Raw genomic sequence first — 113352 nt, forward strand, 5'->3', positions numbered from 1 at the left:
TAGCTTCGCCGCCGAGGCAGGGATGACCCTGCCCGAAGACGGCCGTATCCTGCTTCTGGGCGCGCCCGGAGAGCTTGACGCATCCGCGTTGCCGTTGACCCGCTGCACCGTGGTGCAGCGCTTTGCCCCCGATCACGCCGCATGGGCGCGGCGCGGCGTGGCGGTCGCGCTGGCCCCCGAGGGGGAATTTGCCGCCGCCGTGGTCTACCCCGCCCGCGCCCGCGAGCTGACCGAACAGCGCATTGCCGAAGCCTGCGCCGCCGTGCCCTCCGGGATGATTGTTGTCGACGGGCCAAAAACCGACGGGATCGAACCGCTGCTCAAGGCAATCAAAGCGCGCAGCCCGATCACCGGGCAGGTGTCGAAGGCGCATGGTAAATGCTTCTGGTTCAACGGCAGCGACGCCTTTGCCGACTGGGCGCATGGCCCGGCACAGAACCGCCACGGCATGTGGACCGCGCCCGGCGTGTTTTCCGCTGACGCGCCCGATCCGGGTTCAGAGCTGCTGCTGTCTGTCCTGCCTGCCAAGCTTGGAGCGCAGGTGGCGGATCTAGGTGCCGGCTGGGGCGGCCTTGCTGCCGGTATCCTGTCGCGCGACAGCGTCACCACGCTGCATCTTGTCGAAGCCGACCACAGCGCGCTGGATTGCGCCCGACGCAATGTCAGCGACCCGCGCGCCCAGTTCCACTGGGCCGATGCGCTGGACTGGAAAGCGCCCGCGCGGCTTGACGCCGTGGTGATGAACCCGCCCTTCCACATTGGCCGCAAACCCGACCCCGCGCTTGGCCGTGCCTTCATCACCGCCGCCCGTCGGATTCTGAAACCCTCGGGCAGCCTGTGGCTGGTGGCCAACCGCCACCTGCCCTACGAGCCTCAGCTCGAGGCAGATTTCAGGCATTCCGAAGAAATCGCGGGCGATGCGCGCTTCAAGATCCTTCATGGCTATCGCCCGAAGGCCTGAGCAGCGTTAACCTTTTCGCTGCACACCCTAGTCAGGACTGCCCCATGAGCTATTCGATCGAAGGCAAGACCGCCATCGTCACCGGTGCCGCAAACGGCATCGGCCTCGCCATCGCCCGGCATTTCGCCAACAAGGGCGCGAACGTGATGTTCGCCGACATGGATGAAAGCCGCCTCGCCAAGGAATGCGGCCAAGAGACCGAGAACATGGTCTATTTTGCCGGCGACCTGCGCGAAAAGCTGACGTTGGCAAACCTGCTCTCTGCCACGCTCGACGCCTTCGACCGCGTCGATATTCTGGTGAACGGCGCGCGCCAGATGCTGCCCAACGACCCGCTCGACCTCGATGATACCTCGGTCGAGACCCTGCTGGGCCAGAATCTGACCCCGGCGCTGCGGCTCAGCCAGATCGTTGCAAAGCGCATGATCAAGCAGGGCGAAGGCAGCGACGACCGCGAGGTCGGGACGATCGTCAACCTGTCCTCGATCGCGGCCTGCCGGACGCAAAAGCAGCTGATGGCCTATTCGATCAGCTGCGCCGCGCTTGACCAGATGACCCGCTCGCTGGCGGTGGAACTGGCACCGCATCGCGTCCGGGTCAACGGGCTGGGCGTCGGCTCGGTGATGTCGGCCAGCCTCAAGGACCGGCTGAAGGCGCACCCCGACTATCGCCGCGAGATCGAGGCTCACACGCCGCTGGGCCGCATCGCCGCGCCCGGCGCGCTGGCCGAAGCGGTGCAGTTTCTGGCCTCCGAAGGCTCTGGCTTCATGACCGGGCAGATCCTGACCGTGGATGGCGGGCGCACCCTGCTCGATCCGGTGTCGGCCCCCGCGCATTGATTGCCTCGCGCCCGGTGCGGCGTTATCACCGGCCGAAAAGGGAGCCGCGCCATGACCGACGATTTCACCGAGCGAAAGGCCCGTGCCTCGGGCTGGTTCCGCAGGCTGCGTGACGACATCGTCACCGCCTTCGAAGGGCTCGAAGACAGCCACGCCGATGGCCCCTTCGCAGATCTGCCGCCCGGCCGCTTTGACGTGACCCCGACGGTGCGCAGCGCCGATGACGGCTCCGACGCGGGCGGCGGGCTGATGAGCGTGATGCGCGGCGGGCGGGTGTTCGAAAAGGTCGGTGTCAACGTGTCCACGGTCTATGGCTCGCTCGGCAGCGCCGCGCAGAAATCCATGGCAGCCCGCGGCGTGCCCGGAATCGAAAGCGATCCGCGGTTCTGGGCCAGCGGCATTTCCCTTGTCGCCCATATGCGTAACCCGCATGTGCCCGCGGTTCACATGAACACGCGCATGTTCTGGACCCCGAACGCATGGTGGTTCGGCGGCGGCTCTGATCTGAATCCCTGCCTTGAGTATGACGCCGACACGGCGCATTTTCACGCGACGCAAAAGGCCCATCTCGATCCGCATGGCGCCGATTTGTATCCGGCGCTGAAGGCTTGGGCCGATGAGTATTTCTACATCCCGCACCGCAAGCGGGCGCGCGGGGTTGGCGGGGTGTTCATGGACGACCGCAACACCGGCGACTGGGAGACCGATTTTGCCCTCACCCAGGACATCGGGCGCGCGTTTCTGCCCGCCTATGTTCCCCTCGTTGAAACCCGCCGCACGCAGGCGTTTACCGAGGCGGACAAGGACGCGCAGCTGGTCCATCGCGGGCTCTATGCCGAATACAACCTCGTCTACGACCGGGGCACCAAATTCGGGCTGGCCACCGGGCACGACCCTGACGCGGTTCTGATGAGCCTGCCGCCGCTGGCGAAATGGGCCTGAGTTAGTACAGCCCCGCCTCATGTACCCGCATCGCCGCCAGCGTGTGGCGCTGCGCGGCTGGCGGCTGGCCTCTCGTCCCGGCATCGTCAAATCGCTTCAAGCTCGCACCGGCACCCCCTCGCGCCTGCCCCGAGGCTGTGTTTAGATCGCGCAAACGACAGGAGACACATCATGGCGGAGCTGGAAAAACGGATTGCCCAAGGGCGCGGCGACGCCCCCGCGGATATCGTCTTGCGCGGCGGCAAGCTGCTTGACCTTGTCACCGGAGAGTTGCTGGACGGCGATGTTGCGATTTGCGGCGATACCATCGTCGGCACGCTCGACCATTACGACGCCGCGCAGGTGATCGACGTCAGCGGCCTGACCCTCGTGCCCGGCTTCATCGACACGCATCTGCACATCGAAAGCAGTCTGGTCACCCCGTTTGAATTCGATCGCTGTGTGACGCCGCGCGGCATCACCACCGCCATTTGCGACCCGCACGAGATCGCCAACGTGATCGGCGCCGCCGGCATCCGCTATTTCCAGCAGGCCAGCCGTCACACGCTGATGGATATCCGCGTGCAGCTGTCCTCCTGCGTGCCCTCGACACACATGGAAACCGCCGGGGCCGAGCTTCTGGCGGCGGATCTGAAGCCACTGATGGGCCACCCCTCGGGCATCGGGCTGGCGGAATTCATGAATTACCCCGGCGTGATCTTTCGCGACGCGCAGGCGATGGAAAAGCTGGCGCTGTTCGAGGGCGGCCATATCGACGGCCATTGCCCTCTGCTGTCGGGGCGCGATCTCAATGCCTATATCGCCGCCGGAATCCGCACCGAACACGAGGCGACCAGCGCCGAAGAGGCGCTTGAAAAGCTGCGCAAGGGGATGCGGGTGCTGATCCGCGAAGGCTCGGTTTCCAAGGACATGCACGCGCTGCAACCGCTGCTGACCGAGCGGACCTCGCCCTATATGTGCCTGTGCACCGATGACCGCAATCCGCTGGACATCGGCGAACACGGGCATCTCGATTACATGATCCGCACGATGATCGCGCTGGGAACGCCGCCGCTGGCCGCCTATCGCGCCGCGACCCTGTCGGCGGCCGAAGCCTTTGGCCTGAAGGATCGCGGCATCCTCGCCCCCGGCAAGCGCGCCGATATCGTGGCGGTGGACAGTCTTGAAACCTGCCATGCGCAGCTTGTGCTGGCGGCGGGGCGCGTGGTGGACGAGGCAGCCTTTGCGGGCCGGGAAACCGTGGCCCCGGTTGGGCGCCAGTCGGTCAAGGCCCCGCCGCTGCGCGCCGAACAGTTCCGCGCCGGCGGCAACCGCGAAGAGACCGATGTGATCGGCATCCGCGAAGGCCAGATCCTCACCGATCACCTGCATGAGACGATTGCCATCGTCGATGGCGACAAGCGCCCCGATCCGGCGCGCGATCTGGTCCGCATCGCGGTCGCAGAGCGCCATGGCAAGAACGGCAATGTCGCGACCGGTTTCGTCAAGGGCTTCGGCCTGAAGGCGGGGGCCATCGCCTCGACCGTCTGTCACGATCACCACAACATCGCCTGCGTCGGCATCGACTATGCCGACATGGCGGTGGCCGCCAACCGGCTGTCACAGATCGAAGGCGGGTTCGTCGTGGTCAAGGATGGCGCGGTGCTGGCGGAACTGGCGCTGCCGGTCGCCGGGCTGATGAGCCTTGAGCCGTTCGAGGCGGTGCGCGACCGGCTGGTCGACCTGCGTGCCGCCGCCCGCAGCCTTGGCGTGACGCTCGAAGAACCGTTCCTTCAGCTCGCGTTCCTTGCCCTGCCGGTGATCCCGTCGCTGAAGATCACCGATCGCGGCATGGTCGATGTGCTGAAATTCGAGATCATTCCCGGCTGATCAGTCGCAACGCCGGTATCGGTTCGAAACCGGCTCCGCATCGGGGTCGGTCTCGATGCGGGTCAGGGTCTGGCCATCGCCTGACAGGCTCAGGGTCATCGCGCGCTCACCCTCGTCGGAGACCGCATAGCTGGCAGAGATCCGCTGCGGCGTGGCTGTGTCGCTGGTCGCCAGCCTTGCGTGGGACTCGGGAAAGCCCAGCATTTCGGACGACACCAGCATTGCCCCGCTGCCATCCCCCTGCGTCACATCACAATCGGCGCGGGTGATGCCCCAGCGGCCGCGCATCTCGGCGGGAATGACGTTGGCCGCAGGCTCGCCCACCTTTTGCGCGCCGTGGCAAAAGGTCAGCTGGGCAAGCGACAAAAGCGCCGCTGGAAGAACGAAATCGCGTATCATGCGGGGACAACCGCGAAGCGCCGCGCATGTTCCCCGCCCTCAGAGCCGGTTCAGCAGCTCCTGCGTCGGCCAGCCGTCAGCGGCCAGACCCAGCCGCGATTGCATGTCGCGCACCGCTGCGCGGGTTCCCGCGCCGAGGATGCCGTCAATCTCCCCGACATCGTAGCCGCGCGCCTGCAAGGCCCGTTGCAGCGCCTGCATCTGCTCGCCAGACAGGCCGGGCGCAGGGGTTCCAGCCTCATACACCGGGGCGCCTTCGAGCCGCGTGGCGAAATAGGCGGCGGTCATAACATAGGTAAAGCTTTGGTTCCATTCGAAATAGACGCGGAAATTCGGGTAGGCGATAAAGCTTGGCCCGCCCTTGCCCTGCGGCAGCAGGATCGACGCCTCGAGCCGCCCGTCATCCAGCGCCCCATCGCGAGCCCGCACCCCGAGCCGCTCCCACTCCGCCACGGTGCGCGTGGTTTCCAGCCCACTCAGCCCCCAATCCATGCCCTCTGGCAGCTCCACCTCTTCGAGCCATGGCTCGCCATGACGCCAGCCCAGCCCCGCCAGCATCTTTGCCCCCGACATCAACGCATCAGGCGCCGAGGCCTTGAGCCGCACCTGCCCGTCGCCATCGCCATCGACGCCATTTTCCAGAATGTCGCGCGGCAGCATCTGAACCTGCCCGATTTCTCCGGCCCAGGCCCCGGTGGTGGTGGCCGGGTCGAAAGCGCCCTGCTCGTACAGCTCGAGCGCGGCAAAGATCTGCGGGCGGAAAATCTCGGGGCGGCGGCAATCATGGGCCAGCGTGACCAGCGCGTTCAACGTGTTGAAATCGCCCTGAAAGGCACCGAAATCGGTCTCGAACGCCCAGAATGCCAGAAGCACGCCGCGCGCGATGCCATAGTTGCGCTCGATCTGGGAAAAGACGCCGTCATATTGCTGGGCCAGCCTGCGGCCCCGGTCAAGCCGGTCCTGGCTGATCAACTTGCGCGAAAATTCGATGAAGGGCGTCTGAAAGATGCCCTGCCCGCGGTCGCGTTGCAGCACCGCGGGGTCTTGGCGCACATCTGACAGGAACCGCTGAATCGTGGCGGGGTCATGGCCGCGCGCCACGCCATCCTGCGCCAACTGGCCGACAAAGGCCGAAAAATCCCCGCCGCACGGGGCCTGCTGCGCCGGCGCCATGGTCGCGCTCAGCAGCGACAGTCCAATTGAGAAGTGCACAGCCCGCATGTCGCCCTCGTCCAAAACCTGCGGCCACACTAGCAAGCATCCCCCGAAGCGCAACAAGCGGGAGACCGCCTATGTTCTTGGTTTGGTCCTGCGGCCTCGACGGGCGTTAAAGATTTGTTTAGATCTAAGGTCGAAAACTGTTCCAATGCAGTTCGACGGGTGGCGGAGGCGGTGACAGTGCGTATACTGATCGTGGAAAGCAGCAAGGAACTGTCAACACTATGGCGGCTGCACCTGGAACGGCTTGGCGGCGAAGTGCACATCGCCCATTCGCAGGATAGCGCGACCGAGCTTCTGCTGGAACTCAACCCACAGGTGATCGTGCTCGACCTCGTTCTGGAAGAGGGCAGCGCCTTGGCGGTTGCGGATTTCGCCAGCTACCGGCGCCCCGAGGCGCGGGTGATCTTTGTCACCAACACCTCGTTCTTTTCCGATGGCTCGATCTTCCGGCATTGCGCCAATGCCTGCGCCTTCCTGCCAATCGCCACAGCGCCGTCGGACCTTGCAGCCATGGTCGAGCATTACGGCAGGGTGCCGGCCTGACCTAGAGCGCTTCGCGCCCATGCGGTGCCGCAAGATCAAGCTTCGGGCCGACCGGCACGATGCGGTTCGGGTTGATCATGTCATGGCTGTAGTAATAGTGGCGGCAGATGTGGTCGTACGCCACGGTCTTTGCCACGCCGGGCCATTGATACAGCTCGCGGGTATAGGCCCACAGGTTGGGATAATCGACGATCCGCGCCTTGTTGCACTTGAAATGGCACTCGTAGATCTTGTCGAACCGGATCAGCGTGGTGAACAATCGCCAGTCCGCCTCGGTGATGCGCCCACCGGCAAGGTAGCGTTGCCGCGACAGGATGTCTTCGAGCCAGTCGAGCGAGTCGAACAGCGGGCCGACCGCCGCGTCATAGGCCTTTTGCGTGGTGGCGAACCCGGCCTTGTAGACACCGTTGTTCACCGTGTCGTAGACACGGGCGTTGATGGTTTCGATATCGCCGCGCAGGTCTTCGGGCCAGTAATCGTCGGTGTTTCCGGTCAGCCCGTCAAAGGCCGAATTGAACATGCGGATGATCTCGGCGCTTTCGTTCGACACGATGGTCCCGCTGGCGCGATCCCACAGCACCGGCACCGTCACGCGGCCCGACATTCTGGGATTCACCTTGAGATAGACGTCGCGCAGATGTGTCAGCCCGTGCAGGCGATCCCCGGTCGCGCCGGGAAAATCGCTGTCAAAGCTCCAGCCGTTCGACAGCATCTCGGGGTGCACGACGCTGACGTCGATCAGGTCTTCGAGCCCCTTCAGCGCGCGGAAGATCAGCGTGCGATGCGCCCATGGGCAAGCATAGCTGACATAAAGGTGATAGCGCCCAGCCTCGGCGGGATAGCCCTTGGCGCCGTCCGGGCCAGCGCTGCCATCCGGCGTGATCCAGTTGCGGAACTCCGTGGTCCAGCGCTCGAAGCTGCCGTCCTTGCTGGTGTAATCCCAGCGGTCCTGCCACTGGCCGTCCTTGAGGTAACCCATATCTTGCTCCATGTCTTTGCACAAAAGCTAGGCAATTTGCGCCATGGGGCAATTCCGGCGAGGCGCGCAGCATCCCCGCGCAGGCGCACAGCGCCGCCTAGCCGGCCGGAGCTTTCAGCTTTGAGACAAGATCGACCAGTTCGACCAGCGAGCGGATTTCAAGTTTTTCCAGAATGCGGGCGCGATGATGGTCGACGGTGCGCGGGCTGATGCCCAGCGCGTTGCCGATTTCCTTGCTCGACACTTCGGCCGGGTTGGCGACCATACGCTCGACGATCTCTTCCTCGCGCGCGGTAAGTCGCCCGAACCGCGTGGCAAGATCGCGCCGGCGGACAAGCGCCGCCTGCTTGTCCGCAGCGATCTGCTGCGCCGCCTTGATCCGCTCGACCAAGGTCGACTGCCGGAACGGTTTTTCTAGGAAATCCACCGCGCCCGCGCGCATCGCCTGCACGGATTCCGGCACGCCGCCGTGGCCGGTGATGAAGATCACCGCAAGCGGGCTGCCATTGGCGTTCAGCCGCGCCTGAAGCTCGAGCCCGTTCATCCCCGGCATGCCGTAATCGAGCACGAGGCAGGCAGCCGTTTCGCCATCGTAAGCGTCGAGAAACGCCTGTGCCGAGGCGTAGGCACTGACCTCGAAACCACGCTGGCCAAGCGCCCGGGTCAGTGACGTGCGAATGTCTTGGTCATCATCCACGATGAAGACCGCTGGCGTCCCGTCTGTCATAAGATCAAATATCGCGTTGTGTCCCCACGGCTTGAGCCTACACAGCAAGCAGGGGCCATGTCACTCAAAAAACTGTGTTTTTGTCAGGCCGCCTGAGTGGCCTCCATCCCACCGACCTGCAATGTAAAACAGAACATCGCGCCATGGGGCTCTCGCGGCTGGTGCCACAGCCGCCCGCCGTTGGCGAGGCAGATCGACCGGCAGATCGACAGGCCAAGCCCCATTCCCGCCGCCTTGGTCGTCTCGAATTCAGAAAACAGGGTAATGCCCTCGGCCACACCCGGCCCGGTGTCGGACACACAGACGTGGACCTCGTCGCCGTCAACCTTCGCCTCGACGATCACCCGCCGGTCAAGGTCGTCGCCTTCGGCCACCGCCTCGATCGCGTTGCGCATCAGGTTCACCAGAACCTGCGCAATCTGAAGACGGTTGGCATGCACCGCCGGCAGCGCCCCGAGATCGGCGATCACCGACACGCCCGCCGCCCGCGATTCAGCGCTGAGCAGCCGCTGGGTCTGGCTCACCAGTTCGGACAGGTCGAAATCGCTGCGACAGCCTTCGTCGCGGCGAATGAAGGCACGCAGCGCCCGGATGATCTCGCCGGCGCGCAGGGCCTGTTCCGCGATCTCGTCCAGCGTCTCGTGCAGCCCGTGCCCGGCCCCGCCCATCTGCTGCGCCGCAAACAGCGCGCTGTCGGCGTTCTGCGCAATGGCGGTCAGCGGCTGGTTCAGCTCATGCGCCAGCCCCGCCGCCACCTGCCCCATGGTGTTGTCCCGCGCGAGGTTCGACAGATCCTTGGACAGCTCGGCAAGTTGCTCTTCGGTCTGCTTGGCCGAGGTGATGTCATCCATCGTTAGAACGATGTGCAGGGGTTTGCCTTCCTGATTGAAGATCAGAATGGCGTTGACCAGCGCCCAGAAAGCCTCGCCGTCGCGGCGCAGGCACCGCATCTCGTGATTGACCTCACGCGGAGCGCCGCGCTGGTCATTGTCGAACAGCAGCACCGGCGGATCCTTGGGGTGGCCCAGAAGCGTGAAGGGCATCTGCGACAGTTCCGTGGCGGAATAGCCGGTGATCTCGGAGAACTTTTCGTTGACCCGCAAGAAGCGCCCGGTCTGCGCGTCGATCTGCGCCATCCCCCGCGACGATAGCGCGAAGGTGCTGCCGTATTCCATTTCGGTCTCGCGGCGGGCGGCGATCTGCTGCATCAGCGTCTCGTTGGCTTTCTCGAGCTCTTCGTAGGTTGCTGGCAGCGGCTCGGACGGGTCAAGCTCGCCCTGCGCCACCAGCGCCGAGCGCACCGCAAAGGCGCGCACTGGCTTGTGGATGTAATTCGCCAGCGCCAGCCCGGCGATGGCGGTTAGCACCGCCACCGCCCCCGCGATCCAGATGTTCGTCAGGCGGTTCTGCTTGATGGCGGCGGTGAAATCGCTTTCCGGCGCGTAGGCGGCGATGGTCCAGGGCAGCTTGTCGCTCATTGGCGGCATCACCACCGAGACATAGGTCTCGCCGTTATAATTGAACTGCGACAGCGTCTCTTGCTCGACCGGGACCTGCCCGTCAGCCTCCAGCTGGGCAAAGGCGGCCCGCGCGATGGGATCGTCGATATGGGCGATGTCGACAAAATGCAACGTGCCGTCAGCGTTCTGCGCCTTGAGCAGCGATTGATTGGGGTGCGCGATGACGTCGCCATTGGCGTGGATGATCAGGGCCCGCCCCGTGCTGCCGATGCGCAGGTTGGCGAGAAAATCGGAAATATCGCTGATCTCGATATCGACGCCGACGATGCCGCGCACCCCCTCCAGCCCGGTTTCCTGCCGGTCGATCACCGGCGAGGCCAGCGTGATCCCCGGTTGCTGTGACGAGAAAAAGATATAGGGATCGGTCCAGATCGTGGTCATCTGGTCCTTGGCGCGAATGTACCATGGGCGCCGGCGCGGCTCGTAGACATCATCGGGGTCCATCCACCGTGCGATCACATTGAATTTGTCGTCGCGCCAGATCAGCTCGGTGGTGCGCACGCCGCCTTGGTGGCGGATGATCTTGGTACGGAACGGCCCCGACCCTTTCGAGCGCATGACATAGACGAAATCGCCCTCTTCGCTGCCGTAATAGACCCCGGCGAATTGCGGGGCGAGTTGCAGCTGCTGAAAGAACAGCTGTTCCATCAACTCGGGCACATCCGAGGCGATGACCCGGTCGCGCGCCAGCCGCGCCGACAGTTCTGCCGCGCTCTGCGCCGGGCCCAGAAAGCCGCGCGAATGGGCGATGGTGTTGGTGCCGACATCGCTCAGCAACTCGCGCGCGTGATCCAGCAGCGCCCGTTCCGAGGTGACGTAGGATGAGAACACCACCGCCAGCACCGCGATGAATTGCAAGCCCGCAAGTCCGATGACCAACAAGGCCCCGAGTGATGTGCGCATGACCGCCCCCGTCTGTCCGAGGGCGGTTATAGCTGCATCCTTCACGGGAAATCAGCCCCGAAGTTCATCTTTGCGCTGTTTCCCAGTTCGGGTTGATCCACGGTGCACGGTTGTCGGGCGCCAGCGGCGCGCGACCAAGGATATGATCCGCCGCCTTTTCCCCCGTCATGATCGACGGCGCGTTGAGATTGCCATTGGTGATGCGTGGAAAGATCGAACTGTCCGCAAGGCGCAGCCCGTCTACCCCGATCACCCGGCATTCGGGATCGACCACCGCCGTCGGATCATCCTTGCGGCCCATGCGGGCGGTGCCGCAGGGGTGATAGGCCGATTCCACGTGGTCCTTGATGAAGGCGTTAAGCTCGTCATCGGATTGCGCATCGATGCCCGGCTGGATCTCCTTGCGGTAATAGGGCGCGAACGCCTGCTGCCCGAAGATCTCGCGCGTGAGGCGGATGCAGCGCCGGAAATCCGCCCAGTCCTGTTCGTGGCTCATGTAGTTGAACTGGATCTTCGGGGCGTCGACCGGATCGCTGCTGCGCAACGTGACCTCGCCGCGCGATGGGCTGCGCATCGGCCCGGTATGGGCCTGAAAGCCATGGCCTTCGGCTGATGCCTGACCGTCATAGCGCACCGCGATGGGCAGGAAATGGTACTGGATGTCGGGGTAATCGACCCCCGCCCGGCTGCGGATGAACGCGGCGCTTTCGAACTGGTTCGACGCGCCGGGGCCAGAGCGATTGAGCAGCCAGCGCGCCCCGACATAGGCTTTGCCCGGCAGGTTCCAGTATTTGTACAGGCTCACCGGCTGGCTCGCCGCCGCCTGAATATACAGCTCCAGATGGTCCTGAAGGTTCTTGCCCACCCCCGCGCGGTCGGCCACCACGTCGATGCCATGCTGCGCAAGTTCGGCCCCCGGCCCGATGCCCGAGAGCAGCAGCAGCTTGGGCGAATTGAGCGACGAGGCGGCAAGGATCACCTCGGCCTGCGCCCGGATCACCTCGATCTTGCCGCCGCGTTCGACCTCGACGCCGACAGCGCGACCATCCTCGATGATGACGCGGCGGGCAAAGGCACGGATCAGATCACAGTTTTCGCGTTTCAGCGCCGGGCGCAGATAGGCCTTGGCCGCCGAAAACCGCTCGCCCTTCCAGACGGTCATGTCGAAGGGGCCAAAGCCCTCTTGCTGCTGGCCATTGTAATCGCCGGTGACGGGATAGCCCGCTTGACGGCCCGCTTCGACAAAGGCTTGCGTCAGCGGGTTGAGACGCGGGCCGCGCGTGACATGCAGCGGGCCATCGGTGCCGCGCCATGCCGCGTCGCCGCCATGGCCGCCGTCATGCCAGTTTTCCATGCGCTGGTAATAGGGCAGCACATCGGCATAGCCCCAGCCATCGGCGCCCTGATCGCGCCAATGGTCGAAATCGCGCGCATGGCCGCGCACATAGATCATGCCGTTGATCGAGGACGAGCCGCCAATCACCTTGCCGCGCGGCGTCACAAGTCGGCGCCCGCCCAGATGCGGTTCTGGCTCGGTCTGGTAGCCCCAGTCGTAGCGCTTCATGTTCATCGGGTAGCTGAGCGCCCCCGGCATTTGAATGAACGGCCCTGCGTCAGAGCCGCCATGTTCGATGACCAGAACCTTCTTGCCTGCCTCGGCAAGGCGGTAGGCCATGGCGCAGCCCGCAGAGCCAGCGCCGACGATGACATACTCAGCTTGCATCAGAACGCTGCCTCGACATCGCCCATACGGACATAGACGGATTTGAGCTGGCTCCAGTGATCCAGCGCGGCCTTGGAGTTTTCGCGCCCGACGCCCGACGCCTTGACGCCGCCGAACGGGGCCTCGACCGGCGCATCGTTGTAGGAGTTGATGAAACAGCTGCCAGCGCGCAGCTGGCCGATCACGCGGTGGGCGCGCGACAGATCGCGCGTGAACACCCCGGCGGACAGGCCGAATTCGGTGGCATTGGCGCGGGCGATGGCCTCGGCCTCGGTGTCGAAATCCAGCACCGCCATGACCGGGCCAAAGATCTCCTCGCGCGCGATGGTCATGTCATCGGTGACATCGGCAAACACCGTCGGTTCAAGGAAGAACCCGTCACGCTCGACGCGCCCGCCGCCGCTGATCAGCCGCGCGCCCTCGGCGCGGCCCTTGGCGATGTAGCCCTGCACGATCTGCATCTGCCGTTCGCTGACCATCGGGCCAAAGCTGGTCGCCTCGTCCAGCGGATCGCCGATCACGGCGTTTTGCAGGCGCTCGGAAAGCCGCGCAAGGAACGCCTCCTTGATGCCCTTTTGCACGAAGACCCGCGTGCCGTTGGAACAGACCTGCCCCGAGGAATAGAAATTGCCGTTGATCGCCCCGCTCACGGCGTTGTCCAGATCGGCATCGTCAAAGATCACCAGTGGCGACTTGCCGCCCAGTTCCATGGTGACATGCTTCATCTGCTCCGCCGCCGCAGCGTAAACCTTGCGCCCGGTCGGCACCGATCCGGTCAGCGACACCTTGGCGACCCGCGGGTCGGTGACCAGCGCAGAGCCAACCTCGCCCATGCCCTGCACCACGTTGAACAGCCCCGCGGGTGCGCCCGCCTCGGTCAGGATCTCGGCGATCTTAAGCGCACAAAGCGGGGTGGTTTCCGAGGGTTTGAACACCATGGCATTGCCGCAGGCCAGCGCGGGGGCGCCCTTCCAGCAGGCGATCTGCGTCGGGTAGTTCCACGCGCCGATGCCGACGCAGACGCCCAGCGCCTCGCGGATGGTATAGACCCAGTCCTCGCCCAGCGGGATGTGTTCGCCGGTCAACCCCGCCGCGATGCCGCCGAAATATTCCAAGGCGTCGGCGCCGCTGGTGGCATCGGCCACCAGCGTTTCCTGCAACGGCTTTCCGGTGTCACGGGTTTCCAGCACCGACAGGTCATGATTGCGCTCGCGCATGATCTGCGCGGCGCGGGTCAGCACGCGGCCACGTTCGCGCGGGCTGACCTTGGCCCAGAGCTTCTGCGCCGCCTCGGCGGCGGCAAGCGCGGCGTCGATCACCGCCGGGGTGGCGGCGTAGACGGTGGCGATCACCTCGCCGGTGGCGGGGTAGATCACCGGAATCGGGGTGCCGGACGTGTCTTCAAGATAGGCACCGTTGACATAATGGCTGGCGGTCGGTTGCGGGTCGTACATCATATTTCCAATCATTCGCCGCGCGGAAAGCGCGCGTTATCCTCGACCACGTTCAGATCCATGTGGTTGCGCATGAAACGCTCCGAGGCTTTCTGCAGGGGCTGGTAATCCCACGGGTAATAGTCGCCGTTGCGCAGGGCCTCGTAGACCACCCAGCGCTTGGCCTGACTCTTGCGGACGTCTTCGTCAAAGCGGCCCAGATCCCAGCGGGCATCGGCGGCGGCGCGCAGCCGCTCCAGCGGCTCGGCATGGGCGGACTGGCCGACAAGGTTCACCAGCTCGTGCGGATCGGCGTCGAGATCGAACAGCTGTTCGGGGTCGAGCGCACAGCGGGTGTATTTGTACTTGCCGTCCCGCAGCGCGACGAGCGGCGCATACGATGCCTCGGCGGCGTATTCCATCGCCACCATGCCGCGCGCAGCGCCCTGCGCCACCGGCACAAGGCTTTCGCCAGCGGTCCAGGGCATGACCTCAGCCATGTCGATGCCAGCCAGATCGCACAGCGTCGGACAGACGTCGATATTGGAGACGGGCGTGGGGTTCAGCCCCGGTTCCAGCCCGGGCGCGCAGATCATCATCGGCACCCGCGCTGAGCCTTCGAAGAAGTTCATCTTGAACCACAATCCGCGCTCGCCCAGCATGTCGCCATGATCCGACACGAACAGGATCGCCGCCTCTTGCCGGGTGCTTTCAAGGATATCCAGCATCTCGCCAACCTTCTCATCAAGGTACGAGATGTTGGCGAAATAAGCCCGGCGCGAGCGCTTGATGTTGTCTTCGGTGATATTGAAGGCGCGCCAGTCGTTGGCATCAAAGATGCGCTGCGAATGCGGGTCGTGATCGTCATAGGCCATCGCCGGGACCTCGGGCAGCAGATGCGCGCAATCCTCGTACATGTCCCAGAACTTGCGCCGCGCCACATAGGGGTCATGCGGATGGGTGAAGCTGACGGTCAGGCACCATGGGCGATCGTCCTTGCCGCGCGCCAGATCGTACAGCTTTGCCTTGGCGCAATTGCCGACCTCGTCGTCATATTCCATCTGGTTGGAAATCTCCGCGACCCCGGCCCCGGTGACCGAGCCCATGTTGTGATACCACCAGTCGATGCGCTCTCCCGGCTTGCGGTAATCCGGGGTCCAGCCGAAATCTGCGGGATAGATATCGGTGGTCAGCCGGTCTTCGAAGCCGTGCATCTGGTCCGGGCCAACGAAATGCATCTTGCCCGACAGGCAGGTGTAATAGCCCGCGCGGCGCAGGTGATGGGCATAGGTCGGCAGGTCCGACGGGAATTCGGCGGCGTTGTCATAGACCCCCGTCACCGACGGCAGCTGCCCCGACATGAACGACGCCCGGCCCGGCGCGCAGAGCGGACTTGCGGTATAACAATTGGGGAATCGCACGGACCGCGCGGCGAGTCGCTTCAGATTCGGCACGTGCAGCCAGTCGGCCGGCCCATCGGGAAACAACGTCCCGTTGAGTTGATCGACCATGATGATGAGGATGTTCGGTTGCGTCATTTGAGGGCCCGCAGTTCGTGATCGAGGGTGGTGAGCACCTGAGCGGCGGCGCTCTTGCCGGTCGTGTCGGACGGGTTCACCGCGAAGCGCAGGTAGATGCCGTCGATCAGCCCGCCAAGCCGGGTCGCGATCTCGGGCGCGGCGTCTCCGGCAAGGGGGCGCAGGCTGTAGACGAGGTTCGATTGCAGCCGCCGATGATAGACCGACAGCAGCCGGCGCGCCTCTGTCGATTGCTGCGCCAGAACGTAGAAATTCAACCATGCCGCAATGACTTCGCCGCGAAAGTTCGTCGGGCTGAAGTTGGCGCGGATGATCGCGGAAAGCCGCTCGCGCGGCCCGTCCGACGCCACCAGCGCGCCGCGCACCTCTGCACCGTAGATCGCCAGAACATGACGCATCGCGGCAAGGAACAGCGTGTCCTTGTCGCCGAAGTAATGAAAGGCCAGCGCGGCGGAAACGCCCGCCCGCTTGGCGATCTTTCCGACCGTGACGTTCAGGGTCCCTGTGGAGCCGATTTCCTCGATCGCCGCTTCGACGAGTTGCTGCTTTCGCATGGGTTGTGCCGACATGAAGAGCCCCCGGAGCTGCAAGAAAAAGGTTGCAATATTGGGGTAGCCGTGGATTGATTGACTGGTCAATCAAAAAATGCAGACCTCGAACAGGGATAGTACATGAAACTCGTATCCACCGTTTCCGCCCTCGCGCTGAGCACCACCGCCGCCTTTGCCGATTGCGACACCGTCACCATGTCCGATGTGGGCTGGACCGACATCACCACCACCACCGCCGCCGCGAAGCATGTGATCGAGGCGCTTGGCTATGACGTCAACGTCAAGGTGCTGTCGGTGCCGGTGACTTTTGCCTCGCTCGAAAGCGATGATGTCGACGTGTTCCTCGGCAACTGGATGCCGGCGCAGAACAGCTCCATCGCCCCCTACCTCGACAGCGGCGAGATCGAATCGATCAACACCAACCTCGAAGGCACCAAATACACCCTCGCCACCACGCAGGCGGCATGGGACGCGGGGCTGCAAAGCTACGCCGACATCGCCAAGTTCGAAGACGAACTGGATGGCAAGATCTACGGCATCGAGCCGGGCAATGAAGGCAACGCCTACCTTGTGTCTCTGATCGAAGAGAACACCTTCGGCCTCGGGGAGTTCGAAGTGGTCGAAAGCTCGGAACAGGGGATGCTCGCGCAGGCGCGCCGCCTTGTGGACGATGGTGATTTCGTTGTGTTCCTTGGCTGGGAACCGCACCCGATGAATGCCAACTTCGACCTCAAGTACCTGCCCGGCGGCGAAGATTTCTTCGGCGGTGAAGGCGTGGTCAACACCGTGACCCGCAAGGGCTATGCGGCGGAATGCCCGAACCTCGGCAAGCTGTTTGGCCAGATGGATTTCTCGTTGCCAATGGAGAACCTCATCATGGGGCAGATCCTCGATGACGGCGCCGACCCTGAGGATGCGACGCTCGACTGGATCAAGGCCAACCCCGAGGCGGTTCTTGCCTGGGTCGATGGTGTGAGCACGCTGGGCGGCGAAGACGGCACCGCCGCGGTGAAAGCCGAATTCGGGTTCTGATACCCGCCCCCGCCGAAACCCTTTCGGCGGGGGCTTTTCTGACGGGCGGCGCACCGCCCTATCAAACAAAAGCCCCGCAAGAGGGCCGCAAGACCAGAGGGACCGCGACAATTGGACTGGCTGACGGATCACAAGATCCCGGTGGGCAAGGCGGCAAGTGCCGTCTTCGACTTCATCCGGGACCATGGAAAGATCGTGCTCGACGCAATGTCGACGATCATGGAAACGCTGATCGACGCGATCCTCTTCGTGTTGCAGGAACCGCCCGAACTGCTGGTCATCGCGATCATCGTCGCGCTGACATGGGCACTGCATCGCAGCTGGAAGGTGGCGTTGTTCGTGGCGCTGGGGTTCCTGTTTATCCTCAATCAGGATTACTGGGAGGAAACCACCGAAAGCCTGACGCTGGTGCTCTCGGCCTGCGTGGTCTGTATGGCCATCGGCGTGCCCATCGGCATCGCCACCGCGCACCGGCCAAAGCTTTACGCCTATCTGCGCCCGGTGCTCGACCTGATGCAGACGCTGCCGACGTTCGTCTATCTCATTCCGGCAATCGTGTTCTTTGGCATCGGCATGGTGCCCGGCCTGATCGCAACGGTGATTTTCGTGCTGCCCGCGCCGATCCGGCTGACGCATCTTGGGGTTTCCTCGACGCCCGCCGGTCTGCTGGAAGCGGCGCGCGCCTTTGGCGCGACGCCGTCACAGACGCTATGGAAGGTCGAACTGCCCTACGCCCTGCCGCAGATCATGGCGGGGCTGAACCAGACCATCATGCTGTCACTGTCCATGGTGGTTGTCGCGGCGCTGGTCGGCGCAGACGGGCTGGGCGTGCCGGTGGTGCGGGCGCTCAATTCGGTCAACACCGCGCTTGGCTTTGAATCCGGCTTCGTCATCGTCGTGGTGGCGATCATGCTCGACCGCATTCTCAACATCGGAGGCCGCAAATGAGCACCGCCGTCAAGATCGACAACGTCTCCATCGTGTTCGGAGACAAGCCGAAATCGGCGCTGCCGCTGATGGATGCGGGCGAGGATCGCGGCCCGATTCAGGAAAAGACCGGTCAGGTTCTGGGCGTGCATGATTGCTCGCTGACCATCAGGCAGGGCGAGATTGCCGTGCTGATGGGGCTGTCGGGGTCCGGGAAATCGACCTTGCTGCGCGCCATCAACGGGCTGAACCCGGTGGCGCGCGGCGCGGTGCATGTCAATGACGGGCAGAGCATGGTCGATGTCACCCATGCCGATCCCGCCACCTTGCGCCGCATCCGGATGCACAACGTCACCATGGTGTTCCAGCAATTCGGCCTGCTGCCATGGCGCAGCGTGCGCGAAAACGTCGGGCTGGGGCTGGAACTGGCGGGCATGAACAAGGCCGAGATGCGCGAGCGCATCGACGCCCAGCTGGATCTGGTCGGCCTTGGCGACTGGGGCGATCGCAAGGTCAGCCAGCTGTCGGGCGGGATGCAACAGCGCGTCGGCCTTGCCCGCGCCTTTGCCACCGAAGCGCCGATCCTGTTGATGGATGAGCCGTTCTCGGCGCTCGATCCGCTGATCCGCACCAAGCTTCAGGACGAGCTGCTCGAGCTTCAGCAGCGCCTGCGCCGCACCATCGTCTTCGTCAGCCATGATCTCGACGAGGCGTTCAAGCTGGGCAACCATATCTCGATCATGGAAGGCGGGCGCATCGTGCAGACCGGCGCGCCGCAGGACATCTTCCGCGATCCCTGCAACGCCTATGTGGCCGAATTCGTCCAGCACATGAACCCGCTGGGCGTGCTGCGCCCGCGCGATCTGATGCAGCCGGTCAACGGCACCCCGTCGGTGACGCTTGAGGCCGACAGCCTGCTTTGCGAGGGCTTCGAGGCGCTGATCGGCCACGACGCCCCGGTGGGCGTGATCGAAAACGGTATCCTGATCGGCCAGATCAGTAAGGACGACGTGTTGCGCGGCCTGAACAAGGTGCCAGTCGACGCCTGAGCCGCCGCCATCGCCTGAAACGGCCCGCCCTGCGCGGGCCGTTTCGTTTCCGGCCTTTTACGGTCGTCTCCGCAAAGGTTTCGATCCCCGTGCCTGATCGTTGCCGCCAAAATCCGCCCTAGACCAAGGTGCAATACCGGCTCGCGCCCTGCCCCTCCCTGGCCCGGCCCGCGGCGCGTTGCGAGACGGCCCGCGTGATCGCACCCTCTCGGCACACCCGGCGCGAGAAACCATGCAAGTTCAGACCGTGCATCTTCGTGTTGAGCGGTCATGCCGTTCAATCCGGCGCGACGGCCGATGCCTCCGTCGGGAGCGACGCCGGACAGGCGCGGATCGGAACGATCCTGTCGCGCTGCCATGGCGTTGATTCCACAGCCCTTCTTATGGCCCACCACCACATGCCGCGCTGTCGCGCGGTGCTGGGCCCTGTTCCGATGGCGACGGCTCCGCCGGGCGGGCGGCCACTGGAATAATCTCGCCGCCGAACGTTCGACGCTCCGGGATGCATGACCACGACGGCGCCCTGCCCGCCGCCACGAGGTGCCACCCCGGCAGCCGGAAGCGCACCTTCCGGCCCCTCATCCTCGCCTGCGTGGCCTTGTTCTGCCCGCAGGACACCGCCGACATCGGGCACCCGGACCGCGACCTTACGACCTTGGTGCAATTCATCTTGGGCGCACAGCCGGGGATGGTTGCCCCGGAGGAGGACGCGGCCCGTTGCGGTCGCCCGACGATTCCGGAACCGTTTTGAAGGGAGGACGATATGAACAGATTCATTCTGGCAGTGAGCGCAAGCCTGCTCGCCGTGGGGATGGCCCCCGGCCCCGCCACGGCAGGCGTCAGCGAAGAGGACATCGCCAACGACCAGACCATGACCGATCAGGTCGTGACCAATGGCATGGGCCGCCACCTGCAACGCTACAGCCCGCTCGACACGCTCAACAAGGACAACGTCCAGAACCTGATCCCGGCCTGGGCGTTTTCCATGGGCGGCGAAAAGCAGCGCGGACAGGAAGCGCAGCCGATCATCTATGACGGCGTGATGTATGTCACCGGTTCGTATTCGCGGCTCTACGCGATCGACGTGATGACGGGGGCCGAGCTCTGGCAATACGATGCCCGCCTGCCCGAAGGCATCCTGCCCTGCTGCGACGTGATCAACCGGGGCGCCGCGATCTATGGCGATCTGGTGATTTTCGGCACGCTTGATGCGCGGCTCGTGGCGCTGGATCGCATGACCGGCGACGTGGTGTGGCGCGACAAGATCGCCGATTACAAGGCGGGCTATTCCTACACCGCCGCGCCGCTGATCGTCGATGGCATGGTGATCACCGGCAATTCCGGCGGTGAATTCGGCATCGTGGGCGAGGTGCAGGCCCGCAACGCCGAAACCGGCGATCTGGTCTGGACCCGCCCGATGATCGAAGGCCACATGGGCACGCTCAATGGCGAGGAATCGACCATGACCGGCACGCTGAACGCGACCTGGCCGGGTGACATGTGGAAGACCGGCGGCGGCGCGACATGGCTGGGCGGCTCGTATGATGTCGATACCGACACGCTGGTGTTCGGCGCGGGCAACCCGGCCCCGTGGAACAGCCATCTGCGCGGCGCGGGCACCCCCACCGAAGGCAATACCGGCGACAATCTCTATGCCGCCAGCCGCGTCGGCCTTGACCCCAAGACCGGCGAGATCAAGTGGCATTTCCAGACCACCCCGCGCGAGGGCTGGGATTACGATGGCGTCAACGAGGTTGTCGCCTACGAGGATGCCGAGGGCAACAAGCGCTACGCCACCGCCGACCGCAACGGCTTTTTCTACGTGCTCAACCGCGAGGACGGCGCCTTCATCGACGCCTATCCCTTCGTCAAGGACATCACTTGGGCCTCGGGCATCGGTGATGACGGTCGCCCGATCTTCAACGAAGACAACCGGCCCGGCGATCCCTCGGCGGCGGCCGATGGCGGCAAGGGGCAGGTCGTGTTCTCGGCTCCCGGATTCCTTGGTGGCAAGAACTGGATGCCGATGGCCTACAGTCAGAACACCGGGCTGTTCTACGTGCCCTCGAACGAGTGGGGCATGGACATCTGGAACGAGCCGGTCACCTACAAGAAGGGCGCCGCCTACCTTGGGTCGGGCTTCACCATCAAGCCGATGTACGAGGATCACATCGGCAGCCTCAAGGCGGTCGACCCGGCCACCGGCGAATGGAAGTGGGAATACAAGAACGAGGCCCCGCTCTGGGGCGGCGTGATGACCACCGCGGGCGGCCTTGTGTTCTTTGGCACCCCCGAGGGCAAGTTCATCGCGCTCGATGACGAGACCGGCGAAGAGCTGTGGTCGTTCCAGACCGGCTCGGGCATCGTCGGCCAGCCCGTGACGTGGGACATGGACGGCGAGCAATATGTCTCGGTGGTGTCCGGCTGGGGCGGCGCGGTTCCGCTCTGGGGCGGCGAGGTGGCCAAGAAGGTCAATTACCTCAATCAGGGCGGCATGGTCTGGACATTCAAGCTGCCGAGGCAACTGGCAGCCAACTGACCCGGTCCCATCACAGATGACAGGCGCCGCCCCCGTCCGGGGGCGGCGTTTGCCTCTTTTCGGCAGGGCGCCCGCCCTCTGCCCGAAGAGCGCCACCCTGTTCATATCATCCTGAACGCGGATGCCGGTTCGCCCTTGCGGCGCCCCGCTATGGGCCGGCAGCATGGCGCTGTCTCTGGGGCTAGGACGGCCTGCAGTGGCAAGCGCGCGGGCCGGTCTGATGATGTTCGGATGTGGACGAATGATGCGGTTGCGGCGGGCCCCGCCCGGTGCCTGATCCTTGCTGGCGCAGCGAAGATTTGCTAGTCTCTGCACAGCCCCTCAGCCATCGGACCGATCACATGAGCGCTTTGTCCGGTCTTGCCAAGATTCGCGCTGCCTTGTGGCAGATCGAAAAGGATCTCGGCCTTGAAAAGCTGAGCCATTCCGAACGCGATGTTCTCTATGCCTTTCACGCGGTCGCGGCCCCGGACAGGATGGCGATCACGCCAGACCGCGTTCAGGATGCTGACCGCGTCGCCGGGATTTGCAATGTCGAGTTCGCCGAGGCCCTGACCCGGCTGACCGAACTGGGCTATCTGGAAAACACCGATGGCGATGCCTACCGGATCACCGACCTGCCGCGCCCGGCCTGAATCAGGCCGCGCCGAGATGTTCTGACAGCACGGCCCGCAGCTGGTCCAGCGGCAGCGGCTTGGCAAGGACGCGGCCCGTGAACCCCGGCGGAAGGGTCAGCGTCTTGCCGTAGCCCGACAGCAACAGCACCTCCAGCTCCGGTCGCGCGTCGTGCAGCTGCTGTGCCAGTGCAAAGCCCGAAATGCCGCCGGGCAGCACCACATCGACCAGCGCCAGACGGATGCTGTCGTATTGTGCAAGCGCGCCGATTGCTTCCACTGGCGTTCCGGCCAGCGCTGCCGGGTATCCAAGCGCGGCGCAGGCGTCTCCCATGATGTCGCGCAGCACGGGATCGTCTTCGACGACAAGCAGCTTTACCGGGTCGCTCATGCAGGCCTCCGTGACACGCCGCAAACCGGCGTCGGCGGATAGCTAGCACGTTTCGCGTCTGAAATCAGGGGGCCACGGCGCGGGCTTCCCAAGATAGACAGCCCCTGTGTCAAACCGCTCATGACGGATCGCGCAGCGCCGAAAGCCGGTCGAGCACCCCCGACATCACCGCCGCAGTGTCACGCCAGCGTGGCAGCGCCGCGCCGCGTGCGCGGGATGCGGCTTCCAGCGCTCCGCGCAGCGCCGCGTCGCTCAGGACATTGCGCAGGTGGCGCGCAAACGCCTCGGGGTCGTCCGGAGGGGCCAGCAAAGCGGCCGCGCCGACGGTGTCGGGCACCGCACCCGCCGCGCAGCTGACGATCGGCAGGCCGTGGCACAGCGCCTCGGCCAGCGCCATGCCGTAGCCTTCGTACCGCGTTGCAAGGGCAAAGACCCGCGCCGTGCCGAACGCCTCGGCCAAGGCCGCATCGTCCAGATCTCCGCTCAGGGTGACGCGTGTGCCCAGCCCGCTGCGCGCGATTTGCGCGTCAAGGGCCTCGGCGATGGCGGGATCATGGGTCTTGCCGACGATCTGCGCGCTCCAGTCAAGATCGGCGATGCGGCGCAGCGCCTCGATCAGCACATCGTGGCCCTTGCGCTGCGCCAGCAGACCCACCGACAGGATGCGTGGCCCGGCGTCGCGCCGCGTTCCGCCGCGCGCGGCCTCAAAGCCCGGCAGCGCCACGGTGATCCGCCTTGGGTCGGCCCCCATCGCCACATAGCTTTGCGCCGTATGGGCGCTGGTCACCACCACATGAGCAGCATGGCGCAGGTTGGCGCTTTCCTGCGCCAGCAGCGCGCGGGCCAGCGGCGCGGGCAACCCGTGTTCCAGCCCCATCGGGTGATGCAACATCGCCACCACCGGCGGCCTGATCCGCGCCAGATCCTCGCCGCGCATCGCGCCGAACACCAGCCCGTCGAGGATCAGCGGCGCATCCGGCTCCAGCGTTTCCAGCGCCGCGCGCCATACGGCGCGGGTGGCATCATCAGGGGAGGCTCCGCCATCAGGCAGGCGCAGATGCCGCACGGCGCGGCCACTGGCGCGTAGCTCTTCAAGCAGGCGGCGTTCATAGATGAAACCGCCGGTGCGGCGTGTGTGATCACCGGGGATGGCAAAGGTGCAAGGGGTCATCGGGCCAGTTGCTCGGGGTTGGTGCGCGACAGCACGGCGCGTTCCAGCGCGGCGATGGCGGCATGGGTGGCCAGCGCCGCCAGTCCGATCACGGCGACGGCGCTCCACAGCATGCCGTAATCCGAGGTCGAGGCCACAGTGGCCATCAGTGCTCCGATGCCGCGCCCGGTGGCGAGCCATTCGGCAGTGGTGACCGCAAGGATCGCCGCCGGTACCGCCATGCGCGCCGAAGCGAACAGCGCAGGCAACATCGCCGGAAGCTGCGCCAGTAGCAGTTTGCGCCACGCGCCCGCATCATAACTGTCGAACAGGTCGAGCACCGCGCGCGGGGTGCGCACTGCGCCGTGCAGGCAGGCGATCAGCGTGGGAAAAAAGATCATCACCGCCACCACCGTCACCGGCCCCGCCACATCGCGCCCCAGCGCCCAGACGATCAGCGGCGCGGTGGCGATGATAGGGATTGCCCGCAGCGCCACCGACAGAGGCATCACCAGCGCCGCCAGCCCCGGCGCAAGCACCAGCCCCGCCGCCAGCGCTGCCCCCAGCGCCAGCCCGGCAAGATAGCCCGGCAGCGCCACCGCCAGTGTCTGGCCAAGCGCGGCCCCGAGCTTTGCCCGGTGCGCCTCGGCTCCCGGCGCGGCGACAAGGTAATCCCACACATCCCCCGGACGCTTGGCGAAAAACCGCGGCAGATCGAACGCCTCCATCGCGATGTGCCACAGCAGCAGCGCCACAAGCAGCGCCGCCCCCGCTTCGGCCAGCCCGCCGCTCCGGGGGGCGGGGCGGGCCAGCAGGATTTCCGGCGGGGCAAGATCCAGCCTGCGCCCCAGCGCGCCGATACCCGCGAACGCCGCCAGCGACAGCGCCGCAGCCAGCGTCGCGATGGTCCATGTGGCGGGCAGATCCAGCGCCCGCAGCGCGCGCACGGTCAACACGCCAAGGCCGCGCTCGGCGCCGGTGAATTCCCCCACCATCGCGCCAAGGAACGCGGCAGGCGCCGCGATCTGCAAGCCCGCGATCAGATAGGGCAGCGCGGCAGGCAGACGCACCAGCGCCAGTAGTGCCAACGGCCCGTGCCCATAGCTGCGGATCAGGTCGGCCCAGCCTTGCGGCAGCGCGCGCAGCCCCACCAGCACCGGCAAAAAGGTGGTGTAGACCACCGCCAGAGCCGCCAGCGTGATCTGCGGCCCCTGCCCCGGACCATACAGCACGCGCAAAATCGGCCCCGTCGCCACCAGTGGCAGGCAGGCCAGCAGCAGCGCCAGCGTCAGCAACCCGCGTTCGCTGCGCGGCACCAGCACCGACAGCAGCGCCAGCAGCACCCCGGCAAGATTGCCCCAGACAAACCCCTGTAGCGCCGCCCAGCCGGTGACGCCGGTGGCGCGCCAGAGCAGCCCGGCGTGTTCCATGGCATAAAGCGCGATCTGCGACGGCGCGGCGATGACAAAGCGCCCGGCGCTGGCCTGCGCGCCCAGCTGCCACGCCAGCAGCAGCGCCGCGACACTCGCCAGCCGTATGATCATGCCATCGCACCGCGCAGCGCCGCGCGCACCGCCTCGCCTGCCTCGGACTTGCCCGCCCCGACGCCGCCTGTCCCCACATGAGCGGGCACCGCGATGTCGGCCACCACCCGCGCCGGGCGCGCGCTGAACACGATGATCCGGCTGCACAGGCGCACCGCCTCGGTGACCGAATGGGTGACCAGCAAGGTCGTGGTGCCGCGCGTCTCCCACAGAGGGGCCAGTTCGGCGCCGAGCCGCTCGCGGGTCAGCTCGTCGACGGCGGCAAAAGGCTCGTCGAGCAGCAACAGCTCTGGCATGCCCGCCAAGGCTCGCGCAATCGCCGCGCGTTGGCGCATACCACCCGACAGCTCTGCCGGGCGGCGGTTTTCGAACCCCGCAAGGCCAACCGTCTGGATCAGCGCGGCATCGGCGGCAGCATCGCGTGGCCGCCGCGCCAGCCGCCGCCCCAGCGCGACATTGCCGCGCAGGCTGCGCCACGGCAGCAGGCCCGCATCCTGAAACGCCATCGCCAGACCGGCGCGGCGGCGCAGCGCGTCTGGCGTCTCGTCGCCGAACAGGATTTGCCCCGCGCTCACCGGCTCCAGCCCCGCGACCATGCGCAGCAAGGTCGACTTGCCGCAGCCCGACGGGCCGACCAGCGCAACCGTACTGCCCGCCGCGATGGTCAGATCGCAGGGGGCGACCGCCTGCACCGCGCCGGGGCCGCTGCCAAAGCTCTTGCTTACGCCGCTCAGGCGCAGGTCTGCCGTCATCCTTGCCCGTGCACCTCTTCGAGGATCGAGCGATCCCACAGATCGGCGCTGACCGGCTTGCCAAGCAGCGCCAGCGTGTCGACATTGGCCGCCACCGTTTCGTCGGTGAACCAGCCAAAGCCCTGCGCGCGGGTCAGATCCGAGAACATCAGCGGCACCTGCCGCAGCGCCTGCATCTTCTGCGTTTCAATATCAAGCCCCGCATCGGGATACATCTGCACCGTCAGGTCCGCCGCCGCCTCGGGACCGGCCTCGTAATCGGTCCAGCCCATGGTTTCGCCTTTCATCAGCGCCACCAGCTCGGGGCGGCGATCCTTCAGGCTGGCTTCGGTGGCGATATAGGTTTGCGAATGCACTGCGTAGCCGTGATCGGCCAACAGCATGGTCACCGGATCAAGGCCCTGCATCGTCATCGCGACGGGCAGATCGGTGGCCCAGCACAGCAGGCAATCGACCTGCCCCTGTACCAGCGGCGCGGCGTCGTATTGCGTTGGCACCACCTCGATGCCCGCCACGTCGATGTCGTTGAGCGCACAGAGCGCCTCGAGCACCGGCATGTTGGCCAGCGCCATGCCCAGACGCTTGCCGACCAGATCGGCGGGCGTGTTGACCGGGTTGCCCGAAAGCGAGGCGATGGCAAAGGGGTTCTTCTGCATCGCCACGCCGATGATGCGAAACGGCGCCCCCTGATTCACCGCGGCGGCGGTGTAATCGGCGGCGGAAATGCCGACCAGCGCGGTGCCCGCAACCACGGGCGGCTCGACTGGGGCGTTGGGGCCACCGGGCAGCAGCGACACGTCAAGACCGGCGTTTGACCAGTAGCCGGCGCTTTGCGCGATGTAACTGCCGCCGAATTGCACCGAATGCAGCCATGACAGCTGCAGGGTTACCGGGGTGGCAGCGCGGGCAAGGCGCGGCGTCAGCAGCGCGGCAGCGCCAAGGGCAAGCGCCTCGCGGCGGGAAGGGCGGATCAGGGTCATGTCGGCTCCTTGGGCTTGTGAAACAGTCTAAGGCGATTTTCGGGGGCGGCAACGCCGGGACGCAAAACGAAGAACGCGCCCGGCAATGCGGCGATCAGCGCAGCGAGGCCAAAGGCAATGCTGGCGGCCAGCCCCGCGCCCGAGGCCAGCCCCGCCAGCGGAAACAGCGCCGAGGCCGCGCCTTCGCGCCAGCCCCAGCCCCCGATCGAGGCGGGCAGCAGCATCGCCGTCAGGATCAGCGGCACGATCAGCAGCGCGTCGGCTGCGGGGAGCGCGCTGCCGGTGGCGCGCGCAGCGGCGGCAAAGGCAAGGATGGTCAGCGCCGCGATGCTCAGCGACAGCGCCGCCTGCGCCGCCAGCCGCCCCAGCAGCGCGGCGCGGATCGCCCGTGCCCAGCTGCCGCGCCCGCGCAGGCCCCAGAGGACCAGCCCCGCAGCCAGTGCCCCGGGCGCCGCTGCCAGCCCCCATGCAAGCCCCGGCAAGACACGCGGCGACAACGCCAACCCCAGCGCCAGCAGCGCCCCCATGCCGACCTGCCCCGAGGCGCGCTCGATCACCACCGCCTGCGCCGCTATCTTCAGCCCCGCACCCCGGCGCGAGCGCTGCGCGCGCGCAACATCGCCCAGCACGCCGCCGGGCAGGGTCAGGTTGACGAATTGCGCCATGAAACAATCGCGCAAGGCGCTGCCGGCGGGCATGTTCAGCCCCAGCGCCGCCGCCGTCATCCGCCAGCGCAGCGCCGACAAGGCGGTGACCCCGGCCAGCAGCGCCGCCGCCAACCCCAGCCAAGCCAGCGACACCCCCGCCAGCCGCGCCGCAACGCCGCGCGCATCGCCGAGCCACAGGCACAGCGCGATCAACGCCAGCGGCAGGGCGATGCGCAGCAGCCTCATTGAACCGCCTCCAGAAACCTGTCGCGAAAGGCGCTCATCGGCCAAGGCGGCAGCGCCGGGTCGGGCACTGGCCCGTCGCTCCAGCCCCAGCCGTCGAACAGCGCCAAGGCCTCGGGCTGGCCGATCAGATGCACCGGCACATCCGCGCCCCCGGCCTGCGCCACGAAACCGGCGGGTTGGTGATCGCCCAGCACCACCAGCAGCGGCGGCATGGCGCGCGGCAGTGCCGCCCAAGACAGCACAGTGCCCACCGAATAGTCCAACGACCGGCCAAAATGATCGCGCACCCGGTCGCGGTCGGCCCAGACCTCGGACGGGCTCGGCCCTGCCGTGGCCATGGCATCGAAGGCCTGCCCGTCGCCGATCCGGTCCCACGGCAGCCGTTCGGCCACCGGCGTCCATGGTGCGTGGCTGGAAATCAGCGCGATCTCGGTCATCAGCGGGCCCTGCCCCGCCAGCCGGTCGGCCACCGCCAGCGTGTACTGGTCAGGCATGGTCACCCAGTTGAACGGTTTGCCCGCATAGCCCAGATCCTTGGCCGCCAGCACCTCGGCAAAGCCGAACTCCGGCCCCTCGGGCCAAGGCATCACGATGGCGGGCGCAATGACGCGGGTGCGATAGCCCGCGCGCGCGGCGATGTCATACAGCGTCAGCCGCCCGCTGGCGAGCACCGCGCCATAGCGCCGCTGATCGCCGATGTGCAGCCCGGTGGCAATCGTCGCATGCGCCAGCCAGCTTTGTCCGCCCTGCACCGGAGAGGTCAGCCAGCCCGAACGGATGCCAAGCCCGGCTGCCGTCAGCGCCTCGGTGCCATCGATCAGGGTGCCAAGGTGGCGCGCGGCATACTGCGGGTTGTCAAAGGCGGCGCGCCCATAGCTTTCCACGAAAATCACCGTCACGTCACGGCCCTTCAGACCCGCGAGGGCATCGGGGCGGTCGGCCCATGGGTCATCGGCGGCCTGCGCCTCGAACGCCGTCAGCGCCACGCGAGAGCGCGCCGTGTTGCGCAGCTTTTCGGCGGTGTAGCGCGCGGTGAAGGCGTCGGCGGGCGGGTTCCAGCCCTGCCAGCCGTTCAACGCGGTGCGGGTTTCGGCGATGCACAGCGCGGCAAAGACCAGCGCCACCGCCCCGGCGGCCAGCCTTGCCGGCGCGGGCAGGCGCAGCCGCGCCCATGTCAGCAACGCAAGGCAGATCGCAGCGCCAAGCAGCGCCAGAAGCACCAGCGCCAGCACAGCCGCAAGCGTCGCGCCCAGCCCGCCGATACTGCCGGCCAACAGGTTCAGCCCCGCCTCGACCAGCGCAAGATCGGTCACCGGGTCAAAGCCGCGCCCAAAGGCGGTGAACGCCGCAAGATCCGCCAGCTTCAGCGCCACGATCGCGCTCAGCGCCGCCGCCGCCACCACCGCGAACCCTCGCGCCCTGCCGCCAAGCACCAGCGCCCCGCCCAGCAGCACCGGCAATTCCAGCGGCATCAGGGTCAGCGCCCCAAGGGTCAACGCCCCCGGATGGTTCGGCTGGATCAGCACAAGATCGAGCAGCAGCGCCGCTGCAAGCAGCCTGATCATCTGCGCCGCGCCAGCCAGAGGATGTCTGCCGCAAAGGATCCCGCCAGCAGGCCAAGCGCGATCAGCGCCGCCGCCGAGGTCCATGCGCTGGCGATCGGCATCAGCAGCAGCGCCAGCGCCGCAATCTGCACCACACAGATGACCTTACGGCGCAATCGTTCGGGCAGAGGCGCGCCGAGCCATGGCCAGACCAGCATCGCCAGCAGGAAAACATACCGCATCGATCCCAGCAACAGCACCCACGGCCCTGCCGCGCCGCTGCGCCACGCCACCGCCGCAAGGATCAGGCCGAAGGCCGAATCGACCTCCATGTCAAACCGTGCGCCCCATGGCCCGGCAAGCCCGCTGCGCCGGGCCAGCGCCCCGTCGAGCCCATCCAGCGCAAGACAGCTCAGCGCCAGCGCGAACAATGCCCAGCCCGATGCGCCCGTCGTCAGACCGGGTGAGACCAGCGGCGCAAGCAGCAGCGACACCAGCGCCAGCCGCGCCATGGTCACCGCGTTGGCCGGACCGAGCCGCGCTGCCGTCCAGCCCTGCGCAAAGGCGGCCCATGCGCCGCAGGCCGCCAGCACGAAGCCAAGCACCGGCAGCGCCGCCGCCCGCCCGTCGGCGATCAATCCCGCCACCAGCGCGACGCCCAGCGCCATCGCCAGTGCAGCCCCGGCAAACGCGCCCGCCGGGCCGCGCCAGAGGGCGGTCACGACGGATCTGCGCGGGGGAGGCTCGGCGGAATGCATGGCGTATCAGATGCGGCGGCGCGTCACCCTGTCAAGCGCCGCGCCATTTACCGATGCGCATTCCTGCCGTAAGGTCACCCAAACAGCGGCAGGAGACGCCATGACCAGCACAACCCGCTACCGCGCGCCCCAGCGCCTGTTGCACTGGCTGACGGTGCTGCTGGTCTTCACCACGATCCCCGTCGGTCTGGTGATGGTGCAAGAGGGCCTGCCCCGCGCCATTCAGAACACGCTGTTCTTTTATCACAAGAATATCGGCCCGGTGATCCTGCTGATGGTCTTGCTGCGCCTTGCGCTGCGGGTGCTGATGCCCGCGCCGCCGCTGCCCGCCAGCCTGCCACGACCGCAGGCGCTGGCCGCCGGAACGGTGCATGCGCTGCTTTACGCGGCGCTGATTGCCATGGCGCTGTCGGGCATCACGCGGGTCATGGCTGGGGGATATCCGATCGAACTGTGGGATCCGCTGCTGGGCGGGCTGATCGCCAAGAACGAGGCGCTGGCCAAGACCGCGCAAGCGTTTCACGGCACCGCGTGGATCGTGCTGGTGCTGCTGATCGGCGCCCATGTCGGCGCAGCGGCGCTGCACGGTCTGATCAAGAAGGACGGCATTTTCAGCCGGATGTGGCCCCCGGTCTGAAGGCAAGCCGCGGCAGTACCGGCAGATCCAGCGCCTGCGCATGGGCGATCCGCACCCCCGGCGACAGCAGCAGCACATTGCCCTGAAAGCCGTGGCTGTGTGCGCCCCATTCATGGCCGTTCAGGCGGCGCATCCAGAACCCCCGCCTGCCGGGGCTTTCATCATCGGCCTCCTGCAAGGCGACGATGTCGGGGCGGTGCGGCAGCAAGCCGGTCTCGAGCGCGGCGTGTATCCGGCCCGGATCGACCTGCCCGTCGCGGCCCCGCCCCCGGTGCAGGTTCCAGCTGGCGATGGTCAGGCGCTCCATGCCCGCACCATGGCGCGGATGCGGCCTTGGCGAAACCCCGTGCCGCCGGTCAGGATGGCAGGCCGAGCCGGTCTTTGGCGAGGTAATAGCGGATGCCAAGCTCCATCGCCGGGCGGCGCAGCGCGTGCCACGCGATCGGGCGCAGCGGGGTTTCGGGCAGTGGCAACGGCGTGCCCTCGGCCAGCCGCGCCGCCAGCGCCGCGCCGATGCCGGTCGCCATGGCCACCCCGCGCCCGTTGTAGGCCAGCGCCGCCCATAGCCCCGGTTCGATCTGGTGGATATGCGGCAGGTGATCCCTGCTGAGCGCCAGATGCCCCGACCACGCCTTGTCGATGCGCACCCCGTCCAGCTGCGGGAACATGCGGTGCATCTGCGCCTCTAGCCCCGCCTGAAGCGGTTGCGAATGCGCGGCCCCGGTTGCGCCGCGCCCGCCAAAGGCAAGGCGCCCGTCCGGGGTCTTGCGATAATAGACGGCGATCTTGCGCACCTCTGACGCGCAGGCATCCTGTGGCAGGATGCTGGCGGCGATCTCGGGCGGCAGCGGCTCGGTGGCGATCACGCAGGACTGCACCGGCAGCACCGAGCGCGCCAGCTGCGGCCTCAGCGTGCTGTCATAAGCGTTGGTCGCCAGCACCACGGTTTCGCCGCGCAGGCATTGCCCGCCAAGATCGACCCGCCAGCCCGCGCCATCGCGCACCACCCCGGTCACCGGCGAACCGGTGACGATGGTTGCCCCCGCCGCCCGCGCCGCACGGGCAAGGCCGCGCGCATAGGAGAGCGGGTTGAGCATCCCCGCGCGCTCATCGCGCCAGCCCCCGGCGTAGCCGACCGCCCCGGTCGCCTCGGCCATCTGCACCGCGTCAAGCAATGCCACCGGCGCGCCCTCGGCCTGCCATTCTCGGGCGCGGGCGTGAACCGCGCGCAGCTGCATCGCCGAATGCGCCCCCTGAATCCAGCCCGCACGGGTTGGCGCACAGGCGATGCCGTGCCGCTCGATCAGCCCGAACACCTGATCCGCAACGCCGCCGGCAAACTCCGCAAGCCGCCCGCCCGCCTTGGCACCCCAGTGGGCGCGCATGTCGGACGGGTCGATCTTGAGCCCCGGAATCACCTGCCCGCCGTTGCGCCCCGAAGCGCCAAAGCCGATCTCGCGCGCTTCGATCACGGTCACCGCAACGCCGCGCTCGGCCAGATGCAGCGCGCAAGACAGCCCGGTAAAGCCGCCGCCCACCACCAGCACCCGCGCATCGGCTGGCGCGTCCGTTTCCGGCGCGGGTTCCTGCGCCGTGGCATACCACAGGGAACGGTCCCAAAGATCGGCGGACAGCGTCATCGCAAGCTCCTGACCGGGTGAATCCGGCCACCCGTGCCGGACCATGCAAAGCCTGCGCGCGGGCTGTCAAGCGCCGCTCTGGCAGGGCGCGGACAAGCCGGAGACTGTGATCGGATCGCGAGCGGAAAATTCGATTTCCTGGACAATTTTCGGGGAATCCTTAACCCGGCCAGAACCCCCCGGCGGCTAAGGTCCTGATATCCAGAAGGAGCTCTTTGCCCAGCGGTCTGCCCGCCCTCGGCCTTTTGTCCGGGGATGGCGGCGGCGTGCCAGTGCGGCCCTTCACGTCCCAGCCAGCCGAAGGGTCAATGCCTGACTACATCGCGCCCGAACTGACCGCTTTCACCCTGCCGCAGCGCGTCGAAAGCGGCGATCAGCTGATCCTGTCGGCCAGCGCCAGCGATGATGCGTCGGGCATCGCGCAGGTTGTGGTGACCTTCGATGCCTTGCTGTCCTACAGCTTTGCCAGCCTTCCCGGCTGGTACGACAGCTACAGCCTGATCGGCCTGTTCGGCAGCAGCGACAGCTGGTCCGACGGCAACGCCACCGAGAGCTTTGGCATCGATCCAACCAACACCCCCGGCGTCTACGAGGTGCAGCGCGTCACCGTGCAGGATCTTGCGGGCAACAGCGCAGTTTACGACACCCAAACGCTGGCCGCGATGGGGATCAACACCTCGCTCGTGGTGTCGGGCACCGTCGCCGACACCACCGCACCAACCCTGACCGGCTTCAGCCTGACCAGCCGCGTCGACGTCTCGTCAGGGGCGGCGCCGCTGACCCTGTCTGCCACCGCCTCCGACAGCGGCTCCGGGGTGCAGCAGGTGATGGTGTCCTTCTCGCGCAGCCTGCTCTATGGCGCAGAGCCCGACAGTTTCAGCATCGCCGTGCTCGCCGGGGAAACCGACAGCTGGGCCGACGGGGCCTCGGGCGAGGTGCTTTCGCTGTCAGAGCTGAACACCCCCGGCCGCTATGACATCACCCGGATCGATGTGCGCGACGCGGCGGGCAACAGCCGGACCTATACCCCGGACGAGCTTGCGACGCTGGGCTTTGCCACCGGCTTCACCGTGGTTGCCGAGCCCCCCGACACCACCGCTCCGGAGCTGCTGGCGCTGAACGTTCCCGCCAGCATCGATTTGACCGACGGTGCGGCCAACCTGTGGATCGGGGCCCGCGCCAGCGACAATGCCTCTGGCGTGGCGGGGGTCAGCGTGGTGCTTGAAACCCCGCTGAGCTATGAAATCAGCGGCGAGGATACCGGGGTGGCGCGCCACGCCTTGCTCGGGCTTTACGGGGTGACCGACAGCTGGGATGACAATGCCAGCGGCCAGACCTTCACGTTATCGACCCAGAACGCCCCCGGCACCTATCGCATCGCGCAGGTGCGGGTGAGCGATCTGGCCGGCAACACCCAGAGCTACGATCGCGACGCGCTCGCCGCATTGGGGATCAATACCGAGATCGCCGTCACCGGCGGCACCCTGCGCCCAAGTGATCCCTATGCCACGCTAAGCGACAGCGGGCTGCGGATGGTCGAAGGGCAGTCCGACAGCATGACCCTGAGCTTTCGACAGATCTCGGAGGCGCCCTTCAGCTGGAACTGGCAACTGGTCACCGGCAGCGCCTCGACCGGCGATTTCATCGCGGCCTCCGGCAGCGGCGCCATTGCCCCGGCCAGCGGGCTGACACAGCAATCGCACAACATCGACATCGCGGCGCTGCCGGACCTTGCGCTTGAACCCGACGAGACCGCATGGGTCGAGATCACCTTGACCGGCATCACCTTTGCCGATGCGACCAGCTTTGCGCGCGTGCCGGTGACCATCGTCGACAATGCGCGCCCGGTTGGCCAACCGGTGATCACCGGCAACCGCGTCGAAGGCGCGCTGCTGAGCGTCGACCTGAGCGGGGTCAGCGACGCCGAGGGCATCGTGGCCGGGTCGGTGCAGTGGTGCATCGACGGCCAGCCCGTCGCCGGGGCGACCGGCATGACCTACCGGCTTGGCACATCAAGCCTGAACCAGCGGATCAGCGTCATCTACAGCTATGTCGACCGCGACGGCATCGAAGAAAGCGTTTCAAGCCGGATGACCGAACCGGTCACCCTGCCTTGGTCGGTCAGCCGGGGCTGGACCTTTGATCTTGCCGACTGGAATGAAACCAGCGTCGCGCTGACCCTGACCGGCATCGAAGATGTGTTTGCGGCGGGCAACAGCCTGAACAACAGGATCTATGGAAATTCCGGCAACAATCTGCTGGAGGGGCGCGCCGGGGACGATACGCTTGACGCCGGGGCCGGGATCGACACGCTTTTCGGCGCCGATGGCAATGACGCGCTGAGCGGCGGGCTGGGGGACGACCGGCTTGAAGGTCAGGCTGGCGACGATCTGTTGCAGGGCGGCGCGGGCGATGACACCCTGCTGGGCGGCAGCGGCGACGACACCCTGCAGGGGGGCATCGACGATGATCGCCTCGATGGCTGGCAGGGCGACGACCGGCTTTATGGCTGGGACGGGAACGACTGGCTTTCCGGCGGGCTTGGGGCCGACACGCTGGTCGGCGACAACGGCGACGACACCTTGCTGGGCGGGGGATGGAACGACCGGCTCGATGGCGGCGGCGGGCTGGATTATCTGGATGGCGGCGACGGGGCCGATACGCTGATCGGCGGCGATGGCAACGACACCCTGCTTGGCGGTCTTGGCGACGATCTGCTGTACGCGGGCGCCGGACATGACCGGCAAATCGGCGGGAGCGGCGATGACAGCCTGCTGGGCGGCGACGGCAATGACAGCGGCTTCGGCAGCGGCGGCGACGATCTCCTCGAAGGCGCGGCGGGCGATGATCGGCTGGATGGTGGCATCGGCAACGATACCCTGCGCGGCGGGCTTGGGGCCGACACCCTGCTTGGGCAGGACGGCAACGATGTGCTTGAGGGGGGCGCGCATTCCGACAGCCTGACCGGAGGCGCTGGCAACGACACCCTGCGCGGCGGCACCTATGGCGACACGCTGACGGGCGAGGCGGGCGACGATCTGCTGCAGGGCGGAGGCGGCGCCGATCTGCTTGACGGCGGCGATGGCGCCGACGTGATCGAGGGCGGCAATCATTGCGACACCATCCGCGCCGGGGCCGGAAACGACACGGTGCGCGGCGGCAACGGGCCGGATATCGTGCTGTTGGGCAACGGCGCCGACCTGTTCGAGGACAACGCGCAGGGGGGCGGCGCCGGGGCCGATCAGGTCTATGGCGGCGCGGGCAACGACACCCTGCTCGGCGGGGGCGGCAACGACCGCCTTCAGGGCAACATCGGCGACGATCTGATCGAGGGCGGCGATGGGGTCGATACCCTTGCCGGCGGCGCGGGCGCGGACACGCTGCTGGGCGGAAGCGGCAACGATGCCTTGCTCGGCGGCGACTGGCACGACCGGCTGATCGGCGGCGCGGGCGGCGATCTTCTGACCGGCGGCGGCGGCGCGGATGTGTTTGTCTTCGATCTGGACTCGGGACGCGACCGGCTGACCGATTTCACGCCGGGAACCGACAAGCTGGAATTCGATTTCGACCCTGACAGCTTCGACGGGCTGACCTTTCAGGCCATCGACGACGGGCTGCGGCTGAACTGGGGCAGCGGGTCGGTGCTGTTGATGGGCCTCACCTTCGATCAGATCCTTGGCAGCGACCTGCTGTTTCTCTAGCCCGGAACCGGGCCGCCGGTCGCAAGCGTCGAATTGGCATAGGCCGGATCGCCCGTCACCTCGGCCCCGAACCAGTCTGGCGGGGCAAAGCGGCGCGCCGCCGCCTCGCTGTCGAATTCCACCTCGACCAGCCGCAAGGGCCGGTCGTCGAACAGATCCAGCTCATAGCGCGCGCCGCAGGGCAGATGCCCCGTCCAGCGGGTCTTGCACAGCCGCCGCCCCTCGGTCGCGGGCCAGAGCGCGGCAAAGGCCTCTTCGGGGATCTCGGTCTCATGCTCGGAGCGCACCATCAGCCCCGGCCCCTTGACCGTGAGGAAATGCCGCGCCCCCCTGGCGCGCAGCCGTACCTGCACGCTGTCCTGCGGCTGGGTGAGATAGCCCTGCCGGATCCGGTCGGACTGGACGCCCGACAGATCCGGCAGCGTGGCGACGAGGAACTTGCGTTCGATCTCGACCGCAGGCTGGCTCACTCGGGCGCGATCGTGGTCGAGATCTCGCCCAGCCCCTCGATGAACACGGTGCAGACATCGCCCTTGCCAAAGCTGCCGACCCCGGCAGGCGTGCCGGTCATCACCAGATCGCCCGGCGCCAGCGTCACGCTTTGCGACAGGAAGGCGATGACGTCTTCCACCGGCCAGATCATCTCGGACAGATCGCCCTTCTGGCGCAGCTCGCCGTTCACCCTTGCGGTGATTTCGCCCCGGCGCATCGGGCCGGTTTCCGACACCGGGCGCACCGGGCCGATCACTGCCGAATTATCGAAGCCTTTCGACAGATCCCACGGCCGCCGCATCGCCTTGGCCTCGCTTTGCATGTCGCGCCGAGTCAGGTCGTTGCCCACGGCAAAGCCCCAGACATGGCTCATGGCCTGATCCGCCGGAATATCCGCGCCGCCCTTGCCGATCACCACCACCAGTTCGGCCTCGTAGTGCAGGTTCTCCGTTTGCGGCGGATAGGGAATGGTCGCGACCCCGGGCACCACGGCATCGGCCGGCTTGGTGAAGAAGAACGGCGGCTCGCGGTCGGGATCATTGCCCATTTCGCGGGCGTGGTCGGCGTAATTACGCCCCACGCAAAAGATCCGACGCACCGGAAGGCGCAGCGCGCCACCAGAAACGGCGACCGAAGCGGGGTCCATCGGGGGGATGACAAAGGCCATGTGGCCTCCTTTCTTGACGAGACTGCCTGAGGCCTTCTGCATATGCTGACAAACCGGGCCATGACCAGCCCCGACACGCAGGCACCGCTTGCATGGAATTGACAGCGCCGGTCAACGAGCGCTTGATCCGGCAAAAGGGCGGATCGCGCCCGAAGACAGGGGTGAGGCGATGACAAAGACAGTGGCAGTGATCGGCGCGGGCATCGTCGGGGTTTCAACCGCGATCTGGCTTCAGCGTGACGGGCACAAGGTGATCCTGATCGACCGGGCCGGCCCCGGCGAGGGCACCAGCCATGGCAATGGCGGCGTGCTGGCATCCTGTTCGGTGGTGCCCGTGCCGGCGCCGGGACTGCTGTCACAGGCCCCGCGGATGCTGCTGGACCCGAACCAGCCCCTGTTCCTGAAATGGCGCTATCTGCCCAGGCTCGCCCCGTGGCTGGTGAAATACCTGCGCCATGCCAATGCCCCGGCGGTGCGCAGGCGGGCGGCGGCGGCGAGCAATATCATCGGCGACAGCTACAATGACCACCTTGCCCTGTCGGCTGGCACCGGGGCCGAGACTTGGCTGCACCCGGCGGATTACATCTATGTCTACAATGACCGCGCCCATTACGACGCCAGCGCCTTCGGCTTTGACGTGCGCCGCGAGAACGGCTTCAGCTGGGAGGTTCTGGAAGGGGCGGCGTGGAAGGACTACGACCCGATCTTCGCGCCCGACCTGGGCTGCGCAGCGGTGTTTGGCGGGCATGGGCGCATTTCCGACCCCGGCCAATACGTCAAGGCTCTGGCGAAACATGTGGTGGCGATGGGCGGGCGACAGATCCTCGGCGAGGTGACGGATGTTGTGCGTGCAAACGGCGCTGTGAGCGGCCTGCGCGTTGGCGGCGAAACCATCGCCTGCGACGCAGCTGTGCTGACCACCGGCGTCTGGTCGACCGATCTGGCGCGCAAACTGGGTGTGAACCCGCCGCTGGAATCCGAACGCGGCTACCACCTGGAACTGTACGAGCCCTCGGTGATGCCGCGCGCGCCGGTGATGATCGCCAGCGGCAAGTTCGTCGCCACCCCGATGGAGGGGCGCCTGCGCCTTGCCGGCATCGTCGAGTTTGGCGGGCTCGACGCCCCGCCCTCGCGCGCGCCCTTCGATCTGCTGCGCAAACAGATCCGCGCCGCGATTCCGGGGCTGAGCTGGAAGAAAGAGGTGGAATGGATGGGGCATCGCCCGTCGATGGCCGATTCCCTGCCGGTGATCGGGGAATCGCCAGTGGTGAAGGGGGCCTATATGGGCTTTGGCCACGACCATGTCGGTTTGACGGGCGGACCGAAGACCGGACGCCTGCTTTCTCAGCTGATCTCGGGCAACACCCCCAACATCAGCCTTGCGCCCTACGCCCCCGATCGGTTTCACTGAACGAATATAAAAAACGTTAGAATACGTACAACAGGGAACGACAGTATGAAATTGATGAACACGCTTTTGACCGCCACCGCCCTTGTCGGCATCGGGGCTGCTGCCCATGCCGAAAAATGGGACATGCCGATGGCCTATGCCGCCAGCAACTTCCATTCCGAAGTCGGCACGGAATTCGCCTCCTGCGTGACCACGGGCACCGATGGTGCGCTGGAAATCGTCACCCATCCCTCGGGCTCGCTGTTTGGCGGCGCCGAGATCAAGCGCGCGGTGATGACCGGTCAGGCGATGATCGGCGAGCGACTGATGTCGGCGCATGAAAACGAGAACCCGCTCTATGGCGTGGATTCGATCCCCTTCCTCGTGTCCTCCTTCGACGAGCACGAAACGCTTTGGTCGATTGCCGAACCCTATGTCGCCGACGCGCTGGCCGAGGACAATCTGCATTATGTCTACTCGGTTCCGTGGCCGCCGCAGGGCCTGTACATGAACAAGGAACTGACCGACATCGAGGGCATGAAGGGCGTCAAGTTCCGCTCTTATTCCGCTGCCACCGCCAAGATGGCCGAGCTGACCGGCGCGCTGCCGGTGCAGGTCGAAGCGGCCGAGCTGAGCCAGGCGCTGGCAACCGGCGTGGCGGAGTCCTTTATCTCGTCCGGCGCGACGGGCTATGACCGCAAGGTCTGGGAACACCTGTCGCATTTCTACGAGGTCGACGCGTGGCTGCCGCGCAACGCGATCTTCGTGAACCTCGATGCGTGGAACGATCTCGACGAGGCGACGCAGGCGGTGATCACCGAGTGCGGGGCAACCGCCGCCGCCGACGGGCTTGCCAAATCCGAAGCCTATACTGCCTTCACTCTCGACGAGCTGAAGAAAAACGGCATGACCGTCGAGCGCGCCTCCGATCACCTGATGGGCCAGCTCAAGGAGATGGGCGCGGTGATGACCGAAGAATGGCTCGCCAAGGCGGGCGATGACGGCAAGGCGATCATCGACGCCTACAAGGGCGAATAAGTCGGCGGGCGGGTCTTTGGCCCGCCCTTTCCCTTTGATCCGCCAGATCCCGGCACACCCACTGCGCTGCCGGAAAGCCTTGTCATACCCGGAAAGACCTCATGAGACCTCTTCGCCGCGTGCTCGACACGCTCTACCTGATCGGCGGGATCATCGCATCGTTCTTTTTGATAGCGATCCTCGCGATCATCGTGCTGCAAATGCTGGCGCGCTGGACCGGCCACGTCTTTCCCGGCGCAACCGACTATGCCGGGTACTGCATGGCGGCGGCATCGTTTTTCGCCTTTGCCTATGCGCTGAACCATGGCGCGCATATCCGCGTCTCGCTGCTGCTGAGCGCGCTTGGGCGGCACCGCTGGTGGGGCGAGGTGTTCTGCTTTGGCATCGGCACCGCAATCGCCACGTGGTTCGCGTGGTACGCCATTCGCGGCAACCATATCTCGTGGCGCTGGAACGAGCTGTCGCAGGGGCTGGACGCCACCCCGACATGGATTCCGCAGCTGTCGATGTCGATTGGCTGCGTGCTGCTGGCCATCGCCTTCTGGGATCACCTGATCCGGCTGATCTTTACCGGATCGCACGGCATCGTCACCGATCTTGTCGACCAGAGTCAGGGAGAATGACGTGGAACAGCTGATCCCGATCGCACTCTTTCTCTTTGTCCTGTTCCTGCTGCTTGGCTCTGGCGTCTGGGTCGGCCTTGCGCTGATGGGCGTGGCCTATGTGGGCATGGAATTGTTCACCGCGCGCCCCGCTGGCGATGCGATGATCACCAAGGTCTGGGCATCGTCGTCCAGCTGGACGCTGACCGCCCTGCCCCTGTTCATCTGGATGGGCGAGATATTGTACCGAACGCGCCTGTCCGAAGACATGTTCAAGGGGCTCTCGCCATGGATGGCGCGCCTGCCGGGCGGCCTTGTCCACACCAACATCGTCGGCTGCACGGTGTTCGCGGCGGTGTCTGGCTCGTCGGCGGCTACGCTGACCACGGTCGGCAAGATGTCGATCCCCGAACTGCGCAAGCGCAACTATCCCGAACACATGGTGATCGGCACCCTTGCCGGGGCGGCGACGCTGGGGCTGATGATCCCGCCCTCGCTGACGCTGATCGTTTACGGCGTGACCATCAACGAAAGCGTTACCAAGCTGTTCATGGCGGGTGTTCTGCCCGGCCTTTTGCTGGCGCTGATGTTCATGGGCTACGTTGCGATCATGTCGTTCGTCGCCAAGGATTTCGACCCAATCCCCGAGCCGCGCATGAGCCTGCTCGACAAGCTGAAGAACTCGCGCTTCCTGATCCCGGTGATCTGCCTGATCATCGTGGTGATCGGCTCGATGTACCTTGGCATCGCCACCGCGACCGAGGCGGCGGCCTTTGGCGTGATCGGCTCGCTGATGCTTGCGGCGGCGCAGGGCTCGCTCAGCTGGGGTACCTTCAGCGAAAGCCTGATGGGCGCGGTGCGCACCAGCGCGATGATCGCGCTGATCCTTGCGGGGGCATCGTTCCTGTCACTGTCGATGGGCTTTACCGGCATTCCGCGCGGGCTGGCCGACCTGATCGCCAGTTGGGATCTGTCGCGGTTCCAGCTGATCATGGCGCTGCTGGTGTTCTACATCGTGCTGGGCTGTTTCCTTGATGGCATCAGCTCGGTCGTGCTGACCATGGCGGTGGTCGAACCGATGATCCGCGCGCAGGGCATCGATCTGATCTGGTTCGGCATCTTCATCGTCGTCGTGGTCGAGATGGCGCAGATCACCCCGCCCATCGGGTTCAACCTTTTTGTGCTTCAGGGCATGACCGGGCACGAGATGAACTTCATCGCGCGCGCCGCGATCCCGATGTTCCTGATCATGGTGGTGATGGTGTTCGTGCTGATCTTCTTCCCCGAGCTTGCCACATGGCTGCCCGACAACATCCGCAAGGGCCCGGGCGGCTGAACGCCGCGCCCCGGGGGCCCGAACGCGGCACCCCGAGGCGCCTGCCCCACCCTCACGAACCATCTGCTGTGCCCCGGCCAGCGGCGCATCCCCCGCAAGCCGCTGGAACCAGTGGCGCAAGGTTGTCCCCCCAGCCCGGCTTGCGCAGCACATCGCATTTCCCGATCACACCGATCCCCGGCGCCCGGACGGATCGCCCGGATCGTGCTGGATGCGCAGAAATATCCCTTTGACGAGGGTGGCAGCCGTGCGAAGAGCGGGTATATCGCCGTGCGCAGCCGCATCCTGCCGATGCGCGCTGGGTTCGCAACGCGCCTGACCGGGCGCGTTTGCGGCAGGCCAACCGGCTGATCGAGACTGCGACCGGGTCACCGGCCGCGCTCGGCACCATCACCGAGGCGGGCATCCGCCCCAGCCGCGTCTTTGCCCGAAAGCTGGACGTGGACCGCGCGACCAAGGAGACCAGCGCATGAGCTTTGACCGTTCGATCAAGATCGCCCCGTCGATCCTGTCCGCCGATTTTGCCAATTTCGGCGCCGAGATCCGCGCCATCGAGGCGCAGGGCGCCGATTGGGTGCATGTCGATGTCATGGACGGGCATTTCGTGCCGAACCTGACCTTTGGCCCGCCCGCCGTCAAAGCCTTCCGCCCGCATGTAAAGACCTTCATGGATGTGCATCTGATGATCTCGCCGGTGGATCAGTATATCGAAGCCTATGCCGAGGCGGGCGCCGACATGATCACCGCCCATATCGAGGCCGGGCCGCATATTCACCGCACGCTTCAGGCGATCAAGGCGCAGGGGGTCAAGGCGGGCGTCGTGCTCAACCCCGGCACCCCGGCCGAGGCTTGCGCGGATATTCTCGATCTGTGCGACATGGTGCTGATCATGACGGTGAACCCCGGTTTCGGCGGGCAGAAGTTCATCCATTCGGGCATCGAGAAGACCCGCAAGGTGCGCCAGATGATCGGTGATCGCGACATCCACATCCAGATTGACGGCGGCGTGACCCCCGAGACAGCACCGCTGGTGGTGGCGGCCGGGGCGGATGTTCTGGTTGCGGGCTCGGCGGTGTTCAAGGGCGGCTCTGTCGATACCGCCGACGTCTACGGCGCCAATATCCGCGCCATTCGTGCCGCCGCCGAGGGCGCGCGGACGCAGGCAGCCTGAGCCATGGTCGGCGCTCCGCCCGTCTGCAAATTTGGCTGGAAAGCCCCCGGCTTTGCCTTGCCGGGGGTCGACGGGCGGAGGTATCGCTATCAGGACATCGCCGGGCCGAAGGGCACGCTGGTGATGTTCATCTGCAACCACTGCCCCTATGTGCTGAAGGCGCTGGACCGGATCATCCGCGATGCGGCAGAGCTGACGGCGCTTGGCATCGGCGTGGTGGCGATCAGCGCCAATGATGCCGAGGCCTATCCGCAAGACGGGTTTGCGCAGATGAAAGCCTTGGCCACCGAGCGCGGCTTTGCCTTCCCCTATCTCTATGATGAAAGCCAAGGCGTGGCGCGCGCCTACGGGGCCGCCTGCACACCGGATTTCTTCGGCTTCGACGCCTCGGGAGGGTTGCAATACCGGGGCCGTCTGGAGGGGCCGCAGCCTCAGGCAGGCCTCGCAGAGCCCCGGCGCGAGCTGTACGAGGCGTTGAAACAGGTGGCCAAGACCGGGCACGGGCCTCGGGAACAGTTTCCAGCGATGGGCTGTTCGATCAAGTGGAAGGCGGGCTGACTCCCGCCCGGAAAGGACCGACATGAAAGCCGTGATCTTCGACCTTGACGGCACGCTGATCGACAGCGCGCCTGATCTGCACATTGCCACCAACCGCGTGCTGACAGAGGAAGGCCTGCCCGAAATCAGCTTCGGGCAGCTGCGCGGGTTCATCGGCAAGGGCGCGGGCGTGCTGATTTCGCGGGTGATGGAGGCGGTGGGTCTTGGCGATGATGCAAGCGATCATGCCCGCCTGCTGGCAAGGTTCATGCAGCACTACGAGGGCGAGCCGAAGAACACCGTGCTCTATCCCGGCGTGATCGATGCGCTGGCACGGCTCGAAGCGATGGGCTGCACCATGGGGCTGTGCACCAACAAGCCCGAGGCGCCGACCCGCATCGCGCTGCGCCATTTCGGGCTGGATCGCTATTTCGTGCAGGTGGCAAGCGGCGACACCCTGCCACAGCGCAAGCCAGACCCGGCACCGCTGACCCATGTGCTGCGGGCGCTTGGGGCAGATTGCGCGCTCTATGTCGGTGACAGCGAAGTGGATGCCGAAACGGCGCAGGCGGCAGCGATGCCCATCGCGCTGTACACCGAGGGCTATCGCAAGACCGCGCTGGCAGAGCTGCCACACGCCTATGCCTTTGATCACTGGGATCGACTGCCCGAGATCGTGCAGCGCCATTTCGCCGAGGTCTCGGCCTGACGCTGCGGGCGCGGATCATCGGTGACAGCGCCGCGCTGGCCGGGGCCCAAGAGGCGCATGGCCGCCAACGCGGCCTTCGACAGGTTGCCGCGCATCACGCCCCGAAACCGGCCAACAGATCAAGACCCTTGCAGTACAAAGATCGCGCTCCCGCCCGGGCGTAGATGCCCGCGTCTTGCCTGATCGGTTTTTTCGGCCCTGGCAGTCACGACCCGGCCACCAGAGCAGAGCGTTGTACCCGCCCCGTCACAGCCCCCTGCCCGCCTGACACAGCGAATTTCGCCGCCCGCCAGCGACCGGGTGGGCGCCAAGACGGCGCAGGCCCTGCGCCGGGGCCGAAACGCGAACACAGGCACCGGGGACGTATCGACCGTCTCACATGAAACATTCTGCTCACTTGGTTCGTATAACCAAAATGTGTCCCCGTGCAGGCCCGCCCTGTCTGTTGACCATTGCGCCACGCCCTTGCCATAACCGCCAGACTGCAAGCACAGGAAGACCCCAAGATGTACAAACGGACCCTTGCCATTGCGCTTGCCGCCCTGACTGCCCTGCCCGCCGCCGCCGACCCGGACCCGACGGACTGGCCCGCAGTAAAGGCCGAGGCGCAGGGCGAGACCGTCTATTGGAACGCATGGGGCGGCTCGGAGGCAGTGAACGGGCTGATCGACTGGATCGCGACACAGGCCGCCGCAAAGGGCGTGATGCTGGAACATGTGAAGCTGTCGGACACCTCCGAGGCGGTCAGCCGCGTGCTTGCCGAAAAGAGCGCCGGGAAAACCACGGGCGGCGGCATCGACCTGATCTGGCTGAACGGTGCGAACTTTGCCGCGATGAAAGAGCAGGGCCTGTTGTTCGGCCCGTGGGCCGAGGCGCTGCCAAACCGGGCGCTCACCGATCCGCAGAACCCAGCGCTGAGCGCAGATTTCACCGTGCCCACCGAGGGCATGGAAAGCCCGTGGGGCCTTGCGCAGCTGGTGTTCTTTCACGACAGCGCCCGCCTGCCCGAGCCGCCACGGTCCATGCAGGCGCTGCTGGACTGGGCCGAGCAGAATCCGGGGCGCTTTACCTTTCCGCAGCCGCCCGATTTCCTTGGGCCGACCTTTCTGAAACAGGCACTGATCGAGCTGGGCAGCGATCCAGAGGCGCTGCAACGCCCTGTTTCCGAAGCCGATTACGATGCCGTCACCGCGCCGCTCTGGGCCTATCTCGACGCGCTGACGCCGCTGCTGTGGCGGCAGGGGCGCGCCTATCCGCAGAACGCGGCGCGCATGGTGCAGCTGATGGCCGACAACGAGATCGACATCGGCTTCGATTTCAACCCCAACGCCGCCGCCAACGCCATTGCGGCGGGGCAGTTGCCGCCAACCGTGCGCAGCCACATCCACGACGGCGGCACGCTTGGCAATGCCAGCTTTGTCGCGATTCCGTTCAATGCCAACGCCAAGGCCGGGGCGATGGTGGTTGCCGACATCCTGCTCTCGCCCGAGGCACAGGCCCGCATGGCCGACCCTGCCGTCTGGGGCCTTGGCACCGTGCTGGACCTCGAGCGGCTGAGCCCCGCCCAGCGCGAACCGTTCAAGGCGGCCAGTGTCGGCCCCGAAACGCTGTCTTCGCAACAGCTTGGCACCCCGCTGCCCGAGCCGCACAGCTCGTGGACGGTTGCTCTCGAACGGGACTGGACAGCGCGTTACGGCACCACCCGGTGAGCCTGCTGCGCGCCGCCCCGTCGCTGACCCTCGTGATGCTGCTCGGCCCTGTCGCTGCAGGGCTTGCGGGCACGCTGCTGCCCGCCATCGGCGTGATGCCGGCGCTTGGCGCGCACCAGCCGGGGTTTGGCCCGGTCTCGGACCTGCTGGCCTGGCCCGGATTGCCCCGCGCCGCCGGGCTGAGCCTGTGGACGGGCCTTGTCTCGACGCTGCTGGCGCTGGCGCTGTGCTTTTCGATCTGCGCCGCATGGCATGGCACGCGGGCCTTCGTCTGGCTGGAACGGGCGCTGGCACCGCTGTTGTCACTGCCCCATGCCGCGGCGGCCTTTGGCCTTGCCTTCCTGATCGCCCCGTCGGGCTGGATTTCCCGGCTGATCGCCCCCCTTGCAGGCTGGGAGCGCCCGCCCGACGTGCTGATCCTGCAAGATCACGCCGGGTTGGCGCTGATCGCCGGGCTGGTGCTCAAGGAGCTGCCCTTCCTGCTGTTGATGAGCCTTGCCGCCCTGCCCGCGCTGCGCCCCGGCGAAGCGCTCGCCACCGCGCGCACGCTGGGCTACGGGCGGATGATGGGCTGGGCCAAGACCGTGCTGCCCCGGCTTTACCCGCAGATCCGCCTGCCGGTCTACGCCGTGCTGGCCTATTCCATGAGCGTCGTCGACGTGGCGATGATCCTTGGGCCGGGCGCGCCGCCGACGCTTGCGGTGCAGGTGCTACGCTGGATGAGCGACCCCGATCTGGCGCTGCGGCTGCGCGCCGCCGCCGGGGCGCTGCTGCTGCTGGCGCTGACCCTTGGCGCGCTGGGGCTGTGGCGGCTGGGCGAAAACATCACGCGGCGGCTGGCGCAAGGCTGGCTGACGGCGGGCTGTCGCGGTCGCCGAGACGCCGCGCCGCGCGCAATTGCGCTTGGCACCGGGATGCTTGGCGCCGGGGCGCTGTTTGCCGGGCTGGGGCTGCTGGCGCTGTGGTCGGTGGCCGGGTTCTGGGGCTTTCCGGCGCTGATGCCGAGCAGTTTCACCGCGCAGGGTTGGCAACATGCTCCGCTGGGCCCCGCCGCTGAAACCGCCGTGATCGCCGGCGCCGCCACCGCCATCGCACTGGCGCTGACACTGGCCAGTCTCGAAGCGGAATCCCGGTTCGGCCTTGTTCCCGGCGCCCGCGCGCTGGCGCTGCTGTACCTGCCCCTGATCATCCCGCAGATCGCCTTTCTGCCCGGCTTGCAGGTGCTCGCCCTGATCAGCGGCATCGACGGCACCCGGGGCGCGGTGATCGCGGCGCATGTGGTGTTTGTGCTGCCCTATGTCTTCTTGTCCCTGTCCGACCCATGGCGCGGCTTCGACCCAAGGCAGGCGGCGGTGGCGCGGGCGCTTGGCGCTTCGACGGCGCGGGTGTTCTGGCGCGTGCGCCTGCCGATGCTGCTGCGCCCGGTGCTGACGGCAACGGCGGTCGGCTGCGCTGTGTCGGTCGGACAATACCTGCCAACGCTGCTGCTGGGCGCAGGCCGCGTGCCGACGCTGACCACCGAGGCGGTCGCGCTCGCCGCCGGAGGCCAGCGCCGCCTGATCGGCGTCACCGCGCTGGCGCAGACCGCCGCCGCCTTCCTGCCCTTTGTTCTGGCGCTGGCAATTCCGGCGCTGGTGTTCCGCAATCGCCGGGAGATGCGACATGGCTGACACTCTGCATCTGGACCATCTTCGCATCGCGCAAAACGGGCGCGAAATGCTGCGGATCGACGCAACCATCGCGCCCGGCGAGGTGCTTTCGGTCATGGGGCCGTCGGGCATCGGCAAGTCGACGCTGCTTGCGGCAATCATCGGGATGCTGCCCAAAGGCTTCAAGCTCGACGGTCGCATCCTGCTGGGCGGGGCCGATATCGCCCCCCTGCCCCCGGAGCGCCGCCACATCGGCATCCTGTTTCAGGATGCGCTGCTGTTTCCGCATCTGTCGGTCGGCGGCAATCTTGCCTTTGGCCTGCCCCGCGGCGGCAACCGCAAGCAGCGCGTAGCCGAGGCGCTGGACAGCATCGGGCTGCCCGGGTTTTCAGATCGCGACCCCGCCACCCTGTCGGGCGGGCAAAAGGCGCGCGTGGCGCTGATGCGGGTGCTACTGTCACAGCCGCGTGCACTGCTGCTGGACGAGCCGTTCTCGCGGCTCGACACCGAATTGCGGGCGCAGGTGCGCGACATGGTTTTCACCCGAGCCCGCGCCGCGCAACTGCCGGTCTTGCTGGTCACCCACGACAGCGAGGATGCCCGCGCCGCTGAAGGCCCGGTGCTGACTCTGGTCAGGCCTGACGCTTGAACCGCTTTTCGATCTCGGTGGCGTAGTTGGCAATCGCAACCTTGAAACGCTTCTCGATGGTGCCGCGCGCCAGCTTCAGCGACTGCACCAGAAGCCGCGCCGAAAGCGTCTGGGGCTGAAGCTCGACGCTGATGCCGATCCGGGTGCGCGTGCGCGACAGCGCGACGAACTCAACCGTTGTCAGGGTTCTCAGCCCGCCCGCTGTGGTGGTGTAGACCATCGTGTTCGGCGGATCATAGCGCGTCAGATCGACCTGCGCCGACCGGGCCTTGCCACGAAAGCGAAAGCTCGCCAGCCACGACTTGCCGCCCTCAGGGGTCGGCGCGATATCATCGGGCGTCAATCGCGTCACCTCGACCCCGTGCCGCATCACCTGCCGTTCGAGCTGTTCGAAATTCGACGCAAGCGCAAACACGCGATCCAGCGGCGCCTCGATATCTTCACGGGTGGAGAAATCCATGTCGGTCCTCGTGCTGTCCAGTCTTCATAGCAGTGCCCGCGCGGGGCGCGGATGTCCACTCAGTCAAGCCGGTCCGCCAGCCAACCGCGCAGCAGGAAATGCGCAATGGATCCCTTGCGAGCGGGAAACAACGTCGGATCCTCGCCGGCAAAGGCACGCGCAAGATCCTCACGGCTGATCCAGCGGGCGGCCTCGATCTCGTCAGGGTCGATGGTGATCTCGCCCGGTTCGGCCACGCCATGGCAGCCGATCATCAGCGAGGCCGGGAATGGCCAGGGCTGGCTGGCCAGATAGCGCACGGCGCCAACGCGAATGCCGGTTTCCTCGAAAGTCTCGCGGCGCACTGCCGCCTCCACCGTCTCGCCCGGCTCGATGAAGCCGGCAAGGCAGGAATACATCGCCTCGGGCCAGCCCGGAGACCGCCCGAGCAGGCAGGAATTGCCCCGCGTGATCAGCATGATCACCACCGGATCGGTGCGCGGAAAATGATGTGTGCCGCAGGCCGGGCAGGTGCGCTGCCAGCCTGCCATCACCGGCTCGGAGGCCGCGCCGCAGCGGGCGCAAAAGCCGTGGCTCTCGTGCCATGCAAACAGTGCGCGGGCGGTGGCGGCAACCTCGGCGTCGCGGGGCGTCAGCTGCATCAGCATGGCGCGCGGCTCGGCAAAACGCTCGCCCTGCGTGCAGGCCGGGTGATGCTGTTCGCTCTGGTCGGTAAAGCCCGAGACCTGCGGCGCATCCGCGCCCGGCTCCCAGCCAGACAGGTCGCGCGCGAACAATGCGCCCCCCTCGAAGCCCAGAAAGATCTGCGGGCCAGAGGTTTGCGCCAGCATCGGGTGATCCATCGGCAGGCGCACCACGCCGCGCGCGTTATCCCCGGCGACAAGGATCTTGCCCCGCCAGACCACGATGCAGCGGCTGGCCGGATCCTGCGCATGTGCCGCCAAAGCTGGCACATCCCGGCGAATCGCCGCCGCGCGGTCCAGCCCCGATCCTCCGAACGTCACCGTTTCTGCGTCTTTCATCCTCTTTCCCCCACCATTTCTGGTCAGGCGGGACCTGACAGCATTCTGCAACGATGCGCAATCCCAAGGCAAATAGGGTTCACGACAGTATTTTACGTTTGGCCATGCGATCGCTCGGGCTGTTCCGATCAGGGGCATCTATTGGGCTGAAGATGCGATGCGGCGAGCCGCACCAGAGCCGCCATTTCGAAAACGAAGCAGTCGATGACACTGCGTCCCCCACAGACCCTGACCCGTCGCTCCGTCCTGTCCGGGTTCGCCGCCGGGGGAGCGCTGATTGCGCTTCAGCCCTTTTCGACTTTCGCGCTTGGTGGTCGGCCCATCTGCGGATCATAAAGACAGCTGGCCATCGCGTGCATGTCTATCCGTGAGGTTTCTGGCACAACACAGTGCGGGCGGTGAAGACCCGCGGCGCGCCGCTGAACGACTGGCCTGAGCCCCCGGCGGGCAGCGTCAATCAAGGGAGGCCCGGCGCGCAGGATGCGGCGCTGCTCACCCCCGACGTCCCGAGCAAAAAATCGGCGCAATCGACAGGCTCCGCTCCGAAAACGGCCGACCGCGTCCGATGACATACGACAGCAACGGCAAATTGCTTGTGGCAGATGCAAACCGGATCACCGAGATGATCTTTGGCAGCGCCCCCAACGCCCCCGGTCGCCGCCACACCATCGTGTTCGAAGGATCAGACATCACCCGCGCTGTCACGCGTCAAGCGGGGCACCAGAGCCCCCGAGGCAGACAACAACCGGCGTCTGATCCCGCTGCCCGGCACCAAGTTGCTGTTGCAACCGGCGCGGCTGTGCGTGGCCATGCCGCAACGATGCATGGATTGACGCTGGCCGAGGCAGGCTGGAAAGGCGAAGGCCTGCTGCTTTATCGTATTTCGCCTTGGGACGCTTTGGACGAAGGGCTTGCGAATCCCGCCCATGGCCCTTAGATGACCCCTTGAGAGGTTGGCGCGGGCAGGCACCTCGCCAACCCGGTCAGGTCCGGAAGGAAGCAGCCGTAACGAGCCCCGCTTGGGTCGTTGTCCAGCCTCTCACCTAGCACACTGATTTTCGATCCCTTATCCGGACGTTCATAGGGTCAGCCGGCCTGACGCCTCGGATGTACCACGCCAGCGCGTGGCCATATGAACCTGAAGGCTGTGCCGCGCCCTGCCCCCGAGCGAATCTCGAGATGCCCGCCGCGCAGCTCGACGTGCCGCTTGACCATGGCCAGCCCCATGCCGCTGCCTTCCACCTGATCGCGCGGTTTCAGCGTTTCGAACATCCTCAACACCCTTTCGTGGAATTCGGCCGGGATGCCCGGCCCGTCATCCGCCACTTCGAACAGCAGCAGATCGCCCAGCTCCTCCGCCGAGATACGGATCTTGCCTTGCGCGCGGTCGTGATGCTTGACGGCATTCGAAACAAGGTTCAGCAGCACGTTCTTAAGCGGCATCACCTGCACCGGAAGCGCCTTCAGACCATCGCTGGTCTCGACCTTGAATCCGGGGGGAATGTCACACAGGCCGACAATCTCGGCGACCAGTTCGGCACCGGGCACAATCTCGGACCCGATGTCATCGCGGCCGATCCGAGAATAGTCGAGAAGATCGTCGAGAAGGCGTTTCATCCGGTTCATCCGTCCGCGCATCATTTCGAAGTTTCTGGCCGTTTCCCCGGCGATATGGCCGTCCAGATCCTCTTCCACCCATCCCAGCATGTTCTCGATCGCCCGCAGCGGCGCCTTCAGATCGTGCGACGCCGCATAGGCGAAGCTATCTAGATCCTTGTTCGAACGTTGCAGTTCGGCGTGGGCGGCGCGCAGGCGGGTCTCGGCCTCCTTGCGTTCTGACACATCGTGGCACACCGCAATGACGCCGCTCTTGGCCTCGGCCTCGATGCGGCGGACGACAATTTCGGTGTGCACCGTCCGGCCATCGGCGTGCCGGATCGCCAGATCACGAACCAGCGGCGCGTCAATGGCCACCGGCAGCAACAAGCGCTGCTCTGGCGGAGTGATGGAGGACAGCAGTTTCTCGGCGTTCTGGCCCAGCAGCTTGTCTCGCGCCACACCGAGCGTGTCTTCCATGACCCTGTTCACCCGCGTGATCAGCCCATCGGAATCCATGGTCACAATGCCGCTCGGCGCGTTTTCCAGGATCGTGTCAAGCGTGGCATGGGTCATTGCAAGTTCGCGCGTCGTGATGCGCAGGGTCTCGACGGCGGTTTCCAGCACCCCGACCTCATCCGCCGCCGATGGGGGCGACGGACGGCTGTAATCCCCCCGCGTCATGGCGCCAAGCCGCGTGATAAGCCGCTCAAGACGCAGGAACAGGTTCCGCTCGATCAAACGCCAGAAGATGGCGATGCCGAACACCCAGATAAAGATCGTCATGAAGAAATCGACCCGGCGCATGGCCTGCGTCATCGACCGGTTCTCGAGCGCGAGGGCCTGAAGCTCGCCGACAACGCCCAGCGTACCGTCTTCGGTCACCGCCACAAGCGCGTCGAGTTGTTCGGTTGCCTTTGCCTCGCTGGCAAGATGGGTGCTGTGGGCCTGCGTCATCTGCTTGATCAAGGGAAAGACGCCGCCTTGCGCGATCATGGTTTCCTTGAAGGCGATGACATCCGCAACCAACGCCGTGCGACGTGCCGAAGGGCGCATCTTTGTCAGCTCGTTCGATATGGTGCTGACCTCGCGCACCAGTTGCAGCTTGGTCGTGTAGGCCTCTTCGAGGCCGAGATGAGGGATATTCACCACAAGCCGCCGCAAACTGCTGATCGAGGTGATCAGTTTCGAAATCGCCAGAAGTTCATCAACGCGCTCGCCCGGGAGCGCGTCGTCGGCACCGTTTTCCCGCAGACGGGTCAGCATGCCCCCGACATCCGCCTCGCGGGTTTCCAGGTGCCATGTCATGGTTTCAAGACGTCTGGATACAGCGTCGGTCATTTGGGCAAGCTGCGCGGATTTTTCCAGATACCCGCGCCGTAAAACTATGTTTTCAATCATAATTTCTTCGAGCCCATCAGCGTTCGGGATCGACAGGATCGTCGCCCTCCTGTGCAGGATCCCGAGCCGCAGCGCCAACGCATCAAGCGTTTCCAAGCTGGGCGCAACGCCGACCTGATCGCGCAATGTCGCGTAGCCCGACACCAGTTCCGGCATCTGGCGCGCCACCCAGATCATGCTGTCGGTCTTCAGCGACAGTTCCAGTGCGCTCACTTCGGTTTTTCTGAGATAATGGCTCTTGGCCCAGAAGGACAGCAGGCTCACCGCAAGCACAACCAGCATCAGGATCCGCAGATTCCAGAGCAGGGAATGTCGCGTGTGACTGGGCATCTCGTCGATCGTTCCGTTTGCAACCGTTGCGACCGGAATATCGGGCAAGCTGTTAAATCGATCTAAAGATTCCCCGCCCATCCTGCGAATTGAAGGCCTTTGGGAGAGCGCGGTGTTCAATCGACGCAAAGTGATGCAACTCACCGCCGGCGCGCTGGCGGGTGGGTTTGCCCCGGCGCAGGCGTCACCGCTCGGGGATCTGGCGGCAGGGCTCGGACGGGCGTTACGGGTGCTGGTGCCCGACGGCTCGCAGGCCAATGTCCGGTCCGTGATCGACAATTTCGAGGCGGCCCATGGCTACAAGGTCGAGATGATCGTGTCGGATCTTGACGATATCAATGCCACCCTCATGCTCGAGGCGATGCTGCCGGATCTTGGGATAGACGTCGCGCTGCCGGCGACCTTCGGCATCCCCGATCTGTCCGAGGCTGGCGCGATCCTGCCCCTGGATCACTTTGCCGCCGAACAGGGGATCTCGTCTCCCGGCGGGATCGGAGACCGCTTCGATGATCGCCTGTGGGGGTTTCAGACCGATGGTGACGTCTATCTGATGTTCTACAATCGCGACATGCTCGAAGATCCCCAGCACGGCGCGCACTATGCGGACACCACCGGAACGCCGCTTGCGATTCCGCAGACTTGGGAAGAGCTTGACCGTCAGATGGCGTTCTTCCATCGCCCGGAACAGGGGCGGTTCGGCGGCTGTCTGTACCGGACCGCGTCTTATGCGGCGTGGGAATGGTGGGCGCGACTTCATGCGCGTGGAGGAATGCCTTTCGATGACGACTGTCGCGCCGATTTTGCAAACGATGCGGGGGTTGGCACGCTGGAAGCGATGATTGCGGCCAGTCAGCATCAGACCGGGGCCGAGCTGGGCATGTTCGACAACTGGAAGAGGTACGACCGCGGCGATATCTACGCCGATATCGGCTGGGGTGGCACGCAGAAGGCGTTGCACCAGACCGGGGCGAAGATGCGCGGGCGCGTCGCAAACGGCCCCTTGCCGGGGGGAGAAGCCGGCGCACTCTCCTATTTCAACTGGGGCTGGAGCTATGTCGTCGCCCGGCATTGCAACGCGCCGGCCCTTGCCTACGAGTTCTGCGACTTCGCTGTCTCGAAAGGGCCGTCGGCAGACGCGGTTGCCGCGGTCGATGGCTATTTCGATCCGTTCCGCCCTGAACATTACGATGATCCTCGCATCATCGAAGTCTATGGCGCGTCCTTCCTGAAAGAGCATCGCAAGGCCATGGCGCGCCCGATCCCGGATCTCTACATCGGGCGGCGTCAGGAATACTGGGACAGCCTGACCATGTGGCTGCTGCGCACCCTCGAAGGGCATGTCGACCCTGCAACCGCATTGCGCAACGTGGCAGATCGGTGGGACAGCATCACGGAACGGGCATCACCAGAGCAACAGCGCGCCCGCTGGCACGCCTTGCGCGCAACCTACCCGCAGGTCTGAACCTGCGACGGTGCCGGCCGGCGCATGGAGGCCGACTGGAAGATCGCCCCCGGCGGCATCTCGCACCCCCTCGACAAGGTCGCGCAGAGACCTGCATGGATCGCTCCTTGATGCCACTGATGAGAGAATGGGCCAACAAGGTATTGAGCAGGCCTTACCCCTCGATGTAACCGCACCCCATCGCTATGGAATGAATAGATAAATTTGGATCACCTCTGCCCTGAAGATCCTCTTCGACCCAGCCCGCAGTGTTGCGGATGGCACGAAACCGCACCGTCAGATCCTGCGATACCGCATCGGCGAACGTGCCGTGATCGTGGGTCGACCGCTCAAGCTCTTCGCGCTAGCGCAGACCCCGAGTGAAGGCCGCATGCAGCCCGGCAAGAAGCTGCCTGTCGATCCGGCGCGGGCCAACCCAGCCGCACACGAGGCCGCATCGCCGCTTCATCCCGGGGCTGGGCGCGCGCCTATCCGCACGGGCTTTCGCAAGAGACATTGTCCTGAAGGTGATCCGTTGTCCGGCAAGGATCGCTTTGCGCGGGCGCTCAATCTTCGTGGCGCAGGAACCGCGCGGCATCGCGGCGGACCGAGACCGCCCAGCGCAACTGCGCAGCGGTCTCGACCGCGCAGGGCCGTACCGCACGCAGCCGCGCCAGCGCGTCATCGGGGGCCTCGCCCGCCTCGATCATCAACCGCAAGGCGAGCATGCCCGAGCGACCGCACCCGCCCCGGCAATGCACCAGCACCCGTCCGCCCCCTGCCAGAGCCTTCAGGATCGCCCGGCTCAGCACCGCCCAGCGCCATTCGAACGCAGCATCCGGCGTGCCGAAATCGACGACCGGAAGATGCTCCCAGCGCGCGCCATGATCGGCGACAAAACTGGCAAGACGCCCGGCGCCAAGCGTCTCGAACTCGGCAACGGTCACCAGCGAGATCACCACCGAAGGCCGCCAATCGGCCAGATGGCTCAGGTCTCCGGCCAGATCGCCATCCGCGCCGGGGATCGCCGAAATTGCGAGGATGCCCCCGGCAACCGGAAGCGCGTGGAGAATCGTCATTCACAGGCTCTTGGCGTTGAAGGGGTCACATGCGCCGATGCTGCCCGATTCGCAGCCCTTTGCGAACCAGCTTTTGCGCAGGCCCAGGCTGCCGTGGGGAAAGCCATGCGATTGCGGCCCCTGCCGCGCGGCATAGGATCGCCCTTCGGAAACGCCTTGCCGTCGGGCGGGAAATGGGACCGGCCCGTCGGCCCCGAATGTTACGCCGGAATGATCCGTCCCGGCCACAAGACACGACCCCCGGAGATGTTCAGCCGGATTCGCGCGGCAGCCGGTTTACCTCTGACCCTGCGGCGCATACCTTGGCCGGGTCCAGATGCCCGAAAGGCCCCCGATGTCCGAGCAATCGCCCAAGTATCAGGTTCTCGCCCGCAAGTACCGCCCCGAGACTTTTGCCGATCTCGTCGGGCAGGACGCAATGGTGCGCACGCTCAAGAACGCCTTCAAGGCCGGGCGCATCGCGCAGGCCTTCATCATGACCGGCATCCGGGGCACCGGCAAGACCACCACGGCCCGCATCATCGCCAAGGGCATGAACTGCATCGGCCCCGACGGCACCGGCGGGCCGACCACCGAACCCTGCGGAAAATGCGAGCATTGCAAGGCAATCATGGAAGGCCGCCATGTCGACGTGATCGAGATGGACGCCGCCTCCAACACCGGCGTCGGCGACATCCGCGAGATCATCGATTCCGTGCATTACCGGGCGGCCAGTGCGCGCTACAAGATCTACATCATCGACGAAGTGCACATGCTGTCGACCAACGCGTTCAACGCGCTGCTCAAGACGCTCGAAGAGCCGCCCGCGCATGTGAAATTCATCTTTGCCACCACCGAGATCCGCAAGGTTCCGGTGACGGTGCTGTCGCGCTGCCAGCGTTTCGATCTGCGCCGCATCGAACCCGAGGTGATGATCGCGCTGCTGCGCAGGATCGCCGATGGCGAAACCGCCGAGATCACCGATGACGCGCTGGCGCTGATCACCCGCGCCGCCGAAGGCTCGGCCCGCGATGCCACCTCGCTGCTGGATCAGGCGATCAGCCATGGCGCCGGCGAGACCGGCGCGGATCAGGTGCGCGCCATGCTCGGCCTTGCCGACCGGGGCCGGGTCATGGACCTGTTCGAAAAGATCATGCGCGGCGATGCCGCTGGCGCACTGACAGAGCTGTCCGAGCAATATGCCGATGGCGCCGATCCGCTGGCGGTGCTGCGCGATCTGGCCGAGCTGACCCATTGGATCTCGGTGGTCAAGATCACGCCGGACGCCGCCGAAGACCCCACCATCGGCCCCGATGAACGCACCCGTGGCCTTGCGCTGGCGGCGAACCTTGGCATGCGGGCGCTGACGCGGATGTGGCAGATGCTGCTCAAGGCGCTGGACGAGGTGGCGCAGGCCCCCAACGCCATGATGGCCGCCGAGATGGCAGTGATCCGCATGACCCATGTCTCGGAACTGCCCTCTCCCGAAGAGCTGATCCGCAAGCTGTCCGATACCCCGCCCCCGCCGCCGCCCTCGGGGGGCGGCTATGCGCAGGCCCCCGCCGGGACCAGTGCAATGGGCGCGCCGATGCCGACCCATGCCGCGCCCACCGGCCCCGTCGCGCAGCATGGCAACGCCGTGCGGGCGCTGGCCGCCGATCAGGCGCTGGCGCGTTATCCCAGTTTCGAGCATGTGATCGAGCTGATCCGCGTCAACCGCGACGGGCTGCTGTTGGCGCAGGTCGAACGGCATGTGCGCCTTGCCGCCTACCAGCCCGGACGGATCGAATTCACCCCGTCCGACGGTGCGCCCGCCGATCTGTCCCAGCGTCTTGGCGCCGCGCTGCAACGCTGGACGGGCAACCGCTGGGCGGTGACGCTGGTCAATGGCTGCGACACCCCGACGGTCTATGAAAAAGACCACGCCGAAGAGCTGGCGCTGAAGGCCAAGGCCGCCGCGCACCCGCTGGTGATGGCGGCGCTGGCAGTGTTCCCCGAAGCCGAGATCCTTGCAGTGCGCACCCCCGAGGCGATCCAGCAAGAGGCGGTCGCCGAGGCCCTGCCCGAGGTCGAAGACGAATGGGACCCCTTCGAGGAAGACTGACCTAAGCGCCCACCATATGGCGTAGCCCGTCTTCGAGCGCCACGCGCGGCGCCCATTGCAGCAGCGCCCGCGCGCGCGTAATGTCGAGCACGCTGGAGCCGACCTCGCCCGCTTGCGGCTCGTGCTGCAAATCGAGGCTGCCGCCCGCCACGCGCGGCAGCAGTTCCGCCAGATCGGCCAGCGATGTGCCAACCCCGGTGCCCACGTTCAGCACCGTGACCGGCCCGGGAACCTGCACCGTGCAGCAGCGCTCGACCAGCGCGCAGAAATCCGACACGTGGATATAGTCGCGCAGCGACGTGCCGCCGCCGAACAGGCGGAACGGTTTGCCGCTGCGCAGCGCGTCGAGCAGAATCGTCACCACGCCAAAGCTCGGCCCCGCAGTTTCGGCACCATAGACATTCGCCACCCGCAGGATGGTCAGCCGGAAGCCATAGCGTTGCGCCAGAAACGACAGACCCTGCTCCACCGCCATCTTCTGCAGGGCGTACCAGCTTTTCGCCGCCAATGGCGCGTCTTCGGGGATCGGCAGCTGGTCGGTGTCGCCGTACACCCCGGCCGAGGACAGGTAGACCATGTGCCCCCGCCAGCCCTTGGCCAGCAGCTTTTCGGCGAACCGCAGCTGCGGTTCGATCTCGCGGCGCGACAGTTCGGCGAAATCGTTGAAATGCACCCGCGGGCTGGGCAGCCCGGCGCAATGCACGATGGTCTCGCCCCTCGGGCGCGGCATCCAGCCGGCGGTCAGCACTTCGGGGGTCGATATCTGCCGCAGCCCCCGCCCGCTGCGCGGCAGCGGTCGCCGCGCGACTCCCATCGCATCAAAGCCCGCGCCATGCAGATGCGACAGGATTTCAAACCCCAGAACGCCGGAACTTCCGGTGACGTAAATGGTCATGCACGCTCTCTTTGTTCGCAGCGCATCAAGGCCCGATGCGCAATCATCCCAGCGGGCCACGCGGTCTGGCGGCCCGGCCTGATATCCGCCGCCCATCCGTCAAGCGCAGAGGCGGGCCGAGGGCCGCAGCCTTGCCGCTCCCCGCGCCCGAACTGCGCCTCGATACGCCGTCCAAGGGCCGCCGCAGACAGCGCCAAAGCAAACTTGCCGCCGCCGATCACGATCGTCTTTCGCATGTCGTCTCCAAACCCGGTCGCCGCTGCCTTGCAAGGCCACAGGCCCCGCAAACGGGATAGGCCCAGCGCCCGCGCCAGACAAGCCCCGCACGATCACGGTGATGCTGTGACGAGGATGCGACGCTGGCACGGCACTTCAACCCCGCTCTGGTGGAATCCCTGCGACACGCTGGTCAGCCCGACAACCCTGCCCTAGGTTACTCCTGCGCCCTGCCCGGCGCATCGTGCCTTCCAGGCCCTATAAAGGACGATTAACAGTGACCTCCTGGCGCCGCCATGCCTGCAAGGGCATCCCCCAGACCGCCGCTCTCGGCCTCACCCTCGCGCTTGTTTCGGGACCGGTCGCGGCGCTCGACGACCTTGATTTCGACACGCCCGGCATGAGCGAAGACCTGCGATCGCAGATCAAGGCCTATTCGGCCCTTGCCGCCGCCGAAGGCGAAGACAGGGTGTCCGGGCAGGATATCCTTGCCGCCGCCCTGTCGGATTACGGCATTCTGACGGAAACGCTGTATGACGCGGGCTATTACGGCGGGGTGATCAGCATCACCCTTGACGGGCGCGAGGCGTCCGGCATTCCTCTGCTGGAAACGCCCGACACGGTTGGCACCGTTCGGGTCGAGGTCAGGCAGGGCCCCCAGTTTACCTTTGGCCGCGCCGACATCGCCCCGCTGGCACCAGAAACCACCCTCCCGGGCGGCTTTGCCAGCGGCGAAACAGCCGCGGCGAGCGTGGTGGGCGACGCCGCCGATGCCAGCATCGAGGCATGGCGTCAGGTCGGCCATGCCAAGGCCGAGATCGCGCAGGAATCCGTCACCGCCGATCACCGCGATTCGACGCTCGACGTGGCGATGGGCGTTGCGCCCGGCCCGCGCCTGACCTTCGGCGCGCTGAAGAACGTCAACGACAGCAGCGTGCGCAGCGCAGCGCGCCGCCGCATCGCGGGCATCCCGACCGGAGAGGTCTTTGACCCCGACGAGGTCGACGATGCGGTGCGCCGCCTGACGGCGACCGGCGCTTTCAGCACCGTCACGCTGCGCGAGGCGGAAACCCCCAACGCCGACGGATCGCTCGACATGCTGCTGAGCGTCAGCGATGCCAAGCCCCGCCGACTTGGCTTTGGCGCCGAGGTATCCTCGCTCGAAGGGCTGTCGCTGGAGACCTACTGGCTGCACCGCAACGCCCTTGGCGGGGCGGAACAGTTCCGCATCGATGCCGAGGTCTCTGACATTTCGGGCGAGACCGACCAGATCGACGCCAGCCTGACGGCGCGGCTTGAAGTCCCCGCTGCCGTGGCCGTCTGGGATCCGGACACCACCGCCTATTTCCAGTTGGCCCTCTCCTCCGAGAACGAGCCGACCTACCTGTCCAACAGCATCGAGCTGTCCACCGGCGTCTCGCGGCGCTTCAGCGACGAGCTGTCCGGCTCGCTTGGCATCGGGCTGCGCTATTCCGAGGTCGACGACGATCTGGGCTACCGCGACTTCCTGCTATTCACTTTGCCAACCACGCTGACCTGGGACAAGCGCGACAATGATCTCGATCCGAAATCAGGCTGGTACATTGACACCGACCTGACGCCTTTCGTGAACCTGACCGGGGCGGGCGACGGCGCGCGGCTGTATTCCGACATGCGCGGCTATTACGGCCTTGGCGCCGACAAGGGCACCGTGCTGGCAGGGCGGTTGCAGCTGGGCTCGGTCCTCGCCTCGCCGCTTGAAGATACACAGCCGGAATACTTGTTTTACTCCGGCGGCGCCGGATCGGTTCGCGGCCAGCCCTACCAGTCGCTGACCGTCGATCTGGGCGATGGCGACGAAACCGGCGGGCGCAGTTTTCTGGGTCTGTCGGGCGAATTGCGTCAGGACATCGGCGAAAGCTTTCAGGTGGTGGCCTTTGCCGACGCGGGCTTCATCGGGGCCGATTCGGCTCCGGGCAGCGATGGCAACTGGCATTCGGGCGCGGGCCTCGGGCTGCGCTACAAAACTGGCATCGGGCCGCTGCGCGTCGACGTGGCCGGGCCGACATCGGGCGACACCGGCAACGGTGTGCAACTTTACATCGGCATAGGTCAGGCATTTTGAAACGGCTCCTTCTCCTTCTTCCGCTGCTCTTCTGTCTGTCACTGCCTGCGGCTGCGCAGGATGACGACGGCGGCACCGCTCTGGAACGTCTGATCGAAAACGCGCTGTCATCGGATGGCATGGCGGTCAGCGTCAGCGGCTTTCGCGGCGCGCTCAGCTCGCAGGCGACGCTTGAGCGGATGACCATCGCCGACGATCAGGGCGTCTGGCTGACGCTGGAAAACGCCACGCTCGACTGGTCGCGCACGGCGCTGCTGCGCGGGCGCGTCGAGGTCAACGAGCTGTCGGCAGAGCGCCTCGCCCTCGTTCGTCTTCCGGCAAGCAGCGCCGCCCCCGCGCCCGAAGCCTCGGGCACCGCGTTTTCCCTGCCCGACCTGCCGGTCTCGGTGAACATCGGCACCTTCGCGATTGCCTCGCTGGAACTTGGCGCGCCGGTGATCGGCGAGCCGCTGAGCGCGCGGATCGATGGCGCGGCGCAGCTTGCCGACGGTGACGGCACCGTCGAGTTGAACCTGCAACGCACCGACGAGAAATCCGATGCCCTTCAGCTGTCCGGCAGCTATGCCAACGCCACCGAAGAGCTGACCATCGACGTCACTCTCGACGAAGCGGCGGGCGGCCTTCTGGCGACAAAGCTTGGTCTGCCAGGCGCACCGGCGTTGAACCTTCAGATCGAGGGCAATGGCCCGCTCGACGATTTCACCGCCGACATCGCGTTGGCCTCGGACGGCATCGACCGGCTGAGCGGACAGGTCACCTTGCAGGGCACCAATGATGGCGGGCGGGCCTTTGCCGCCGACCTGTCGGGCGATCTGCGCCCCTTCCTTCCCGAAGAGCAGCGCGCCTTTCTTGGCGAGCAGCAGGCGCTGGTGGCCAATGGCACGATGGAACCGACGGGCGCGCTGGATCTTGGCACCCTGCGGCTGACCACGGCGCAGGCGGCACTGAACGGGCGCGCCCGCATTGGCGCCGATGGCTGGCCAGAGCTTCTGGACCTGTCCGGGCGCATCGGCTCTGAGAACGGCCAGCCGGTGACGCTGCCCTTCACCTCGGCTGACACGCAGCTCAACGAGGCAACGCTGACGCTGAGCTATGATCGCGCGCAAGGCGACGGGCTGGTGCTGAATGTGCTGGCAAGCGGCGTCGCGCGCCCCGACATGACCATAGCGCAGGCACGTATCGACGTGACCGGAACCCTCTCGCCCGACACCCAGCCGGCGCAGATTGCGGGCACGCTGGATATGACCGTTGCCGGGCTGGACTTCACCGATGCCTCGCTGGCGCAGGCCACTGGCAGCGATCTGACCGGCACGCTGGATGTCGCTTGGCAACAGGGATCGCCCCTGACCCTGTCGAACATCGACCTGTCGGGCGCGGGCGTGAACATCGCCGGTGCCATCGGCTTTGACGGGCTCGTGCAAGGGCAAGACCCCACCATTTCACCCAATCTGCAAGCGCGGGTTGCCGGGCTGGACAGGTTTTCCGGGCTGGCTGGGCGCAGCTTGGGCGGTGCGGCCGATCTGGCGATCAAGGGCGATTACGAGCCGGTCTCGGGCCGGTTCGACCTAAGCGCGCAAGGCACCACAACCGACCTGATCACCGGCAGCGCGCAGCTTGACGGGCTGATGACCGGCGAGGTCAGCGTCAATGTCTCGGCGGCGCGCAACGAATCCGGCCTGTCGATCAGCGAAGCAAAGATCGACGGTCAGGCGCTCACGCTGGACGCTTCGGGGCGGCTTGTCACCGGGCAAAGCACCGCGCAATTCGATATCGCCCTGCCCGATCTGTCGCTGATTCAACCCGGCGCAACCGGCGGGCTGACCGCCAATGGCACGCTTCAGGAAGGCGAAGCGGCCTATGCGCTGGATCTGACGGCACGCGGCCCCGGTGGCCTGACGCTGGACGGCGTGCTGACCGCTGCCAAGGCGACAGACGGCAGCATCGCGGGCGGCGGCTTTACCGGCACACTCAACGCCAGCGACCTGTCGGCCTTTGCGGCGCTGGCGCAGCGCGAGCTGGCCGGGGCGCTGAACTTCGAGGGCACCGGCAACTACACGCTGGACACCGGCTATTTCGATGCCAAGGGCGCGCTGGTCACGCAGGACCTAAAGGTCGGCATCGATCAGGTCGACGGCCTGCTGCAAGGCACCACCCGCGCGCAGGTCGATGTTCTGCGCAACGCCGATGGCATCGTGATCAACGACGGGCGCATCAATGGCCCCGGCCTCACCGCCAACGCCTCGGGCACGCTCCTGACCGGCGACAGCCGCGCCAGTTTCGATATCGCCCTGCCCGATCTGTCGCTGGTCGCCCCCGGCGCGTCGGGCACCTTGACGGCGCAAGGCACGCTGGTCGAAGACGCCGGCACCTATACGCTTGACCTGACCGCCGCCGGACCCGGAGACACCCGCATCGACGGCACAGTGACGGCAGACAAGGCGGCGGATGGCTCCATCGCCCGCGTTGGTTTTGACGGCACTGCCGACGCGCGGCAACTGGCTGCGTTCTCGGACATCGCCGGGCGCACGCTTGGCGGCGGGCTGAGCTTTGACGGCACCGGCAGCTACACGCTGACCAACGGCTTCTTTGACGCCAAAGGCGACTTGGTGACGCAAGACCTTGTGGTCGGCATTTCGCAGATCGACGGGCTGCTGGCGGGCCGCACCACGGCCAACGTGGATGTGCTGCGCGATGACAGCGGCATCGTCATCAACGCGGCCCGCGTCGACGGGCCGGGCATCCAGCTCACCGCCGAGGGCACCATCGCGACCGGATCGTCGCGCGCCAGCTTCGATCTGACCCTGCCCGATCTGTCGCTGGCCGCCGCCGGCACGCCGGGCAGCGCCACTGCCACCGGCACCCTGACCGAAAGCGCCGACGCCTACCTTCTTGATTTCACCGCCGCCGGCCCCGGCCAGACGCGGGCGCAAGGCAGCGTCACGGCGACCAAGACCGCCGATGGCGGCGTCGGCACGATCAGCTTTGACGGCACGGCGGGGGCGGACAGCCTGTCGGATCTCGCGCCTCTGGTGGGGATGAACCTGCGCGGATCGCTGAGTTTTGACGGCACCGGCAGCTTTACCCCGGCGAGCGGCGCATTTGGCGCCGATGGTACTCTGACCACGCAGGGGCTTGGGCTTGGCATCCCCACCGCTGACGCGCTGATCGGCGGCACTGGCCGCGCGGTGATCAAGGCCAGCCGCGACGAGGCTGGCACCATCACCGTCAGCCAGCTTGACGTCAGCACCGGGCAGATCACTGCCAGCGCCTCGGGCAGCCTAGATGCGCAGGGCGGCAGCCAGCTGAGCTATGACGTGGCGCTGGCCAATCTTGGCGTCATCGTGCCGCAGCTTCCGGGCCGTGCCACGGCGCAGGGCACGCTGGGCGCCAACGGCTCGGGGCCTTACAACATCAACACGCAGATCACCGCTCCGGGCGGCACGCAGGCGCGCATCGCGGGCAGTCTCGCGCGCGATTTCGCCACGGCGAACCTGACCATCGACGGCGCGGCGCCGCTGAACCTTGCCAATAGCTTCATCGAGCCGAACCTGCTGAACGGCATCGCCCAGCTAAACCTGTCGCTGAACGGCCCGCTGGCGGTGTCGTCGCTGTCGGGCAACGTGACGGTGCGCGGCGCCGAGATGGTGCTTCCCGGCCCGGCCCTGTCGCTGGCCGGGCTCAACCTCGATGCGCAGCTTGGCGGCAATCGGGTCGATCTGACGCTGGACGCAAGCCTGTCGACACGCGGCACCATTCGCACCACCGGCACCATCGGGCTGACGGCGCCCTATCAGGCGGATCTTGCGGTGCAGTTGCAGAACCTGCTGCTCGAGGACCGCAGGCTGTATCAGGCGACCGCGGGCGGCACCGTCACCGTGCAGGGGCCCTTGCTGACCGGCCCGTCGATCGGCGGAGACATCCTGATCGACGAGGCCGAAATCCGCATTCCGGAAACCGGCCTTGGGCCGGGTAGCCGCGACTTCACCCTCACGCATATCGCCGAACCCGCCGATGTGCGCGCAACCCGCGATCGCGCCGGTCTGCTGAATCAGGACAGTCAGGACAGCGGCGGCGCCGGCTACGTGCTGCCGCTGAACCTGACGATCCGGGCGCCGGGGCAGATCTTTGTCCGCGGTCGCGGGCTGGATGCGGAGCTCGGCGGCAGACTTGTGCTGCGCGGGACCACCGCCGATATCGTGCCCGAAGGCCGCTTCGAGCTGATCCGCGGACGGCTGGACATCCTTGGCCAACGGCTGACGCTCGACACGGCAACGCTGACCATGACCGGCGATTTCATCCCGTCCCTCGACGTCGAGGCGACCACCCAGCGCGCCGACACCGAGATCACCATCGCGGTCAGCGGCGAGGCGACCTCGCCCGAGGTCAGCTTTTCCTCCAGCCCCTCCCGGCCCGAGGAAGAAGTGCTGGCGCTGCTGCTGTTCGGGCGCAACGTCGCCGAGCTGAGCGCCTTTCAGGCCTTGCAGATCGCCTCGGCGGTCAACACGCTTGCGGGCAAGGGGGGCGATGGCATCGTCGGCAACCTGCGCAAGGGCTTCGGGCTGGATGATCTGGACGTGACCACCGATTCCGATGGCAATGCAGCGCTCAGCCTTGGCAAGTACATCACCGATCAGATCTACACCGATGTCGAGGTCAAAAGCTCGGGCGAGACCGCGGTGAACCTGAACATCCAGCTCAAGCGCAATCTCAAGGCCAAGGCCTCTGTCACCTCGGCCGGTGACAGCGGCGTAGGCATCTACTACGAAAAAGACTATTGATTTCAGTCGGGCGGCCCGTTGTGGGCCGCCCGCTCTTGCCAAAGGCGCGGCAAAGGCGGAACTAGACGTCATGCGCTACACCCTGAGACAGATCGAATATTTCATTGCCACCGCCGAAGCGGGGTCGATCACGCTTGCCGCCGAGCGCATCAACATCTCGCAGCCGTCGATTTCCACCGCCATCTCGCAGCTGGAAACCGAACTGGGCGCGCAACTGTTCCTGCGCCGCCACGCGCAGGGCCTGTCGCTGACCCGCACCGGACGCGACTTGCTGATCGAAGCGAAACAGCTGATGGATCAGGCGCAAAAGCTGTATCACACCGCATCCGAGGCCACCGAAATGGTGCGCGGCACGCTATCTCTGGGCTGCCTTGTGACCTTTGCGCCGATGGTGCTGCCCGAGGTGGCGCACAGCTTTGCCACCGATTATCCCGGCGTGCGGGTGCTGCCGCAGGTGGCCGATCATGAAAAGCTGCTGAACGATCTGCATCGCGCCGAGCTGGACGTTGCGCTCAGCTACGATCTGCAACTGCCGGATGATTACGACTTCATTCCACTGGCCGAGCTGCCGCCCTATGCGCTGGTCGGCGAGAGCGATCCGCTGGCGCAGGAAACCGCCGTGACGCTGCAGGAGCTGGCCGAACAGAACCTCATCCTGCTCGATCTGCCGATCTCGCGCGATTACTTCCTTGCGCTGTTCGCCCGCATGGGGCTGACGCCAAAGATCGCCGGGCGGCTTCAGCAACAAGAGGTGATCCGGACCATGGTGGCGAACCGCTTCGGCTATTCCATCGCCAACATCCGCCCCAAATCGACCACGGCGCTGGACGGGCGCGCGGTGCGGCGTCTGCGCATCGCCGGCGATCACAAGCCGATGCGGCTGGGGCTGCTGCGCGCCGCACGCCAAGAGCCAACGCGACTGGTCAGCACCTTCATGGACCATTGCCGGACGCTGATCTCCAACAGCTATATCCCGGGGATGGAGCCGCCGATCCTCGATCCTAAACGGGTGCGGTAAGGCACTGCCGACCCTGCAAGATCTGGCTGCGCCTCATGACCAGCCGCTGTGCGGATATTGTTCACCCGCAGCAAAGATCTTCCCGTCATTACGGCCCCTGAAGAGGTGGGCGGACAGCAGAACGCCCTGGAACGCTCCGGCCGCTGTCGTTGACCGGAAAACATCGCCGTGTCTAATCTAGCTGATCGGACAAGGAATGCATGATGGGCCCGGATACGGACGACAAGAAACGCAAGGATCTTAACGCCGCCGAAATCGGGGCATTGGCACACCTTTACCGCGCCGAGGTCTACCGCTCGACGATCTGGCGAACGCGTCTGGATACCACGACAAATTGGTCGGTGGTGACGTTGGGGATCGCCTTGTCGATTACCTTTGCAGCGCCCACGGCATCTGCACTGCCACTTGTCCTCGTTGGCGTGTTGCTTTTGTTCTTTCTGATGGTCGAAGCACGCAGGTATCGCTTTTTCAATGTCTGGCGCGCACGCTGTCGCTGGATAGAGACCCATTTCTACGCCCCAATGCTGGACGGCGGGGATTTGCATCTGGAAGAAAACTGGCAGAAAACACTGGCAGAAGATTACTGGCGGCCGAAATACCACGTCAGCCTGATAATCTCGGTGGGGCGCAGGGTCAGGAACACCTATCTCTGGATATTATTGATCCAGGCGCTTGCCTATATGGGAAAAATCATTGTGCACCCTGAACCCGCGATTTCCGTTTCGGAAGTCATGGGAAGAGCATCTGTCGGGCCAATATCCGGAGAAATCGTGGTCGCCTTGGGTCTTCTTTACATTTTCAGTTTGGTCGCGATAGCGTTGTGGAGCTACGTTCACGACCGCGGACGAGCATTGCGCGGAGAGCGGAACAGTGGCAGCAGCATGGGCTGACTAAGGTCAGGATGCGTTAATTTTGTGCGGACGGCATGAGTCACGGCTTCGAAGACGCAGCTGTGACATGAGCATTCTCTACTGGCTGACCGACGCGCAGATGGCACGCTTGGCCCCTTTCTGCCCCAAGCCTCATGGCAAGCCTCGCGTTCACTGCCCGGCAGGGCATTGCACAGCAATCTCCCGAGAGGAATGACAGGCGGGTTCTGAGCGGGATTACCTGCATCAATCGCAATGGCTTGCGTTGGCGCAGAGTATGGTCCGCATAAGACGCTCTGCAGCCAGTGGAAACGTTGGAGCGGGAAAGGCGTCTTCGCCCAGATGATGGCCAGGCTGGCCTCGGCCGTCTGATTGGTCGAACCAAAGGCGGCATGAATACCAAGCTGCACGCCATCTGCGACAGTCAGGGACGAGCGATCGACTTGTTCGACACCGCCGGACAGGTCAGCGATGACATCGGCGCGCGCGCATTGCTCAGCGGCCTACCAAAACTTCAAATGGCTGCTCGGGGATCGTGGCTACGACGCTGACCGGTTCAGAGAAGCGTTGCAGGACGAGGGTATACGCGCCTGTATCCCGTGCCACAAACAATGCAAGACAGCCGTGAAATACCCTTCTCGGGACATTGCTTTGCAATGCCCTGCCGGGCAAGAGACAAGCGCCGTAACTGGATCGAGATCATGTTCGGCAGACTCAAGGACTGGAGGCGTGTGGCCACCCGCTACAACCGCTGCCCCAAGGTCTTCCTCTCCACCATCGCGCTCGCGGCTCTCGTCATCTTTTGGGTATGAATCCTGACCGAAAGGAAATTGGCCAAGCTCGCTGGGGGAAGTACCCCTGTTGTGTAGATTGGCCGAAAAGCCCGATCATGTGGGCGCCAGGATTGCAGCCCCCTAAATCCCTAGCATCATCACCCCGAAGAGCAGATCGCCAGCGCGTTTTTCAACAGCACCGGCTCAAAGCAGACATGGCAGGGCCATGCGCCCGCAGCTTCGAATGATCACCATCAATCACCAGCAGACGTCCGCCCCGTCGAGGCGGACGCCTGTCGTGCGGGTCAGTCCGGGATCACCGCCGTGCCGTCGATCTCGACCAGCCAGTCGGGGCGGGCCAATGCGCTGACCACGAGGCCGGTCGACACCGGGTACACGCCCTTGATGTATTCGCCCATGGTCCGGTAGACCGCCTCGCGGTGGCGCACGTCGGTGATGTAGACGACGACCTTGACCAGATGCTCCATATCGCCGCCCGCCTCTTCGATGAGCTGCTTGATGTTCTGCATGACCTTGTGGGTCTGTTCGACCGGATCATGGCTTTCGATGTTCTTGGCATCGTCAAGGTTCTGCGGGCATTGCCCGCGCAGATACACCGTCTTGCCCCCCTGCGTGACCACGGCCTGACACAGGTCGTTGTCGAGGTTCTGCTCGGGGTAGGTTTCCTTGGTGTTGAACGTGCGGATCCGCGTATGTGCCACGGGGTGGTCTCCTGTTTAGCCTTGCGCCGCGGCGGGGGCCGCCTGCGCGTTGGCGTCGTCGTGATAGGTGAAATAGGCGTGCCGGATGGCGATCTGGTCGGCCACGTGTTTGGCGTCGTGCCAGACACCCCAGATAAAGGACGAGCCGCGCCGCGATTGCCACGGCAGGCCAAGGAAGTAGATCCCCGGCTCCTCGGACACACCGCGGCGGTGGATCGGGCGGCCCTGCGCGTCAAAGGTCGGTGCTTCGATCCAGCTATAATCCTGCACGAAGCCGGTGGCCCAGAGGATCGTGCCGATGCCCTCGGCAGCAAGGTCTAGCTCGGTGATCGGGTGGGTCATGCACTCGGGATCGGGGCGGATCACCCGCGCCTCGGGCTCTTCGGGCAGGTCGAGCCCGTTGCGCGCCACATAGGCGTCGGCGGCGTCGAGCAGCGCAAGGTAGTTGTCGTCTCCGCCCTTGACCATCTGCGCGATATTGCCAAGGAAGCTGACCTTGCCCGAGGCATAGCCTTCGGTGCGGCCCAGCAGGGTGATGCCTTCGCCAGCGAGGCGGCGAAAATCGATGGTCTCGCCGCCGCGCGCACCGCTGACGGCGATGGTCACATGCTCGGCGCCTGCAGGCGGGGTCGCCAGATCCCACAGCCCGAGCACCCCGAGCCACCAGACAAAATCCCGCCCCCGGTAGGCCCGCGGCGGCCGATCATGCGGCCCCACCGACAGGAACACCTTGCGCCCGGCGCGGTTCAGCTCGTCGGCGATCTGCACGCCGGACGAGCCGGCGCCAACCACCAGCACCGCGCCCTCGGGCAGCTGAGCGGGGTTCTTGTAGCCCGACGAGTGCATCTGCATCACCGGCGCGGCGTCGTCGATCACCGCCGGGATCACCGGCTTTTGAAACGGGCCGGTGGCGGCCACCACGTTCAGCGCCTCGTAATCGCCATGCGAGGTTTCCACGAGAAAGCCACGCTGCGAGGGCAGTTTCGAGACCCGCTTGACCTCGACCCCGCAGCGCACCGGCGCGTCGATCTTACGGGCGTAATCGACGAAGTAATCGGCGACGGCATCCTTGGGGACAAAATCATCCGGCCCGCCGGGAAATTCCAGCCCCGGAAAGCGGTCGTGCCAGGCCGGGCCGTTCGCCACCAGCGAATCCCAGCGCTCGGAGCGCCAGCGTTCGGCGATGCGGGCGCGTTCCAGCACCAGATGCGAAATCCCCGCGCGGCCCAGATGTTCGGACATGGCAACGCCCGCCTGCCCGGCTCCGACGACGATGGTATCTATGGTCTGCGGCATGTCTCGTGGTCCTTCCTGCGGTGGCGCATGGCCCTGTCATACCCGGATCGTGACTTTCAGAAAATTAATATGTATTGCAGCGCTGCATAGGTTGAGCCAAAGCCGCGCCGCGGGCAAAAAACCACCGACGCCCCCGCCCGGCCCGCTTCGGACCGGTCGCAGGCTCAGCCGTCGAGCTCGTGGAACTTGCGCGCGAAATAGGCCAGCGCAGAGCCGCCCTCGGATTGGGTGACTTCGACCACCTCGCAGAAAATCACCTCATGCGTGCCGACGACGGCGCGCTGCGACACCTTGCAATCAAAGCTGACCACCGCATCCCTCAGCACCGGGGCACCGCTTGCGCCGGTGCCGAACTCGGCCGAAGCAAACCGATCCGCCATCGGCTTCTTGCCGCCGAAGATCATCGCCAGATCCTGATGCTCCGGGCCGAGCGTGTTCACGCAGATCGCGTCATTGGCCAGAAACGACGGCGCTGCCGAGGACGAGCGGTTGACGCAGACCAGCAGCGTCGGCGGCGTATCGGTGACCGAACACACCGCCGAGGCGGTCAGCCCCGCCTTCCCCGCCGGGCCATCGGTTGTCACGATGTTCACCGCGCCGGCAAGGCGGGCCATGCCATCGCGAAACATCGTTTGCGTCAGGGCAACGGGGTCGGAAATCTGGGTCGGGGCGGTCTTTGTCATGGGTCTTTCTTTCGGCGAGAGGAGCTGTCCCCATGCCATATAGCGCGGTTGGCGGCAGGGCACGCGAACATGCCCTGCCATCAGGCATCAATCCTTGTAATCCGGGCATTCCGCATCAAGAATAAGCTTCATCTCCTCGAAATGCGCGATGCAGAAGTCGCCGATCGTCTCCCAGTCCTGCGCGGTCTGTTCGGCGTCGGCCTCGGACAGCGTCAGCAGCGGGCGGCCAGTGGACATCGCCGCAATGACGGTCTGCGCGGCGCGATCGAAGGTATAGATGTCGTCCCATGCCTCGCCCATGGTGGGGGCGGTGATCATCACGCCGTGATTGCCCATCAGCAGCCGCGACTTGTTGCCCATCAGCCCCGCCAGCCGCGCACCTTCGGCATCGGAATTGGCCATGCCGCCATAGCCCAGATCGATCGCCAGACGATTGTGATAACGCGCCGAGTTCTGGTCGATGGCCGGCATCCCCGGCGGGTCGATCGAGGCCAGCGCCGTGGTCATGATCGGGTGCAGATGCATGACGACACGGGCGGCGGGGCACAGCTTGTGCACCTGTCCGTGGATCTTCATCGCCGTCGTGTCGACGTTGTCATGCACCGTGCCGTCGTTGAGATCGACCAGCACCATGTCGGACGCCTTGACCCGGCCCCAGTGCATCCACTTGGGGTTGATCAGGAAACGCATCCCGTCAGCGCTGAGCGCGATGGAATAATGGTTGGCGACGGCTTCATTCATCCCAGCCCGCGCGGTCATGCGCAGGGCGGCGGCAAGGTCGATCCGGGCCTGTGTCTCGTCGATGATGTCTACGCGTGCGTCCATCTGATGTATCCTTTCTTGCCGCCGCGACGGATCTGCGCCAGCTCCATCGCGCCGAAAAAGATCAGCACGATCAGCAGCACGACAACAGAGGCCGCGGCGAGTATCGGGTTTGTTTGCAGGTTTATGCTGTCCCACATCTGTCCGGGAAGCGTTGTTTTCAGGCCGCTGCCCAGCAAAAGGGCAACGACGCCTTGCAGGACTCCGCTGCGCCCGGACCGGGTCAGCGCCCGGCTACGCAGCACCAGCAGCCTCCCCGGCGCGGCGCGCCACACCGGGTTCAGCGGCTGCCGCGCCCGAGGCACCGCCATGGCCGAGGCCGCAAGTTCAGCCATTCACCGCCGCCTTCTGCGCCATGACATGACGGTTTTCGGGGCGCGGCAGGCCCAGATGCTCGCGCAGGGTGCTGCCGGTGTATTCCTCGCGGAAGATGCCGCGCTGTTGCAGGATCGGCACGACCTTTTCGACGAAATCGGTGAGGGTCGAGGGGATCACCGGGAAGGTGATCATGAAACCGTCGCAGGCCTCGCGGTCGAGCCATTCCTGCATCAGGTTGGCGATTTCCTCGGGCGAGCCGAACAGCGTGACCTTGGCGCGGGTGTATTGCTGGCAGATCTCGCGCAGGGTCAGGCCGCGGCGGATCATCCCCGCCACCTCGTCGAAATACGAGCGGTGATAATTCGACTCCGCCGGGATGCGATCAACCGGCACCGGCTCGTCAAGCGGCAGGTCCGACAGGTCGGTTTCGATATCCTGCTTGATGCGCAGCAGGCCGACATCCGGGTGGATCAGCGCCTGCCATTTGTCGACCCGGGCCTTGGCCTCTTCGGCGCTCTCGCCCACCACGATGGTCGCCCCGGCCATGACCTTGAGGTGATCTGGGTTGCGGCCATATTTCGGCATCCGCGATTTCTGATCGGCGTAAAAGGCGATGGCCTCGTCGATATTGGTGGCCACGCCGAACACCGCCTCGGCGGTCTGCGCGGCGAATTCCTTGCCCGCCTCGGACCCGCCGGCCTCAAGGATCACCGGGTAGCCCTGCGGCGGGCGCGCGATGTTCAGCGCACCGTTGACCCGGAAGAATTCCCCCTCGTGATCGACCAGATGCATTTTGGCCGGATCGAAATTGAGCTGATTTTCCTTGTCATAGATAAAGGCATCGTCTTCCCATGTGTCCCAGAGCGCGGTGACCACCTCGTAGAATTCCTTGGCTTTGGCATAACGCTTGGCGTGCGGCGGCAGGCGGTCTGCGCCAAAGTTGCGGGCAGCGAAATCATTGGCCGAGGTCACGACGTTCCAGCCCGCGCGCCCGCCCGAGATATGATCGAGCGAGGCAAAAAGCCGGGCAAGATTGTAAGGCTCGTAAAAGCTGGTCGAGGCGGTGGCGGCCAACCCGATCTTCGACGTGGCCCCGGCAAGCGCCGTCAGCAGGGTGATCGGCTCGAGCTGGTTCATGTACATCGGCGAGCGCGCCCACGTCTCGATGTCGCCAGTGCGGCAGGCCGGCGTATCGGCGATGAAGTAGAAATCGAATTTCCCACGCTCGCAGATCTGCGCGATGGTCTTGAAATATTCGATGTCGGTGGGCGAACCGGGGTCGGCCTCGTCGGTCAGCCAGGCAGCGGCGTGCTGGCCGTAGGCTTCGATCAGGGTTGCGATGGCGAGCTGCTTCTTGGTCATCTTCTGCTCTTTCAAGGACACAAAGGACACAGGGGACCGGACGCGGCGAAAGCGATCATCGCCGCGCCCGCAGGGCTGCGGGCCTTAGCCCGTCAACAGCCATTGGTTGAAACGCCCGACGAGCGGGTCATGATTGTCGCCCCGGTTGTCGCTGTCCATCGGGTCAGGCCCTTGATGGTCACGGGGACGGGCGGTAGTATCTGTGCACGCTCGGCGGAGATGAAGTCATAGGCGTCATGGGCCGGCGGGCGGTTGGCGGCGGCCACACCGCCCCGATGGATGGCACGACACGAGGCGGCGACAGTCGTCATAAAGGCATCACTCCATGCTGGATCGGATCAGCGCCGGTCTTGAATTCGCCGCACACAAGCGAGCGCGGATCGGTCTGCCCTTGCCGCCCTCCTAGACCCCGACACGCTGTTAAGCAGAGCTGCACAAAACCAGATCCGTCAGCGTGTCAAAGAAGACCCCGCGCCGCCCGGTTGCCGGGCCTTGCGGGAAAGGCGGCAAGACGACCGAGGCGCCCTGCCCGATCAGACAAGCACCGCCGCACTGCGGCGTAAAATATCAAAAACAGCAGCATTGGTTAGGACCAGCCTATGCTTGCCCGGCAGATGACTTAGGGCCGAGCTATGCCTTGCGGCAGGACTTCTGGTTTTACGTCTCTGGACATCTGGCCTGCGAGGACGCGTCTGCACCGCGCAGACGGTTTTCCCTCAGCCGCAGCGATCCTGCCGCACAGGAGCGACCACACAGACGCGACAACGTTTCCAACGCGATGTTGGGGCACCCGCGCTTCCCCGCGTAGAGCTGTCGGCGCTTGATGCCATACCGTGTGAAGAGATGCAGCTGGAGATCAAGCGTCGCCGCAGCGACACTGGCACCACCTTCATCCTTGCCCCCACGACCAGATAGAGGCGCTGGCCCTGCCCGAACGCATCTGCCCAGCTTCCTGCCCCCCCGAAACATACGGCGCGCCGCACTCGGCCTTCGCGGCGGATTTCATGGGGATTTCAATTATCTACAACGGCGCGAAGACTGCAAAGCGCCGGCAGGCACCGTTGCCGACACGATCCACGCCGGATCGGTAACCGGCTTCTGGTGACGACAGCTGGAAAAGACATCATCTTGCGCCAGCAGGCTTGCACGACGCTGCCGATCAGCTGCGCCCGGCGCTTCGGCCGGGATAAACCCCGCGCGCAATTCCTTTTGCGCGAGGTTTAAGCTGCCCTGCCGGATCAGGCACCCTTGCGGCGTAGTGCACCAAGCGCGGCCAGCCCAAGGCCAAGCATCCAGACTCCGGCCGGCAGCGGCACTGGCGAGACCGGCGACACCTCGAAGCTGGTGAGGTTGCCATAGGCCGCCGGACTGTAACCCGACGTGGTCCCACCAAAGCTGTAAAGCCGCATGTACTCGCCGTCGGTGTCGCCCCCTTGGTTGTAGCTCAGATTTGTCGACAGGCGCGGCCCCGACAGGTGCTGGATGTCGACCAGAAGATCGCCCTGAGACGCATCATAGGCAAAGCTGCCGTTGAAGGTGATGGCACTGCCGCCGACGAGACTGCCATTCAACGTGATCACATCGAAGATCGTGGCATCGCTGCCGGCGTTCGAGGCAAAGGTGCTGCTCATGCTGCCTAGCGAGGTAGCCGCCGTGGACAGGCTCAACTGGTAGATGCTGTTGGCGAATGCACTGGTCGGGGAATTATCCGCGACGAAAAAGCTTAGCGACGTGATGTCATTCACCCCGGAAAACAGCGCAGAGCTGTACATCTGCTGATAGCGGGTGACGCAGCCAAAGGTGCAATCAGCGCTATTCGCGGTGCCGTTGCCATCGGCGATCACGGTGGCGGCGTGCGCCGAAGACACCGCGGCGATCGCAAGACCGACGCAAGTGGCGAGTGTTCTGAATTTTTGCAAGTGGCCGCTCCATGAAATGCTGTCAGACGATCGCACGCATGGAATGATTAAATGGTTAACTCATTGCATGAAATTTTGGCAAAACAGCCCGTACACCCCTGAACGGCAGGCCAATACAAAAAAGGCCCCGCGCAGAACGCTGCGCGGGGCCTTTCGGTTGCCAGAGATCTGCACCGCTTAATGCGCGGCGATCAGACCCATGCTTTCCAGCTTCAGGATCACCTGATGCGCGCAGTTGTCGACATCGACATTCTCGGTCTCGACCGACAATTCGGGGTTCTGCGGCACGTCATAGGGATCAGAGATCCCGGTGAATTCCTTGATCTTGCCCTCACGCGCCAGCTTATACAGGCCCTTGCGGTCCCGGCGCTCGCATTCCTCGATGCTGGTGGCAACGTGGATTTCGATGAAGGCGCCGAACTGTTCGACATCCTCGCGCACCGCGCGGCGGGTCGCCGCATAGGGCGCGATCGGCGCACAGATCGCGATGCCGCCGTTCTTGGTGATTTCCGACGCGACATAGCCGATGCGGCGGATGTTCAGGTCGCGGTGCTCTTTGGAAAAGCCCAGCTCCGACGACAGGTTCTTACGCACGATGTCGCCATCGAGCAGCGTCACCGGACGCCCGCCCATTTCCATCAGCTTGGTCATCAGCGCGTTGGCGATGGTCGATTTGCCCGACCCCGAGAACCCGGTGAAGAACACGGTGAAGCCCTGCTTGGAGCGCGGCGGCTTGGTGCGGCGCAGCTCCTTGACCACCTCGGGGAACGAGAACCATTCGGGGATCTCGAGACCCTCTTGCAGGCGGCGACGCAGTTCGGTGCCCGAAATGTTCAGGATCGTGACATTTTCCTTGTCGGCGATCTCATCATTGGGTTCGTACTGGGCGCGTTCCTGCACATAGACCATGTGTTTGAACGGCACCATTTCGATGCCCATCTCGGCCTCGTGCTCCTTGAACAGCTCTTGCGCGTCATAGGGCCCGTAGAAGTCTTCGCCCTGGCTGTTCTTGCCGGGGCCAGCATGATCGCGGCCGACGATGAAATGGGTCACGCCGTGGTTCTTGCGGATCAGCCCGTGCCAGACCGCCTCGCGCGGGCCGGCCATGCGCATGGCAAGCGGCAGCAGCGACATCGCGGTGGTCGAGGCCGGGTATTTGTCGAGCACAGCCTCGTAGCAGCGCACGCGGGTGAAGTGATCGACATCGCCGGGCTTGGTCATGCCGACAACCGGGTGGATCAGCAGGTTGGCTTCGGATTCGCGCGCGGCGCGGAAGGTCAGCTCCTGATGGGCGCGGTGCAGCGGGTTGCGGGTCTGGAACGCAACAACCTTACGCCAGCCGAGCTTGCGGAAATAGGCGCGCAGTTCGTTGGGCGTGTCACGACGGGCGCGGAAATCGTAGTGCACCGGCTGCTGGATGCCGGTGATCGGGCCGCCAAGGTAGACCTTGCCCGCGGTGTTGTGCAGGTAGTTGACCGCCGGATGCGCATCGTCGTCGGCGCCAAAGACCTTTTCGGCCTCGCGCGCCTTGTTCGGCACCCATTTGTCGGTGACGGTCATGGTGCCGAGGATCACGCCTTCCTGATCGCGCAGCGCGATGTCCTGATCGATCTCGATGCTGTCGGCGAATTTCTCCGACACGTCCAGCGTGATTGGCATCGGCCAGAGCGTACCGTCTGCCAAGCGCATGTTCTCGACGACACCGTCGTAATCCGCTTCGGACAGGAACCCCTTGAGCGGGAAGAAGCCGCCGTTCATCAGCAGCTCGAGATCGCAGATCTGGCGCGGGGTCAGATCGAGCGAGACAAGCTCCGCCGCCTCGACCTTCAGTTTCTGCGCGCTGTCATAGGAAACGTATAGCTCGGGGATCGGAGCCAGATTGGCGGACATGGTCATGAACAGATCTCTCGTCAAGGAAGTCGAAATGCGGTGCCGCGGACGGTATAAATTGGCTTTAGCCACGCAAGCAGGTTGATTTCAACCCGCTTGCGCAAGAATGGAACGATGGTCCCGGATATGCGGCAAACTCTCGCCATCCGGACCGGGTCTTGAAGATTATTTAGATGAATAATCTTCGGCGACGCCAAAGTCTCCTAGAATTTTCGCAGGAAAATCCCCGGAGCCCGGTATCAATGCGTTGCCTCAACGGGGGCGCCGTAGCCCAGAGGCTCGGATTCGTCCTTGCCCGAATCCAGCCCCTGCTCGGCCAGCCAGCGTTCCGCATCGAGCGCCGCCATGCAGCCCATGCCCGCCGAGGTGACCGCCTGACGATAGACGTGGTCGGTCAGATCGCCTGCGGCAAACACCCCGGGAACCGAGGTTTCGGTGCTTCCGGGCCGAACCTTCACGTAGCCGCCCATATGGGTTTCCAGCTGATCCTTCACCAGCTCGCTCGCAGGCGCATGGCCGATGGCGATGAACACGCCCTTGCAGGGAATCTCGGCAATCTCGCCGCTGCGCACATCCATGGCACGCACCGCCGTGACGCCCTTGGGGTTGTCCTCGCCCACGACCTCTTCGAGCTGGTGATGCCAGAGCGTCTTGATCTTTGGGTGCTTGAACAGGCGGTCCTGCAGGATTTTCTCGGCGCGCAGCTCGTCGCGGCGGTGGATCAGCGTCACCTTGCTGGCAAAATTGGTCAGGAACAGCGCCTCTTCGACAGCAGTATTGCCGCCGCCAACCACCACGATTTCCTGACCGCGATAAAAGAAGCCATCGCAGGTCGCGCAGGCCGACACGCCAAAGCCCTTGTAGGCCTCTTCCGACGCCAGCCCCAGCCATTTCGCCCGCGCGCCGGTGGCAAGGATCACCGCGTCGGCGGTATAGGTCGCGCCGCTGTCACCCTTGGCCACGAAGGGGCGCACCGAACAGTCAAGCGACGTGATGATGTCCGAGATGATCTCGGTGCCCATCGCCTTGGCGTGAGCTTCCATGGTGACCATCAGTTCGGGGCCCTGAACTTCGGTGTGACCGGGCCAGTTCTCGACCTCGGTCGTGGTGGTCAGCTGGCCACCGGGCTCTAGCCCCTGCACCAGAATCGGCGAGAGCATGGCGCGCGCAGCATAGATGCCAGCGGTATAGCCCGCCGGGCCGGAGCCGATGATCAGGGCCTTGGTGTGGCGTGTGTCGGACATGAGGGAGCCTCGCAGCAGGTTTCGGTCTGGAATCTTTATCAGTCGCACTGCATATAAAGATGCGAACGGCGCGCGCAAACCCCGGGCGGAAAAGCTCGTCTGCGCGCGACATATCGTTAACAATCTTTCGTCAGAGCGAAACTTTATTGCGCCGCCGACCGGCGATGCTATAACAATCGCGAAATACCAAAAGGACTCGCCATGCCCGGCAACCGGCTCGATCCGATCGACCGCAAGATTCTGGCCGAACTTCAGGCGGACGGCCGCATGACCAACGTCGAGCTGGCCAAGCGCGTCGGAATCAGTGCGCCGCCCTGTCTGCGCCGAGTCCGCACCCTTGAGGAACAGGGGTTCATCCGCGGATACCACGCCGATGTCGACCCCCGCGAGCTGGGTTTCGAGGTGCAGGTGTTTGTCAGCGTCGGGCTGCAAAGTCAGGCCGAAGCCGATCTGCGCGTGTTCGAAGACCGCTGCCGCGCCTGGCCGCTGGTGCGCGAATGCCACATGCTGAACGGCGAGGTGGATTTCATCCTCAAATGCGTGGCGCCTGACCTGTCGACCTTCCAGTCCTTCCTGACCGGCCAGCTGCTGACCGCCGACAACGTCGGATCGGTCAAGACGTCGCTGGTGATCCGCGGCGCCAAGGACGAGCCGGGCGTGCCCTTTGATGTGCTCGAGGAACGGCTCAGCCGCTCCGCCTGATCACGACGCGATCAGCGCGTCGATCGCGGCGCGCGTGGTGCGGGTCATGCTCAGCTCGCCGAAATCCTGCATCACGCCGATGTTGGGGAACATTCCCAGAAACAGCCCGCGCAACGCGTCGGGCAGCGGCTTGGCCATGGCCTTGCCGGGGTGATAGCTTTCCATCTCGATGCCGCCGACCCGCAGCGTGCCGTGACGCGGCACCATCAGGTGATACATCTGCACCGCTCCTGCCGGGGTGATCTGCACGATGCGCTCGCCATCGGCGAATTCCGACACCGGCACCAGCACCCTGTCCTGCCCGATCAGGGCGCGCAGCCGGTCACGGCGCATCACCATCCGCGCGGCGGGGCCGACCAACACGTCGCTCATCGGACGGCTGGGGCCGAAGGCGTCAGCGGTGATCCGGACCAGCCGGGCCAGCGTCGACACGTCATCGTCGATTCCCGGCACATAGGTGGTCGAGCCGATCCACAGCACCGGCTGCGTGCCTTCGCTGGTCTGGAGGTAATCGCCGGGCAGCAGGTCTTCGATGGCGACAGGGCCGCGCACGGTCGGCAGCAGCGTGCCACGGGCAAAGGCGGTGGTTGCGTCTTCGAACAGCGCCAGTGCCGGCGCAACATGCGCTTTATGAACGATGGACAGATCGGGCAGCAGCGCGGTGGCCTCATACTTGCGCATGAGAGTGGAGGCGCGCCGAGGCCGCTCATTCCGTAGGGAAACGGTCGCGCGCCGCGAAACCACGTTGCCCCGGGGCCGGTTCAAAGGATGGAGACTGGACATGTGACACCTCATACAGGTCGGTCACATCCGAAGCTGGCCCCCACCAACAACGACAGAAGGACATTCGCGGTTACGTTGTACACGATAAGGCCGCAATGCGCAGGCCCTGTCAAAATCGAACCGGATTTGATCGATCTCAGCCAATCAATCCGGTTCGACAGACTCGATTGTCGGATTTTTTCGGACGATCCCGCCACATTTCGTCGATGCCCGGCGAATCGCGGGCAACGGTCAGCGCGCCCTCAGGCGCTCTTGCGCGACACGGCTGCGGGTTTGCTGCGCAGCGCGGCCTTGGCATGGCGGGCCCGACGTGCCGAGGGCAACCGGATACCATTGGTCGTCGCGGTGACGATGGCAGAGGCCACAAAGCGACTGGGTTTTCTGGCTTTGGCGGGGTCGGTCATGTGAACGCATCCTTGCTTTTCGGGCACCGCCCGGGGCTGTCTGGTTCACATTGTTCGAAAAATGGGGCGAATTCCTGACCAAGCCGCGACAATTCAGCGGAATCCGGCGATTTGTTTCCGCCTACAGCCGGATGACCGACATCAGCCGCCCATAATCGGCTTCCTTGTCGTGGCAGGAGCGGCGATAGGAAAAGAACCGCGCCGGATCGGAATAGGTGCAATGACGTGTCCATTCCGCCGCAATGCCGGCATCGCGCAGCCGGTACAGCCCAAAGCCCGGAAGATCGAACAGCATCCGATCGCCCAGCCCCGCCGCAAAGAACCGCGCATAGGACGAATCTTCGGCAAGAAACTGTTCAAAGAACTCCGGGCCGACCTCGTAGGCGCGTTGGCTGATCGCCGGGCCGATCACCGCGCGGATGCCCTGCCGCGTGGCGCCAAGCGCCAGCATGGCGTCAACGGTGGCCTCGAGCACGCCGCCAAGCGCGCCTTTCCAGCCCGCATGTGCCGCGCCGACCACCCCGGCCACAGCATCGGCGAACAGCACCGGCTGGCAATCGGCGGTCAGCACGCCAAGCGCCACGCCCGGCGTTGCGCTGACCAGCCCGTCGGCCTCGGGCACCTGCCCGTCAAGCGGGCCACTGACGGTGACCACCTCGGCGGAATGGGTCTGGTGCAGGTTGACCAGATGCGTCAGCGGCACCTGCATCGCATCGGCGACGCGGCTTCGGTTGATGGCGACGATCTCGGATTGGTCCGACGAGCCATTGCCGCAGTTGAGCCCCGAGAACACGCCCGACGACGCTCCGCCCTTGCGGGTGAAGAAGCCGTGGCGAAACGGGGCCAGGCTGTCGGACGTGATGATTTCCAGTGTCATGTCATCTCTCGCGAAGATCGGCGGCAAGCAACCCCGGCGGCACCGGAGCCCCTTCGGGAACGAATCCCAGCACCTTGAACAGCGAACCCATTTCACTGGGATGCGTCAACCGGCGATGTGCGGCGATATGGGCCTCAAGCGCAGGCCCGGCAAGCCCCTGCGCCAGCCTTCGCGCCCGCTGCGTAATGCCCAGCGTTTCAAGGAACACCCCTTGCGGCACCAGCGCGGTATGAGCACAGGGCGCGGCCTGCGCCAGCGCGCTGAAATCGACATGGGCGGTCAGGTCGGCCTGCCCCGGCTGCGCCAGCGCCGAGACCTTTTCATGCGCGCGCACCGCCTGAAACGTGTTGCCCGCGCTGCCGTTGTCGCCATAGTCGATGATCAGCGCCGCGCCGCCATGCTGCGCGATGCGGCGGCCCAGTTCTGCCGCGACGCCCTGCGCCGGGCTGCAGGTTTCGATCAACGTGCCCTCTGGGGTGCTCGGCACCAGATGCGCCAGCGCGGCCACCGGCGCAGGCTCGGTCAGGCCAAAGGCCAGATGCCCGTCCGACTGGCCGACAACGCGCTCGGCCCAGCCCTCGCCCGCGCGCAGGAACTGACGGATCGGCAGCGCATCGAAAAATTCATTCGCCACCAGCCAAAGCGGCGCCTCGGGCAGATCGGCAAGGCTGTCGACCCAGATTGGCGACATCCCGCCCAGCACCTCGGCTTGACGGGCGCGCAGCGTGGGTGAGGCTTCGACGAGGTAGATCTGCGCCGCCTCGAGCATCCCCGGCACCGCGCCCATCGCCCGCGTCGCATCGTTCATCAGCGTGCCGCGCCCCGGCCCCAGCTCGGCCAGCACAAAGTCGGGCCGCCCTTGATCGATCCATGATTGCGCCAGCGACAGGCCGATCAGCTCGCCGAACATCTGCGAGATCTCGGGGGCGGTGGTGAAATCGCCGTCCGCGCCAAGCGGATCGCGGGTGGTGTAATAGCCATGCACCGGGTGCAGCAGGCAAAGCGTCATGTACTCGGCGATGCTCATCGGCCCTTCGGCCGCGATGCGCCGGTGCAGGATCTCTGCCAGCGCCGTCATGCGCGCCGCCGTGCCATCAGCAGAAAGCTCAGGCCAACGACCAGCATCGGCAGCGACAGGATTTGCCCCATGGTCAGCCCGTAGCCGCCGACATGCCACGCCAGCCCCAGCGGATTGCCCTCGGACACGAACTGCGCATCGGGCTGGCGAACGAATTCCACCGCGAAGCGCGCCAGACCGTAGCCGATGAAGAACAGCCCGGCGACCAGCCCCGGCTTCTTGAGCGCGCCGCGCGCGAAGGCCAGCCAGATCAGCAGACCGCCAAGGATCAGCCCTTCAAGCCCGGCCTCGTAAAGCTGCGAGGGGTGCCGGGCACAGAATTCGCCAAACGCCTGCCCGCAATCCTGCGCAGCCGCGCCGGGAAAGATCACCCCCCATGGTAGATCGGTCGGGCGGCCCCACAGCTCGGCATTGACGAAATTGGCGAGACGGCCCAGCAGCAGCCCCGGCGGCACCGCCAGCGCCATCATGTCGGCGACCGGCACCAGCGGCGCGCCGATGCTGCGGCAGAACAGCAGCACCGCAAGGATCACCCCCAGCAGCCCGCCGTGGAACGACATGCCGCCCTGCCAGACCATCAGGATCTCGACCGGGTGCGTCAGGTAATAGGCAGGCTGATAGAACAGCACGAAGCCCAGCCGCCCGCCAAGGATGATCCCGAGGATCACCCATGTCACGAATTGCTCGACCTCTTCGGCGCTCATCGGCGGCGCGTCATTCCGCCACAGCGCGGCACGCTTTACCGCCGCGCTTGCTAGTCTCCAGCCCAGCAGGATGCCAGCGATATAGGCAAGCGCATACCAGCGCAGGGCAAATTCAAAGCTTCCGATCGAGATCGAGAAAAGCTCGGGCGAGAGCGGCGGAAAGGGAATGGCGGCGATCATGAACGCATGGTTGATATGCCCGCGTGGGGGAAGTCAACCTTGAGCCGACGCCCCATCCATACCATATAGATCAGAACAGCGTATCAGGAGGCTTCCATGCAGACGCGCAGCAAGGTGTTCGACGACATTTCCCAGCTTATGACCAACGCGATGGGCGTGGCGCAGGGTGCCCGCAGCGAGGCGGAAACCGCGATGAAATCAATGATCGACCGCTGGCTGGCGGATCGCGATTTTGTGACCCGCGAGGAATTCGACGCGGTACGCGCCATGGCGCAGAAGGCCCGCGAAGAAAACGAGACGCTCAAGGCCCGCCTCGACGCGCTGGAAAAAGGCGCGCAATAAGCCCGCCGCGCGGGGCGCCCCATCGCCCCCGTTTTTCTTGCAAGACGGCACATCGGGCGCTATAGGCCCCCGGTGGCTTTGCGCCACCGATTCACGAAACACGTCACGCCGAGTCTGGCCCAATCGCTTCGGGGGCCATGTCCGGCAATGGAGAAGCGATATGAAACTCAACGAACTGCGCGACAATCCCGGCGCAACCAAGACCAAGAAACGCATTGGTCGTGGCCCCGGCTCCGGCAAGGGCAAAATGGGTGGCCGTGGTATCAAGGGTCAAAAATCCCGCTCGGGCGTGGCCATCAACGGCTACGAAGGCGGCCAGATGCCGCTGTACCAGCGTCTGCCCAAGCGCGGCTTCAACAAGCCGAACCGCAAGGCCTATGCCGTTGTGAACCTTGGCCTGATCCAGAAATTCGTCGACGCCGGCAAGCTTGAAGCAGGCGCCATCACCGAAGAGACCCTCGTGTCTTCGGGCCTCGTGCGCCGCAAGCTCGACGGCATCCGCGTTCTTGCCAAGGGCGAGATCACCTCGGCCCTCACCATCGAGGCCACCGGCGCGTCGAAAGCCGCTGTCGAGGCTGTCGAAAAGGCAGGTGGTGCGCTCAAGGTTGCGGTGGCTGCCGAGTAAGCGGTCAATTAAGCGGGTTGTGAGCGGTGCGAGTGCCGCTTACACAGAACCCCACGTTTTCCACGAACGCCGCCGGAGCCGGAAAGCGCTTCCGGCGGCGTTTCTCTTGAATAGAGGACCCGCATGGCATCCGCTGTGGAACAAATGGCCGCCAACACGAGCTGGGCGGCACTCGGCAAGGCGACAGACCTTCGCAATCGCATCTTCTTCACGCTAGGCCTGCTGGTCGTCTACCGGCTGGGGACGTATATCCCCGTTCCCGGCATCGACGGTGCGGCCCTGCGCCAGTTCATGGAACAGGCGGGACAGGGCATCGGCGGCATGGTGTCCATGTTCACCGGCGGCGCGCTGGGGCGGATGGGCATCTTTGCCCTTGGCATCATGCCCTATATTTCGGCCTCGATCATCGTGCAGCTGCTGGGGGCCATGGTTCCCGCGCTTGAGCAGATGAAGAAAGAGGGCGAACAGGGCCGCAAGAAGATGAACCAGTACACCCGCTACGGCACGGTGTTTCTGGCGCTGTTCCAGGCCTATGGCCTTGCGGTGTCGCTCGAGGCGGGCGACCTTGCCCATGATCCGGGCTGGTATTTCCGCGCCGCTGTGGTGATCACGCTGGTTGGCGGCACCATGTTCCTGATGTGGCTGGGCGAACAGATCACCGCCCGCGGCATCGGCAACGGCATTTCGCTGATCATCTTCGTCGGCATCGTGGCCGAGATCCCCGCCGCACTGGCGCAGTTCTTCTCTTCGGGTCGCTCGGGTGCGGTGTCGCCAGCGGTGATCCTTGGCGCGATCGTGATGGTCGTCGTGGTGATCATGTTCGTGGTGTTCATGGAACGGGCGCTGCGCAAGATCACCATCCAGTATCCGCGCCGTCAGGTCGGCATGAAGATGACCGAGGCGCAAAGCTCGCACCTGCCGGTCAAGGTCAACCCGGCCGGCGTCATTCCAGCGATCTTTGCCAGCTCGCTGCTGCTGCTGCCGACCACGATCGCGACCTTCAGCCACTCTGGCACCACTTCGCCGATCATGTCGACGATCCTTGCCTATTTTGGCCCCGGCCAGCCGCTGTACCTGCTGTTCTTCGCGGCGATGATCATCTTCTTCGCCTATTTCTATACGTTCAACGTGTCGTTCAAACCCGACGATGTGGCCGACAACCTCAAGAACCAGAACGGCTTCATTCCGGGCATCCGTCCGGGCAAGCGCACCGCCGAGCATCTTGAATACGTGGTCAACCGCGTGCTGGTGCTGGGTTCGGGCTATCTTGCGCTGGTCTGCCTCTTCCCGGAATTCCTGCGCGCACAGTTCGCTATCCCGTTCTATTTTGGCGGAACCTCGGTGCTGATCGTCGTGTCGGTGACCATGGACACGATCCAACAGGTTCAATCGCACCTGCTGGCGCATCAATACGAAGGTCTTATTCAGAAGTCGCAGCTGCGCGGCAAGAGTAAGACAAAGACGAAGCGGAGAGGGCCTGCACGGCGATGAACATCATTCTTCTTGGACCGCCGGGAGCGGGCAAAGGCACACAGGCCGGGTTTCTGGTCAGCGAACGCGGCATGGTTCAACTCTCGACCGGCGACATGCTGCGCGAGGCGAAGGCCAGCGGCAGCGAAATGGGCAAGAAGGTCGCCGCGATCATGGACAGTGGCCAGCTGGTCACCGACGAGATCGTCATCGGCCTGATCCGCGAGAAGGTCTCGACCAGTAAGGCGTCGGGCTTCATCTTCGACGGCTTTCCGCGCACGCTGAAACAGGCCGATGCGCTTGGCGAGCTGCTCGAAGAAATGGGTCAGGCAGTGGACAAAGTGATCGAGCTGCGCGTCGATGACGAGGCGCTGGTCTCGCGCATCGTCGGGCGTGCCGAGCAGGCAAAGGCCGCTGGCCAGACGCCCCGCGCCGACGATACCGAAGACGCCCTGCGCGTGCGCCTGATGGCCTATTACAAGACCACCTCGCCGCTGATCGGCTATTATTACGCCAAGGGCGTCTATGAGCGGATCGACGGCATGGGCCCGATGGAAGAGGTCAAGGCCGCGCTCGCCAGCTGCATGGACGCATGATTCCAGTCTGTTAAACCCGAAGGGCGGCCCCTGCGGCCGCCCTTTTGCGTTTGCGCCCCTGCCCGCAAAACGCGGCCTGAACCGGAAAAACCTGCCTCGGCGCCCCGGCGCTGAAAAAGGGACTTGACGCTTCGTCCGAATCCTCATACCCACCCCCATCTCTGACAGAGACTCGTTTTCTGGTGGCCGGGTTTTCCCGTCCGCAGATCACCTCAAGCAGCGGAAAGCCCGGGCGTGCGCGCTTCGGGCTCATGTTGTGAAAAAAGGTTCTGGAACTACGGAACCGCAACGAAAAGGAATATGGACTTGGCACGTATTGCCGGCGTCAACATCCCGACTGCAAAGCGGGTGCCCATCGCCCTCACCTACATCACCGGTATCGGTCACACCTCGGCGAAAGCAATCTGCGAAGCCGTGGGCATCGACGCGACCCGTCGCGTGAACCAGCTGTCCGACGCCGAAGTTCTCGCCATCCGCGAGCACATCGACGCGAACTTCACCGTCGAAGGTGACCTGCGTCGCGAAACGCAGATGAACATCAAGCGCCTGATGGACCTTGGCTGCTACCGCGGCCTGCGTCATCGTCGCAACCTTCCGGTCCGCGGTCAGCGGACCCACACCAACGCTCGTACGCGCAAAGGCCCCGCAAAGGCCATCGCCGGCAAGAAGAAGTAAGGGAGGGCTGCATCAATGGCACGTGATACTCGTCGCGGAGGCAAGAAGAAGGTCTCCAAGAACATCGCCGCAGGCGTGGCGCATGTGAACTCTTCGTTCAACAACACCAAGATCCTGATCTCGGATGTGCAGGGCAACGCGATCGCATGGTCGTCTGCCGGCACCATGGGCTTCAAGGGTTCGCGGAAATCGACCCCCTATGCCGCTCAGCTTGCCGCAGAAGACGCTGGCAAGAAGGCGCAGGAACATGGCGTGAAAACGCTTGAAGTCGAAGTCCAGGGCCCAGGCTCGGGCCGTGAATCGGCACTGCGCGCACTGGCTGCCGCAGGTTTCAACATCACCTCGATCCGTGATGTGACGCCGATTGCACACAACGGCTGCCGTCCGCCGAAGCGCCGTCGCGTCTGATCGGACTTATCTACATGGCGGGGCCCTGCTTTTCAGCGGGGCCCTGCTGTCGTCATTTCAACCTCGGGCGTCTTTGCCTTTAGGACATGGGGCACGGACAGGAATGGAGGGACGCATGATCCACAAGAACTGGGCTGAACTTATCAAGCCGACCCAGCTGGAGGTTCGCCCTGGCGCCGACCCTTCGCGGGTGGCAACAGTGGTCGCAGAACCGCTGGAACGCGGCTTCGGCCTGACGCTGGGCAACGCGCTGCGTCGCGTGCTGCTGTCGAGCCTTCAGGGCGCGGCCATCACCAGCGTTCAGATCGACAACGTGCTGCACGAGTTTTCCTCCGTGGCCGGTGTGCGTGAAGACGTCACCGACGTGGTGCTGAACCTCAAGGGCGTGTCGCTGCGCATGGAAGTCGAAGGCCCCAAGCGCGTGACCATCAACGCCAAGGGTCCGGGTGTCGTCACCGCCGGTGACATCGCCGAAAGCAATGGCATCGAGGTCCTCAACAAGGACCACGTGATCTGCCACCTCGACGACGGCGCCGACCTGTTCGTCGAGCTGACCGTCAACACCGGCAAGGGCTATGTCTCTGCCGACAAGAACAAGCCCGAAGATGCGCCCATCGGCCTGATCCCGATCGACGCCATCTATTCGCCGGTCAAGCGCGTCTCTTACGAGGTGCAACCGACCCGCGAAGGTCAGGTTCTGGACTATGACAAACTGACCATGAAGGTCGAGACCGACGGCTCCGTCACGCCTGACGACGCCATCGCCTACGCGGCCCGCATCCTGCAGGACCAGCTGTCGATCTTCGTCAACTTCGACGAACCCGAAGCGGCCAGCCGTCAGGACGACGACGATGGTCTCGAGTTCAACCCCCTTCTGCTCAAGAAGGTGGACGAGCTGGAACTGTCCGTGCGTTCGGCCAACTGCCTCAAGAACGACAACATCGTCTACATCGGCGATCTGATCCAGAAGACCGAAGCCGAGATGCTCCGCACCCCGAACTTCGGCCGCAAGTCGCTCAACGAGATCAAAGAAGTGCTGTCGGCCATGGGCCTGCACCTCGGCATGGATGTCGAGGATTGGCCGCCAGAGAATATCGAAGATCTCGCCAAGAAGCTCGAAGACCAGTTCTAAGAGCCTTGGCGACGGATCGGCGGCGCGTCGGAGAGGGCGCCTCGCCGGTCCATCCCCTCGGGGAACCCCGGGTGTAACAACCCCAAGGAGAGCGACCCGCACCGCATGGGCCGCCTGACAAAGCAAAACCGCCCGTAGAGGGCATCTTTAGGAGACACGACAATGCGTCACGCAAAAGGTTACCGCCGCCTGAACCGCACCCACGAGCACCGCAAGGCGCTGTGGGCGAACATGGCCGGCTCGCTGATCGAGCACGAGCAGATCAAGACCACCCTGCCCAAGGCCAAGGAACTCAAGGCGATCATCGACAAGCTGATCACCCTTGGCAAGCGCGGCGATCTGCACGCCCGTCGTCAGGCTGCCGCCCAGCTGAAGCAGGACATCCACGTCGCAAAGCTGTTCGAAATCCTCGGGCCGCGCTACGCCGAGCGTTCGGGCGGTTACTGCCGCGTTCTGAAGGCCGGCTTCCGTTACGGTGACATGGCGCCGATGGCGATCATCGAACTGGTCGACCGTGACGTCGATGCAAAAGGCTCGGCCGACAAGGCCCGCCTTGCCGCTCTCGAAGCAGCAGACGCCGAGTAAGGCACATCGCGCAAGCGATAGACGAGAGAGGGCGCTGCGAGTTTCCCCGCAGCGCCCTTTTTCATGTCTTGGGCAGGGATCACGCGTTCTCGAGCTCTTTCTTCACCAGCGCCTCGATCTCGCGGACCGGGTGATTGGTCAGGGTCTTGGGCACCTCGGCCACGATCCGGTCTGTCACTTCCTTGTGCAGCGCGGCGCGCAGATCGCCCAGAACCGCGGGCGAGGCCACCAGCACCAACCTTTGGAATGCGCCCTTGTGTGCCTCGGCGTAAAGCCGTTCGGCAAGATCTGCGGCAAAGCGTTCCTTTTGCAGCTCGTGCCAGTCCGTATCGTCCAAGGCCGATTTCTGGCCCGGCCCGCCGTCGCCCATCCGTCCGGGACGATTGGCGCCCTGCTCGCGATCTGATGGGTTTTCCTGCTCGTCCTTCTCCATGACGTCGAGATTGGGATCGGCATGGTCGGTCAGATTGCGCAGGAACAGCACCTTTTCGCTGTCCGTCACCACGACCCATGTGTCTTGTTTCAGCTCGGTCATCGCGGGCTCCTTTCGCTTGTTTCATAGGGATAACGCCTGCGTGCGCGCCCTGTTCCACCGGCTTGATCTGCCGATCCGCCGGGGGCATACCAAGGCACAAGCCAAAGGACCGCCCATGCTGCGCATCGTTATTGCCCTAGCTCTCTGTCTGTCTGTTCCCGCGCTGGCCGACGTTCCGCAGAGTCAGGCGCAGATCTCGCTAAGCTTCGCGCCGCTGGTAAAGCAGGCGGCCCCGGCGGTGGTGAACATTTACGCCAGTCGGCTGGTGCAATCGCGCAGCCCCTTTGCCGGAGATCCGTTGTTCGGTAACATCTTCCGCGACTTCGGCGCGCGCCCACAGGTGCAGAACTCGCTTGGCTCCGGCGTGATCCTGTCGGCAGATGGCATCGTGGTGTCGAATTATCACGTGGTCGGTCAGGCGACCGATATCCGCGTAGTGCTGAACAATGGTGCGGAATACGGCGCAAACCTGTTGCTGGCCGATGAGGATTCAGACCTTGCCATCCTGCAACTGGACGGCGCGCAGGACATGCCCTACCTGCCCCTGCGTGATAGTGACACGGTCGAAGTCGGAGAGCTGGTGCTTGCCATCGGCAACCCTTTCGGCGTCGGACAAACGGTGTCCTCGGGGATCGTGTCTGGGCTGGCGCGCTCGGGCGTCGCAACCGGCAATGCGCGTGGCTATTTCATCCAGACCGATGCCCCCATCAACCCCGGCAATTCAGGCGGGGCGCTGATCGACACGGCGGGGCGGCTGATCGGGGTCAACACCTCGATCATGACGCGCTCGGGCGGCTCCAACGGCGTCGGCTTTGCGATTCCGGCGGCGCTGGTGCAGCAATTCGTCGATCAGGCCCGCGCCGGGGGCGACCGCTTCCTGCGCCCATGGGCCGGGATCAGCAGCCAGCCGGTGACCTCGGACATTTCGGAAAGCCTCGGGATGGGACTGCCGACCGGCGTGCTGATCTCGGCGGTGCACCCGGCCAGCCCCTTCGCCAAGGCCGGGCTCAAGGTCGGAGACGTGATCCTGAAGGTGGATGGGTTGCCGGTGAACACGCCGCCGGAAATGCTGTTCCGCATGTCGGTGCGTGGCATCGGGCATGTGGCGGATGTGGATTACCTGTCTGGCGGCGCGGAACGCAGCGCGCAGGTCGAGATGATCGCCGCCCCCGAAACCCCCGCCCGCGCAGCAGTCACGCTGGGCGCGCGCGAGGTGCTGCCGGGCCTGAGCCTGTCGCGTATCAACCCGGCGGTCGAAACCGAGCTGGGCATGAGTTTCACCGAAGACGGTGTCATCGTCACCGACCCCGGCCCCTATGGCACCCGGATCGGCCTGCGGCCCGGAGATATGCTGCTGGCGATCGGCAACGGCGCGGTGACGGCCCCCTCCGACGTGGGGCCGCTGCTACGCAAGGCGGCGCCGAACGTGACGATCATCCTTAAGCGCGGGACGTCGCGCGTTTCGCTGCGGTTCCGGGCCTGACCCGTGGCAGATCTATTCGGCGACGCCCCCGAGCCCCCCTCCAGCGCCCCGCGCCCGCTGGCCGACAGGCTGCGACCAAAGGCCCTGTCCGAGGTCATCGGCCAAGCACAGGTGCTTGGCGAAGAGTCACCGCTGGGCGTGATGCTGGCCTCGGGCTCTCTGGGCAGCATTGTGCTGTGGGGGCCGCCGGGGGTTGGCAAGACCACCATCGCGCGCCTGCTGGCGGATGCGACAGACCTGCATTTCGTGCAGATCAGCGCGATTTTCACCGGGGTGCCGGACCTGCGCAAAGTGTTCGACGCCGCCCGCCACCGCCGCGCCAACGGTCAGGGCACGCTGCTGTTTGTCGACGAAATCCACCGTTTCAACAAGGCCCAGCAAGACGGCTTCCTGCCCCACATGGAAGATGGCACGATCCTTCTGGTCGGCGCCACCACCGAGAACCCCAGTTTCGAGCTGAACGCAGCGCTCTTGAGCCGCGCACAGGTGCTGGTACTGGAACGGCTGGCGCCGAAGGATCTCGAACAACTGGCGCAGCGGGCAGAAACCGAGCTTGGCCGCGCCCTGCCGCTGGATGGCGCAGCCCGCGAGGCGCTGATCGAAATGGCCGACGGCGACGGGCGGGCCCTGCTGAACCTTGCCGAGCAGGTGATGGCATGGAAGACCGGCGCCCCGCTCACCACCGAGCAGCTGACCCAACGCCTGATGCGCCGCGCGGCGCAATACGACAAGGGCGGCGACGGGCATTACAACCTGATATCGGCGTTGCATAAATCGGTGCGCGGCTCTGACCCGGACGCGGCGCTTTACTGGTTTGCCCGGATGCTTGACGCCGGTGAAGACCCGCGCTTCCTTGCCCGCCGCCTGACACGCATGGCGGTCGAGGACATCGGCCTCGCCGATCCGCAGGCACAGGCCGTCTGCATAGACAGCTGGCAAACCTTCGAGCGCATCGGTTCGCCCGAGGGAGAACTGGCGCTGGCCAACGCAGTCATTTACCTCGCGCTCGCGCCAAAATCCAATGCGGCCTACGTCGCCTACAAAGCCGCCCGCGCGGCGGCGAAAAAGACCGGCTCGCTGATGCCGCCGAAACACATCCTGAACGCACCGACCCGGCTGATGAAGGACGTCGGATATGGCAAGGGCTACGACTACGACCACGACGCAGAGGACGGCTTCTCTGGTCAGGATTATTTCCCCGAAACCATGGGCCGAACGGACTTTTACGCGCCGGTCGAACGCGGATTCGAGCGAGACCTCAAGAAACGCGTCGAGTATTTCGCGCGCCTTCGACGCGACAAGAACACCTGAAGATGCCGGCATCGCGCCCGCCCGCGATGCCGGATGCCTCCGGCGGGGATATTTAGGGCCAGAAGAAGTCAAAGCGCCACGCCCCGGTTTCTTCTGGCTCTAAGTATCCCGGGGGGAGGCTCCGCCAGGAGACGGAGGGCAGCGCCCCCCCCCCTCGGCGCTTGACAACAAGGCGTGCCCGCGACATTCCGCGTGGATGATCCTGACCCTTCTCCAGGTCGCCGTTGGCGGCGCGATTGGCGCATCTGCGCGCTATCTCACCGGCGTGGCGATGTCCGCGCTGCTTGGCAAATCGTTTCCATGGGGCACGTTGACCGTGAACATCCTTGGCTCGTTCCTGATGGGCGTCGTGATCACCCTGCTCGCCAACCTGTCCGCCACCCGTTTCCAGCCGCTTCTGACGGTCGGTTTTCTCGGCGGGTTCACCACTTTCTCGAGCTTCTCGCTCGACTTCGCGACACTATATGAGCGAGGTGACATGGTCACCGCGTTTGGCTATGTCGCGGTGTCCGTCGTGGTCTCGATCCTGGCCCTTTTCGCCGGGCTTCTCGTCGCAAGGAGTTTCTTCGCATGAGCCGCGTACAGACCGTCACCGTAGGACCGGGGGATGGAGAGCAGCGTCTTGACCGCTGGCTCAAACGCCATTTCCCGCATCTGGGCCAGGGCCCGATCGAAAAGATGTGCCGCAAAGGGGAGCTGCGGGTGGACGGGGCGCGCTGCAAGGCGTCGACCCGGCTGTCGGTTGGCCAGCAGGTGCGCATTCCGCCACTTCCCGAACCGTCGGAAAAACCCGCGCCCAAGCCGCGCTCCGGTGTCAGCGACGAAGACGTCAAGCTGATCCAGTCCTGCGTGCTGTGGAAGGATGATCACATTATCGCGCTCAACAAGCCTGCCGGCCTGCCAACTCAGGGCGGGAGCGGTCAGCTACGCCATGTCGACGGCATGACCGAAGCGCTGTGCTTTGGCATGGATGAAAAGCCGCGGCTCGTGCACCGGCTGGACAAGGACACCTCTGGCGTCCTGCTGCTGGCCCGCACGCGTGAGATGGCCGCTGCGCTGACCGCCGCGATGCGCCACCGGCAGACCCGCAAGATCTACTGGGCTGTCGTCGGCGGCGTGCCGACGCCTTATCTCGGTGAGATCCGCTATGGCCTTGTGAAGGCCAAGGGTCATGGCAAGGGCGGCGAGGCGGAAAAGATGGTCTGCGTTCATCCGCGCGACATGGCGCATACCGATGGCGCCAAGCGGGCGCACACGCTGTACGCGACACTTTACCGGGTGGCCGGGCGCGCCAGTTGGGTGGCGCTTGAGCCGCTCACCGGGCGGACCCACCAGCTGCGCGCGCATATGGCCGAGATCGGGCATCCGATCATCGGCGATGGCAAATACGGCGGCTCGGGGCAGGAAAACATGGGCGATGGCTGGGGCGCGCAGCTTGGGGGGGTGATCTCCAAGAAGCTGCACCTGCACGCCCGCTCGATGAGCTTCGAGCACCCGGTGACCAAGAAGAAGATCACCGTCACGGCCCCCCTGCCCGATCACATGAAACACACTTGGGACACTTTCGGCTGGACCGAAGATCTCGCCGACGCGGACCCGTTCGAAAGCCTGCAATGAACGATCTGAAACTGGTGATTTTTGATGTCGACGGCACGCTCGTCGACAGTCAGGCGGATATCCTCGCCTCGATGCGGGTGGCCTTCGAAGAGATAGGCATCGCCGCCCCCAGCCGCGAAGAGATCCTGTCGATCGTCGGGCTGTCGCTGCCGCTCGCCGTCGAGACGTTGGTGCCCGGCGTCCCCGCCGCTGCCCGCGATCAGATGGTCGAGGCCTACAAAGCCAGCTACAGGGGCCTGCGCATTGCCAAGGGGACGGCGCAAAGCTCGCCGCTGTATCCGCATGTGCGCGAGGTGCTCGAGGAGCTGCACGCCATTCCGCATCTGCTTTTGGGCATCGCCACCGGCAAGTCCCGGCGCGGGCTGGACAAATTGCTCGATGGCCACGACATGCGGCATCTGTTCATCACCCAGCAATGCGCCGACGATCACCCCAGTAAGCCGCATCCCGCCATGCTGCATGCCGCCCTGCGCGACGCCGGAATCGGCGCAGCGGATGCGGTGATGCTGGGCGACACATCCTTTGACATGGAAATGGCGCAGGCTGCCGGCATCCGCGGCATCGGCGTCAGCTGGGGCTATCACCCGCCTGCCCGGCTGAGCGCCGCGCAGACCATCCTTGACGACATCCGCGCGCTGCCCGGGCTGCTCGCGGCCGACACGGAGTTTACCGCATGAGCGAATGGGCCCCCCGCCGGTTTTACAAGCAGGCCACCACCAGCCAGACCCCCGAAGGCCACGGCATTGCGCTTGACGATCGCCGGGTGATGACGCCGGGCAAGCGCCCACTGCTGGTGCCGACCCGCGCGCTGGCCGAGGCGATTGCCGCCGAATGGCAGGCGCAGGGCGAAAAGATCGACCCACAGAGCATGCCCTTTACCCGCACCGCCAACAGCGCCATCGAAAAGGTCGCCCCGCAAAAGGCCGCCGTGGCGGACATGCTGGCCGAATATGGCGACAGCGACCTGCTGTGCTATCGTGCCAGCGAACCGGAGGCGCTGGTTCAGCGGCAGGCCGAGCATTGGGATCCGCTGCTGGATTGGGCAGAGGCGTGCTTCGATGCCCGGCTACAGCCGCGATCCGGCATCATGCACGCCCCGCAAGACGCTGAATCGCTCAAAAAACTGGCGGCGCAGGTTCATGCCCTATCCGATTTCGAACTTGCGGCCTTCCACGATCTGGTGGCCATTTCCGGCTCGCTGATCCTTGGCCTCGCAGCCACCGATCCGGCCCATGATCCCCTTCATTTGTGGGCGTTGTCGCGACTCGACGAAAGCTGGCAGGAAGAGATCTGGGGCGTCGACGAAGAAGCGCAGGAGATGGCGTTGCACAAGCAGTCGGCCTTTCTGCATGCCCATCGCTTCTTTGGGTTGTGCAAGGCTGACTAAAGCTCTTGCGGGACACGCAGTGTTGCTCAATTCCTCAGCAGAGTAGCGCGATTTTCGCGGCGCAGCGGGTTGACCTGCCATTGAAAATCCGAACACACTCGGCGCACCTAGGGGGAGCATTTATCCCACGGTCATTCGGGTTCTCTCAGAGCCCACGAAACCGGCCCACGAAGGGCCGGGCAACAGGAAGAGGTTGATATGAAGAACACCGTACTCCTTGGCGCGCTCACCGTCGCCGGTCTGGCGGCCGGCGCCGCCGGTGCCGCGACGCTCGACGACGTCAAGGCGCGTGGCAGTCTGAACTGCGGCGTGTCCACTGGCCTGACCGGCTTCTCGGCCCCCGACGCGAATGGCGTCTGGCAGGGCTTTGACGTCGCCGTCTGCCGTGCCGTGGCCGCTGCGGTCCTTGGTGATCCGATGGCCGTCAATTTCGTGCCGACCACCGGTCAGACCCGCTTCACCGCCCTCGCCTCGGGCGAGATCGACATTCTGGCGCGCAACACCACTTGGACCTTTTCGCGCGATGTCGACCTGAAGTTCGAATTCACCGGCGTGAATTACTACGATGGTCAGGGTTTCATGGTTCCCAAGGCGCTTGGCGTGTCTTCGGCCAAGGAGCTTGATGGCGCAACCGTCTGCATTCAGACCGGCACCACGACCGAGCTGAACCTTGCTGACTTCTTCCGCGTCAACAACATCAGCTACGAGCCGGTGCCGATCGAAACCAACGCCGAAGCGCAGCAGCAGTATCTTGCCAGCGCCTGCGACGTCTACACCACCGACGCATCGGGCCTTGCCGCCACCCGCGCCTCGTTCGAAGCGCCGAGCGATCACATCATCCTGCCCGAGATCATCTCGAAAGAGCCGCTCGGCCCGCTGGTTCGCCATGGCGACAGCGAATGGGGCGACGTTGTGCGCTGGTCCTTCAACGCGCTGGTCGCGGCGGAAGAATATGGCGTGACCTCGGCCAACATCGAAGAGCTGGCGAGCTCGGCTGGCGACAACCCCGAGATCAACCGCCTGCTGGGCACCGAAGGCGAGCTGGGCGCGATGCTGGGCCTCGACGCTGATTTCGCCAAGAAGGCCATCATGGCCAACGGCAACTACGGCGAGATCTTCGAAAAGACCATCGGCGAAAAGACCCCGATCGGCCTGTCGCGCGGCCTGAACGCGCAGTGGACCGAGGGCGGCCTGATGTACAGCCCGCCGTTCCGCTGATCGGAACCTGAGATATGGGGCGCGGGGGTCAACCTCGCGCCCCAACTACTTTGGGGCCCCGCCCCGAAGCTTGACGGGCGCAGCGCCCTGCACATCCGAAAAAACCGGGGCGCAGGCCCCGCAAAAGGAAGAAACGGGCCCACAAGGGCCTTTGACTGAACCAGAGCCAAATGGCTCGCAGGGGTTTCCGCCACAAGAGGCACGACGTCGGATCAACCGGCGCGGGCCAAGGACCAAACGGAAACCCTCCGGGGAGACGATAATGACGACACTGACCGACCCGCCGGGGCAGGGCTTCCGGCTGTCTCAACTGATCTACGATACCCGCTACCGATCTCTGACGATCCAGATGGTGGCGATGATCCTGCTGATGCTGACGTTCTCGTGGCTGGTGGTGAACACCATCACCAACCTGCACGCGCTCGGCAAGGATTTCGATTTCGGGTTCCTGACACAGCCCTCCGGCTACGACATCAACCAGCGCCTGATCGAATACGACAGCCAGAGCACCCACGGCCGCGCCGCGCTGGTCGGCATTCTCAACACGCTGCTGGTGGCCTTTCTGGGCTGCGCGCTGGCCACTGTGCTGGGCGTCACCGCAGGCGTGCTGCGCCTGTCGAACAACTGGCTGGTGTCCCGGCTCATGGCGGTTTACGTCGAAGGCTTCCGCAACGTGCCGCTGCTGCTGTGGATCGTGCTGATCTTTGCGCTGATGACCGAGGGCACCCCTGCCCCGTCGGCCTTCCGCGGCGAGACCCCCTCGTCCTCGATGCTGTTTGGCGCGGTGGCGATCACCAACCGGGGCGTCTATATTCCGGCGATCCACTTTGCCGCGCCGTTGTTTGAAAACAACTTTTACAACTGGCTGCTGGTGCTGATCGTGCTGGCCGTGTCGATCTTTGTCGTCAAGCGCATCGCCCATTGGGCCAGCGTCAGGCAAGAGGCCACCGGCGATCGCCCGACCACATGGTATCTGACGCTGGCCATCCTCGTGCTGCCGATCGCCCTGCTGCTCGTACTGATGGGGGCCTTCCTTGATCTGCCATCGCTGCAGGGCTTCAACTTTGGCGGCGGCGTGCACCTGCGCGGCTCACTGATCGCGCTGTGGCTGGCGCTGTCGCTCTATACCGGCGCCTTCATCGCAGAGATCGTGCGCGGCGGCATCCTTGCCATCTCGACAGGCCAGTCCGAGGCGGCCTATGCGCTTGGCCTGCGCCCCGGCACCACGATGAAGCTGGTGGTGCTGCCGCAGGCGCTGCGGGTGATCATCCCGCCGCTGATCTCGCAGTTCCTGAACCTGACCAAGAACAGCTCGCTTGCCATCGCTGTCGGCTACATGGACGCGCGCTCGACCCTTGGCGGCATCACCATCAACCAGACCGGACGCGAGCTGGAAGGTATGCTGCTGCTGGGCCTGTTCTATCTCGTGCTCAGCCTCGCCATTTCCGGGGTGATGAACGTCTACAACAACTCCGTCAAGCTGAAGGAGCGTTGAGTCATGATCGCTACAAAGGAGCGCAATGATGTCTGACACACATGCACAGACCGTCGCCTATGTTCGCGAGTCGATGACGGAACAGCGCGAACCGCCGCTGTCGCAAACCGGCGTCTTCAAATGGATGCGCGAGAACATGCTCTCGACCCCGCTCAACGTGCTTCTCACGCTGGTGTCGCTTTTGGTCATCTGGACGGTGCTCAGCCATGTGCTGCCCTGGGCTGTTTTCGGCATCTGGGACGCCGCAAGCCTCACCGAGTGCCGCGCCATCCGCAATGAGCTGTACGGTGCCGACGGATCCGTCGCCTGCTGGGCGGTGATCTCCGAGCGCTGGCAACAGCTGCTGTTCGGCTTTTACCCGCCCGAAGGCTATTGGCGCCCGGTACTGGCCTTCGTGCTGTTTCTCGCCGCCATCGCACCGATCCTGTTCTCCTCGCTGCCGTGCAAGCTGCTGTGGCTGACGCTGGCCGCGCCTTTCGTGATGTTCTGGCTGATCTGGGGCGGCACGATCTGGGGGCCGATCTGCATCGCGCTCGGCTTTGTGCTTGGCTGGGCGGCGATTCATTATTCCGGACCAAGGATCGGAACGCTGGCGGCGGTGATTCTCGCCATCGTCCTGCCGCTGATCTACTGGCTGGTGATCGCAGGGCCGCTGGCGCAAGCGCTGTCGACCGTGCTGCCCATCGGGCTCAACCCGGTCGCATCGCGCGAGATGGGTGGCTTTATGCTGGCGCTGATCATCGGCATCTCGGGCATCGTGCTGTCGCTGCCGCTGGGCATCGTGCTGGCGCTGGGGCGGCAATCTGATCTGTTCCTGATCAACAAGGTCTCGGTGATCTTCATCGAGGTGATCCGCGGCGTGCCGCTGATCGTCTGGCTGTTCACCGCCTCCCTGCTGCTGAACTACTTCCTGCCGCCGGGGACAAATTTCGATCTCATGCTGCGGGTGATCATCATGGTGACCCTGTTCAGCTCGGCCTATATCGCCGAGGTGGTCCGGGGCGGTCTGGCTGCGCTGGCCAAGGGGCAATACGAGGCCGCCGACGCGCTGGGGCTAGATTACTGGAAATCCATGCGTCTCGTGGTGCTGCCGCAGGCGCTCAAAATTTCCATTCCGGGCATCGTGAACACCTTTATCGGTCTGTTCAAGGACACCACGCTGGTCGTCTTCATTGGTCTTCTCGACCCGATCGGGCTTTCCAATACGATCCGCGCCAGCACCGATTGGAACGGCATCTACTGGGAACTCTTCGTCTTCATCGGTCTGTGCTTCTTCATCTTCTGCTTCAGCATGGGCCGCTATTCGCTCTTCCTCGAGAAAACGCTCCGCCGTGAGCACCGCTAAGGACACCTGATCATGCAACCAAACGCGACCGAAAACATCGACCGCAGCCAGATGCAGGTTTCGGACGAGATCGCCATCCAGATCACCAAGATGAACAAGTGGTACGGCAGTTTCCACGTGCTGCGCGACATCGACCTGACGGTGCATCGCGGCGAGCGGATCGTCATCGCCGGCCCGTCCGGGTCGGGCAAATCGACGATGATCCGCTGCATCAACCGGCTCGAGGAACATCAGGCGGGCAAGATCATCGTCGATGGCACCGAACTGGGATCGGACCTGAAGAACATCGACAAGATCCGCTCCGAAGTCGGGATGGTGTTCCAGCATTTCAACCTGTTCCCGCATCTCACCATTCTTGAAAACTGCACTCTTGCGCCAATCTGGGTGCGCAAGATCCCCAAGAAGGAAGCCGAGGCCACGGCCATGCACTTCCTTGAAAAGGTGAAGATCCCCGAGCAGGCGCATAAATACCCCGGCCAGCTGTCCGGTGGTCAGCAGCAGCGGGTGGCCATCGCGCGCTCGCTGTGCATGAGGCCGCGCATCATGCTGTTTGACGAGCCGACATCGGCGCTCGATCCCGAGATGATCAAGGAGGTGCTCGACACCATGGTCAGCCTTGCCGAAGAAGGCATGACCATGCTCTGCGTGACCCACGAGATGGGCTTTGCCCAGGCGGTGGCGAACCGGGTGATCTTTATGGACGCCGGCCAGATCGTCGAACAGAACGAGCCTAAGGAGTTCTTCAACAACCCGCAGCACGAACGCACCAAGCTGTTCCTGAGCCAGATCCTAGGGCACTGAGCCCCCTGCCCCGATCCCAAAGGCCCGCTCGCAGGAGCGGGCCTTTTTCTGTGCCCGCCAATCACCCTCGGAACAGGCTTGTGCAGCGCCCAGCGGCAGCGCCCCGCCGCCCAGCCCGAAAGGACCGGCCCATGCGGAAACGCAAAACGCCCCGGAGCAAGCTCCGGGGCGTTTCGTTTCACATAGAGAGCTGGCTTCAGCCGCGCTCTTCGATGATCTCGACCAGGTGCGGGATTGCCGCAACCATGCCGCGCACCGAGGGGGTGTCCTCGAGTTCGCGAGTCTTGTGCATCTTGTTCAGGCCCAGACCGATGAGGGTCTTGCGCTGAACCTGAGGGCGACGGATCGGCGAGCCGATCTGCTTGACGACGATGGTCTTAGCCATGAGTTCAGGCCTCCTCGGTCACGTGCGCATCTTCGCGCTTCGGAAGAATGTCTGCGACCTTCTTGCCACGACGCTGCGCGACGTTGCGGGGCGAGTTGTTCTTCGTGAGCGCGTCGAGCGTGGCGCGGATCATGTTGTAGGGGTTCTGCGAGCCGATCGACTTGGCGACAACATCGTGCACGCCGAGCATTTCGAAAACCGCACGCATCGGACCACCGGCGATGATACCGGTACCTTGCGGGGCGGTCCGCATCACGACGCGGCCAGCGCCATGGCGGCCTTCGATGTCGTGGTGCAGCGTGCGACCTTCGCGCAGCGGCACCCGGATCATCTTGCGCTTCGCCTGCTCGGTGGCCTTGCGGATGGCCTCGGGGACCTCTTTCGCCTTGCCTTTGCCGAAGCCGACGCGGCCCTTCTGGTCGCCGACAACCACGAGTGCTGCGAAGCCAAAGCGCTTGCCGCCCTTTACGGTCTTCGAGACGCGGTTGATCGCGACGAGACGGTCTGCAAATTCCGGGGTGGCGTCTTCGCGGTCGCGGCGACCACGGCCTTCCCGGCGGTTATCACGTTCTGCCATGAGGCATTCCTTTGTTCAGGGTCGGCACGCGCGAGCGCACCGGATCTTGGGTCAATCCAGGTGAGTGCGCCATGTCACAAACGCGGCGTCTCCCGGATCATCGAGGCGTGCCAAGGCCCGCCTACAGGAAACGGGGCGACAGGAGCCGCCCCGCAGTTTGATCGTCCGGCGCGGGGCGCCAGAGCGATCAGATCTTCAGACCACCTTCGCGGGCTGCGTCGGCAAGTGCCTTGACGCGGCCGTGGAAAAGGAAGCCGCCGCGATCGAAGTAAGCTTCGCTCACGCCAGCTGCCTTGGCGCGCTCGGCCAGCGCGGCGCCCACCTTGGTGGCGGCCTCCACGTTGCCCTTGCCGACGACACCGAGGTCCTTCTCCATCGAGGAGGCCGCGGCCAGCGTCACGCCGTTCACGTCGTCGATCAGCTGCACGCTGATGTTCTTGTTCGAGCGGTGGACCGACAGCCGCACGCGGCCGGCGTTCACCTTGCGAAGCTTGTTCCGGACGCGCAGGCGGCGCTTGAGGAACAGTTCCCGTTTGCTGAGTGCCATGTTCTGCGTCCTTACTTCTTCTTGCCTTCTTTGGAGAAGATGTACTCGCCTTTGTAGCGAATGCCCTTCCCCTTATAGGGCTCCGGCCGGCGCCAGTCGCGAATGTTCGCGGCGACCTGACCAACCTGCTGAAGGTCGTGACCTTCGATGACCACTTCCGTCGGCTTCGGCAGAGTCACGGTGATGCCTTCGGGAATGTCGAAGTTCACATCGTGGCTGTAGCCAAGGTTCAGCTTCAGGACCTTGCCCGCAAGCGCCGCGCGGTAACCCACGCCGACGATCTCGAGCTCTTTCTTGAAGGTGTTCTGAACACCGTGCACCATGTTCGCGACCACAGTGCGGGACATGCCCCACTGCTGGCGCGCGCGCTTGGAGTTGCCACGCGGCGTGACCGAGATGGCGTCGTTTTCAACCGTGATGGTGACATCATCGGTTGCAAGGAAGGTCTGGGTGCCTTTCGGCCCCTTCACTTCGATGGTCTGGCCGCTGACGGATGCGGAAACACCCGAGGGCAGCTCGACCGGCTTTTTCCCAATACGAGACATGTGTCCCTCCTTAGAATACCGTGCAGAGCACCTCGCCACCAACATTGGCAGCGCGGGCGTTTGCGTCCGACATCACGCCTTTGGGCGTGCTGACAATCGACACACCGAGGCCCTGACGGACCGACGGGATATCCTTGACGCCCATGTAGACGCGGCGGCCGGGGGTGGAGACCCGTGCCAGTTCGCGAATGACGGGGGTGCCATCAAAGTACTTCAGGCTGATCTCGAGGGTCGGGTGACCGTTCGAGTCGGTGCCAGCTTCGTAGCCACGGATGTAGCCTTCGTCTGCCAGCACGTCGAGAACCCAGCCGCGCAGCTTGGATGCGGGGGTCGACACAGTCGACTTGCCGCGCATCTGGGAGTTGCGGATACGGGTGAGCATATCGCCGATAGGATCGTTCATTTAAGTACCCTCCTTACCAGCTGGACTTCACGACGCCGGGCAGCTGACCGTTCGAGCCCAGCTCGCGCAGCATGATCCGGGAGACCTTGAGCTTGCGATAATAGGCGTGCGGACGGCCAGTCAGCTGGCAACGGTTGTGCAGGCGGGTTGCCGAAGAGTTGCGCGGCAGCTTCGCAAGTGCGAGGCGGGCCTTGAAGCGCTCTTCCATAGGCTTGGTTTCGTCAGTCGCGATCACTTTGAGAGCGGCACGCTTGGCGGCATATTTTTCCACCAGCGCCTGGCGCTTCTTCTCGCGTTCGATCATGGATTTCTTGGCCATGTGTCTCTCGCTCCTCAGGCGTTGAAGGGCATGTTGAAATGCTTCAACAGCGCCTTGGCTTCCGCGTCGGTTGCGGCGGTGGTGGTGATGATGATGTCCATGCCCCAGACTTCGTCGACCTTGTCGAACTCGATCTCGGGGAACACGATGTGTTCCTTGATGCCCATGGCAAAGTTGCCACGACCGTCAAACGACGGCTTCACGCCACGGAAGTCGCGGATGCGGGGCATCGCGATACCGATCAGACGGTCAAGGAAGTCGTACATCCGGTCACCGCGCAGGGTCACCTTGGCACCCAGCGGCATCTCTTCACGGACGCGGAAGCCAGCGATGGACTTCTTTGCCTTGGTGGTCAGAGCCTGCTGGCCAGCGATCCGGGTCAGGTCTTCCTGAGCCGATTTCGCCTTCTTGGAATCACGAACCGCCTCGGCGCCGCAGCCGATGTTCAGGACGATCTTGTCCAGACGCGGCACCTGCATTGCGTTCTTGTAGCCGAACTCTTCCATGAGCGCCGGCTTGATGGTCTCGCGGAACATGTCCTTGAGGCGCGGTGTATAGGTCGCGGTATCAAGCATCGATCACGTCCCCCGTGGTCTTGGCGAAACGGACCTTCTTGTCGCCTTCCATGCGGAAGCCAACGCGAGTCGCTTTGCCGTTTGCATCGACGATTGCCAGGTTCGACAGGTCGATGGGCTTTGCCACCGGAAGACGGCCGCCCTGCGACGTCTGGCTCTGGCGGGTGTGACGAATAGCCATGTTCAGGCCACCCACGACGGCCTTGCCGGCCTTCGGGGAGAGGCTTTCGATGGTACCGGTCTGGCCCTTGTCCTTGCCGGACAGAACGACGACCTTGTCACCTTTGCGGAGTTTCGCAGCCATCAGAGCACCTCCGGAGCAAGCGAGATGATCTTCATGAAGTTCTTCGCACGCAGTTCACGCACGACCGGCCCGAAGATACGGGTGCCGACCGGCTCGCCCGCGTTGTTCAGGATCACGGCCGCGTTGCGGTCGAAGCGGATGGCGGTGCCGTCTTCACGACGGACTTCCTTGGCGGTGCGCACGACGACGGCCTTGCGGACGTCACCTTTCTTCACGCGGCCGCGCGGAATGGCCTCTTTCACCGAGACGACGATGATATCGCCGACCGATGCATAGCGGCGATGCGAGCCGCCGAGGACCTTGATGCACTGAACTTTCCGGGCTCCGGAATTGTCAGCGACATCCAGATTGGTCTGCATCTGGATCATGTCAGTTTCTCCCGACCTTCAGGGACTCGTCCCCTGGGGTTTCGCTAAAGTCGTACGGGCAGAGGTCACCTCTGCCCGTCTGCGCTCTTAGTGAGCGGCTTCCTTTTCCGCGTGACGCTGCGCATCCAGTTCTTGCTGGATCTTGGCGTTCTCGGCGCGGGCCGCGTTGTGCTCTTCGAGCATGTCGGCGGTCATCACTTCCCAGCGCTTGGTCTTCGACTTCGGCGCGCATTCGCGGATCGAGACCTGCTGGCCGACCGTGAACAACCCTGCCTCGTCATGGGCGCGGTATTTCTTGGATTTCTTGATGGTCTTCTGCAGCACGGGGTGCTTGAAGCGGCGAACCACCTGAACCGTCACGGTCTGAGCGTTGGCGGTGGAGGTCACGGTGCCTTGCAGGATACGCTTGGGCATGGGTCTGCTCCTTATTCCGCCGAAGCCGCGGCAGCGGCTTTCTGGTTCAGCACGGTGTTCACGCGTGCCACATCGCGACGCACCTGACGGATGCGTGCGGAGTTTTCGATCTGTCCGGTGGCTTTCTGGAAGCGGAGGTTGAAGGCCTCCTTCTTCAGCGCCAGAAGCTGATCCCGGAGCTGATCCGGGGTCTTCGAGCTGAGCTCTTTCGCGTCCATATGGTCGCTCCTTTGTTACAACATCACCGGAGAGCCCCGTCGTTACGCGGGTCACCCTGATTCCCGGTGGAGGTGGATGAAGGCGCTCTATAGGCGCGTTACGTCAGCTTGGCAAGGATCTTTGCGATGCGGACGCGACGCCTGAAGCTCCAACAAAAAAGACGCCCGAAGGCGTCTTTTTCAAACTGGTCGGGCTGAGAGGATTCGAACCTCCGACCCCCTGCTCCCGAAGCAGGTGCGCTACCAGGCTGCGCTACAGCCCGACCGTGGCGGGCGGAATAGCCCAGCCCGGCAGGCTTGGCAAGGGGTCATCGCGTGGTTTCTTGCATGACTTTTTCGCGGCGCTTCATGGCGCGGATCATCGGCCCCAGACGCAGCGAGGTGCCGGTCTCGAAACGAGAGCGGGTGCGCAGCACCGGGGTGTTCTCGGAGACACTCGTGCGACCTTCGCGCAGCACGATATAAACCCCCGACCCGATGATCAGCGCCGCCCCAAGCAGCGTCATCCCGTCCGGCCATTCGGCAAAGAACAGCGCCCCGTACAGCGTCGCCCACAACATCTGGGAATATTGCATCGGCGCGACGATCACCGCCTCGCCCTTGCGATAGGCCGCGATCAGCACCAGCCCCCCGACCAGCGCAAAGGCCGCCATGACAAACACCCCGCCCAGATGTTCCAGCGGCATCGGCTTGTAGACAAAGGGCAGCGCGCAGGCCATGACGATGAAGTTGGTCGTCATCGGATAGATCATCAGCACGACCGAGCGTTCCTCATGGCCGATCTTGCGCACCACGATGGCCGAGAGCGCACCAGAGAACGCCCCCACCAGCGCCGCCGCATGGCCCAGCGTCAGCTCGGTGCCGCCGGGGCGCAGCACCACCAGAACCCCCGCAAGGCCCACCAGCACCGCCAGCCAGCGCCGCAGCCGCACCGTTTCGCCAAGGATGGGAATCGCCAGCACGGTGATCAGCAGCGGCTGCGCGAACAGAATCGCGTAGGTCTGCGCCAGCGGCAGCACGGAAAAGGCATAGAATACGCAAAAGCCAGTGATCACCGCCGACACCGTGCGCAGCGCCGTCCACCACGGGTGGATCGGGCGCAGGTGGCCCGGCGTCGTGTCCCGGATCAGCATCAGGCTGACCAGCGGAAAACTGAACAGCACCGAAAAGAACACGATCTGGAACGGCGCGTAATGGGCGCCAAGCATCTTCACGATCACATCGTGCGCCGAAAAAATCCCGAAGGACAGCAGTGCGAACAGCGCACCTTTTGCGTTGTGGCTCATGGCGGGAAGGTCCGGTGGATGAGTTGCAGAATTCGGGCCCGACTCGCACAGCCCTGCCCCTAGCTCTGAAAGCTTATCCCGCGATGGTCAACGCAGCGCTTTGCGCGCCTGCGAAGTTTCGCACAAAGCCCCGCCCCCGTGCCTGCCACGGGGGCGGTAGCGGTATCAGAGGCTGGCGTCGAGCGCCGCAAGGATCGCATCGCCCATGCCGCTGGTCGACACCGGGGTGACGCCCTCTTCGCCCAGCAGATCGGCGGTGCGCACGCCATCCGCCAGCACCTTGTTCACCGCGGCTTCAAGCCGCTCGGCCTCCTCGCCCAGATCAAAGCTGTAGCGCAGCGCCATGGCAAAGCTCAGCACGCAGGCGATGGGGTTGGCCTTGCCCTGCCCGGCGATGTCGGGGGCCGAGCCATGCACCGGCTCGTAAAGCGCCTTGGGGCGGCCATTGTCCATCGGCGCGCCAAGCGAGGCCGACGGCAGCATCCCCAGCGAACCGGTCAGCATCGCGGCAGCATCCGACAAAAGGTCGCCAAACAGGTTGTCGGTGACGATCACGTCGAACTGCTTGGGCCAGCGCACCAGCTGCATCGCGCCGGCGTCGGCATACATGTGGCTCAGTTCGACCTCGGGGTAGTCCTTGCCGACCTCGGTGACCACCTCGCGCCAGAGAATGCCCGATTCCATCACGTTGGCCTTCTCCATCGAGCAGACCTTCTTGCCGCGCTTCATCGCCAGCTCGAACGCCGAGCGCGCCACCCGGTCGATTTCCGACTCGGTGTAGCGCTGGGTGTTGATGCCGACGCGCTCGTTGCCCTCTTCGATGATGCCGCGCGGCTCGCCGAAATAGATGCCCGAGGTCAGCTCGCGCACGATCATGATATCAAGGCCCGCAACCACATCGCGCTTGAGCGACGAGAAATCCGCCAGCGCGTCAAAGCACTGCGCAGGGCGCAGGTTGGCGAACAGGTCCATTTCCTTGCGCAGGCGCAGCAGGCCGCGCTCGGGCTTTACCGAGAAATCCAGAACGTCGTATTTCGGCCCGCCCACAGCGCCCAGCAGCACCGCATCGACAGACTGCGCCTTCGCCATGGTGTCATCGTGCAGCGGCGTGCCGTGCGCGTCATAGGCCGCGCCGCCGACCAGATCCTCGGATACGTCGAAGGTGATGCCGCGCTTGTCGCCGTACCAGCCGATGATCCGCTGCACTTCGGCCATGACTTCGGGGCCGATGCCGTCACCCGGCAGGATCAGAAGCGAAGGGTTGCTCATGAGACGTGTCCTCTCCTCGGAATTGTCCCGTTTCGCCTAGCCTTCCGCGCGGTGATGGTCAAGAAATCAGGGCAGATCGAGGGTGACCAGCACCATGCGATGCGGATCATCGGCGATCGGAGGCCGGGTTTGCGCGCCCAGCACGGTGAGCGTGGCCGAGGGCAGGATATAGCTAACCCGCATCGGGCCGGTCTGCTCCCAGATAACCGTGTCGGTGCCGGGCAGCGGGTCTTGCAGGCGCGGATCGTCAAGCGCGGCGCGGATCGCGTCGTGGCGCCCTTCGCCGCGCGCCGGGTCGATATTGGCATCGCCGATCAGCACCGGAATCTGCGGCGGCGCGCCAAGCGCCCCGTCGAGCAGCCGCAGCCACAGCGCCAGCTCATCCGCGCCGCGCCGGCCATTGCGATCGTCGGGGCCGTCGAACACCGGCGGGGTGGCGTGCCATGCCAGCAGCGACAGCGGCGGCTCGCTGCCCAGTCGCAGCTGCCAATGCGCCGACGACGACAGCCGTTGCAAATCCGGCGCGGGGTCTTCGGCGATGCGCAGATTGCCCGGTAGATCGGCCCAGAGCAGCGCCGAGAAATCACGTTCCAGCGTCACAGGCAGCCGCGACAGCACCGCCATGCCGCCCTGCCCGGAAAATTCCCCGTAGCCCTGCGCATCCCCGGCGCCGCCAAGCCGCCCGTCGCCATCCAGATCCAGCCCGGTTGGCATGCCGCTGTTGGGCCGCGCCGTGAGTCGATAGGGATAGACCGCGCCCGCCTCGGCCAGCATCCTCGCAAGCTGCGCCAGTGCCACCCCGTCGTGATCGTGATCGATGTCGGTCAGCAGCAGCACATCAGGATCGGCTTGCGCAATCTCGCCAACCACAAGCCCCAGTTTACCCTTGAGCAGGTCACGCAGCAGCAACCCGGGCCCCCTGCGCGTCAGATCGACATTCCAGGTTGCCAGCGTCACAGGCTCTGCCCGCAGCGGAGGCGCCCAGAGACACAGCCAGAGACAGGCCCAGAGCAGAGGGGTCAGACAGCCTGCAAATCGGCCTGCTCGTAGGCGCGGCGACGCTTTTCCTCGATCAGTTCGGCGATACGTGTCAGCGCGATGCCTCGCATGATCAGGCTTGCCGGAAGAAAGGCCCATGCACTCATCGTCCAGATCAGGGTCTGCGGTTCGGTCAACGAGATCGGATCGATGATCTCGGTCGCCATCTTCATGATGGCAGGGATCAGGAATGGCAGAAGAAACCCTAAGGCGACGTTAACTTTGCCGTCCCGCTTGAGCCGATACAGCACATCCTTGCCCACCGCCGGATCGAACAGCGGCAAGTTGATCCAGAAATTGAATGCCCCGCGCCGGACCGGCCAGTCGAGCACCCGCACCATGAAAATGAAAGAGGTGATCGCCACCAGCGACACCAGATAGGACAGCCCGGCACCGGTGCGCATCATGTCGATCTGGCGCGGCGTCATCTCGTCGGTGGCGACAAGCACCATCAAGCGCACCGGCGAGTAGGGGAAATCCAGCAGATTGCCCACGCCACTGCCCACATGTTCGAACAGCAGGCTGAGCGAGCTCGGATGCGTCTCGCCCCGGCCGATGAGGGTCAGTGTCAGAACGGTGAAGAGCAGCGCCAGAAAACGGATGCGGTTGAACGGCGGCGCATCGCGGAATTCGATGATCGACGGGTAGTCGCCGACGTATTCGACAAAGGTCAGAAGGGCAGCGACAAGCGCCACCAACGCAATGATCTGCGCGCCGTCCTGCGAACGCTCGGCGAGAAAGAGCGCCGGCATTGCCACGAGCAATGCGATAAGTATGGCACGCGCGCCCGCGTGCACCATGCGGCTGATCACTGCTTTCTGCCCCTTCGGCCCGGCCGGGCGTGGCCTGATGCCATGCCCTGATTTGTACCTGACCCCGCCTTTGCGACGGCTTGCCTCATTGTTGCCCAATTTTTGCCGCCTTTCGCCATGTTCAGCAAGGAGTGGTTCAGTAAGACAGCCGAATCCGGGCATTTTCGTGAATGAATCGGTGCGTTTTTGCATCAACTTTTCCGAAATTTCGGCGCGATACGCGATCACACACAACATTCTATGGCTGCAGGGCGCCGCAGCACGTTCCCGGCTTAATCCACTCCGATTTGATGCAGCGCATGGCCGCGCTGCGAAAACAGGCCTTGATAGGATACCGACCGCTGACGTCTGGAAAGGACCACCCTGATGCATCTGGCAATAACCCTGGAAGAGGCCGTGGCAATGATCCCCGATGGCGCCCGCGTGATGCTGTCCGGCTTCATGGGCGTCGGCACTCCGGACGGGCTGGTACATGCGCTGGCGGCCTCCGGGAAAAAGGACCTGACGATGATCGTAAACGATGCCGCCCGGCCAGACACGGGGGTTGGACCATTGGTCAAGGCAGGCTGCGTGCGCAAGTTCATCGGCAGCCATATCGGCGTAAATCCGGATGTGCAGAAAAAGATGCGCTCGGGCGAGATAGAAGTCGAACTGGTGCCGCAGGGAACCCTTGTCGAGCGCATCCGCGCCGCCGGCATGGGGCTGGGCGGGATCCTGACCCCGACCGGCCTGGGCACGCTGATCGCCGAGGGAAAGCAGGTGATCGAGGTGGACGGCAAGCCGTTCCTGCTTGAAAAGCCGCTGCGCGCGGATTTTGCCCTGATCGCGGCGCGCAGCTGCGATTACGTGGGCAACCTGACCTACATGCTGTCCGCGACGAACTTCAACCCGATCATGGCGCTTGCCGCTGACGTGGTGATCGCCGAACCCGAAGAGATCGTGCCCGTCGGAGTCATCCCTCCGGACGCGGTAAAGACGCCGGGGATTCTGGTCGATCACGTGATCAAGAGGACAGCGTAATGATGGATTTCGAAACCATGGCCCCCAAGGAAATCATAGCGCGGCGCGTATCGCTCGAAATTCGCCCGAAAACACTGGTGAACCTTGGCATCGGCATTCCGACGCTGGTGTCAGACCATCTGGATGAAAGCCTCGGGGTGTTCTTCCAGTCCGAGAATGGCGTGGTGGGCCTTGGCCACCGCCCACCCGAAGGCATGACAGACAGACACCTGACCGACGCGGGCGGCAGTTTCACCTCGGCAGTGCCCGGGGCTTCGATCATCGATTCCGCGTTTTCCTTCGGCCTGATCCGGGGCGGGCATCTCGATCTGACCGTGCTCGGAGGATTGCAGGTAGATGCCAAGGGCCACCTTGCCAACTGGATGATTCCCGGCAAGTTCGTGCCCGGCATGGGCGGCGCGATGGATCTTGTGACGGGTGCGAAAAAGGTGATCGTGGCGATGATCCACACCGCCAAAGGGGTGTCAAAGATCGTTCCGGAATGCACGCTGCCACTGACGTCGCAGCGGCGGGTGAACCTGATTGTCACCGAGATGGCGGTGATGGCCCCCCTTGATGACGGCCTTCACCTTCTGGAAACCGGCCCTGGCTACAGCATCGAGGAGGTGATCGCCGCCACCGATGCAGAGCTGGTCATCAAAGGGGATGTGCCTCAAATGAACTTGTCGCTGTCCGTCTGACGACGTTTCGGATCGCCATACCGCGATCCGATTCACCGGGGGTTTCACCCCCGGACCCCCAGGATATTTCAGGCCAGAAGAAGCAGGGGCGCAGCGCTCTGATTTCTTCTGGCTCTAAATATCCCCGCCGGAGGCATCCCGCCCCGCCAACATGCGCATCGGGCGAAACGACGAAAGGCGGGGCAAACAACCCGCCTTTGCAATCCGAGCTGTCCGTGTTCAGACCCAAGGGCGACTTTGGGCAGCCTGAGCTTCGAAACTGTCAATCGCGCCGACTTTTTCCATCGTCAGGCCGATGTCGTCGAGACCTTCGAGCAGGCAGTGTTTCTTGAAGGCGTCGATCTCGAACGAGAATGTCTCGCCGTCCGACGTGGTGACAACCTGGTTCTCGAGGTCCACGGTCATGCGGGCATTGGCGCCTTTTTCCGCGTCCTTCATCAGTACGTCGACCGCTTCTTGCGGCAGCACGATGGGCAGCATGCCGTTCTTGAAGCAGTTGTTGTAGAAGATATCGGCGAACGAGGTCGAGATCACTGCCTTGATCCCGAAGTCGGCCAGTGCCCAAGGCGCGTGTTCGCGCGACGAGCCACAGCCAAAGTTGTCACCGGCGACGATCACCTGTGCCGCGCGGTAGGCGGGCCGGTTCAGCACGAACTCCGGGTTCTCCGAGCCGTCTTGGTTGTAGCGCATCTCGTCGAAGGCGTGTACGCCGAGGCCTGAGCGTTTGATCGTCTTCAGGAACTGCTTGGGGATGATCATGTCGGTGTCGATGTTCACCAGCGGCATCGGTGCTGCGATTCCGGTGAGTTTCTCGAATTTTTCCATGGCGTCTTCTCCTGGCCCCGCCCCGTGCGGATCCAGATTTCCCTATGACAAATCCGCGCGCGCGACAAGCATCGCAGGACCCCCGCGCGGTGAAAACGCCAGTGCGCGGCGGCTGGCCGCATGTCTGCCGAAGGTCATCACGATCAGCGGATCAACCAAAGCCCCCCGAAAATCCGAAGCGCCTTTCAGGTTGAACGTCGACCTTCTGCGCAAAGAACGGCTTGACCGTCAAGACGGTTGCTCCGGAACTCCAGAGGAGTCTCACATGAGTTCCGAAGAAGGCATCTGCGTCGCCTGAGGCTTGGGCAATGGTACCGGAACCGGCACGGTGGCAAAAGTCTACCCCCGCAAGACCACTCTCAAGATCGAGGGCACCGAGATCACCCGCGGTGGGTCGCAGGACGTGCCGGCCTACCGCATTGCCCAGCAGCACCGCGACGAGGCTGTCAAGTCGCACAGCGCATTGCGCAAGGCGTGACGGTCGGCATGCAAAAGCCGCGCCCGAGAATTTCGGGCGCGGCCAAGTCAGGTCTTGTATCGGCTCAGGCGGGAACCGGCGCGTCCGTCAGTTCGCGCACATCGGTCAGCCGACCGGTGATCGCGGCAGCCGCGGCCATCGCCGGCGACATCAGATGCGTGCGTCCGCCCTTGCCTTGACGCCCTTCGAAGTTGCGGTTCGAGGTGGCGGCGCAGCGCTCGCCGGGCGCAAGCTGATCAGGGTTCATCGCAAGGCACATGGAACAGCCCGCAAGACGCCATTCAAACCCGGCGTCGATGAAAATCTGCGCCAGCCCTTCTTCCTCGGCCTGCGCGCGCACGAGGCCCGATCCCGGCACGACCATGGCGCGGATGCCGTCCTTCTTTTTCTTGCCCTTGAGGATCTCGGCCGCAGCGCGCAGGTCCTCGATGCGGCCATTGGTGCAGGAGCCGATGAACACCGTGTCGATTTCGATGTCGGTCAGCTTCTGACCGGCGGTCAGGCCCATGTAGTCCAGCGCCCGCTTGGCCGCTGCGACCTTGCCGCCGGTGAAATCCTCGGGCGCGGGCACCAGCGCCGAGATCGGCAGCACGTCTTCGGGCGAGGTGCCCCAGGTGACCACCGGTTCGATCTCTTCGCCCTTGAGGGTGACGATCTTGTCCCAATGCGCGTCGTCATCGGAGTACAGCGTCTTCCACCATGCCAGCGCGGCTTCGAACTGCGCGCCCTTGGGGGCGTGGGCCCGGCCCTTGACGTAGTTAAAGGTGGTCTCGTCCGGCGCGATCAGGCCAGCGCGGGCGCCGCCTTCGATCGCCATGTTGCAGACGGTCATCCGGCCTTCCATCGACAGATCGCGGATCGCTTCGCCGCAATATTCGATGACATAGCCGGTGCCGCCGGCGGTGCCGGTCTTGCCGATCACCGACAGGGTGATGTCCTTTGCGGTCACACCGGGGCGCAGCTTGCC

Annotated in this window: 108 protein-coding genes, 1 tRNA gene, 1 other RNA gene and 2 pseudogenes (2 of these 112 running past the window's edge); 53 read left to right on the forward strand and 59 right to left on the reverse strand. The window is 64.9% G+C overall.

What is annotated here, in order from left to right:
• From Q4543_RS00550 to ade, 4 genes are all read left to right on the forward strand, one after another.
• Window positions 1-961: the 3' portion of a class I SAM-dependent methyltransferase gene (locus Q4543_RS00550; protein ID WP_303435772.1), read on the forward strand. Its footprint begins 17 nt before the window's first position; only the last 961 of its 978 coding nucleotides appear in the window; the start codon falls outside the window, past its left edge; it ends in the stop codon at window positions 959-961.
• Window positions 962-1005: 44 nt separating this feature from the next.
• On the forward strand, window positions 1006-1800 hold the full coding sequence (locus tag Q4543_RS00555; protein WP_303435773.1) for an SDR family NAD(P)-dependent oxidoreductase: 795 nt from the start codon (window positions 1006-1008) through the stop codon (window positions 1798-1800).
• Between the two features lie 51 nt (window positions 1801-1851).
• Window positions 1852-2742 carry an oxygen-dependent coproporphyrinogen oxidase gene (gene hemF, locus Q4543_RS00560; RefSeq protein WP_303435774.1) on the forward strand — a complete coding sequence of 297 codons (891 nt, stop codon included), beginning with the start codon at window positions 1852-1854 and terminating at the stop codon, window positions 2740-2742.
• A gap of 171 nt (window positions 2743-2913) precedes the next feature.
• Window positions 2914-4611, forward strand: coding sequence for an adenine deaminase (gene ade / locus Q4543_RS00565; protein ID WP_303435775.1), 1698 nt, complete (start codon window positions 2914-2916; stop codon window positions 4609-4611).
• Here ade and Q4543_RS00570 read toward each other — a convergent pair whose 3' ends face one another.
• Together Q4543_RS00570 and Q4543_RS00575 are read right to left on the reverse strand one after the other, a co-directional pair.
• Window positions 4612-5010 (reverse strand): hypothetical protein, encoded by a 399-nt coding sequence (locus Q4543_RS00570; RefSeq protein WP_303435776.1) that lies wholly within the window; start codon window positions 5008-5010, stop codon window positions 4612-4614.
• A 39-nt stretch (window positions 5011-5049) separates the two neighbouring features.
• Window positions 5050-6231 (reverse strand): lytic murein transglycosylase, encoded by a 1182-nt coding sequence (locus Q4543_RS00575; RefSeq protein WP_303435777.1) that lies wholly within the window; start codon window positions 6229-6231, stop codon window positions 5050-5052.
• 177 nt (window positions 6232-6408) lie between these two features.
• Between Q4543_RS00575 and Q4543_RS00580 the strand changes: the two genes are divergently transcribed.
• Window positions 6409-6774 (forward strand): response regulator, encoded by a 366-nt coding sequence (locus Q4543_RS00580; protein ID WP_216004212.1) that lies wholly within the window; start codon window positions 6409-6411, stop codon window positions 6772-6774.
• A gap of 1 nt (window position 6775) precedes the next feature.
• On the opposite strand, the gene Q4543_RS00585 is transcribed toward Q4543_RS00580, so the two are convergent.
• From Q4543_RS00585 to betI, 7 genes are all read right to left on the reverse strand, one after another.
• Window positions 6776-7753, reverse strand: coding sequence for a glutathione S-transferase family protein (locus Q4543_RS00585; RefSeq protein WP_303435778.1), 978 nt, complete (start codon window positions 7751-7753; stop codon window positions 6776-6778).
• A 97-nt stretch (window positions 7754-7850) separates the two neighbouring features.
• Complete coding sequence (locus tag Q4543_RS00590) at window positions 7851-8480, reverse strand: response regulator transcription factor (RefSeq protein WP_216004210.1); 630 nt, start codon at window positions 8478-8480, stop codon at window positions 7851-7853.
• Window positions 8481-8563: 83 nt separating this feature from the next.
• Window positions 8564-10903 (reverse strand): cache domain-containing protein, encoded by a 2340-nt coding sequence (locus Q4543_RS00595; protein ID WP_303435779.1) that lies wholly within the window; start codon window positions 10901-10903, stop codon window positions 8564-8566.
• A gap of 64 nt (window positions 10904-10967) precedes the next feature.
• Window positions 10968-12626: a choline dehydrogenase gene (gene betA, locus Q4543_RS00600; protein WP_303435780.1), complete on the reverse strand. Its 1659-nt coding sequence runs from the start codon at window positions 12624-12626 to the stop codon at window positions 10968-10970.
• Window positions 12626-14083: a betaine-aldehyde dehydrogenase gene (betB, locus tag Q4543_RS00605; RefSeq protein WP_303435781.1), complete on the reverse strand. Its 1458-nt coding sequence runs from the start codon at window positions 14081-14083 to the stop codon at window positions 12626-12628. The genes betA and betB overlap by 1 nt, the downstream gene beginning before the upstream one ends.
• Before the next feature lie 8 nt (window positions 14084-14091).
• On the reverse strand, window positions 14092-15597 hold the full coding sequence (betC, locus tag Q4543_RS00610; RefSeq protein ID WP_303435782.1) for a choline-sulfatase: 1506 nt from the start codon (window positions 15595-15597) through the stop codon (window positions 14092-14094).
• The gene (betI, locus tag Q4543_RS00615; protein WP_303435783.1) at window positions 15594-16166 is read right to left on the reverse strand and encodes a transcriptional regulator BetI; all 573 of its coding nucleotides are present in this window, start codon (window positions 16164-16166) and stop codon (window positions 15594-15596) included. The genes betC and betI overlap by 4 nt, the downstream gene beginning before the upstream one ends.
• A gap of 102 nt (window positions 16167-16268) precedes the next feature.
• On the opposite strand from betI, the gene choX reads away from it, so the two are divergent.
• The 5 genes from choX (at window position 16269) to Q4543_RS00640 (ending at window position 22330) form a co-directional block, all read left to right on the forward strand.
• Complete coding sequence (gene choX / locus Q4543_RS00620) at window positions 16269-17180, forward strand: choline ABC transporter substrate-binding protein (RefSeq protein ID WP_303435784.1); 912 nt, start codon at window positions 16269-16271, stop codon at window positions 17178-17180.
• A gap of 111 nt (window positions 17181-17291) precedes the next feature.
• A complete protein-coding gene (gene choW / locus Q4543_RS00625) occupies window positions 17292-18128 on the forward strand; it encodes a choline ABC transporter permease subunit (RefSeq protein ID WP_303435785.1) in 837 nt (278 codons plus the stop codon).
• Window positions 18125-19156, forward strand: coding sequence for a choline ABC transporter ATP-binding protein (choV, locus tag Q4543_RS00630; protein WP_303435786.1), 1032 nt, complete (start codon window positions 18125-18127; stop codon window positions 19154-19156). Before choW ends, choV begins: the two co-directional genes overlap by 4 nt.
• Before the next feature lie 763 nt (window positions 19157-19919).
• Complete coding sequence (locus Q4543_RS00635) at window positions 19920-21695, forward strand: PQQ-dependent methanol/ethanol family dehydrogenase (RefSeq protein ID WP_303435787.1); 1776 nt, start codon at window positions 19920-19922, stop codon at window positions 21693-21695.
• 341 nt (window positions 21696-22036) lie between these two features.
• On the forward strand, window positions 22037-22330 hold the full coding sequence (locus tag Q4543_RS00640) for a MarR family transcriptional regulator (protein WP_303435788.1): 294 nt from the start codon (window positions 22037-22039) through the stop codon (window positions 22328-22330).
• 1 nt (window position 22331) lies between these two features.
• Here Q4543_RS00640 and Q4543_RS00645 read toward each other — a convergent pair whose 3' ends face one another.
• From Q4543_RS00645 to Q4543_RS00680, 8 genes are all read right to left on the reverse strand, one after another.
• A complete protein-coding gene (locus Q4543_RS00645) occupies window positions 22332-22700 on the reverse strand; it encodes a response regulator (RefSeq protein ID WP_303435789.1) in 369 nt (122 codons plus the stop codon).
• 118 nt (window positions 22701-22818) lie between these two features.
• On the reverse strand, window positions 22819-23871 hold the full coding sequence (locus Q4543_RS00650; protein WP_303435790.1) for a glycosyltransferase family 4 protein: 1053 nt from the start codon (window positions 23869-23871) through the stop codon (window positions 22819-22821).
• A complete protein-coding gene (locus Q4543_RS00655) occupies window positions 23868-25394 on the reverse strand; it encodes an ABC transporter permease (RefSeq protein WP_303435791.1) in 1527 nt (508 codons plus the stop codon). The genes Q4543_RS00650 and Q4543_RS00655 overlap by 4 nt, the downstream gene beginning before the upstream one ends.
• Window positions 25391-26146 carry an ABC transporter ATP-binding protein gene (locus Q4543_RS00660; RefSeq protein ID WP_303435792.1) on the reverse strand — a complete coding sequence of 252 codons (756 nt, stop codon included), beginning with the start codon at window positions 26144-26146 and terminating at the stop codon, window positions 25391-25393. Before Q4543_RS00660 ends, Q4543_RS00655 begins: the two co-directional genes overlap by 4 nt.
• Window positions 26143-27126: an ABC transporter substrate-binding protein gene (locus Q4543_RS00665; RefSeq protein ID WP_303435794.1), complete on the reverse strand. Its 984-nt coding sequence runs from the start codon at window positions 27124-27126 to the stop codon at window positions 26143-26145. Before Q4543_RS00665 ends, Q4543_RS00660 begins: the two co-directional genes overlap by 4 nt.
• Window positions 27123-28019, reverse strand: a complete 897-nt coding sequence (locus Q4543_RS00670; protein WP_303435795.1) for a lysylphosphatidylglycerol synthase transmembrane domain-containing protein — start codon at window positions 28017-28019, stop codon at window positions 27123-27125. The genes Q4543_RS00665 and Q4543_RS00670 overlap by 4 nt, the downstream gene beginning before the upstream one ends.
• Complete coding sequence (locus Q4543_RS00675; RefSeq protein WP_303435796.1) at window positions 28016-29584, reverse strand: sulfatase-like hydrolase/transferase; 1569 nt, start codon at window positions 29582-29584, stop codon at window positions 28016-28018. The genes Q4543_RS00670 and Q4543_RS00675 overlap by 4 nt, the downstream gene beginning before the upstream one ends.
• A complete protein-coding gene (locus Q4543_RS00680; RefSeq protein WP_303435797.1) occupies window positions 29581-30285 on the reverse strand; it encodes a CDP-alcohol phosphatidyltransferase family protein in 705 nt (234 codons plus the stop codon). Before Q4543_RS00680 ends, Q4543_RS00675 begins: the two co-directional genes overlap by 4 nt.
• A gap of 136 nt (window positions 30286-30421) precedes the next feature.
• Between Q4543_RS00680 and Q4543_RS00685 the strand changes: the two genes are divergently transcribed.
• Complete coding sequence (locus tag Q4543_RS00685) at window positions 30422-30958, forward strand: cytochrome b (RefSeq protein WP_303435798.1); 537 nt, start codon at window positions 30422-30424, stop codon at window positions 30956-30958.
• On the opposite strand, the gene Q4543_RS00690 is transcribed toward Q4543_RS00685, so the two are convergent.
• A complete protein-coding gene (locus tag Q4543_RS00690; protein WP_303435890.1) occupies window positions 30933-31364 on the reverse strand; it encodes a hypothetical protein in 432 nt (143 codons plus the stop codon). The two genes, Q4543_RS00685 and Q4543_RS00690, sit on opposite strands and share 26 nt — an antisense overlap.
• Window positions 31315-32598, reverse strand: coding sequence for an FAD-binding oxidoreductase (locus Q4543_RS00695; protein WP_303435799.1), 1284 nt, complete (start codon window positions 32596-32598; stop codon window positions 31315-31317). Before Q4543_RS00695 ends, Q4543_RS00690 begins: the two co-directional genes overlap by 50 nt.
• A 308-nt stretch (window positions 32599-32906) precedes the next feature.
• Here Q4543_RS00695 and Q4543_RS00700 point away from each other — a divergent pair, with 308 nt between their 5' ends.
• Window positions 32907-36299 carry a calcium-binding protein gene (locus Q4543_RS00700; protein ID WP_303435800.1) on the forward strand — a complete coding sequence of 1131 codons (3393 nt, stop codon included), beginning with the start codon at window positions 32907-32909 and terminating at the stop codon, window positions 36297-36299.
• Here the strand turns inward: Q4543_RS00700 and Q4543_RS00705 are convergent.
• Window positions 36296-36769, reverse strand: coding sequence for a CYTH domain-containing protein (locus tag Q4543_RS00705; protein WP_303435801.1), 474 nt, complete (start codon window positions 36767-36769; stop codon window positions 36296-36298). The genes Q4543_RS00700 and Q4543_RS00705 overlap by 4 nt on opposite strands.
• Entirely contained in the window at window positions 36766-37458 is a 693-nt protein-coding gene (locus Q4543_RS00710) for a fumarylacetoacetate hydrolase family protein (protein WP_303435802.1), read from the reverse strand. The genes Q4543_RS00705 and Q4543_RS00710 overlap by 4 nt, the downstream gene beginning before the upstream one ends.
• A gap of 169 nt (window positions 37459-37627) precedes the next feature.
• Here Q4543_RS00710 and Q4543_RS00715 point away from each other — a divergent pair, with 169 nt between their 5' ends.
• The 11 genes and pseudogenes from Q4543_RS00715 to Q4543_RS00765 all read left to right on the forward strand — a co-directional run bounded on the left by Q4543_RS00715 (window position 37628) and on the right by Q4543_RS00765 (window position 48248).
• Window positions 37628-38869, forward strand: a complete 1242-nt coding sequence (locus tag Q4543_RS00715; RefSeq protein WP_303435803.1) for an FAD-binding oxidoreductase — start codon at window positions 37628-37630, stop codon at window positions 38867-38869.
• 45 nt (window positions 38870-38914) lie between these two features.
• Complete coding sequence (locus Q4543_RS00720; RefSeq protein ID WP_303435804.1) at window positions 38915-39886, forward strand: TRAP transporter substrate-binding protein; 972 nt, start codon at window positions 38915-38917, stop codon at window positions 39884-39886.
• A gap of 101 nt (window positions 39887-39987) precedes the next feature.
• Complete coding sequence (locus Q4543_RS00725; RefSeq protein WP_216004183.1) at window positions 39988-40509, forward strand: TRAP transporter small permease; 522 nt, start codon at window positions 39988-39990, stop codon at window positions 40507-40509.
• Window position 40510: 1 nt separating this feature from the next.
• Window positions 40511-41824, forward strand: coding sequence for a TRAP transporter large permease (locus tag Q4543_RS00730; RefSeq protein ID WP_303435805.1), 1314 nt, complete (start codon window positions 40511-40513; stop codon window positions 41822-41824).
• A gap of 266 nt (window positions 41825-42090) precedes the next feature.
• Window positions 42091-42297: pseudogene (locus Q4543_RS00735) on the forward strand (CbbX protein); the annotation flags it as partial.
• Window positions 42294-42995: a ribulose-phosphate 3-epimerase gene (rpe, locus tag Q4543_RS00740; protein WP_303435806.1), complete on the forward strand. Its 702-nt coding sequence runs from the start codon at window positions 42294-42296 to the stop codon at window positions 42993-42995. The pseudogene Q4543_RS00735 and the gene rpe, both read left to right, overlap by 4 nt.
• Before the next feature lie 3 nt (window positions 42996-42998).
• Entirely contained in the window at window positions 42999-43553 is a 555-nt protein-coding gene (locus Q4543_RS00745) for a thioredoxin family protein (protein ID WP_303435807.1), read from the forward strand.
• A gap of 22 nt (window positions 43554-43575) precedes the next feature.
• A complete protein-coding gene (gene gph, locus Q4543_RS00750; protein ID WP_303435808.1) occupies window positions 43576-44241 on the forward strand; it encodes a phosphoglycolate phosphatase in 666 nt (221 codons plus the stop codon).
• A gap of 506 nt (window positions 44242-44747) precedes the next feature.
• Window positions 44748-45950 carry an ABC transporter substrate-binding protein gene (locus tag Q4543_RS00755; RefSeq protein ID WP_303435809.1) on the forward strand — a complete coding sequence of 401 codons (1203 nt, stop codon included), beginning with the start codon at window positions 44748-44750 and terminating at the stop codon, window positions 45948-45950.
• A 35-nt stretch (window positions 45951-45985) separates the two neighbouring features.
• Entirely contained in the window at window positions 45986-47620 is a 1635-nt protein-coding gene (locus Q4543_RS00760) for an ABC transporter permease (RefSeq protein WP_303435886.1), read from the forward strand.
• Window positions 47613-48248 carry an ATP-binding cassette domain-containing protein gene (locus Q4543_RS00765; protein WP_303435810.1) on the forward strand — a complete coding sequence of 212 codons (636 nt, stop codon included), beginning with the start codon at window positions 47613-47615 and terminating at the stop codon, window positions 48246-48248. Before Q4543_RS00760 ends, Q4543_RS00765 begins: the two co-directional genes overlap by 8 nt.
• Here the strand turns inward: Q4543_RS00765 and Q4543_RS00770 are convergent.
• The gene (locus Q4543_RS00770) at window positions 48232-48708 is read right to left on the reverse strand and encodes an SRPBCC family protein (RefSeq protein WP_303435811.1); all 477 of its coding nucleotides are present in this window, start codon (window positions 48706-48708) and stop codon (window positions 48232-48234) included. The genes Q4543_RS00765 and Q4543_RS00770 overlap by 17 nt on opposite strands.
• A 59-nt stretch (window positions 48709-48767) precedes the next feature.
• Entirely contained in the window at window positions 48768-49730 is a 963-nt protein-coding gene (nudC, locus tag Q4543_RS00775) for an NAD(+) diphosphatase (protein ID WP_303435812.1), read from the reverse strand.
• A 946-nt stretch (window positions 49731-50676) separates the two neighbouring features.
• Between nudC and ffs the strand changes: the two genes are divergently transcribed.
• Window positions 50677-50775, forward strand: an RNA gene (ffs, locus tag Q4543_RS00780) — signal recognition particle sRNA small type.
• 41 nt (window positions 50776-50816) lie between these two features.
• On the opposite strand, the gene Q4543_RS00785 is transcribed toward ffs, so the two are convergent.
• Window positions 50817-53057, reverse strand: coding sequence for an ATP-binding protein (locus tag Q4543_RS00785; protein WP_303435813.1), 2241 nt, complete (start codon window positions 53055-53057; stop codon window positions 50817-50819).
• A 112-nt stretch (window positions 53058-53169) separates the two neighbouring features.
• On the opposite strand from Q4543_RS00785, the gene Q4543_RS00790 reads away from it, so the two are divergent.
• Complete coding sequence (locus tag Q4543_RS00790) at window positions 53170-54519, forward strand: extracellular solute-binding protein (RefSeq protein WP_303435814.1); 1350 nt, start codon at window positions 53170-53172, stop codon at window positions 54517-54519.
• 545 nt (window positions 54520-55064) lie between these two features.
• Here the strand turns inward: Q4543_RS00790 and Q4543_RS00795 are convergent.
• Window positions 55065-55577 carry a protein-tyrosine phosphatase family protein gene (locus Q4543_RS00795; RefSeq protein ID WP_303435815.1) on the reverse strand — a complete coding sequence of 171 codons (513 nt, stop codon included), beginning with the start codon at window positions 55575-55577 and terminating at the stop codon, window positions 55065-55067.
• 334 nt (window positions 55578-55911) lie between these two features.
• Here Q4543_RS00795 and Q4543_RS00800 point away from each other — a divergent pair, with 334 nt between their 5' ends.
• Entirely contained in the window at window positions 55912-57660 is a 1749-nt protein-coding gene (locus Q4543_RS00800) for a DNA polymerase III subunit gamma/tau (protein ID WP_303435816.1), read from the forward strand.
• A 1-nt stretch (window position 57661) separates the two neighbouring features.
• On the opposite strand, the gene Q4543_RS00805 is transcribed toward Q4543_RS00800, so the two are convergent.
• Complete coding sequence (locus tag Q4543_RS00805) at window positions 57662-58555, reverse strand: NAD(P)-dependent oxidoreductase (RefSeq protein ID WP_303435817.1); 894 nt, start codon at window positions 58553-58555, stop codon at window positions 57662-57664.
• 493 nt (window positions 58556-59048) lie between these two features.
• On the opposite strand from Q4543_RS00805, the gene Q4543_RS00810 reads away from it, so the two are divergent.
• The 5 genes and pseudogenes from Q4543_RS00810 to Q4543_RS00830 all read left to right on the forward strand — a co-directional run bounded on the left by Q4543_RS00810 (window position 59049) and on the right by Q4543_RS00830 (window position 68352).
• Window positions 59049-60875 carry an autotransporter assembly complex family protein gene (locus Q4543_RS00810; RefSeq protein ID WP_303435818.1) on the forward strand — a complete coding sequence of 609 codons (1827 nt, stop codon included), beginning with the start codon at window positions 59049-59051 and terminating at the stop codon, window positions 60873-60875.
• Window positions 60872-65653, forward strand: a complete 4782-nt coding sequence (locus tag Q4543_RS00815; RefSeq protein ID WP_303435819.1) for a translocation/assembly module TamB domain-containing protein — start codon at window positions 60872-60874, stop codon at window positions 65651-65653. The genes Q4543_RS00810 and Q4543_RS00815 overlap by 4 nt, the downstream gene beginning before the upstream one ends.
• Window positions 65654-65723: 70 nt before the next feature.
• A complete protein-coding gene (locus tag Q4543_RS00820; protein WP_216004165.1) occupies window positions 65724-66671 on the forward strand; it encodes a LysR family transcriptional regulator in 948 nt (315 codons plus the stop codon).
• Between the two features lie 200 nt (window positions 66672-66871).
• A complete protein-coding gene (locus tag Q4543_RS00825; RefSeq protein ID WP_303435820.1) occupies window positions 66872-67561 on the forward strand; it encodes a DUF2270 domain-containing protein in 690 nt (229 codons plus the stop codon).
• 67 nt (window positions 67562-67628) lie between these two features.
• Window positions 67629-68352: pseudogene (locus tag Q4543_RS00830) on the forward strand (IS5 family transposase).
• 266 nt (window positions 68353-68618) lie between these two features.
• On the opposite strand, the gene Q4543_RS00835 reads toward Q4543_RS00830, so the two are convergent.
• The 9 genes from Q4543_RS00835 to trxB all read right to left on the reverse strand — a co-directional run bounded on the left by Q4543_RS00835 (window position 68619) and on the right by trxB (window position 78569).
• Window positions 68619-69035: a RidA family protein gene (locus tag Q4543_RS00835; RefSeq protein ID WP_303435821.1), complete on the reverse strand. Its 417-nt coding sequence runs from the start codon at window positions 69033-69035 to the stop codon at window positions 68619-68621.
• Between the two features lie 15 nt (window positions 69036-69050).
• Window positions 69051-70331 (reverse strand): NAD(P)/FAD-dependent oxidoreductase, encoded by a 1281-nt coding sequence (locus tag Q4543_RS00840; RefSeq protein WP_303435822.1) that lies wholly within the window; start codon window positions 70329-70331, stop codon window positions 69051-69053.
• 164 nt (window positions 70332-70495) lie between these two features.
• Window positions 70496-71014 (reverse strand): flavin reductase, encoded by a 519-nt coding sequence (locus tag Q4543_RS00845; protein ID WP_303435823.1) that lies wholly within the window; start codon window positions 71012-71014, stop codon window positions 70496-70498.
• An 87-nt stretch (window positions 71015-71101) separates the two neighbouring features.
• The gene (locus tag Q4543_RS00850; RefSeq protein WP_303435824.1) at window positions 71102-71839 is read right to left on the reverse strand and encodes a class II aldolase/adducin family protein; all 738 of its coding nucleotides are present in this window, start codon (window positions 71837-71839) and stop codon (window positions 71102-71104) included.
• Entirely contained in the window at window positions 71824-72171 is a 348-nt protein-coding gene (locus tag Q4543_RS00855; RefSeq protein WP_303435825.1) for a hypothetical protein, read from the reverse strand. The genes Q4543_RS00850 and Q4543_RS00855 overlap by 16 nt, the downstream gene beginning before the upstream one ends.
• The gene (locus Q4543_RS00860; protein WP_303435826.1) at window positions 72164-73516 is read right to left on the reverse strand and encodes an LLM class flavin-dependent oxidoreductase; all 1353 of its coding nucleotides are present in this window, start codon (window positions 73514-73516) and stop codon (window positions 72164-72166) included. Before Q4543_RS00860 ends, Q4543_RS00855 begins: the two co-directional genes overlap by 8 nt.
• Window positions 73517-74754: 1238 nt before the next feature.
• The gene (locus tag Q4543_RS00865; protein ID WP_303435827.1) at window positions 74755-75435 is read right to left on the reverse strand and encodes a VPLPA-CTERM sorting domain-containing protein; all 681 of its coding nucleotides are present in this window, start codon (window positions 75433-75435) and stop codon (window positions 74755-74757) included.
• Between the two features lie 177 nt (window positions 75436-75612).
• Window positions 75613-77331, reverse strand: coding sequence for a bifunctional sulfate adenylyltransferase/adenylylsulfate kinase (locus Q4543_RS00870; protein WP_303435828.1), 1719 nt, complete (start codon window positions 77329-77331; stop codon window positions 75613-75615).
• A gap of 233 nt (window positions 77332-77564) precedes the next feature.
• The gene (gene trxB / locus Q4543_RS00875) at window positions 77565-78569 is read right to left on the reverse strand and encodes a thioredoxin-disulfide reductase (protein WP_303435829.1); all 1005 of its coding nucleotides are present in this window, start codon (window positions 78567-78569) and stop codon (window positions 77565-77567) included.
• Between the two features lie 201 nt (window positions 78570-78770).
• Here trxB and Q4543_RS00880 point away from each other — a divergent pair, with 201 nt between their 5' ends.
• Window positions 78771-79271 (forward strand): Lrp/AsnC family transcriptional regulator, encoded by a 501-nt coding sequence (locus tag Q4543_RS00880; RefSeq protein ID WP_216002367.1) that lies wholly within the window; start codon window positions 78771-78773, stop codon window positions 79269-79271.
• Here Q4543_RS00880 and Q4543_RS00885 read toward each other — a convergent pair whose 3' ends face one another.
• From Q4543_RS00885 to lgt, 5 genes are all read right to left on the reverse strand, one after another.
• Window positions 79272-79952 (reverse strand): Hint domain-containing protein, encoded by a 681-nt coding sequence (locus Q4543_RS00885; RefSeq protein ID WP_303435830.1) that lies wholly within the window; start codon window positions 79950-79952, stop codon window positions 79272-79274. It lies immediately after the preceding gene.
• 344 nt (window positions 79953-80296) lie between these two features.
• Window positions 80297-80458 (reverse strand): hypothetical protein, encoded by a 162-nt coding sequence (locus tag Q4543_RS00890; protein WP_303435831.1) that lies wholly within the window; start codon window positions 80456-80458, stop codon window positions 80297-80299.
• A 121-nt stretch (window positions 80459-80579) separates the two neighbouring features.
• Complete coding sequence (pgeF, locus tag Q4543_RS00895; RefSeq protein WP_303435832.1) at window positions 80580-81335, reverse strand: peptidoglycan editing factor PgeF; 756 nt, start codon at window positions 81333-81335, stop codon at window positions 80580-80582.
• Window position 81336: 1 nt separating this feature from the next.
• A complete protein-coding gene (locus Q4543_RS00900) occupies window positions 81337-82413 on the reverse strand; it encodes a class I SAM-dependent methyltransferase (RefSeq protein ID WP_303435833.1) in 1077 nt (358 codons plus the stop codon).
• Window positions 82410-83297: a prolipoprotein diacylglyceryl transferase gene (lgt, locus tag Q4543_RS00905; protein WP_303435834.1), complete on the reverse strand. Its 888-nt coding sequence runs from the start codon at window positions 83295-83297 to the stop codon at window positions 82410-82412. The genes Q4543_RS00900 and lgt overlap by 4 nt, the downstream gene beginning before the upstream one ends.
• 96 nt (window positions 83298-83393) lie before the next feature.
• On the opposite strand from lgt, the gene Q4543_RS00910 reads away from it, so the two are divergent.
• From Q4543_RS00910 to rplQ, 8 genes are all read left to right on the forward strand, one after another.
• On the forward strand, window positions 83394-83639 hold the full coding sequence (locus Q4543_RS00910) for an accessory factor UbiK family protein (RefSeq protein WP_216002361.1): 246 nt from the start codon (window positions 83394-83396) through the stop codon (window positions 83637-83639).
• Between the two features lie 160 nt (window positions 83640-83799).
• Window positions 83800-84264, forward strand: coding sequence for a 50S ribosomal protein L15 (rplO, locus tag Q4543_RS00915; RefSeq protein WP_216002360.1), 465 nt, complete (start codon window positions 83800-83802; stop codon window positions 84262-84264).
• Window positions 84265-84387: 123 nt separating this feature from the next.
• Window positions 84388-85755, forward strand: coding sequence for a preprotein translocase subunit SecY (gene secY, locus Q4543_RS00920; RefSeq protein ID WP_303435835.1), 1368 nt, complete (start codon window positions 84388-84390; stop codon window positions 85753-85755).
• Window positions 85752-86330 (forward strand): adenylate kinase, encoded by a 579-nt coding sequence (locus tag Q4543_RS00925; protein ID WP_216002358.1) that lies wholly within the window; start codon window positions 85752-85754, stop codon window positions 86328-86330. The genes secY and Q4543_RS00925 overlap by 4 nt, the downstream gene beginning before the upstream one ends.
• Window positions 86331-86636: 306 nt before the next feature.
• The gene (gene rpsM, locus Q4543_RS00930) at window positions 86637-87005 is read left to right on the forward strand and encodes a 30S ribosomal protein S13 (RefSeq protein ID WP_216002357.1); all 369 of its coding nucleotides are present in this window, start codon (window positions 86637-86639) and stop codon (window positions 87003-87005) included.
• A gap of 15 nt (window positions 87006-87020) precedes the next feature.
• Entirely contained in the window at window positions 87021-87413 is a 393-nt protein-coding gene (gene rpsK, locus Q4543_RS00935; protein WP_009506355.1) for a 30S ribosomal protein S11, read from the forward strand.
• A gap of 115 nt (window positions 87414-87528) precedes the next feature.
• Window positions 87529-88545, forward strand: a complete 1017-nt coding sequence (locus Q4543_RS00940; RefSeq protein WP_216002356.1) for a DNA-directed RNA polymerase subunit alpha — start codon at window positions 87529-87531, stop codon at window positions 88543-88545.
• Window positions 88546-88707: 162 nt separating this feature from the next.
• Window positions 88708-89130 carry a 50S ribosomal protein L17 gene (rplQ, locus tag Q4543_RS00945; protein WP_303435836.1) on the forward strand — a complete coding sequence of 141 codons (423 nt, stop codon included), beginning with the start codon at window positions 88708-88710 and terminating at the stop codon, window positions 89128-89130.
• A gap of 79 nt (window positions 89131-89209) precedes the next feature.
• On the opposite strand, the gene Q4543_RS00950 is transcribed toward rplQ, so the two are convergent.
• Complete coding sequence (locus tag Q4543_RS00950; RefSeq protein ID WP_303435838.1) at window positions 89210-89665, reverse strand: host attachment family protein; 456 nt, start codon at window positions 89663-89665, stop codon at window positions 89210-89212.
• Window positions 89666-89780: 115 nt separating this feature from the next.
• On the opposite strand from Q4543_RS00950, the gene Q4543_RS00955 reads away from it, so the two are divergent.
• The 10 genes from Q4543_RS00955 to Q4543_RS01000 all read left to right on the forward strand — a co-directional run bounded on the left by Q4543_RS00955 (window position 89781) and on the right by Q4543_RS01000 (window position 100322).
• The gene (locus Q4543_RS00955; protein ID WP_303435839.1) at window positions 89781-91148 is read left to right on the forward strand and encodes a trypsin-like peptidase domain-containing protein; all 1368 of its coding nucleotides are present in this window, start codon (window positions 89781-89783) and stop codon (window positions 91146-91148) included.
• A 3-nt stretch (window positions 91149-91151) separates the two neighbouring features.
• The gene (locus Q4543_RS00960) at window positions 91152-92459 is read left to right on the forward strand and encodes a replication-associated recombination protein A (RefSeq protein WP_303435840.1); all 1308 of its coding nucleotides are present in this window, start codon (window positions 91152-91154) and stop codon (window positions 92457-92459) included.
• A 196-nt stretch (window positions 92460-92655) separates the two neighbouring features.
• A complete protein-coding gene (gene crcB / locus Q4543_RS00965; protein ID WP_303435841.1) occupies window positions 92656-93033 on the forward strand; it encodes a fluoride efflux transporter CrcB in 378 nt (125 codons plus the stop codon).
• Window positions 93030-94076: an RluA family pseudouridine synthase gene (locus tag Q4543_RS00970; RefSeq protein WP_216002351.1), complete on the forward strand. Its 1047-nt coding sequence runs from the start codon at window positions 93030-93032 to the stop codon at window positions 94074-94076. The genes crcB and Q4543_RS00970 overlap by 4 nt, the downstream gene beginning before the upstream one ends.
• On the forward strand, window positions 94073-94753 hold the full coding sequence (locus Q4543_RS00975; RefSeq protein ID WP_303435842.1) for an HAD-IA family hydrolase: 681 nt from the start codon (window positions 94073-94075) through the stop codon (window positions 94751-94753). The genes Q4543_RS00970 and Q4543_RS00975 overlap by 4 nt, the downstream gene beginning before the upstream one ends.
• Window positions 94750-95463 (forward strand): ATP12 family chaperone protein, encoded by a 714-nt coding sequence (locus Q4543_RS00980; protein WP_303435843.1) that lies wholly within the window; start codon window positions 94750-94752, stop codon window positions 95461-95463. The genes Q4543_RS00975 and Q4543_RS00980 overlap by 4 nt, the downstream gene beginning before the upstream one ends.
• A gap of 198 nt (window positions 95464-95661) precedes the next feature.
• Entirely contained in the window at window positions 95662-96681 is a 1020-nt protein-coding gene (locus Q4543_RS00985; protein WP_303435844.1) for an amino acid ABC transporter substrate-binding protein, read from the forward strand.
• 262 nt (window positions 96682-96943) lie between these two features.
• The gene (locus tag Q4543_RS00990) at window positions 96944-98176 is read left to right on the forward strand and encodes an amino acid ABC transporter permease (RefSeq protein WP_303435845.1); all 1233 of its coding nucleotides are present in this window, start codon (window positions 96944-96946) and stop codon (window positions 98174-98176) included.
• 28 nt (window positions 98177-98204) lie between these two features.
• Window positions 98205-99521: an amino acid ABC transporter permease gene (locus Q4543_RS00995; protein ID WP_303435846.1), complete on the forward strand. Its 1317-nt coding sequence runs from the start codon at window positions 98205-98207 to the stop codon at window positions 99519-99521.
• Window positions 99522-99533: 12 nt separating this feature from the next.
• A complete protein-coding gene (locus Q4543_RS01000; protein WP_303435847.1) occupies window positions 99534-100322 on the forward strand; it encodes an amino acid ABC transporter ATP-binding protein in 789 nt (262 codons plus the stop codon).
• A gap of 196 nt (window positions 100323-100518) precedes the next feature.
• Here the strand turns inward: Q4543_RS01000 and rpmD are convergent, their stop codons facing one another.
• The 16 genes from rpmD to Q4543_RS01080 form a co-directional block, all read right to left on the reverse strand.
• Complete coding sequence (rpmD, locus tag Q4543_RS01005) at window positions 100519-100707, reverse strand: 50S ribosomal protein L30 (RefSeq protein WP_216002345.1); 189 nt, start codon at window positions 100705-100707, stop codon at window positions 100519-100521.
• 4 nt (window positions 100708-100711) lie between these two features.
• Complete coding sequence (rpsE, locus tag Q4543_RS01010) at window positions 100712-101284, reverse strand: 30S ribosomal protein S5 (protein WP_216002344.1); 573 nt, start codon at window positions 101282-101284, stop codon at window positions 100712-100714.
• Window positions 101285-101471: 187 nt separating this feature from the next.
• Entirely contained in the window at window positions 101472-101831 is a 360-nt protein-coding gene (gene rplR, locus Q4543_RS01015) for a 50S ribosomal protein L18 (protein ID WP_216002343.1), read from the reverse strand.
• Window positions 101832-101842: 11 nt separating this feature from the next.
• Window positions 101843-102376 carry a 50S ribosomal protein L6 gene (gene rplF, locus Q4543_RS01020; RefSeq protein WP_216002342.1) on the reverse strand — a complete coding sequence of 178 codons (534 nt, stop codon included), beginning with the start codon at window positions 102374-102376 and terminating at the stop codon, window positions 101843-101845.
• Between the two features lie 10 nt (window positions 102377-102386).
• Window positions 102387-102779 (reverse strand): 30S ribosomal protein S8, encoded by a 393-nt coding sequence (gene rpsH / locus Q4543_RS01025; RefSeq protein WP_216002341.1) that lies wholly within the window; start codon window positions 102777-102779, stop codon window positions 102387-102389.
• Between the two features lie 13 nt (window positions 102780-102792).
• Window positions 102793-103098, reverse strand: coding sequence for a 30S ribosomal protein S14 (gene rpsN, locus Q4543_RS01030; protein ID WP_216002340.1), 306 nt, complete (start codon window positions 103096-103098; stop codon window positions 102793-102795).
• Window positions 103099-103112: 14 nt separating this feature from the next.
• Window positions 103113-103673: a 50S ribosomal protein L5 gene (rplE, locus tag Q4543_RS01035; protein WP_216002339.1), complete on the reverse strand. Its 561-nt coding sequence runs from the start codon at window positions 103671-103673 to the stop codon at window positions 103113-103115.
• A complete protein-coding gene (gene rplX, locus Q4543_RS01040; protein WP_216002338.1) occupies window positions 103666-103977 on the reverse strand; it encodes a 50S ribosomal protein L24 in 312 nt (103 codons plus the stop codon). The genes rplE and rplX overlap by 8 nt, the downstream gene beginning before the upstream one ends.
• A complete protein-coding gene (gene rplN, locus Q4543_RS01045; protein WP_018302849.1) occupies window positions 103977-104345 on the reverse strand; it encodes a 50S ribosomal protein L14 in 369 nt (122 codons plus the stop codon). Before rplN ends, rplX begins: the two co-directional genes overlap by 1 nt.
• An 87-nt stretch (window positions 104346-104432) precedes the next feature.
• Complete coding sequence (gene rpsQ / locus Q4543_RS01050; RefSeq protein ID WP_216002337.1) at window positions 104433-104759, reverse strand: 30S ribosomal protein S17; 327 nt, start codon at window positions 104757-104759, stop codon at window positions 104433-104435.
• An 11-nt stretch (window positions 104760-104770) separates the two neighbouring features.
• On the reverse strand, window positions 104771-104977 hold the full coding sequence (rpmC, locus tag Q4543_RS01055) for a 50S ribosomal protein L29 (RefSeq protein WP_216002336.1): 207 nt from the start codon (window positions 104975-104977) through the stop codon (window positions 104771-104773).
• 186 nt (window positions 104978-105163) lie between these two features.
• Window positions 105164-105240: transfer RNA gene (locus Q4543_RS01060), tRNA-Pro, on the reverse strand.
• Window positions 105241-105285: 45 nt separating this feature from the next.
• Entirely contained in the window at window positions 105286-106263 is a 978-nt protein-coding gene (locus Q4543_RS01065; protein WP_303435848.1) for a DMT family transporter, read from the reverse strand.
• A 165-nt stretch (window positions 106264-106428) separates the two neighbouring features.
• On the reverse strand, window positions 106429-107532 hold the full coding sequence (gene leuB / locus Q4543_RS01070; protein ID WP_303435849.1) for a 3-isopropylmalate dehydrogenase: 1104 nt from the start codon (window positions 107530-107532) through the stop codon (window positions 106429-106431).
• Between the two features lie 66 nt (window positions 107533-107598).
• Window positions 107599-108489, reverse strand: coding sequence for an endonuclease/exonuclease/phosphatase family protein (locus tag Q4543_RS01075; protein ID WP_303435850.1), 891 nt, complete (start codon window positions 108487-108489; stop codon window positions 107599-107601).
• A 62-nt stretch (window positions 108490-108551) separates the two neighbouring features.
• A complete protein-coding gene (locus tag Q4543_RS01080) occupies window positions 108552-109754 on the reverse strand; it encodes a hypothetical protein (protein WP_368502141.1) in 1203 nt (400 codons plus the stop codon).
• On the opposite strand from Q4543_RS01080, the gene Q4543_RS01085 reads away from it, so the two are divergent.
• Entirely contained in the window at window positions 109749-110402 is a 654-nt protein-coding gene (locus tag Q4543_RS01085; RefSeq protein ID WP_303435851.1) for a CoA transferase subunit A, read from the forward strand. The genes Q4543_RS01080 and Q4543_RS01085 overlap by 6 nt on opposite strands.
• A gap of 17 nt (window positions 110403-110419) precedes the next feature.
• Window positions 110420-111082 carry a 3-oxoacid CoA-transferase subunit B gene (locus Q4543_RS01090; RefSeq protein ID WP_368502142.1) on the forward strand — a complete coding sequence of 221 codons (663 nt, stop codon included), beginning with the start codon at window positions 110420-110422 and terminating at the stop codon, window positions 111080-111082.
• A gap of 219 nt (window positions 111083-111301) precedes the next feature.
• Here Q4543_RS01090 and leuD read toward each other — a convergent pair whose 3' ends face one another.
• The gene (gene leuD / locus Q4543_RS01095) at window positions 111302-111907 is read right to left on the reverse strand and encodes a 3-isopropylmalate dehydratase small subunit (RefSeq protein ID WP_303435853.1); all 606 of its coding nucleotides are present in this window, start codon (window positions 111905-111907) and stop codon (window positions 111302-111304) included.
• A 301-nt stretch (window positions 111908-112208) separates the two neighbouring features.
• Here leuD and Q4543_RS01100 point away from each other — a divergent pair, with 301 nt between their 5' ends.
• On the forward strand, window positions 112209-112385 hold the full coding sequence (locus Q4543_RS01100) for an HVA1 family protein (RefSeq protein ID WP_303435854.1): 177 nt from the start codon (window positions 112209-112211) through the stop codon (window positions 112383-112385).
• Window positions 112386-112449: 64 nt separating this feature from the next.
• On the opposite strand, the gene leuC is transcribed toward Q4543_RS01100, so the two are convergent.
• Window positions 112450-113352, reverse strand: the 3' portion of a protein-coding gene (gene leuC, locus Q4543_RS01105) for a 3-isopropylmalate dehydratase large subunit (protein WP_303435855.1). The gene runs 519 nt beyond the window's last position; the window shows 903 of its 1422 coding nt (coding positions 520-1422); its start codon lies beyond the right edge, outside the window; it ends in the stop codon at window positions 112450-112452.

It is taken from the genome of Salipiger sp. 1_MG-2023 (assembly GCF_030547555.1).
In the GTDB taxonomy this organism is placed as follows: Bacteria; Pseudomonadota; Alphaproteobacteria; order Rhodobacterales; family Rhodobacteraceae; genus Salipiger.

Bases quoted from the DNA above. Each gene is read 5' to 3' on its own strand.
- Q4543_RS00555 (WP_303435773.1), top strand. From the start codon at position 1,006: ATGAGCTATTCGATCGAAGGCAAGACCGCCATCGTCACCGGTGCCGCA.
- hemF (WP_303435774.1), top strand. From the start codon at position 1,852: ATGACCGACGATTTCACCGAGCGAAAGGCCCGTGCCTCGGGCTGGTTC.
- ade (WP_303435775.1), top strand. From the start codon at position 2,914: ATGGCGGAGCTGGAAAAACGGATTGCCCAAGGGCGCGGCGACGCCCCC.
- Q4543_RS00570 (WP_303435776.1), bottom strand. From the start codon at position 5,010: ATGATACGCGATTTCGTTCTTCCAGCGGCGCTTTTGTCGCTTGCCCAG.
- Q4543_RS00575 (WP_303435777.1), bottom strand. From the start codon at position 6,231: ATGCGGGCTGTGCACTTCTCAATTGGACTGTCGCTGCTGAGCGCGACC.
- Q4543_RS00585 (WP_303435778.1), bottom strand. From the start codon at position 7,753: ATGGGTTACCTCAAGGACGGCCAGTGGCAGGACCGCTGGGATTACACC.
- Q4543_RS00590 (WP_216004210.1), bottom strand. From the start codon at position 8,480: ATGACAGACGGGACGCCAGCGGTCTTCATCGTGGATGATGACCAAGAC.
- Q4543_RS00595 (WP_303435779.1), bottom strand. From the start codon at position 10,903: ATGCGCACATCACTCGGGGCCTTGTTGGTCATCGGACTTGCGGGCTTG.
- betA (WP_303435780.1), bottom strand. From the start codon at position 12,626: ATGCAAGCTGAGTATGTCATCGTCGGCGCTGGCTCTGCGGGCTGCGCC.
- betB (WP_303435781.1), bottom strand. From the start codon at position 14,083: ATGATGTACGACCCGCAACCGACCGCCAGCCATTATGTCAACGGTGCC.
- betC (WP_303435782.1), bottom strand. From the start codon at position 15,597: ATGACGCAACCGAACATCCTCATCATCATGGTCGATCAACTCAACGGG.
- betI (WP_303435783.1), bottom strand. From the start codon at position 16,166: ATGTCGGCACAACCCATGCGAAAGCAGCAACTCGTCGAAGCGGCGATC.
- choX (WP_303435784.1), top strand. From the start codon at position 16,269: ATGAAACTCGTATCCACCGTTTCCGCCCTCGCGCTGAGCACCACCGCC.
- choV (WP_303435786.1), top strand. From the start codon at position 18,125: ATGAGCACCGCCGTCAAGATCGACAACGTCTCCATCGTGTTCGGAGAC.
- Q4543_RS00635 (WP_303435787.1), top strand. From the start codon at position 19,920: ATGAACAGATTCATTCTGGCAGTGAGCGCAAGCCTGCTCGCCGTGGGG.
- Q4543_RS00640 (WP_303435788.1), top strand. From the start codon at position 22,037: ATGAGCGCTTTGTCCGGTCTTGCCAAGATTCGCGCTGCCTTGTGGCAG.
- Q4543_RS00645 (WP_303435789.1), bottom strand. From the start codon at position 22,700: ATGAGCGACCCGGTAAAGCTGCTTGTCGTCGAAGACGATCCCGTGCTG.
- Q4543_RS00650 (WP_303435790.1), bottom strand. From the start codon at position 23,871: ATGACCCCTTGCACCTTTGCCATCCCCGGTGATCACACACGCCGCACC.
- Q4543_RS00655 (WP_303435791.1), bottom strand. From the start codon at position 25,394: ATGATCATACGGCTGGCGAGTGTCGCGGCGCTGCTGCTGGCGTGGCAG.
- Q4543_RS00660 (WP_303435792.1), bottom strand. From the start codon at position 26,146: ATGACGGCAGACCTGCGCCTGAGCGGCGTAAGCAAGAGCTTTGGCAGC.
- Q4543_RS00665 (WP_303435794.1), bottom strand. From the start codon at position 27,126: ATGACCCTGATCCGCCCTTCCCGCCGCGAGGCGCTTGCCCTTGGCGCT.
- Q4543_RS00670 (WP_303435795.1), bottom strand. From the start codon at position 28,019: ATGAGGCTGCTGCGCATCGCCCTGCCGCTGGCGTTGATCGCGCTGTGC.
- Q4543_RS00675 (WP_303435796.1), bottom strand. From the start codon at position 29,584: ATGATCAGGCTGCTTGCAGCGGCGCTGCTGCTCGATCTTGTGCTGATC.
- Q4543_RS00685 (WP_303435798.1), top strand. From the start codon at position 30,422: ATGACCAGCACAACCCGCTACCGCGCGCCCCAGCGCCTGTTGCACTGG.
- Q4543_RS00695 (WP_303435799.1), bottom strand. From the start codon at position 32,598: ATGACGCTGTCCGCCGATCTTTGGGACCGTTCCCTGTGGTATGCCACG.
- Q4543_RS00700 (WP_303435800.1), top strand. From the start codon at position 32,907: ATGCCTGACTACATCGCGCCCGAACTGACCGCTTTCACCCTGCCGCAG.
- Q4543_RS00710 (WP_303435802.1), bottom strand. From the start codon at position 37,458: ATGGCCTTTGTCATCCCCCCGATGGACCCCGCTTCGGTCGCCGTTTCT.
- Q4543_RS00715 (WP_303435803.1), top strand. From the start codon at position 37,628: ATGACAAAGACAGTGGCAGTGATCGGCGCGGGCATCGTCGGGGTTTCA.
- Q4543_RS00720 (WP_303435804.1), top strand. From the start codon at position 38,915: ATGAAATTGATGAACACGCTTTTGACCGCCACCGCCCTTGTCGGCATC.
- Q4543_RS00725 (WP_216004183.1), top strand. From the start codon at position 39,988: ATGAGACCTCTTCGCCGCGTGCTCGACACGCTCTACCTGATCGGCGGG.
- rpe (WP_303435806.1), top strand. From the start codon at position 42,294: ATGAGCTTTGACCGTTCGATCAAGATCGCCCCGTCGATCCTGTCCGCC.
- Q4543_RS00745 (WP_303435807.1), top strand. From the start codon at position 42,999: ATGGTCGGCGCTCCGCCCGTCTGCAAATTTGGCTGGAAAGCCCCCGGC.
- gph (WP_303435808.1), top strand. From the start codon at position 43,576: ATGAAAGCCGTGATCTTCGACCTTGACGGCACGCTGATCGACAGCGCG.
- Q4543_RS00755 (WP_303435809.1), top strand. From the start codon at position 44,748: ATGTACAAACGGACCCTTGCCATTGCGCTTGCCGCCCTGACTGCCCTG.
- Q4543_RS00760 (WP_303435886.1), top strand. From the start codon at position 45,986: ATGCTGCTCGGCCCTGTCGCTGCAGGGCTTGCGGGCACGCTGCTGCCC.
- Q4543_RS00765 (WP_303435810.1), top strand. From the start codon at position 47,613: ATGGCTGACACTCTGCATCTGGACCATCTTCGCATCGCGCAAAACGGG.
- Q4543_RS00770 (WP_303435811.1), bottom strand. From the start codon at position 48,708: ATGGATTTCTCCACCCGTGAAGATATCGAGGCGCCGCTGGATCGCGTG.
- nudC (WP_303435812.1), bottom strand. From the start codon at position 49,730: ATGAAAGACGCAGAAACGGTGACGTTCGGAGGATCGGGGCTGGACCGC.
- Q4543_RS00785 (WP_303435813.1), bottom strand. From the start codon at position 53,057: ATGCCCAGTCACACGCGACATTCCCTGCTCTGGAATCTGCGGATCCTG.
- Q4543_RS00795 (WP_303435815.1), bottom strand. From the start codon at position 55,577: ATGACGATTCTCCACGCGCTTCCGGTTGCCGGGGGCATCCTCGCAATT.
- Q4543_RS00800 (WP_303435816.1), top strand. From the start codon at position 55,912: ATGTCCGAGCAATCGCCCAAGTATCAGGTTCTCGCCCGCAAGTACCGC.
- Q4543_RS00805 (WP_303435817.1), bottom strand. From the start codon at position 58,555: ATGACCATTTACGTCACCGGAAGTTCCGGCGTTCTGGGGTTTGAAATC.
- Q4543_RS00820 (WP_216004165.1), top strand. From the start codon at position 65,724: ATGCGCTACACCCTGAGACAGATCGAATATTTCATTGCCACCGCCGAA.
- Q4543_RS00825 (WP_303435820.1), top strand. From the start codon at position 66,872: ATGATGGGCCCGGATACGGACGACAAGAAACGCAAGGATCTTAACGCC.
- Q4543_RS00840 (WP_303435822.1), bottom strand. From the start codon at position 70,331: ATGCCGCAGACCATAGATACCATCGTCGTCGGAGCCGGGCAGGCGGGC.
- Q4543_RS00845 (WP_303435823.1), bottom strand. From the start codon at position 71,014: ATGACAAAGACCGCCCCGACCCAGATTTCCGACCCCGTTGCCCTGACG.
- Q4543_RS00850 (WP_303435824.1), bottom strand. From the start codon at position 71,839: ATGGACGCACGCGTAGACATCATCGACGAGACACAGGCCCGGATCGAC.
- Q4543_RS00855 (WP_303435825.1), bottom strand. From the start codon at position 72,171: ATGGCTGAACTTGCGGCCTCGGCCATGGCGGTGCCTCGGGCGCGGCAG.
- Q4543_RS00860 (WP_303435826.1), bottom strand. From the start codon at position 73,516: ATGACCAAGAAGCAGCTCGCCATCGCAACCCTGATCGAAGCCTACGGC.
- Q4543_RS00870 (WP_303435828.1), bottom strand. From the start codon at position 77,331: ATGACCATGTCCGCCAATCTGGCTCCGATCCCCGAGCTATACGTTTCC.
- trxB (WP_303435829.1), bottom strand. From the start codon at position 78,569: ATGTCCGACACACGCCACACCAAGGCCCTGATCATCGGCTCCGGCCCG.
- Q4543_RS00880 (WP_216002367.1), top strand. From the start codon at position 78,771: ATGCCCGGCAACCGGCTCGATCCGATCGACCGCAAGATTCTGGCCGAA.
- Q4543_RS00885 (WP_303435830.1), bottom strand. From the start codon at position 79,952: ATGCGCAAGTATGAGGCCACCGCGCTGCTGCCCGATCTGTCCATCGTT.
- Q4543_RS00890 (WP_303435831.1), bottom strand. From the start codon at position 80,458: ATGACCGACCCCGCCAAAGCCAGAAAACCCAGTCGCTTTGTGGCCTCT.
- pgeF (WP_303435832.1), bottom strand. From the start codon at position 81,335: ATGACACTGGAAATCATCACGTCCGACAGCCTGGCCCCGTTTCGCCAC.
- Q4543_RS00900 (WP_303435833.1), bottom strand. From the start codon at position 82,413: ATGACGGCGCTGGCAGAGATCCTGCACCGGCGCATCGCGGCCGAAGGG.
- lgt (WP_303435834.1), bottom strand. From the start codon at position 83,297: ATGATCGCCGCCATTCCCTTTCCGCCGCTCTCGCCCGAGCTTTTCTCG.
- Q4543_RS00910 (WP_216002361.1), top strand. From the start codon at position 83,394: ATGCAGACGCGCAGCAAGGTGTTCGACGACATTTCCCAGCTTATGACC.
- rplO (WP_216002360.1), top strand. From the start codon at position 83,800: ATGAAACTCAACGAACTGCGCGACAATCCCGGCGCAACCAAGACCAAG.
- secY (WP_303435835.1), top strand. From the start codon at position 84,388: ATGGCATCCGCTGTGGAACAAATGGCCGCCAACACGAGCTGGGCGGCA.
- Q4543_RS00925 (WP_216002358.1), top strand. From the start codon at position 85,752: ATGAACATCATTCTTCTTGGACCGCCGGGAGCGGGCAAAGGCACACAG.
- rpsK (WP_009506355.1), top strand. From the start codon at position 87,021: ATGGCACGTGATACTCGTCGCGGAGGCAAGAAGAAGGTCTCCAAGAAC.
- Q4543_RS00940 (WP_216002356.1), top strand. From the start codon at position 87,529: ATGATCCACAAGAACTGGGCTGAACTTATCAAGCCGACCCAGCTGGAG.
- rplQ (WP_303435836.1), top strand. From the start codon at position 88,708: ATGCGTCACGCAAAAGGTTACCGCCGCCTGAACCGCACCCACGAGCAC.
- Q4543_RS00950 (WP_303435838.1), bottom strand. From the start codon at position 89,665: ATGACCGAGCTGAAACAAGACACATGGGTCGTGGTGACGGACAGCGAA.
- Q4543_RS00955 (WP_303435839.1), top strand. From the start codon at position 89,781: ATGCTGCGCATCGTTATTGCCCTAGCTCTCTGTCTGTCTGTTCCCGCG.
- crcB (WP_303435841.1), top strand. From the start codon at position 92,656: ATGATCCTGACCCTTCTCCAGGTCGCCGTTGGCGGCGCGATTGGCGCA.
- Q4543_RS00970 (WP_216002351.1), top strand. From the start codon at position 93,030: ATGAGCCGCGTACAGACCGTCACCGTAGGACCGGGGGATGGAGAGCAG.
- Q4543_RS00975 (WP_303435842.1), top strand. From the start codon at position 94,073: ATGAACGATCTGAAACTGGTGATTTTTGATGTCGACGGCACGCTCGTC.
- Q4543_RS00980 (WP_303435843.1), top strand. From the start codon at position 94,750: ATGAGCGAATGGGCCCCCCGCCGGTTTTACAAGCAGGCCACCACCAGC.
- Q4543_RS00985 (WP_303435844.1), top strand. From the start codon at position 95,662: ATGAAGAACACCGTACTCCTTGGCGCGCTCACCGTCGCCGGTCTGGCG.
- Q4543_RS00990 (WP_303435845.1), top strand. From the start codon at position 96,944: ATGACGACACTGACCGACCCGCCGGGGCAGGGCTTCCGGCTGTCTCAA.
- Q4543_RS00995 (WP_303435846.1), top strand. From the start codon at position 98,205: ATGTCTGACACACATGCACAGACCGTCGCCTATGTTCGCGAGTCGATG.
- Q4543_RS01000 (WP_303435847.1), top strand. From the start codon at position 99,534: ATGCAACCAAACGCGACCGAAAACATCGACCGCAGCCAGATGCAGGTT.
- rpmD (WP_216002345.1), bottom strand. From the start codon at position 100,707: ATGGCTAAGACCATCGTCGTCAAGCAGATCGGCTCGCCGATCCGTCGC.
- rpsE (WP_216002344.1), bottom strand. From the start codon at position 101,284: ATGGCAGAACGTGATAACCGCCGGGAAGGCCGTGGTCGCCGCGACCGC.
- rplR (WP_216002343.1), bottom strand. From the start codon at position 101,831: ATGGCACTCAGCAAACGGGAACTGTTCCTCAAGCGCCGCCTGCGCGTC.
- rplF (WP_216002342.1), bottom strand. From the start codon at position 102,376: ATGTCTCGTATTGGGAAAAAGCCGGTCGAGCTGCCCTCGGGTGTTTCC.
- rpsH (WP_216002341.1), bottom strand. From the start codon at position 102,779: ATGAACGATCCTATCGGCGATATGCTCACCCGTATCCGCAACTCCCAG.
- rpsN (WP_216002340.1), bottom strand. From the start codon at position 103,098: ATGGCCAAGAAATCCATGATCGAACGCGAGAAGAAGCGCCAGGCGCTG.
- rplE (WP_216002339.1), bottom strand. From the start codon at position 103,673: ATGCTTGATACCGCGACCTATACACCGCGCCTCAAGGACATGTTCCGC.
- rplX (WP_216002338.1), bottom strand. From the start codon at position 103,977: ATGGCTGCGAAACTCCGCAAAGGTGACAAGGTCGTCGTTCTGTCCGGC.
- rplN (WP_018302849.1), bottom strand. From the start codon at position 104,345: ATGATCCAGATGCAGACCAATCTGGATGTCGCTGACAATTCCGGAGCC.
- rpsQ (WP_216002337.1), bottom strand. From the start codon at position 104,759: ATGCCCAAGCGTATCCTGCAAGGCACCGTGACCTCCACCGCCAACGCT.
- rpmC (WP_216002336.1), bottom strand. From the start codon at position 104,977: ATGGACGCGAAAGAGCTCAGCTCGAAGACCCCGGATCAGCTCCGGGAT.
- Q4543_RS01065 (WP_303435848.1), bottom strand. From the start codon at position 106,263: ATGAGCCACAACGCAAAAGGTGCGCTGTTCGCACTGCTGTCCTTCGGG.
- leuB (WP_303435849.1), bottom strand. From the start codon at position 107,532: ATGAGCAACCCTTCGCTTCTGATCCTGCCGGGTGACGGCATCGGCCCC.
- Q4543_RS01085 (WP_303435851.1), top strand. From the start codon at position 109,749: ATGCATCTGGCAATAACCCTGGAAGAGGCCGTGGCAATGATCCCCGAT.
- Q4543_RS01080 (WP_368502141.1), bottom strand. From the start codon at position 109,754: ATGCATCAGGGTGGTCCTTTCCAGACGTCAGCGGTCGGTATCCTATCA.
- Q4543_RS01090 (WP_368502142.1), top strand. From the start codon at position 110,420: ATGGCCCCCAAGGAAATCATAGCGCGGCGCGTATCGCTCGAAATTCGC.
- leuD (WP_303435853.1), bottom strand. From the start codon at position 111,907: ATGGAAAAATTCGAGAAACTCACCGGAATCGCAGCACCGATGCCGCTG.